The sequence below is a fragment of the Rubrivivax albus genome (genome assembly GCF_004016515.1).
Lineage (GTDB): Bacteria > Pseudomonadota > Gammaproteobacteria > Burkholderiales > Burkholderiaceae_C > Rubrivivax > Rubrivivax albus.
Genome location: NZ_SACT01000003.1, coordinates 112,269 through 221,012 on the forward strand (window position 1 = coordinate 112,269; position 108,744 = coordinate 221,012).

At 71.3% G+C, this 108,744-nt stretch carries 116 protein-coding genes and 1 pseudogene (2 of these 117 running past the window's edge); 63 read left to right on the plus strand and 54 right to left on the minus strand.

The annotated features are described in order from the left end of the window. The 4 genes in view from alr to ENE75_RS11125 are tightly spaced (at most 46 nt apart) and all read left to right on the plus strand, a layout consistent with a single transcriptional unit that may run on beyond the window. A protein-coding gene (gene alr, locus ENE75_RS11110) for an alanine racemase (protein ID WP_128198380.1) crosses the window boundary here: on the plus strand, positions 1–1,002 show its 3' portion. The gene continues 99 nt to the left of window position 1, outside the view; the window shows 1,002 of its 1,101 coding nt (coding positions 100–1,101); its start codon lies off the left edge, out of view; it ends in the stop codon at positions 1,000–1,002. Further along, complete coding sequence (arfB, locus tag ENE75_RS11115) at positions 1,002–1,409, plus strand: alternative ribosome rescue aminoacyl-tRNA hydrolase ArfB (RefSeq protein ID WP_128198381.1); 408 nt, start codon at positions 1,002–1,004, stop codon at positions 1,407–1,409. The genes alr and arfB overlap by 1 nt, the downstream gene beginning before the upstream one ends. 46 nt (positions 1,410–1,455) lie before the next feature. Next, positions 1,456–2,817 carry a DNA repair protein RadA gene (radA, locus tag ENE75_RS11120; protein ID WP_128198382.1) on the plus strand — a complete coding sequence of 454 codons (1,362 nt, stop codon included), beginning with the start codon at positions 1,456–1,458 and terminating at the stop codon, positions 2,815–2,817. A gap of 10 nt (positions 2,818–2,827) precedes the next feature. Then, a complete protein-coding gene (locus ENE75_RS11125) occupies positions 2,828–3,289 on the plus strand; it encodes a hypothetical protein (RefSeq protein ID WP_233259025.1) in 462 nt (153 codons plus the stop codon). Here ENE75_RS11125 and ENE75_RS11130 read toward each other — a convergent pair. Then, positions 3,232–4,548 carry a PilZ domain-containing protein gene (locus ENE75_RS11130; protein ID WP_128198383.1) on the minus strand — a complete coding sequence of 439 codons (1,317 nt, stop codon included), beginning with the start codon at positions 4,546–4,548 and terminating at the stop codon, positions 3,232–3,234. The two genes, ENE75_RS11125 and ENE75_RS11130, sit on opposite strands and share 58 nt — an antisense overlap. A 102-nt stretch (positions 4,549–4,650) precedes the next feature. On the opposite strand from ENE75_RS11130, the gene ENE75_RS11135 reads away from it, so the two are divergent. The 6 genes from ENE75_RS11135 to ENE75_RS11160 are packed head-to-tail and all read left to right on the plus strand — an operon-like array spanning position 4,651 to position 8,638. Then, positions 4,651–5,574 (plus strand): branched-chain amino acid transaminase, encoded by a 924-nt coding sequence (locus tag ENE75_RS11135; RefSeq protein WP_128198384.1) that lies wholly within the window; start codon positions 4,651–4,653, stop codon positions 5,572–5,574. Between the two features lie 8 nt (positions 5,575–5,582). After that, on the plus strand, positions 5,583–5,789 hold the full coding sequence (locus ENE75_RS11140; RefSeq protein ID WP_128198385.1) for a zinc-finger domain-containing protein: 207 nt from the start codon (positions 5,583–5,585) through the stop codon (positions 5,787–5,789). Then, on the plus strand, positions 5,779–6,687 hold the full coding sequence (gene purU, locus ENE75_RS11145) for a formyltetrahydrofolate deformylase (protein WP_233259026.1): 909 nt from the start codon (positions 5,779–5,781) through the stop codon (positions 6,685–6,687). Before ENE75_RS11140 ends, purU begins: the two co-directional genes overlap by 11 nt. A gap of 10 nt (positions 6,688–6,697) precedes the next feature. Next, positions 6,698–7,144, plus strand: a complete 447-nt coding sequence (locus tag ENE75_RS11150; protein ID WP_128198386.1) for a YybH family protein — start codon at positions 6,698–6,700, stop codon at positions 7,142–7,144. Next, positions 7,141–8,112, plus strand: coding sequence for a YheT family hydrolase (locus tag ENE75_RS11155; protein WP_128198387.1), 972 nt, complete (start codon positions 7,141–7,143; stop codon positions 8,110–8,112). The genes ENE75_RS11150 and ENE75_RS11155 overlap by 4 nt, the downstream gene beginning before the upstream one ends. Positions 8,113–8,122: 10 nt before the next feature. Further along, positions 8,123–8,638 (plus strand): DUF2946 family protein, encoded by a 516-nt coding sequence (locus tag ENE75_RS11160; protein WP_128198388.1) that lies wholly within the window; start codon positions 8,123–8,125, stop codon positions 8,636–8,638. Between the two features lie 72 nt (positions 8,639–8,710). Here ENE75_RS11160 and ENE75_RS11165 read toward each other — a convergent pair whose 3' ends face one another. The 5 genes from ENE75_RS11165 to ENE75_RS11185 form a co-directional block, all read right to left on the minus strand. Beyond that, positions 8,711–9,244 (minus strand): c-type cytochrome, encoded by a 534-nt coding sequence (locus tag ENE75_RS11165; protein ID WP_128198389.1) that lies wholly within the window; start codon positions 9,242–9,244, stop codon positions 8,711–8,713. A gap of 101 nt (positions 9,245–9,345) precedes the next feature. After that, positions 9,346–9,921 carry a YceI family protein gene (locus ENE75_RS11170; protein WP_128198390.1) on the minus strand — a complete coding sequence of 192 codons (576 nt, stop codon included), beginning with the start codon at positions 9,919–9,921 and terminating at the stop codon, positions 9,346–9,348. A gap of 49 nt (positions 9,922–9,970) precedes the next feature. Beyond that, the gene (locus ENE75_RS11175; protein ID WP_128198391.1) at positions 9,971–10,516 is read right to left on the minus strand and encodes a YceI family protein; all 546 of its coding nucleotides are present in this window, start codon (positions 10,514–10,516) and stop codon (positions 9,971–9,973) included. Further along, a complete protein-coding gene (locus ENE75_RS11180) occupies positions 10,513–11,037 on the minus strand; it encodes a cytochrome b (protein WP_128198392.1) in 525 nt (174 codons plus the stop codon). Before ENE75_RS11180 ends, ENE75_RS11175 begins: the two co-directional genes overlap by 4 nt. A 93-nt stretch (positions 11,038–11,130) precedes the next feature. Next, entirely contained in the window at positions 11,131–14,700 is a 3,570-nt protein-coding gene (locus ENE75_RS11185) for an indolepyruvate ferredoxin oxidoreductase family protein (RefSeq protein ID WP_128198393.1), read from the minus strand. Between the two features lie 165 nt (positions 14,701–14,865). Here ENE75_RS11185 and ENE75_RS11190 point away from each other — a divergent pair, with 165 nt between their 5' ends. After that, positions 14,866–15,375, plus strand: a complete 510-nt coding sequence (locus ENE75_RS11190; RefSeq protein WP_128198394.1) for an Lrp/AsnC family transcriptional regulator — start codon at positions 14,866–14,868, stop codon at positions 15,373–15,375. Between the two features lie 42 nt (positions 15,376–15,417). Continuing rightward, positions 15,418–16,524, plus strand: a complete 1,107-nt coding sequence (locus ENE75_RS11195) for a diguanylate cyclase (protein WP_128198395.1) — start codon at positions 15,418–15,420, stop codon at positions 16,522–16,524. Between the two features lie 25 nt (positions 16,525–16,549). Here the strand turns inward: ENE75_RS11195 and mltA are convergent, their stop codons facing one another. After that, positions 16,550–17,677 (minus strand): murein transglycosylase A, encoded by a 1,128-nt coding sequence (mltA, locus tag ENE75_RS11200; protein ID WP_199232281.1) that lies wholly within the window; start codon positions 17,675–17,677, stop codon positions 16,550–16,552. A gap of 120 nt (positions 17,678–17,797) precedes the next feature. Between mltA and ENE75_RS25095 the strand changes: the two genes are divergently transcribed. Then, entirely contained in the window at positions 17,798–17,983 is a 186-nt protein-coding gene (locus ENE75_RS25095) for a hypothetical protein (protein ID WP_199232282.1), read from the plus strand. On the opposite strand, the gene ENE75_RS11205 is transcribed toward ENE75_RS25095, so the two are convergent. From ENE75_RS11205 to apaG, 3 genes are read right to left on the minus strand one after another with little or no spacing between them, the layout of a single operon-like run. Beyond that, positions 17,984–18,562, minus strand: a complete 579-nt coding sequence (locus ENE75_RS11205) for a GNAT family N-acetyltransferase (RefSeq protein ID WP_128198396.1) — start codon at positions 18,560–18,562, stop codon at positions 17,984–17,986. Between the two features lie 6 nt (positions 18,563–18,568). After that, positions 18,569–19,807, minus strand: coding sequence for a cation:proton antiporter domain-containing protein (locus tag ENE75_RS11210; protein ID WP_128198397.1), 1,239 nt, complete (start codon positions 19,805–19,807; stop codon positions 18,569–18,571). A gap of 12 nt (positions 19,808–19,819) precedes the next feature. Beyond that, a complete protein-coding gene (apaG, locus tag ENE75_RS11215; RefSeq protein ID WP_128198398.1) occupies positions 19,820–20,194 on the minus strand; it encodes a Co2+/Mg2+ efflux facilitator ApaG/CorD in 375 nt (124 codons plus the stop codon). A 25-nt stretch (positions 20,195–20,219) separates the two neighbouring features. Here apaG and rpe point away from each other — a divergent pair, with 25 nt between their 5' ends. The 3 genes from rpe (at position 20,220) to ENE75_RS25100 (ending at position 22,383) form a co-directional block, all read left to right on the plus strand. Then, positions 20,220–20,882, plus strand: coding sequence for a ribulose-phosphate 3-epimerase (rpe, locus tag ENE75_RS11220; RefSeq protein WP_128198399.1), 663 nt, complete (start codon positions 20,220–20,222; stop codon positions 20,880–20,882). Positions 20,883–20,902: 20 nt separating this feature from the next. After that, the gene (locus ENE75_RS11225) at positions 20,903–21,484 is read left to right on the plus strand and encodes a restriction endonuclease (protein ID WP_128198400.1); all 582 of its coding nucleotides are present in this window, start codon (positions 20,903–20,905) and stop codon (positions 21,482–21,484) included. Positions 21,485–21,732: 248 nt separating this feature from the next. Further along, the gene (locus tag ENE75_RS25100) at positions 21,733–22,383 is read left to right on the plus strand and encodes a hypothetical protein (RefSeq protein WP_199232283.1); all 651 of its coding nucleotides are present in this window, start codon (positions 21,733–21,735) and stop codon (positions 22,381–22,383) included. A 130-nt stretch (positions 22,384–22,513) separates the two neighbouring features. Here ENE75_RS25100 and ENE75_RS11240 read toward each other — a convergent pair whose 3' ends face one another. Then, positions 22,514–22,951 carry an Lrp/AsnC family transcriptional regulator gene (locus ENE75_RS11240; RefSeq protein ID WP_128198402.1) on the minus strand — a complete coding sequence of 146 codons (438 nt, stop codon included), beginning with the start codon at positions 22,949–22,951 and terminating at the stop codon, positions 22,514–22,516. Positions 22,952–23,063: 112 nt separating this feature from the next. Between ENE75_RS11240 and ENE75_RS11245 the strand changes: the two genes are divergently transcribed. Beyond that, a complete protein-coding gene (locus ENE75_RS11245) occupies positions 23,064–24,158 on the plus strand; it encodes a saccharopine dehydrogenase family protein (protein ID WP_128198403.1) in 1,095 nt (364 codons plus the stop codon). A gap of 55 nt (positions 24,159–24,213) precedes the next feature. On the opposite strand, the gene ENE75_RS11250 is transcribed toward ENE75_RS11245, so the two are convergent. Then, complete coding sequence (locus ENE75_RS11250; RefSeq protein ID WP_158288919.1) at positions 24,214–26,214, minus strand: PAS domain-containing hybrid sensor histidine kinase/response regulator family protein; 2,001 nt, start codon at positions 26,212–26,214, stop codon at positions 24,214–24,216. Positions 26,215–26,322: 108 nt separating this feature from the next. Between ENE75_RS11250 and ENE75_RS11255 the strand changes: the two genes are divergently transcribed. Together ENE75_RS11255 and ENE75_RS11260 are read left to right on the plus strand one after the other, a co-directional pair. Beyond that, a complete protein-coding gene (locus tag ENE75_RS11255) occupies positions 26,323–26,814 on the plus strand; it encodes a glutathione peroxidase (RefSeq protein WP_128198405.1) in 492 nt (163 codons plus the stop codon). Beyond that, positions 26,814–28,007 carry an amino acid aminotransferase gene (locus tag ENE75_RS11260; RefSeq protein WP_128198748.1) on the plus strand — a complete coding sequence of 398 codons (1,194 nt, stop codon included), beginning with the start codon at positions 26,814–26,816 and terminating at the stop codon, positions 28,005–28,007. Before ENE75_RS11255 ends, ENE75_RS11260 begins: the two co-directional genes overlap by 1 nt. A gap of 30 nt (positions 28,008–28,037) precedes the next feature. Here the strand turns inward: ENE75_RS11260 and ENE75_RS11265 are convergent, their stop codons facing one another. Then, positions 28,038–28,967 carry a LysR family transcriptional regulator gene (locus ENE75_RS11265; protein ID WP_259371707.1) on the minus strand — a complete coding sequence of 310 codons (930 nt, stop codon included), beginning with the start codon at positions 28,965–28,967 and terminating at the stop codon, positions 28,038–28,040. Positions 28,968–29,094: 127 nt separating this feature from the next. On the opposite strand from ENE75_RS11265, the gene ENE75_RS11270 reads away from it, so the two are divergent. After that, positions 29,095–29,313: a hypothetical protein gene (locus ENE75_RS11270; RefSeq protein WP_128198406.1), complete on the plus strand. Its 219-nt coding sequence runs from the start codon at positions 29,095–29,097 to the stop codon at positions 29,311–29,313. Positions 29,314–29,357: 44 nt separating this feature from the next. Continuing rightward, positions 29,358–29,573, plus strand: coding sequence for a hypothetical protein (locus tag ENE75_RS11275; protein ID WP_233259027.1), 216 nt, complete (start codon positions 29,358–29,360; stop codon positions 29,571–29,573). 27 nt (positions 29,574–29,600) lie between these two features. Here the strand turns inward: ENE75_RS11275 and ENE75_RS11280 are convergent, their stop codons facing one another. Both ENE75_RS11280 and ENE75_RS11285 read right to left on the minus strand, forming a co-directional pair. After that, positions 29,601–30,365: a glucose 1-dehydrogenase gene (locus tag ENE75_RS11280; protein ID WP_128198407.1), complete on the minus strand. Its 765-nt coding sequence runs from the start codon at positions 30,363–30,365 to the stop codon at positions 29,601–29,603. A gap of 14 nt (positions 30,366–30,379) precedes the next feature. Further along, positions 30,380–31,828, minus strand: a complete 1,449-nt coding sequence (locus ENE75_RS11285; protein ID WP_128198408.1) for an aldehyde dehydrogenase family protein — start codon at positions 31,826–31,828, stop codon at positions 30,380–30,382. A gap of 19 nt (positions 31,829–31,847) precedes the next feature. On the opposite strand from ENE75_RS11285, the gene ENE75_RS11290 reads away from it, so the two are divergent. Further along, positions 31,848–32,810 carry an ABC transporter permease gene (locus ENE75_RS11290; protein ID WP_128198409.1) on the plus strand — a complete coding sequence of 321 codons (963 nt, stop codon included), beginning with the start codon at positions 31,848–31,850 and terminating at the stop codon, positions 32,808–32,810. Further along, a complete protein-coding gene (locus ENE75_RS11295) occupies positions 32,807–33,652 on the plus strand; it encodes an ABC transporter permease (RefSeq protein ID WP_128198410.1) in 846 nt (281 codons plus the stop codon). The genes ENE75_RS11290 and ENE75_RS11295 overlap by 4 nt, the downstream gene beginning before the upstream one ends. Before the next feature lie 37 nt (positions 33,653–33,689). On the opposite strand, the gene ENE75_RS11300 is transcribed toward ENE75_RS11295, so the two are convergent. Further along, a complete protein-coding gene (locus ENE75_RS11300; protein ID WP_158288920.1) occupies positions 33,690–33,848 on the minus strand; it encodes a hypothetical protein in 159 nt (52 codons plus the stop codon). Positions 33,849–34,041: 193 nt separating this feature from the next. Here ENE75_RS11300 and ENE75_RS11305 point away from each other — a divergent pair, with 193 nt between their 5' ends. After that, positions 34,042–35,190, plus strand: coding sequence for a mechanosensitive ion channel family protein (locus ENE75_RS11305; RefSeq protein WP_128198412.1), 1,149 nt, complete (start codon positions 34,042–34,044; stop codon positions 35,188–35,190). Here ENE75_RS11305 and ENE75_RS11310 read toward each other — a convergent pair. Then, positions 35,153–35,893 (minus strand): VC0807 family protein, encoded by a 741-nt coding sequence (locus ENE75_RS11310; protein ID WP_233259028.1) that lies wholly within the window; start codon positions 35,891–35,893, stop codon positions 35,153–35,155. The two genes, ENE75_RS11305 and ENE75_RS11310, sit on opposite strands and share 38 nt — an antisense overlap. A gap of 78 nt (positions 35,894–35,971) precedes the next feature. On the opposite strand from ENE75_RS11310, the gene ENE75_RS11315 reads away from it, so the two are divergent. From ENE75_RS11315 to ENE75_RS11335, 5 genes are all read left to right on the plus strand, one after another. Continuing rightward, positions 35,972–36,940, plus strand: a complete 969-nt coding sequence (locus ENE75_RS11315) for an ABC transporter ATP-binding protein (RefSeq protein WP_233259053.1) — start codon at positions 35,972–35,974, stop codon at positions 36,938–36,940. Continuing rightward, a complete protein-coding gene (locus ENE75_RS11320) occupies positions 36,937–37,755 on the plus strand; it encodes an ATP-binding cassette domain-containing protein (RefSeq protein ID WP_128198413.1) in 819 nt (272 codons plus the stop codon). Before ENE75_RS11315 ends, ENE75_RS11320 begins: the two co-directional genes overlap by 4 nt. A gap of 14 nt (positions 37,756–37,769) precedes the next feature. After that, a complete protein-coding gene (locus ENE75_RS11325; protein ID WP_128198414.1) occupies positions 37,770–39,266 on the plus strand; it encodes an ABC transporter substrate-binding protein in 1,497 nt (498 codons plus the stop codon). A 118-nt stretch (positions 39,267–39,384) separates the two neighbouring features. Then, the gene (malG, locus tag ENE75_RS11330) at positions 39,385–40,275 is read left to right on the plus strand and encodes a maltose ABC transporter permease MalG (RefSeq protein WP_128198415.1); all 891 of its coding nucleotides are present in this window, start codon (positions 39,385–39,387) and stop codon (positions 40,273–40,275) included. Between the two features lie 14 nt (positions 40,276–40,289). After that, the gene (locus tag ENE75_RS11335; RefSeq protein ID WP_128198416.1) at positions 40,290–41,825 is read left to right on the plus strand and encodes a glycoside hydrolase family 13 protein; all 1,536 of its coding nucleotides are present in this window, start codon (positions 40,290–40,292) and stop codon (positions 41,823–41,825) included. A 40-nt stretch (positions 41,826–41,865) separates the two neighbouring features. Here ENE75_RS11335 and ybeY read toward each other — a convergent pair whose 3' ends face one another. Continuing rightward, complete coding sequence (gene ybeY, locus ENE75_RS11340; RefSeq protein ID WP_128198417.1) at positions 41,866–42,306, minus strand: rRNA maturation RNase YbeY; 441 nt, start codon at positions 42,304–42,306, stop codon at positions 41,866–41,868. Beyond that, positions 42,293–43,345 carry a PhoH family protein gene (locus tag ENE75_RS11345; protein WP_128198418.1) on the minus strand — a complete coding sequence of 351 codons (1,053 nt, stop codon included), beginning with the start codon at positions 43,343–43,345 and terminating at the stop codon, positions 42,293–42,295. The genes ybeY and ENE75_RS11345 overlap by 14 nt, the downstream gene beginning before the upstream one ends. Positions 43,346–43,461: 116 nt before the next feature. On the opposite strand from ENE75_RS11345, the gene ENE75_RS11350 reads away from it, so the two are divergent. From ENE75_RS11350 to ruvA, 3 genes are all read left to right on the plus strand, one after another. After that, positions 43,462–45,309 carry a sensor histidine kinase gene (locus tag ENE75_RS11350; protein WP_233259029.1) on the plus strand — a complete coding sequence of 616 codons (1,848 nt, stop codon included), beginning with the start codon at positions 43,462–43,464 and terminating at the stop codon, positions 45,307–45,309. A gap of 62 nt (positions 45,310–45,371) precedes the next feature. Beyond that, the gene (gene embR / locus ENE75_RS11355) at positions 45,372–46,028 is read left to right on the plus strand and encodes a response regulator transcription factor EmbR (RefSeq protein ID WP_128198754.1); all 657 of its coding nucleotides are present in this window, start codon (positions 45,372–45,374) and stop codon (positions 46,026–46,028) included. 44 nt (positions 46,029–46,072) lie between these two features. Next, positions 46,073–46,648 carry a Holliday junction branch migration protein RuvA gene (gene ruvA / locus ENE75_RS11360; RefSeq protein ID WP_128198419.1) on the plus strand — a complete coding sequence of 192 codons (576 nt, stop codon included), beginning with the start codon at positions 46,073–46,075 and terminating at the stop codon, positions 46,646–46,648. A 57-nt stretch (positions 46,649–46,705) separates the two neighbouring features. Here the strand turns inward: ruvA and ENE75_RS11365 are convergent, their stop codons facing one another. From ENE75_RS11365 to ENE75_RS11405, 9 genes are all read right to left on the minus strand, one after another. Then, a complete protein-coding gene (locus ENE75_RS11365; protein WP_128198420.1) occupies positions 46,706–47,194 on the minus strand; it encodes a copper chaperone PCu(A)C in 489 nt (162 codons plus the stop codon). Between the two features lie 100 nt (positions 47,195–47,294). Further along, positions 47,295–47,741 (minus strand): copper chaperone PCu(A)C, encoded by a 447-nt coding sequence (locus ENE75_RS11370; protein ID WP_128198421.1) that lies wholly within the window; start codon positions 47,739–47,741, stop codon positions 47,295–47,297. Continuing rightward, a complete protein-coding gene (locus tag ENE75_RS11375; protein ID WP_128198422.1) occupies positions 47,738–49,009 on the minus strand; it encodes a hypothetical protein in 1,272 nt (423 codons plus the stop codon). The genes ENE75_RS11370 and ENE75_RS11375 overlap by 4 nt, the downstream gene beginning before the upstream one ends. Further along, positions 48,999–50,222, minus strand: coding sequence for a methanobactin export MATE transporter MbnM (locus tag ENE75_RS11380; RefSeq protein ID WP_128198423.1), 1,224 nt, complete (start codon positions 50,220–50,222; stop codon positions 48,999–49,001). The genes ENE75_RS11375 and ENE75_RS11380 overlap by 11 nt, the downstream gene beginning before the upstream one ends. Further along, on the minus strand, positions 50,222–51,142 hold the full coding sequence (locus tag ENE75_RS11385; protein ID WP_128198424.1) for an MbnP family copper-binding protein: 921 nt from the start codon (positions 51,140–51,142) through the stop codon (positions 50,222–50,224). The genes ENE75_RS11380 and ENE75_RS11385 overlap by 1 nt, the downstream gene beginning before the upstream one ends. 52 nt (positions 51,143–51,194) lie before the next feature. After that, positions 51,195–51,806, minus strand: a complete 612-nt coding sequence (locus ENE75_RS11390) for an SCO family protein (protein WP_128198425.1) — start codon at positions 51,804–51,806, stop codon at positions 51,195–51,197. Next, positions 51,803–52,078, minus strand: a complete 276-nt coding sequence (locus ENE75_RS11395; protein WP_128198426.1) for a hypothetical protein — start codon at positions 52,076–52,078, stop codon at positions 51,803–51,805. The genes ENE75_RS11390 and ENE75_RS11395 overlap by 4 nt, the downstream gene beginning before the upstream one ends. Positions 52,079–52,254: 176 nt before the next feature. Next, positions 52,255–52,467, minus strand: a complete 213-nt coding sequence (locus ENE75_RS11400; protein WP_128198427.1) for a hypothetical protein — start codon at positions 52,465–52,467, stop codon at positions 52,255–52,257. 97 nt (positions 52,468–52,564) lie between these two features. Beyond that, positions 52,565–52,936, minus strand: coding sequence for a DUF2946 domain-containing protein (locus tag ENE75_RS11405; RefSeq protein ID WP_158288921.1), 372 nt, complete (start codon positions 52,934–52,936; stop codon positions 52,565–52,567). A 97-nt stretch (positions 52,937–53,033) separates the two neighbouring features. Here ENE75_RS11405 and ruvB point away from each other — a divergent pair, with 97 nt between their 5' ends. Beyond that, on the plus strand, positions 53,034–54,098 hold the full coding sequence (ruvB, locus tag ENE75_RS11410; protein WP_128198429.1) for a Holliday junction branch migration DNA helicase RuvB: 1,065 nt from the start codon (positions 53,034–53,036) through the stop codon (positions 54,096–54,098). A 59-nt stretch (positions 54,099–54,157) separates the two neighbouring features. Here the strand turns inward: ruvB and ENE75_RS11415 are convergent. Beyond that, positions 54,158–55,204: pseudogene (locus tag ENE75_RS11415) on the minus strand (sterol desaturase family protein); the annotation flags it as partial. Between the two features lie 213 nt (positions 55,205–55,417). On the opposite strand from ENE75_RS11415, the gene ENE75_RS11420 reads away from it, so the two are divergent. Genes ENE75_RS11420 through ENE75_RS11445 form a run of 6 tightly spaced genes read left to right on the plus strand, consistent with a single transcriptional unit; the run spans position 55,418 to position 61,720 of the window. Then, entirely contained in the window at positions 55,418–55,834 is a 417-nt protein-coding gene (locus tag ENE75_RS11420) for a type IV pilin protein (protein WP_128198431.1), read from the plus strand. Continuing rightward, positions 55,822–56,322, plus strand: coding sequence for a GspH/FimT family pseudopilin (locus tag ENE75_RS11425; RefSeq protein WP_128198432.1), 501 nt, complete (start codon positions 55,822–55,824; stop codon positions 56,320–56,322). Before ENE75_RS11420 ends, ENE75_RS11425 begins: the two co-directional genes overlap by 13 nt. Beyond that, entirely contained in the window at positions 56,319–56,765 is a 447-nt protein-coding gene (locus ENE75_RS11430; RefSeq protein WP_128198433.1) for a pilus assembly protein PilV, read from the plus strand. Before ENE75_RS11425 ends, ENE75_RS11430 begins: the two co-directional genes overlap by 4 nt. Further along, the gene (locus ENE75_RS11435) at positions 56,752–57,816 is read left to right on the plus strand and encodes a PilW family protein (protein WP_128198434.1); all 1,065 of its coding nucleotides are present in this window, start codon (positions 56,752–56,754) and stop codon (positions 57,814–57,816) included. Before ENE75_RS11430 ends, ENE75_RS11435 begins: the two co-directional genes overlap by 14 nt. 56 nt (positions 57,817–57,872) lie before the next feature. Further along, positions 57,873–58,385 carry a hypothetical protein gene (locus tag ENE75_RS11440; protein ID WP_233259055.1) on the plus strand — a complete coding sequence of 171 codons (513 nt, stop codon included), beginning with the start codon at positions 57,873–57,875 and terminating at the stop codon, positions 58,383–58,385. Next, complete coding sequence (locus tag ENE75_RS11445; RefSeq protein WP_128198436.1) at positions 58,385–61,720, plus strand: pilus assembly protein; 3,336 nt, start codon at positions 58,385–58,387, stop codon at positions 61,718–61,720. Before ENE75_RS11440 ends, ENE75_RS11445 begins: the two co-directional genes overlap by 1 nt. A gap of 21 nt (positions 61,721–61,741) precedes the next feature. Here the strand turns inward: ENE75_RS11445 and ENE75_RS11450 are convergent, their stop codons facing one another. From ENE75_RS11450 to ENE75_RS11475, 6 genes are all read right to left on the minus strand, one after another. Further along, positions 61,742–62,374: a histidine phosphatase family protein gene (locus tag ENE75_RS11450; RefSeq protein WP_128198437.1), complete on the minus strand. Its 633-nt coding sequence runs from the start codon at positions 62,372–62,374 to the stop codon at positions 61,742–61,744. Beyond that, a complete protein-coding gene (locus ENE75_RS11455) occupies positions 62,371–63,006 on the minus strand; it encodes a YbhB/YbcL family Raf kinase inhibitor-like protein (RefSeq protein ID WP_128198438.1) in 636 nt (211 codons plus the stop codon). The genes ENE75_RS11450 and ENE75_RS11455 overlap by 4 nt, the downstream gene beginning before the upstream one ends. A gap of 37 nt (positions 63,007–63,043) precedes the next feature. Beyond that, positions 63,044–63,355: a DUF1840 family protein gene (locus tag ENE75_RS11460; RefSeq protein WP_128198439.1), complete on the minus strand. Its 312-nt coding sequence runs from the start codon at positions 63,353–63,355 to the stop codon at positions 63,044–63,046. Continuing rightward, positions 63,352–64,611, minus strand: a complete 1,260-nt coding sequence (locus ENE75_RS11465) for a class I SAM-dependent methyltransferase (protein WP_128198440.1) — start codon at positions 64,609–64,611, stop codon at positions 63,352–63,354. Before ENE75_RS11465 ends, ENE75_RS11460 begins: the two co-directional genes overlap by 4 nt. Before the next feature lie 64 nt (positions 64,612–64,675). Continuing rightward, positions 64,676–66,781, minus strand: a complete 2,106-nt coding sequence (locus ENE75_RS11470) for a putative bifunctional diguanylate cyclase/phosphodiesterase (protein ID WP_233259030.1) — start codon at positions 66,779–66,781, stop codon at positions 64,676–64,678. Next, positions 66,781–68,223 (minus strand): HD-GYP domain-containing protein, encoded by a 1,443-nt coding sequence (locus tag ENE75_RS11475; RefSeq protein ID WP_233259031.1) that lies wholly within the window; start codon positions 68,221–68,223, stop codon positions 66,781–66,783. Before ENE75_RS11475 ends, ENE75_RS11470 begins: the two co-directional genes overlap by 1 nt. A 4-nt stretch (positions 68,224–68,227) precedes the next feature. On the opposite strand from ENE75_RS11475, the gene ENE75_RS11480 reads away from it, so the two are divergent. Beyond that, the gene (locus ENE75_RS11480; protein ID WP_233259032.1) at positions 68,228–68,998 is read left to right on the plus strand and encodes an acyl-CoA thioesterase; all 771 of its coding nucleotides are present in this window, start codon (positions 68,228–68,230) and stop codon (positions 68,996–68,998) included. Between the two features lie 19 nt (positions 68,999–69,017). On the opposite strand, the gene ptsP is transcribed toward ENE75_RS11480, so the two are convergent. Continuing rightward, the gene (gene ptsP, locus ENE75_RS11485; RefSeq protein WP_128198442.1) at positions 69,018–70,790 is read right to left on the minus strand and encodes a phosphoenolpyruvate--protein phosphotransferase; all 1,773 of its coding nucleotides are present in this window, start codon (positions 70,788–70,790) and stop codon (positions 69,018–69,020) included. A gap of 100 nt (positions 70,791–70,890) precedes the next feature. On the opposite strand from ptsP, the gene ENE75_RS11490 reads away from it, so the two are divergent. Further along, positions 70,891–71,664, plus strand: a complete 774-nt coding sequence (locus ENE75_RS11490; protein ID WP_128198443.1) for a GNAT family N-acetyltransferase — start codon at positions 70,891–70,893, stop codon at positions 71,662–71,664. 23 nt (positions 71,665–71,687) lie between these two features. On the opposite strand, the gene ENE75_RS11495 is transcribed toward ENE75_RS11490, so the two are convergent. The 4 genes from ENE75_RS11495 to ENE75_RS11510 are packed head-to-tail and all read right to left on the minus strand — an operon-like array spanning position 71,688 to position 74,145. Next, positions 71,688–71,957 carry an HPr family phosphocarrier protein gene (locus tag ENE75_RS11495; protein WP_128198444.1) on the minus strand — a complete coding sequence of 90 codons (270 nt, stop codon included), beginning with the start codon at positions 71,955–71,957 and terminating at the stop codon, positions 71,688–71,690. Next, positions 71,926–72,381, minus strand: a complete 456-nt coding sequence (locus ENE75_RS11500; RefSeq protein ID WP_128198445.1) for a PTS sugar transporter subunit IIA — start codon at positions 72,379–72,381, stop codon at positions 71,926–71,928. Before ENE75_RS11500 ends, ENE75_RS11495 begins: the two co-directional genes overlap by 32 nt. Before the next feature lie 11 nt (positions 72,382–72,392). After that, entirely contained in the window at positions 72,393–73,601 is a 1,209-nt protein-coding gene (locus tag ENE75_RS11505; RefSeq protein WP_233259033.1) for an MFS transporter, read from the minus strand. A 7-nt stretch (positions 73,602–73,608) separates the two neighbouring features. After that, positions 73,609–74,145, minus strand: coding sequence for a hypothetical protein (locus ENE75_RS11510; protein ID WP_128198447.1), 537 nt, complete (start codon positions 74,143–74,145; stop codon positions 73,609–73,611). Positions 74,146–74,164: 19 nt separating this feature from the next. Between ENE75_RS11510 and ENE75_RS11515 the strand changes: the two genes are divergently transcribed. Beyond that, a complete protein-coding gene (locus ENE75_RS11515; protein WP_128198448.1) occupies positions 74,165–75,427 on the plus strand; it encodes a CaiB/BaiF CoA transferase family protein in 1,263 nt (420 codons plus the stop codon). 173 nt (positions 75,428–75,600) lie between these two features. Beyond that, positions 75,601–76,818 carry a hypothetical protein gene (locus tag ENE75_RS11520; protein ID WP_128198449.1) on the plus strand — a complete coding sequence of 406 codons (1,218 nt, stop codon included), beginning with the start codon at positions 75,601–75,603 and terminating at the stop codon, positions 76,816–76,818. A gap of 32 nt (positions 76,819–76,850) precedes the next feature. Here ENE75_RS11520 and ENE75_RS11525 read toward each other — a convergent pair whose 3' ends face one another. The 3 genes from ENE75_RS11525 to lipB all read right to left on the minus strand — a co-directional run bounded on the left by ENE75_RS11525 (position 76,851) and on the right by lipB (position 79,268). Further along, complete coding sequence (locus ENE75_RS11525; RefSeq protein ID WP_128198450.1) at positions 76,851–77,522, minus strand: DUF4197 domain-containing protein; 672 nt, start codon at positions 77,520–77,522, stop codon at positions 76,851–76,853. An 80-nt stretch (positions 77,523–77,602) separates the two neighbouring features. Continuing rightward, positions 77,603–78,583: a lipoyl synthase gene (lipA, locus tag ENE75_RS11530; RefSeq protein WP_128198451.1), complete on the minus strand. Its 981-nt coding sequence runs from the start codon at positions 78,581–78,583 to the stop codon at positions 77,603–77,605. A 10-nt stretch (positions 78,584–78,593) separates the two neighbouring features. Further along, positions 78,594–79,268 (minus strand): lipoyl(octanoyl) transferase LipB, encoded by a 675-nt coding sequence (gene lipB / locus ENE75_RS11535; RefSeq protein ID WP_128198452.1) that lies wholly within the window; start codon positions 79,266–79,268, stop codon positions 78,594–78,596. 81 nt (positions 79,269–79,349) lie between these two features. On the opposite strand from lipB, the gene ENE75_RS11540 reads away from it, so the two are divergent. Next, positions 79,350–80,000 (plus strand): tetratricopeptide repeat protein, encoded by a 651-nt coding sequence (locus ENE75_RS11540; RefSeq protein WP_128198453.1) that lies wholly within the window; start codon positions 79,350–79,352, stop codon positions 79,998–80,000. Here the strand turns inward: ENE75_RS11540 and ENE75_RS11545 are convergent. The 7 genes from ENE75_RS11545 to ENE75_RS11575 all read right to left on the minus strand — a co-directional run bounded on the left by ENE75_RS11545 (position 79,984) and on the right by ENE75_RS11575 (position 84,900). Next, complete coding sequence (locus tag ENE75_RS11545) at positions 79,984–80,259, minus strand: DUF493 family protein (protein ID WP_128198454.1); 276 nt, start codon at positions 80,257–80,259, stop codon at positions 79,984–79,986. The two genes, ENE75_RS11540 and ENE75_RS11545, sit on opposite strands and share 17 nt — an antisense overlap. A gap of 63 nt (positions 80,260–80,322) precedes the next feature. Continuing rightward, on the minus strand, positions 80,323–81,210 hold the full coding sequence (locus tag ENE75_RS11550; RefSeq protein WP_128198455.1) for a D-amino acid aminotransferase: 888 nt from the start codon (positions 81,208–81,210) through the stop codon (positions 80,323–80,325). Between the two features lie 25 nt (positions 81,211–81,235). Beyond that, a complete protein-coding gene (locus ENE75_RS11555) occupies positions 81,236–82,393 on the minus strand; it encodes a D-alanyl-D-alanine carboxypeptidase family protein (RefSeq protein ID WP_128198456.1) in 1,158 nt (385 codons plus the stop codon). Then, positions 82,393–83,028: an alpha/beta hydrolase gene (locus ENE75_RS11560; protein WP_128198457.1), complete on the minus strand. Its 636-nt coding sequence runs from the start codon at positions 83,026–83,028 to the stop codon at positions 82,393–82,395. Before ENE75_RS11560 ends, ENE75_RS11555 begins: the two co-directional genes overlap by 1 nt. Then, a complete protein-coding gene (locus tag ENE75_RS11565) occupies positions 83,025–83,351 on the minus strand; it encodes a (2Fe-2S) ferredoxin domain-containing protein (RefSeq protein WP_128198458.1) in 327 nt (108 codons plus the stop codon). The genes ENE75_RS11560 and ENE75_RS11565 overlap by 4 nt, the downstream gene beginning before the upstream one ends. Continuing rightward, entirely contained in the window at positions 83,348–84,478 is a 1,131-nt protein-coding gene (locus tag ENE75_RS11570; RefSeq protein WP_128198459.1) for a VanZ family protein, read from the minus strand. The genes ENE75_RS11565 and ENE75_RS11570 overlap by 4 nt, the downstream gene beginning before the upstream one ends. Then, complete coding sequence (locus ENE75_RS11575) at positions 84,478–84,900, minus strand: CopD family protein (protein ID WP_128198460.1); 423 nt, start codon at positions 84,898–84,900, stop codon at positions 84,478–84,480. The genes ENE75_RS11570 and ENE75_RS11575 overlap by 1 nt, the downstream gene beginning before the upstream one ends. A gap of 271 nt (positions 84,901–85,171) precedes the next feature. Between ENE75_RS11575 and hemB the strand changes: the two genes are divergently transcribed. After that, positions 85,172–86,179, plus strand: a complete 1,008-nt coding sequence (hemB, locus tag ENE75_RS11580; protein ID WP_128198461.1) for a porphobilinogen synthase — start codon at positions 85,172–85,174, stop codon at positions 86,177–86,179. Positions 86,180–86,195: 16 nt separating this feature from the next. After that, positions 86,196–87,281 (plus strand): magnesium transporter CorA family protein, encoded by a 1,086-nt coding sequence (locus ENE75_RS11585; RefSeq protein WP_128198462.1) that lies wholly within the window; start codon positions 86,196–86,198, stop codon positions 87,279–87,281. On the opposite strand, the gene kefC is transcribed toward ENE75_RS11585, so the two are convergent. Both kefC and kefF read right to left on the minus strand, forming a co-directional pair. Next, complete coding sequence (kefC, locus tag ENE75_RS11590; protein ID WP_375138489.1) at positions 87,195–89,111, minus strand: glutathione-regulated potassium-efflux system protein KefC; 1,917 nt, start codon at positions 89,109–89,111, stop codon at positions 87,195–87,197. The genes ENE75_RS11585 and kefC overlap by 87 nt on opposite strands. After that, on the minus strand, positions 89,108–89,680 hold the full coding sequence (gene kefF, locus ENE75_RS11595; protein WP_128198464.1) for a glutathione-regulated potassium-efflux system oxidoreductase KefF: 573 nt from the start codon (positions 89,678–89,680) through the stop codon (positions 89,108–89,110). Before kefF ends, kefC begins: the two co-directional genes overlap by 4 nt. Positions 89,681–89,763: 83 nt before the next feature. On the opposite strand from kefF, the gene ENE75_RS11600 reads away from it, so the two are divergent. From ENE75_RS11600 to ENE75_RS11620, 5 genes are read left to right on the plus strand one after another with little or no spacing between them, the layout of a single operon-like run. Continuing rightward, on the plus strand, positions 89,764–90,378 hold the full coding sequence (locus ENE75_RS11600; RefSeq protein ID WP_128198465.1) for a nucleotide-binding protein: 615 nt from the start codon (positions 89,764–89,766) through the stop codon (positions 90,376–90,378). A 26-nt stretch (positions 90,379–90,404) separates the two neighbouring features. Then, positions 90,405–90,878 (plus strand): MaoC family dehydratase, encoded by a 474-nt coding sequence (locus tag ENE75_RS11605; RefSeq protein ID WP_128198466.1) that lies wholly within the window; start codon positions 90,405–90,407, stop codon positions 90,876–90,878. A 57-nt stretch (positions 90,879–90,935) separates the two neighbouring features. Continuing rightward, the gene (locus tag ENE75_RS11610) at positions 90,936–91,676 is read left to right on the plus strand and encodes a response regulator (RefSeq protein ID WP_128198467.1); all 741 of its coding nucleotides are present in this window, start codon (positions 90,936–90,938) and stop codon (positions 91,674–91,676) included. Continuing rightward, positions 91,673–93,508 (plus strand): ATP-binding protein, encoded by a 1,836-nt coding sequence (locus ENE75_RS11615; protein ID WP_233259034.1) that lies wholly within the window; start codon positions 91,673–91,675, stop codon positions 93,506–93,508. Before ENE75_RS11610 ends, ENE75_RS11615 begins: the two co-directional genes overlap by 4 nt. 44 nt (positions 93,509–93,552) lie before the next feature. Further along, positions 93,553–95,418 (plus strand): GGDEF domain-containing protein, encoded by a 1,866-nt coding sequence (locus ENE75_RS11620; protein ID WP_128198468.1) that lies wholly within the window; start codon positions 93,553–93,555, stop codon positions 95,416–95,418. 13 nt (positions 95,419–95,431) lie between these two features. Here ENE75_RS11620 and ENE75_RS11625 read toward each other — a convergent pair whose 3' ends face one another. Then, positions 95,432–96,076 (minus strand): glutathione S-transferase family protein, encoded by a 645-nt coding sequence (locus ENE75_RS11625; RefSeq protein ID WP_375138484.1) that lies wholly within the window; start codon positions 96,074–96,076, stop codon positions 95,432–95,434. Positions 96,077–96,115: 39 nt separating this feature from the next. Between ENE75_RS11625 and ENE75_RS11630 the strand changes: the two genes are divergently transcribed. The 12 genes from ENE75_RS11630 to ENE75_RS11685 all read left to right on the plus strand — a co-directional run bounded on the left by ENE75_RS11630 (position 96,116) and on the right by ENE75_RS11685 (position 108,722). Further along, positions 96,116–96,580 (plus strand): OsmC family protein, encoded by a 465-nt coding sequence (locus ENE75_RS11630; RefSeq protein WP_128198470.1) that lies wholly within the window; start codon positions 96,116–96,118, stop codon positions 96,578–96,580. Then, on the plus strand, positions 96,577–97,077 hold the full coding sequence (locus ENE75_RS11635) for a GNAT family N-acetyltransferase (RefSeq protein ID WP_233259035.1): 501 nt from the start codon (positions 96,577–96,579) through the stop codon (positions 97,075–97,077). The genes ENE75_RS11630 and ENE75_RS11635 overlap by 4 nt, the downstream gene beginning before the upstream one ends. Before the next feature lie 56 nt (positions 97,078–97,133). Further along, on the plus strand, positions 97,134–98,315 hold the full coding sequence (locus tag ENE75_RS11640) for an FAD-binding domain-containing protein (protein WP_128198471.1): 1,182 nt from the start codon (positions 97,134–97,136) through the stop codon (positions 98,313–98,315). Continuing rightward, on the plus strand, positions 98,312–98,761 hold the full coding sequence (locus ENE75_RS11645; RefSeq protein WP_128198472.1) for a thiol-disulfide oxidoreductase DCC family protein: 450 nt from the start codon (positions 98,312–98,314) through the stop codon (positions 98,759–98,761). Before ENE75_RS11640 ends, ENE75_RS11645 begins: the two co-directional genes overlap by 4 nt. Further along, on the plus strand, positions 98,743–99,474 hold the full coding sequence (locus tag ENE75_RS11650; protein WP_128198473.1) for an SDR family NAD(P)-dependent oxidoreductase: 732 nt from the start codon (positions 98,743–98,745) through the stop codon (positions 99,472–99,474). The genes ENE75_RS11645 and ENE75_RS11650 overlap by 19 nt, the downstream gene beginning before the upstream one ends. Before the next feature lie 19 nt (positions 99,475–99,493). Beyond that, the gene (locus ENE75_RS11655) at positions 99,494–100,933 is read left to right on the plus strand and encodes a cryptochrome/deoxyribodipyrimidine photo-lyase family protein (RefSeq protein ID WP_128198474.1); all 1,440 of its coding nucleotides are present in this window, start codon (positions 99,494–99,496) and stop codon (positions 100,931–100,933) included. Continuing rightward, positions 100,933–101,100 (plus strand): DUF2256 domain-containing protein, encoded by a 168-nt coding sequence (locus ENE75_RS11660; RefSeq protein ID WP_128198475.1) that lies wholly within the window; start codon positions 100,933–100,935, stop codon positions 101,098–101,100. The genes ENE75_RS11655 and ENE75_RS11660 overlap by 1 nt, the downstream gene beginning before the upstream one ends. Continuing rightward, positions 101,097–102,653, plus strand: a complete 1,557-nt coding sequence (locus ENE75_RS11665) for a cryptochrome/photolyase family protein (protein ID WP_128198476.1) — start codon at positions 101,097–101,099, stop codon at positions 102,651–102,653. Before ENE75_RS11660 ends, ENE75_RS11665 begins: the two co-directional genes overlap by 4 nt. A gap of 109 nt (positions 102,654–102,762) precedes the next feature. Next, positions 102,763–104,724 (plus strand): S9 family peptidase, encoded by a 1,962-nt coding sequence (locus tag ENE75_RS11670; protein ID WP_375138485.1) that lies wholly within the window; start codon positions 102,763–102,765, stop codon positions 104,722–104,724. After that, positions 104,721–106,079: a M16 family metallopeptidase gene (locus tag ENE75_RS11675; protein ID WP_128198477.1), complete on the plus strand. Its 1,359-nt coding sequence runs from the start codon at positions 104,721–104,723 to the stop codon at positions 106,077–106,079. Before ENE75_RS11670 ends, ENE75_RS11675 begins: the two co-directional genes overlap by 4 nt. A gap of 8 nt (positions 106,080–106,087) precedes the next feature. After that, positions 106,088–107,548 carry a M16 family metallopeptidase gene (locus tag ENE75_RS11680; RefSeq protein WP_158288922.1) on the plus strand — a complete coding sequence of 487 codons (1,461 nt, stop codon included), beginning with the start codon at positions 106,088–106,090 and terminating at the stop codon, positions 107,546–107,548. A 241-nt stretch (positions 107,549–107,789) separates the two neighbouring features. Further along, positions 107,790–108,722 carry a PEP-CTERM sorting domain-containing protein gene (locus ENE75_RS11685; protein WP_128198479.1) on the plus strand — a complete coding sequence of 311 codons (933 nt, stop codon included), beginning with the start codon at positions 107,790–107,792 and terminating at the stop codon, positions 108,720–108,722. A 21-nt stretch (positions 108,723–108,743) separates the two neighbouring features. Here the strand turns inward: ENE75_RS11685 and ENE75_RS11690 are convergent, their stop codons facing one another. Beyond that, on the minus strand, position 108,744 holds a 1-nt sliver of the coding sequence (locus ENE75_RS11690) for an MFS transporter (RefSeq protein ID WP_128198480.1). It continues 1,235 nt past the right edge of the window; a 1-nt sliver of its 1,236-nt coding sequence is all that appears in the window; its start codon lies beyond the right edge, outside the window; the stop codon is cut by the window's right edge — 1 of its three bases falls inside, at position 108,744.

A 108,744-nucleotide genomic window follows, 5' to 3' on the forward strand; every position in this document is an offset into this window, starting at 1 on the left:
GTGAAGGCCAACGCCTACGGGCACGGCATCGAGCGCGCCTTCGGTGGCCTGCGCGGCGCCGACGGCTTCGCGCTGCTGGACCTGGCCGAGGCCGAGCGCCTGCGCGCGCTGGACTGGCGCGGCCCCATCCTGCTGCTCGAAGGCTGTTTCGAGCCGCGCGACCTGGAGCTGTGCTCGCGGCTGGACCTTTGGCACGTGGTGCACTGCCCCGAGCAGATCGACTGGCTGGCGGCGCACAAGACGCTCAGGCCGCACCGCGTGTTCCTGAAGATGAACAGCGGCATGAACCGGCTGGGCTTCCGGCCCGACGCCTTCCGCGGTGCCTGGGCGCGGCTGGACGCGCTGCCGCAGGTCGACGAGATCAGCCTGATGACGCATTTCTCCGACGCCGACGGCCCGCGTGGCATCGCGCACCAGGTGGCGGTGTTCGAGGCCGCCACGCGCGACCTGCCGGGCGAGCGCAGCCTGGCCAACAGCGCGGCCACGCTGCGCCACGCGGCCGAGGCCGGCGTGGCTGCCGACTGGGTGCGCGCCGGCATCATGAGCTACGGCAGCGCGCCGGACTTCCCGGCGCACGATGCCGGCCACTGGTGCCTGCAGCCTGCGATGTCGCTGCGCGCGCGCGTGCTGGCCACGCAGACGCTGGCGCCCGGCGACACGGTGGGCTACGGCAGCAGCTTCACCGCCGAGGCCACGATGCGCATCGGCATCGTGGCCTGCGGCTATGCCGACGGCTACCCGCGCCACTGCCCCACCGGCACGCCGGTGCTGGTGGACGGCATGCGCAGTGCCACCGTCGGCCGGGTGTCGATGGACATGCTGGCGGTGGACCTCACGGCACGGCCCGACGCCGGGCCGGGCAGCGAGGTCACGCTCTGGGGTCGCGCGTCGGCCGGGGCGGTGCTGCCCATCGACGAGGTGGCGCAGGCCGCCGGCACCATCGCCTACGAATTGATGTGCGCGCTGGCGCCGCGGGTGCCGGTGGCGCTGGCCGACGGCTGATGCGCCCACCGCGCGTCGACCCGACGGAGGTGGAATTCACCGCCATCCGCGCCCAGGGCGCCGGCGGACAAAACGTCAACAAGGTGTCCAGCGCGGTGCAGCTGCGCTTCGACGTCGCCGCATCCTCGCTGCCGGACGGTGTCAAGGCGCGGTTGCTGGCCCGGTCCGACCAGCGCCTGACGGCGGACGGGGTCATCGTCATCAAGGCGCAGGAGCACCGCAGCCAGCCGTTGAACCGTTCGGCCGCGCTGGCGCGCCTGCAGGCCATGGTAGACGCCGTGGGCGAGCCGCCGCGGCTGCGGCGCGCCACCAAGCCCACCTGGGGCTCGCAGCAGCGGCGCTTGCAGGGCAAGGCCGTGCGCAGCGCGGTGAAGGCCGGCCGCGGCAAGCTGCGCGGCGAACCGTAGCGGCCGCCGCCGCAGGTGCGGCGGTGGCACCGGCGACAATCCTCCGATGGCCAAGGAGAAGAACGTCTACCTCTGCAGCGAGTGCGGCGGCAGCGCCCCACGCTGGATGGGCCAGTGCCCGCAGTGCAAGGCCTGGAACACCCTGGAGGAGACCGTGGCCGAGCCCTCGGGCGGCGCACGCCACCGCTTCCAGGCGCTGGCGAAGACGCAGCCGGTGGCCACGCTGTCGGCCATCGAGGCCACCGAGGTCGAGCGCCTGCCCACCGGCGTGGACGAACTCGACCGCGTGCTGGGCGGCGGCCTGGTCGCCGGCGGCGTGGTGCTCATCGGCGGCGACCCCGGCATCGGCAAGAGCACGCTGTTGCTGCAGGCGCTGGACAGCCTGGCGCGGCAGGCGAAGGCGCTTTACGTCACCGGCGAGGAAAGCGGCGCGCAGGTGGCGTTGCGGGCCCGCCGCCTGGGGCTGGGCGCCTCGGCGGTGCGGGTGCTGGCGGAGATCCAGCTCGAGAAGATCCAGGCTGCCATCGAGGCCGAGCAGCCCACGGTGTGTGTGGTCGACTCGATCCAGACGCTGTACTCCGAGCAGCTCACGTCCGCCCCCGGCTCGGTGGCCCAGGTGCGCGAATGCGCGGCCCAGCTCACGCGGCTGGCCAAGGCCGGCGGCACCACCATCGTGCTGGTGGGCCACGTGACCAAGGAAGGTGCGATCGCCGGGCCGCGCGTGCTGGAGCACATCGTCGACACGGTGCTGTACTTCGAGGGCGACACGCACAGCAGCTTCCGCCTGGTGCGCGCGATCAAGAACCGCTTCGGCGCCGTCAACGAGATCGGCGTCTTCGCGATGACCGAACGCGGACTCAAGGGCGTGGCCAACCCGAGCGCGATCTTCCTGTCCACCCACGGCCAGCCGGTGCCCGGCAGCTGCGTGCTGGTGACGCTGGAAGGCACGCGCCCGCTGCTGGTGGAGGTGCAGGCGCTGGTGGACAGCGGCGGCCCCAGCCCCCGCCGGCTGTCGGTGGGCCTCGAGCGCGACCGGCTGGCCATGCTGCTGGCGGTGCTGCACCGGCATGCCGGCGTCAGCTGCATGGACCAGGACGTGTTCGTCAATGCGGTGGGCGGCGTGCGCATCACCGAGCCGGCGGCCGACCTGGCGGTGCTGCTGGCGATCCAGGGCAGCCTGCGCGGGCGGCCGTTGCCGCGCGGCTTCGTCGCCTTCGGCGAGGTGGGGCTGGCCGGCGAAATCCGGCCGGCACCGCGCGGCCAGGAACGGCTGAAGGAAGCCGCCAAGCTCGGCTTCAGCGTGGCCGTGGTGCCGGCGGCGAATGCCCCGAAGAAGCCCATCGAGGGCCTGACCATCCACGCCGTCGAACGGGTGGAGCAGGCCGTGGACCTGGTGCGCGACCTGTGAAGGCGGTGCGATGAGCGAGGTGATCGGTTGGGGCCTGGCGGTGTTGGCCGTCGCGGCCGGCTGGATGCTGTATGGCTGGCGTGGCGTGCTGCTGGCGGTCACGATCACCGTGTTCTGGCTGCTGCTGCAGTTCACGCGCGCGCTGCGGGCCATGCGCCAGGCCGGACAGTCGCCGGTGGGGCGGGTGGGCAGCGCGGTGATGTTCAACGCGAGGCTCAAGCCCGGCCTGAGCCTGCTGCAGGTGATCCAGATGACGCGCAGCCTGGGCGAGCGCGTGAGCCCCGAGGGTGCAGACCCGGAACAGTGGCGGTGGACCGACGACGGCGGCTCCACTGTGACGCTGGACCTGCAGCGCGGCAAGCTGGTGCAGTGGACGCTGGTGCGGCCCGAGCCCACCGGCGACGAAGGAAACGGTCAGACCGCCCGTGCGGCGCCGGACAGCGAGATCAGCGACCGGCTCACGTCGCGATAGGTCGCACCCGCCTCGAGCGCCTGCACGCAGCGCCGCCAGGCGTCGTCGGGGCGCTTGACCTGCATGCTCCAGACACCGTCGGTCACGGTCCGCAGGACGCGCGCCTGAACGACGCTGCTGTCACCGGCGCCGAGCTGCACCATCAGTTCGCCCTCGGTACCTGTCGGCAGGGCGGCCGACGCCAGCTCCACCTGACAGCCACCCAGCGAGATTTCGCGCATGACCAGCGCCCACCGCCCGCCGCCGCGAGCGGCGGTGAACACGGCGGGGAAGCGGATCGCGTGGCGCGGGTGGCGCCGCAGCGAGACGCCGGAGATCGTCACGTCCGGCATCGGTGGCAGCACGACGGCGTAGTCGGACCGGTCGTAGATGGCGTGCAGCATCCGCCACTGGCGCGGCGTCATGTCGGCAAAGCCCGATGTGCGCTGGCGGAAGAAGTGGTCCAGCAGCGCCGGCGTCATCACCGGGTCGTTGGTGGTGAAGTAGCGCCGCGGCGGCATGCGCAGGTTGGGCAGCGCCAGCTGGGTGAAATAGGCGTGCAGGTTGCGGCGCGCGGCCTTGCCGCCATACAGCCGCTCGAAGATGGCGGGCGCGGCATCGAGGTCCAGCGACGCGCCCACGGCCGGCGCCCCGTTGGCGAAGTCGTAGGACTCCACCACCTCGGCCGGCAGGCGCTCGAACTGCAGCAGCGCCTCGTAGAGCTCGATCCGGTTCGGGTTGACGGCGATCACGAGGTGCCGCGTCTCGAAGAAGCGTGTGCAGTACTCGTACATGAACTTCATCAGCGGAAACAGCACGGTGCCCCCGGTGCGCCGGTGGTCCGGGTGCACGGCCAGCGCCGAGATCTCGGCGATCTGCCCGCCGCGGGCGCGCACGGCGCCGAGGTCAAACGCGCTCTGCAGCGGCAGGCCGAAGACGCTCTCGCGCACCATCGACAGCGTGCCGACCACCCGAGAATCGACCAGCGCGCAGATGGTGGTGGTGGTGGGCAGCGCGTGGTAGGGCGTGACGCGCAGGCCGGACGGGTGCGGCTTCATGAAGCCACTGGCCACATAGGCATCGTGCAGCAGCGCGAAGCAGGCCTCGAGCTCCTCGCGGGTCTCGGCGATCTTGAGCACCAGCGAGGGCGGCGGTGCCGGGTCGCACTCGACCAGGCCACGAATGAGCGCGAAGCGCAGGCGGTGCGGCAGCCACGAGAACGCCACGCGCAGGCCGTGGTTCAGGGCTCGACGCAGGCGCCTGGGCGTCGGAAGCGGCATGTGGCGTGTTCTCCTCCCGGCGGCATCGGGCGCTGCACCGGCAGCCCGGCTTGGCCGAACGCCTAGAATTTACGCTCTTAACGATTCTCAGGAGTGCAGACCATGTCGATGGCCGACCGCGACGGCAAGATCTGGATGGACGGGACCATGGTGGATTGGCGCGACGCCAAGATCCACGTGCTGACCCATACGCTGCACTACGGCTGCGGCGCCTTCGAGGGCGTGCGCGCCTACGAGACTCCCGACGGCACGGCCATCTTCCGTCTGCGCGAGCACACCGAACGCCTGTTCAACAGCGCCAAGATCCTGCGCATGAAGATCCCGTTCACCGTCGAGCAGGTGATGGAAGCCCAACGCGACGTGGTGCGCGCCAACGCGCTGAAGAGCTGCTACCTGCGCCCGCTGACCTGGATCGGCTCGGGCAAGCTGGGCGTCAGCCCCAAGGGCAACCAGATCCACCTGATGGTCGCGGCCTGGCCCTGGGGCGCCTACCTGGGCGAGGAAGGGCTGGCCAAGGGCATCCGCGTCAAGACCAGCAGCTACACCCGCCACCACGTCAACATCACGATGACGCAGGCCAAGGCGGTGAGCAACTACACCAACTCCATCCTGGCCAACATGGAGGCCACGGAGGACGGCTACGACGAGGCGATGCTGCTCGACGCGTCGGGCTTCGTCAGCGAAGGCGCGGGCGAGAACCTGTTCATCATCAAGAAGGGCGTGGTCTACACGCCGGACCTGTCCGCCGGCGCGCTCAACGGCATCACGCGCGACACCATCTTCGCCATCTGCCAGGACCTGGGCCTGAAGCTGGTGGAGAAGCGCATCACGCGCGACGAGGTCTACATCTGCGACGAGGCCTTCTTCACCGGCACCGCGGCGGAAGTGACGCCGATCCGCGAACTCGACCGCGTGCAGATCGGCATCGGCGCCCGGGGCCCGATCACCACCAAGATCCAGGCCGCGTTCTTCGACATCGTCGGCGGCCGCAACCCGAAATACGCCGAGTGGCTGACCCGCGTCTGAGCACCGACATGAGCAGCGAACCCAAAGCCGTGGTCGAGCTGACCGCCAACGATCTGCAGGGGCATGGCAGCACCTACTGCCCGAACCCGAAGATGACGCTGTGGAACCAGCACCCGCGGGTCTTCATCGACGTGGCCACCACCGGTGAGGGGCGCTGCCCCTACTGCGGCACCGTCTACCGCCTGAAGGCCGGCGAACACTTGCATGGCCACTGACGCATCGCCCGCCGCCGCGATGCGTCCGTCGTACATCCTGACCCTGGCTGCCCGCGACCAGCCGGGCATCGTGCACGCCGTGGCCGGCCTGCTGTTCCAGGCCGGCTGCAACATCGTCGACTCGCAGCAGTTCGGCGACCTGGAAGGCGCCGACGCCACCGGCCTGTTCTTCATGCGCGTGCACTTCGAGGCGCCCGCGCACCTGGCCGACCCCACGCAGCTGCGCACGCTGTTCGAGCATGCCCGCCAGCAGTTCCAGATGGACCTGCACTTCCACGTGCAGGCCCGCAAGCCGCGCGTGATGCTGATGGTCAGCCAGCACGGGCATTGCCTGAACGACCTGCTGTTCCGCTGGCAGAGCAGGCAGCTGCCGGTCGAGATCCCTGCCGTGGTGTCCAACCACGAGACCTTCCGCGGTCTGGTGGAGGGCTACGGCATCCCCTTCCACCACCTGCCGCTGGCCGCCGGCGCCGACGCCGCCACCAAGGACACGCAGGAGGCCGCGGTGATGGCCATCGCTGACCGCGAGCGCGTGGACCTGGTGGTGCTGGCGCGCTACATGCAGATCCTCAGCCCCGGCCTGTGCGACGCCTGGCGCGGGCGGGCGATCAACATCCACCACAGCTTCCTGCCCAGCTTCAAGGGTGCGAAGCCCTACTTCCAGGCGCATGCGCGCGGCGTCAAGCTGATCGGCGCCACTGCGCACTACGTGACTGCGGATCTGGACGAAGGCCCCATCATCGAGCAGGACGTGGAACGCGTGGACCACACGCTCTCGGCCGAGGACTTCACCGCGGTGGGCCGCGACATCGAGTGCATGGTGCTGGCCCGCGCCGTGCGCTGGCACGTGGAACACCGCGTGCTGCTCAACGGCCACAAGACCGTGGTCTTCCGCTGAGACGCGAGCGATGGCCCGCCGCAAGCCGCCCGCCACCGCGATCGGGGCCACCCCCGACGAACTGGAGTCGCGCTTCTACGAAGCGCTGCAGCGCGGCGACATCGACGCACTGATGGCGGTCTGGGCCGATGACGACGAGGTCGTCTGCGTGCACCCGGGCGGGCCACGGGTGATCGGGCTGGCGGCCATCCGCGCCAGCTTCGAGGCCATCTTCGCCAATGGGCCCATCCCGGTGCAGCCGGAGCAGGTGCACCGGCTGGACGCCCTGTCTGGCGCCGTGCACCACCTGGTCGAACGCATCGACGTGCGCACCGACGAAGGCACGCGCACCGCCTACGTGATGGCGACCAACGTCTACCTGCAGACCGCCCGGGGCTGGCGGCTGGTGGCGCACCACGCCAGCCCCGGCAGCCTGCAGGCGCCGGACGACACGCCGGCTGGCGGTGTGCTGCATTGAGCCCTGAGTTCCGCGCACCGGCCTGGCTGCCGGGCGGGCACGCGCAGACGATCTGGCCCGCGCTGACGGGGCGCCGTCAGCTGGCCGGCCGGGTTCCGTTTCGTCGCGAGCGCTGGGACACGCCCGACGGCGACTTCGTCGACCTCGACTTCGCGCCAGCCGGTGCACCTGACGCACCGCTGCTGGTGCTGTTCCACGGCCTCGAGGGCTCCACCGCAAGCCACTATGCCCTGAGCTTCGCGCTCGAGGCCGAACAGCGCGGCTGGGGCTTCGTGATGCCGCATTTCCGCGGCTGCAGCGGCGAACTCAACCGCGCGCCGCGGGCCTACCACTCGGGTGACCATGCCGAGATCGACTGGTTCCTCGGCCGCCTGGCCGCGCGGCAGGGGGCACCGGTGCTGGCCGCCGGGGTGTCACTGGGTGGCAACGCGCTGATGCGCTGGGCCGGCGAGGTGGCCGAGGACGCGGCCCGCGTGACGCGCGCGGTGGTGTCGGTCTGCTCCCCGCTGGACCTCACGGCCAGCGGGCAGGCCATGGGCCGCGGCTTCAACCGCCACGTCTACACCCGCATGTTCCTGGCCACGATGAAGCCCAAGGCGCTGGCCAAGTGGCAGCAGCACCCGGGTCTGTTCGACCGCGACCGCCTGGCCGCCGCGCGCACGCTGTACGACTTCGACAACGTCTTCACCGCGCCGCTGCACGGTTTCCGGGACACCGACGACTACTGGGCCCGCGCGTCGGCCAGGCCCCATCTGCGCGCCGTGCGCATCCCGGCGCTGGCGCTGAACGCGCGCAACGATCCCTTCGTGCCAGCGGATTCACTGCCCGGGCGGGCGGACGTGTCGTCGACCGTCGAACTCTGGCAGCCGGCCCATGGCGGCCACGTGGGCTTCCCTCAGGGCCGGTTTCCGGGCCACGTGCAGGGCCTGCCTGCTGAGGTGTGCCACTGGCTGGCGCAGCACGCGTAAGCTCGGGCGCATGGACCCGATCGTCGAAGCCGCGCTGCGCAAGTGGCCCAACGTGCCGCATTGCCACGGCTGGCTGGCGCTGGATGCACGGGGCGACTGGTACATGCGCGACGACCGCGTGCGCGCCACCGGCCCGTTCCCGCAGGTCAAGGGCAGCCGCATCCAGCACGACAAGCTGCTGTCCTTCATCGGCCGCAACTACGCCTGCGACGCCAGCGGCGCCTGGTTCTTCCAGAATGGGCCACAGCGGGTCTACGTGGAACTGGAGGCCGCACCCTGGGTGTGGCGGCTGCACGGTGAGGCCGTGACTTCGCACACCGGCTTGCCTGCGGTGGTGCGCAGCGCCTGGCTGGACGAAGAGGGCCGGCTGTTCCTGGACACCGACCTCGGCCTGGGCATCGCGCACACCGCCGACATGCTGGTCGCGGCCGAGCGCATCGAGCGCGGGGACTGGCAAGCGCAGGACATCGCTTTCACCGAGATGCCGGCACGGTTCGGCTTCGTGCGCGTGCCGCAGCCCGCTTGATCACTGCCGAAGTCGTCCCCTGGAAACGGAACCGGGCGCCCTGGGCGCCCGGTTCATGCATGCGGTGAAGCCTCAGTTGGCCGCGCTGGCCGCCGGGGCGGGGGCCGCCGGCTCCTCGAACTTGCCGCCACCCTGGTTGGCCAGGTAGACCACGGCACGGCCGACCTCGTAGTCCGAATACTCACCGCCGCCCTGGGCCGCCATCGCACCCTTACCCTTGAGCGCCGAGTTCAGCAGCGTCTCGTAGCCCTGCGTCAGGCGCGGCGCCCAGGCGGCGGTGTCGCCGGTCTTGGGCGCGCCGGCGGCGCCGCTGCCGTGGCAGGCCGTGCAGGCCGCCTGGTAGACCTGTTCCCCGGTGCGCACCACGGCCGGCCCCGAGGCGTCGCGGATCTCGACATGACCGATGGGCGCCAGTCGCTGCGCGATCGCCTCGGCGCTCAGGCCTTCACTGCCGGCAGCCGGCTTGTCGCCGGAGGCCACGAAGTTCACCAGCAGGATGATGGTGACGATGGGCACCACGAACGACGCCACGACCGTCCAGATCAGTTGCCTGGGCGTCTTGATCGGGCCTTCGTGGGATTCGTGGGTGTCGTGTTCGGCGCTCATGATGGGTGTGCGGGCCAGCGGGAGAAAAACCTGTCAAGTATAGCGGGCGCGCCGGCATCGACGCGACCTGCTGCCCGACACCCGGGCTGGCCCGCCCGGCGTCACTGCTTGATCGCCTCGACCTGGATGATCAGCTTGGTGTCGTCGGCCACGCCCATCTGCAGGCCCCAGTTCACGCCCCACAGGCTGCGCTTGATGGTGGTCTCGAAGTCGCCGCCGCAGACTTCGCGCTTGAGCATGGGGTTGTCGTAGCAGCCGAAGCGCACCGCCTTGAGCGTGACCGGATGGGTCTTGCCGCGCAGCGTGAGCACGCCCTCCACCGCCGTGACCTTGTCGCCATCGAAGACGAACTTGTCACCACTGAAGCCGGCCGTGGGGTGATTGGCCACGTCGAAGAAGTCGGCGCTGGCCAGGTGGCCATCGAAACGGGCCACGCCGGTGCTGATGCCAGTCATGTCCAGCGTCAGGTCCACCTTGCCGGACTTGCCGGCGCGGTCGAAGACCACGGTGCCGCTGTTCTTGATGAAGCGCCCGCGGTTGGTGGAGGTGCCGAAGTGCAGGGCCTCGAAGAAGACCGAGGTGTGGGTCGGGTCGATGGCATAGGTGGCCGGGGCGGCGGCAGCCAGCAGCGGCGCGGCGGCCAGGGCCGCGACGAAGGTCTTGAGGGTGCGGGTCATGGGTTCTCCTTGAGCGTGGGATGGAGGGGGCGAACAGGGGAACGGGGGATCACTTCGGCAGGCCGGCGAGCTTGAGCTTGAAGCGCACCTGCACCTCGTCGGCCACCATCGAGGTGTCGGCCCAGTCGCCGCTGCCGATGTCGAAGGCCAGGCGCTTGATCGCGAAGCTGCCGCTGGCGGTGTCGCCCGCCAGCTGCACCGGCACCGTCAGCGGCTGCGCCTTGCCCTTGATCGTCAGCTGACCGGCCACGGCGTAGCGGCCCGGGCCGGTGGCCTGGATGCCGGTGGAGGTGAAGCTGGCGCGTGGGAACTTGACGACGTAGAACCATTCCGGCTTCTTCACCTCGGCGTCGGTCTCGCTGGCGCCGAAGCTGGCGCTGCCGGTGTCGATCGTGAAGCTCACGCTGCCGGTGGCCGGATTCTTGGGGTCGAAGCGCATCTGCGCCTGCCATTGCGTGAAGCGGCCGTCCACCGGCACACCCATCTGGCGCGTCGTGAAGGCGATCTCGCTGCCGTCGCGGACGACGGTCTGGGCATTGGCGGCGGTCGCGGCAACGGTGGCAGCCAGCGCGAGGGACAGGGCGGATCGGCTCATGGGCGCATGCGCGACAGCAGGCCGTCGCGGTCGATGAAGTGGTGCTTGAGGGCGGCGGCGACGTGCAGCGCCACCAGCAAGATCAGCGTCCAGGCCAGGCGCTCATGCCAGGGCTTGATGGCTTCGGCCAGCGCCTTGTCCACCGGCACGAAGTCGGGCAAGGGCAGCACGCCGAACCAGACGATCGGAAAGCCGGCCGCGGAGCTGTAGGCCCAGCCGACCAGCGGCACGGCGAAGAACAGCGCGTACATCAGGCCGTGGGTGGCCTTGTAGGCCTGCTGTTGCCAGGCCGGCATGGCCGGCGGCGGCGGCGGCCGGTGCGACAGGCGCCACAGCAGGCGCAGCACCGTCAGTGCCAGGATCGTCACGCCGGCCCACTTGTGCCAGTTGTAGAGCTTCAGCCGCGCCGGCGAGAACGGCAGCCCGGTCATGTACAGGCCGAAGCCGAACGCGCCCAGGATCATCAGCGCCAGCAGCCAGTGCAGCGCGATCGCGGGCAGGGTGTAGCGGGTGGCGGACATTGGCTCGCAGTGTCGCGAGCCACCCGCGGCCAGCGGTTGAAGGCCGCTGGCGCCTTGGTTCAGGGAATTTGAATGAGGCTGTGCCGGCAGCCGTCAAGCAGCCTTGGCCGGCGCCCCCGCATCGCCAGCGCGCCAGCGCTGCATCAGCGCCGCCCACTTCGGCCGCACCGCCGCCAGGTGGCGCGCCTTCACGTGGCCGAACCCGCGGATCTCCTCGGGCAGACGCGCGATCTCCGCCGCAAGCGCGTGGTTGGTGATGTTCAGGCCCTTGAGCAGCTCCTCGACGCAGGCACGGTACTCCTGGATCAGCGCCCGCTCGGTGCGCCGCTCCTCGCTGCGGCCGAAGACATCCAGCGCGCCGCCGCGCAAGCCCTTGAGCTTGGCCAGCCAGCCGAAGGCACTGCGCATCCACGGGCCGTAGGCCTGCTTGACCAGTTCGCCCTTGTGATTGGTCTTCGCCAGCATCGGCGGCGCCAGGTGGTGCACCAGCTTGTAGTCGCCCTCGAACATCTCGGCGATGCGCGCCGTGAAGGCCGGGTCGGTGTGCAGGCGGGCGACCTCGTACTCGTCCTTGTAGGCCATCAGCTTGAAGAGGTAGCGGGCCACGGCCTCGCTGAGACGGCGGTCCGGGCCGAGCCGGGCCTCGGCATCCTGCACCTTCTGCACGAAGGCCCGGTACTGCGACGCATAGGCGGCGTCCTGGTAGCCGGTGAGGAAGTCGACGCGGGTCTTGACCATGTCGTCCAGCGACGGCTTCTTCACGAACTGGATGACGTTCTTCGCCACGTACAGCGCCTGCACCGCGGCAAGGTCATGGGCACAGCGCCGGCCCCACTCGAAGGCGGCCTTGTTGTTGTCCACCTGCACGCCGTTGAGCTCGATGGCCCGCATCAGCGCCGCATGCGTCAGCGGCACCCGGCCCTGCTGCCAGGCGTAGCCCAGCATCAGCGGGTTGGTGTAGATGCTGTCGCCCAGCAGTTGCGTGGCCGCCTGCTCGGCGTCGAAGGCGCCCACCAGCGGCTCGCCGACGCTGCCCTTGACCGCCGCTTCGCAGGCCCCGCCCGGGAACTGCCACTCGGTGTTCTTCACGAATCCGGCGGTGGGCGTGCCATGCGTGTTCATCGCCACATAGGTGCGGCCTTGCTGCATCACCGCCAGCGTGGCCTTGGAGGCGGTGACGATGGCATCGCAGCCGATCACGAGGTCGGCCTTGGCCAGGTCCACCTTGGTGGTGTAGAGGGCGTCGGGGCGGTGCGCGATCTGCACGTGGCTCCAGGTGGCACCGCCCTTCTGCGCCAGGCCGGCGCTGTCCTGCGTGACCACGCCCTTGCCTTCCAGGTGGGCGGCCATGCCCAGCAGCTGGCCGATGGTGATGACGCCGGTGCCGCCGACACCGGCCACCACGATGCCCCAGGCCTGCTCGGCCAGCGGCAGCACGGGGTCGGGGATCGGGGGCAGGGCCGACAGGTCGCCCCGCTTCTCCTTCTTCGGCTTCTTCAGCTGCCCGCCCTCGACGGTGACGAAGCTGGGGCAGAAACCCTTGGTGCAGCTGTAGTCGAGGTTGCAGCTGTTCTGGTTGATGCGCCGCTTGCGGCCGAACTCGGTCTCGTAGGGCTCCACGCTCAGGCAGTTGCTCTGCACGCTGCAGTCGCCACAGCCCTCGCACACCGCCTCGTTGATGACCACGCGCTTGTCGGGCGTGGCCAGCTTGCCGCGCTTGCGGCGGCGGCGCTTCTCGGTCGCACAGGTCTGGTCGTACAGGATCACCGTGGTGCCGGGGATCTCGCGGAACTCGCGCTGGATGCGGTCGAGCTCGTCGCGGTGCTGCACCACCACGCCCGGCTCCAGCGCCACGCCGTTGTACTTCTCCGGCTGGTCGGTGACGATGGTCAGCTTGGCCACGCCCTCGCTGACCAGGCTCTTCATGATCTGCAGCACGCTGTGGCCCTCGGGCCGCTCACCCACCTGCTGGCCGCCGGTCATCGCCACGGCGTCGTTGTAGAGGACCTTGTAGGTGATGTTCACGCCGGCGGCGATGCTCTGGCGCACGGCCAGGATGCCGCTGTGGAAGTAGGTGCCGTCGCCCAGGTTGGCGAAGATGTGGTTTTCCTTCGTGAAATGCGCCTGGCCGACCCAGGGCACGCCTTCGCCGCCCATCTGCGTGAAGGTGCTGGTGCTGCGGTCCATCCACACCGCCATGTAGTGGCAGCCGATGCCGGCCACGGCGCGGCTGCCTTCGGGCACGCGGGTGCTGGTGTTGTGCGGGCAGCCGCTGCAGAACCAGGGTATGCGGTCGCCGGTGTCGCTCTTGAGCTCGAGCAGGCCGCGCTCTCGGGCCGCGATCTCGTCCAGGCGCTGCTGCATGCGCGCGGCAACGTCGGCCGGCACGCCCATCTTGTTCAGCCGCTTGGCGATGGCCTTGGCGATGATGGACGGCGTCAGGTCGGCCTTGGCGCGCAGCAGCCAGTTCTCGCTCGGGTTGGGCATCGCCCACTCGCCGCCGGAGAAGTCACCCTCGGGCTCGTCGAACTTGCCCAGCACGTTGGGGCGGACGTCGGCGCGCCAGTTGTAGAGCTCCTCCTTGAGCTGGTACTCGATGACCTGGCGCTTCTCCTCGACGACCAGGATCTCCTGGAGCCCCTGCGCGAACTCGCGCGTGATCGTCGCCTCCAGCGGCCACACCACGTTGACCTTGTGCACACGGATGCCCAGCTGCCGGCAGGTGGCGTCGTCCAGGCCCAGGTCGGTCAGGGCCTGGCGCATGTCGTTGTAGGCCTTGCCGCTGGCGATGAGGCCGAAACGGTCGTTCGGCGTCTCGACCACGTTGTGGTTCAGCTTGTTGGCCCGCACGTAGGCCAGCGCGGCGTACCACTTGTAGTCCATCAGCCGCGCTTCCTGTTCCAGCGGCGCGTCGGGCCAGCGGATGTGCAGGCCGCCGGGCGGCATCTGGAAGTCCTCGGGCAGCACGATCTTCACGCGCTCCGGGTCCACCACCACGGACGACCCCGACTCGACGACCTCCTGGATCGTCTTCATGCCGCTCCACAGGCCGCTGAAGCGGCTCATGCCGAAGGCGTGCAGGCCCATGTCCAGGATGCCCTGCACGTCGCTCGGGAAGAACACCGGCAGGCCGCAGGCCTTGAAGATGTGGTCGCTCTGGTGCGGGGCCGTGCTGCTCTTGGCCACGTGGTCGTCACCGGCGATCGCGATCACGCCGCCGTGCTTGCTGGTGCCGGCCATGTTCGCGTGCTTGAAGACGTCGGAGCAGCGGTCCACGCCGGGACCCTTGCCGTACCAGATGCCGAAGACGCCGTCGTACTTCTTCTGCTGCGGGTACAGGTCCAGCTGCTGCGTGCCCCACACCGCGGTGGCGCCCAGTTCCTCGTTGACGCCGGGCTGGAAGACGATGTGCTGTTCGGCCAGGTGCTTCTTGGCCGCCCACAGCGCCTGGTCGTAGCCGCCCAGCGGGCTGCCGCGGTAGCCGCTGACGAAGCCGCCGGTGTTCAGCCCGGCCAGCGCGTCGCGCTGGCGCTGCAGCATCGGCAGGCGCACCAGGGCCTGCACCCCGCTCATGAAGGCGCGGCCGGAGGCCAGCGTGTACTTGTCGTCGAGCGTGACGCTCTCCAGGGCCTTGCGGACGGCGTCCGGCAGGGGTGCATTCATGGCGACGGCTCCGGTGCGGGGAAACCGGAAGTGTAGGCATCAAGGCCCGGCATGTCTTTTCCTTTGATGCCCTGATGGGCATACTTGAAGAAACGATCTTTCTCTCAAAGACCCAGGAGAGGACATTTCATGCCCAAGACAACGTCATCAGGGAAAACCCAGGACATGGACGACGCGCCGGACCACCCCACCACGGGGCTCGACCGTTACGACATCGCCATCCTGCGCGAGCTCCAGCAGGATGCACGCCTGTCGAACACCGAGCTGGCGCAGCGCATCGGCCTGTCGGCTGCGCCCACCTGGCGCCGCGTGCGCTGGCTCGAAGCGCAGGGCGTGATCACCGGCTACCGGGCCGAGATCGACCGCCGGCGCATCGGCCTGGGCGTGCTGGCCTTCGTGCGCCTGGACGCCGAGCGCAGCGGCGGCGACGCGATGCGCGAGCTCGAGGGCAGCATCCGCGCCCTGCCCGAGGTCATCGCCTGCCACTACATCAGCGGCGCCGGCACCTTCGAACTGGAGGTGATGGCCACCGACCTGGACGCCTACTCCCGCTTTTCGGTGGACACGCTGCTGAACCTGCCCAACGTGAAGGACATCCACACCAGCTTCTCGCTGGGCGAGGTGAAGGCCGGCGGCGCACTGCCGCTGGGGCACCTGGTGCCGGCTTCGCGCTGACCGCGCGCACTGCAAGCTTCCCGGAGTACGCTCGCGCCCACGATGCCCCTGCACCGCCGGATCGCCGATGCCGTGCTGACCACCGACCCGGTGCAACGCATGCGCCTGTCGCAGGCCGGCCTGGCGATGCTGCTGATGGCCGCCGGCGTGGTGGCGATGCAGTACTTCGTGGCCGTGGGTGCGGCGCCGGCAGGGCCGGTGCACCTGTGGACCGCGGCCTCGCTGGGCGGCATGGTGGTGTTCTTCATCCTCATCCGCAGCGGCTGGTCGCGCCGGCTCGACGATCCGTCGCTGACGCTGGCGCAGATGATGTACGCCATCAGCAGCGGGGCCGCCGCCTATGCACTCGTTGGCGAAGGCCGCGGCGGCGTGTTCCCGATCGTGATGGTGGTCGTGGCCTTCGGCCTGTTCCAGCTGCGGCCGAGGGAGTTCAGCGCCGTGGGCCTGTTCGCCGTGGGCCTGTTCGGGGTGGTGATGGCCACCATGGCGCACCTGAAGCCGGCGGTGTACCCGCCCCGCGTCGAGCTGGGCCACTTCCTGATGATCGCCACCATGATGCCGGCGATGGCGCTGCTGGCGGCGCGCTTCAGCGCGCTTCGCCAGCGGCTGCGCCAGCAGAAGCACGACCTGTCGCACGCGCTGGCGCGTATCCAGGAACTGGCCACGCGCGACGAACTCACCGGCCTGGTCAACCGCCGGCACATGCAGACGCTGATCGAGCAGGCGCACCGGCGCTGCGCCCGCTCCGGCCAGAGCTTCTGCCTGGCGGTGCTGGACGTGGACCACTTCAAGGCCGTCAACGACAACCACGGCCATGCGACGGGCGACGAAGTGCTGCGTTCGGTGGCGCAGGAGATGCAGACCACGGTGCGCCTGTCGGACACCCTGGCGCGCTGGGGCGGCGAGGAGTTCGTGCTGATGATGTCCGACACGCACGCGCCGCTGGCGCGCGGCGGCCTGGAGCGCCTGCGCGAGCGCGTGGCCCAGCTGTGCGTGCTGGTGCCGGAAGGGGAACTGCGGATCAGCGTGTCGGCCGGGCTGGCCGAGCACCGCCCTGGCGAGTCGGTGGAGGACACGCTGGCCCGCGCCGATGCCGCGCTGCTGGAGGCCAAGCAGCAGGGGCGCAACCGGGTGGTGCTGGCGCCATGACCGGGTGGCACCCGCTGTCGGCCGATCAGGGCGGTGGCGTCACCCCACGCGGCCACAGCACCCACAGCCGCAACGGCTGCTTCATGCGGCCCGCCTGCTGCTCCGCCTCGTCGCCCCAGCCCCAGAAGTAGTCCGCACGCACGGCGCCGGTGATCGCGCTCCCGGTGTCCTGGGCCGTGACCAGCCGCCGCAGCGGCGTGGACGACAGCGGCTCGGTGGTGTCGATCCAGACCCAGCTGCCGTAGGGCACGCTGCGCGGGTCGACGGCGATCGAGCGGCCCGGGGTCAGCGGCACGCCCATCGCGCCGCGCGGGCCCACTGCGGGATCGGGCAGCGGCTCCTCGCGGAAGAAGACCATGCGCGGGTTGACCCACAGCATCTCGTCGATGCGCGACGGGTTGGCACGCGCCCAGGCCTTGATGGCCGGCCAGGAGACGCCGTCGGCAGGCAGTTCACCTTGCTCGATCAGCCACCGGCCCACCGAACGGTACGGGTGGCCGTTGTGGCCGGCATAGCCCAGCCGCACCATCGACACACGACCGTCGGCCTCGGTGATCTGCAGCCGCCCGGAGCCCTGGATCTGCAGCACCAGCGCGTCCAGCGGGTCGGCCAGCCATGCGATGGCGTGCTCGGCCAGCAGCCGCTGGGCGCCACGCTGCGTTTCCATCTCGCGCCGGGTGAGCCAGGGCTCGCGGCGGTCGCGCAGCACCTCGGGCAATGCGTACAGCGGCACGCGGTGGCGCGCGTCGCGCTGGCGGCGGGCGGTCAGCTGCGGTTCGTAGTAGCCGGTGATCAGGCCATCGGCCATGCCTTCGGCACTGGTGACGCGAAAGGGCTGCAGGTGCGCACGCAGGAAGTCGCGTGCGGCCAGGTCATCGGCCGGTGGCGTGGCCGCCAGCCGGGCGCAGACCTCGGCCCAGGCGCGCAACGGCCGCTGGCAGCCGGCGGCCAATGCCGGCGCCGCCTGCAGGAGGGCATCGGCCTCGAAACCCGGCAGCTCGGCCCAGTCGGCCGGCCACCAGCGGGCGATGCCGCGCTGAAGCGGGGCATCCAGCGGCGCCGCAGGTGGTGGCGGCACCGGCGCCGGAGCCGGAGCCGGCGGCGGCGCCGGAGCGGCGGCTGGCTCGGGCAGTGGCGCGACGGCACAGGACATGAGGCTGGCGGCCGCGACGAGCACGGCCCCTAGAATCGCGCCGCGTTTCAGCACGGCTGGCGGGCGCCGGAACGGCGATGGAGGCGGTGGTCGGGTGATGACACGAGTGGACGGAAACCCATGTGGCTGATTGTGCTGGAGGCGCTGGCGGCGCTGGCGATCCTGGTGCTGGCGGTGTGGTGGACCATGTTCTCCGGCCGCCGTCGCGGCGAGCGCGCGCCGGCCGATGAGCCCCCCCGCGACGACGCCCAGCCGAACGCCGACGGTGGCCAGGGCGACTCCGGCGCCAGCGACCGCAGGCGCTGATCAGTCCATCGGCGGCTGCGGGTTCAGCGCGGCCAGGATCACGATGTCGCACCAGCGGCCCTGCGGGTCGCGCTCATGCCGGCGCAACAGCCCTTCTCGCTGCAACCCCACCTGTTCGGCGAAGCGCAGCGCCCGCGTGTTGCGCGCGTCGCTCATGGCCTCGATGCGCTGGAAGCCCAGCGCCCAGCCCGCCTGCAGCACCGCCAGCACCGCCTCGCGCATCAGGCCCTGGCCGCTGCGCGCGGCATGGCCCACGTAGCCGATCTCGCCACGGCAGGCGTCTCGGTCGATGGTGTGCACGTCGATGCGGCCAACCCAGCCGCCGTCGTCGCGGGCGAACACATGCCAGGCGAGGTCGCTGCCCTCGTCGAAGCAGCGCGCATCGGCGGCGCAGAAGCGCGCGGCCCAGCCGTCGCGCTGGGGGTGCCAGTCCACGTACAGCAGCGCCGGCATCGACGCCAGGACCCCCGCCGCGAAGGCCTCCGCATGGGCGGCATGGGGCACCTCCAGCACGGCGCGCGCCGTCTCGATGCGGCGCGGGGCGGCGCTCAGGTCCAGCGGACCGGGTCGGGGCGGCACGGCCGGTCAGTGCGGCGGGGCCGCACGGGCGTCGACGCGGCGCACGATCTCGTCGTCCACGGGCGCCGTCTTGCGGCCGGCATCGGCGCGGAAGCCGAAGGCCATGATGACGCAGCTCAGCAGCACGACCAGGATCAGCGCGCCGGGCGGAAAGGCCTCCGGGACCATGCCGGCCGGCAGGCTGTAGAACAGCAGCACCGTGATCAGGCCCCGCGGCGCCGCCCACAGCAGCGGGCGCACGCCGCGGCCCAGGCTCAGCAGCTTCATCACCGGCCAGCGCAGCAGGAAGATCGCCGCGACGATGACGCTGGCCACCAGCCACGTGCGGCCGTCGGCCAGCGTGCTCATGTCGGTGCTGTAGCCCAGCAGCAGGAAGAAGAAGGTGCGCACGAAGAACGTGGCCTCGGCCGTCAGGTGCTTGAGCTTGTCGAGCTCCGACCGGTAGTCCGGGCTGTGCAGCCGCTCGAAGACCTTGAAGCGCAGGAACAGGTGCGGGTTGTTCAGCATCAGCCCCAGGATCAGCACGATCAGCAGCGGCGACAGGTGCAGCGCCTTGGCCCCCGCGTAGACGAGGATCAGCGCGAAGATCAGCGGCAGGAACTTGACGTGGCCCTCGAGATGGCCGACGAGCCAGAACACGGCCAGTCCGATCAGGGCGCCCATCACCAGCACGGTGAGACCGCCGGCGAAGAAGTTGATCGTCGCACCGCGGCCGCCGGTGGCCACCGCCAGCAGCACCGCGTTAAAGAGCATCACGCCGATGATGTCGGACCAGGAGCTTTCGTAGATGACGTACTCGCGGTCCTCGTCGACCAGCACCTCCGAACTCGGGATGGCCACCGCGCTGCTGATGACGCCGAAGGGCACGGCCATCAGCGTGGCCAGCGGCCAGTCGAGCTTCAGGCCATAGTGGAAGGCGGCGGCCAGCACGGCGGTGGTCAGCAGCACGCCCATGGTCGCCGCGCCGAAGGTGGCGAGCAGGAACTTGCGGCGACCGGGCTTGAGGTTCAGGTCCAGACCGCCCTCGAGCACGATCAGGATCAGGCCGATGGTGCCCAGCACCGGCAGCAGCCCTGGCGGCAGCAGCACGGTGGCGTCGCGCGCGTCGGACACCTCGCGCAGCACCAGGCCGGCGATCAGCAGGAACACCACCGACGGGAAGCGCAGCACGCGCCCGAGGTGGGAGAACCAGTACGAGACCAGCACGGCCACGCTCAGGCCGATCATCAGGGTTTCGGTGCCCATGGCGGCGCGGTCTCAGTGCAGCGCCTCGGCGCGCGAGAGAACGAACTCCGGCACAGGCGTCTCGAAGGCCTGCGCGTGCTCGGTCATGCAGAAGAAGGTGCCTCGCATCGTGCCGCGCGGCGTGGCGATGCGCGTCCAGCTGGTGTATTCGAAGTGCTCGCCCGGTGCCAGCACCGGCTGGTGGCCCACGACCGCCAGACCGCGCACGTCCTCACGATGGCCGGTGGCGTCGGTGACGATCCAGTGGCGCGCCACCAGCTGCGCCGTGACGTCACCGGTGTTGCGGATGGTGATCGTGTACGCGAAGGCGAAGGGGCCGTCCGGCAGGCTGCTCTGCTCGGGCAGGTACTGCACGCGGACGTCGCAGCTGAATTCAGGTCGGCTCATCGGCGCGGATTCTAGAATCCGGGCCATGACGACGTACCGGATCGCCCCTTCCCTCCTGTCGGCCGATTTCGCGCGCCTGGGTGAGGAGGTGCGTGACGTGGTGGAGGCCGGCGCCGACTGGATCCACTTCGACGTGATGGACAACCATTACGTGCCCAACCTGACCTTCGGGCCGATGGTCTGCCAGGCTCTGCGCCAGCACACCACGGCCCCGATCGACGTGCACCTGATGGTGCAGCCGGTGGACGCGCTGGCCCAGGCCTTCTGCAAGGCAGGCGCCGACATCGTCACCTTCCACCCCGAGGCCTCGGCGCACGTGGACCGCACGCTGCAGCTGATCAAGGCCGAGGGCAAGCAGTGCGGTCTGGTGTTCAACCCGGCCACGCCGCTGAGCGTGCTGGAGTGGACGCTCGACAAGATCGACGTCGTGCTGCTGATGAGCGTGAACCCGGGCTTCGGCGGCCAGAGCTTTATCGCGCACACGCTGCGCAAGTGCGAGCAGGCCCGCAGGCTGATCGAACAGAGCGGCCGCGATATCCGCCTGGAGGTGGACGGCGGCATCAAGGTGGACAACATCCGCCGCGTGGCCGACGCAGGGGCCGACACCTTCGTCGCCGGCAGCGCCATCTTCGGCCAGCCGAGCTACCGGGCCGTGATCGACGCGATGCGCGCGGAACTGGCGCGCTGAGCGGGTCGTAGGCCAGCGCGATGAACCTGCGGCCGGCGAAGAACTCGCTCTTCGCGATCCTGCTGCGCTCGCCGGCGTGGATCAGCTTTGCCATCGCCGTGGGCCTCGGCACCGCGGCCGCGGCACTGCTGCCGGACGGCTACCGCGCACTCGGCGCCAGTGCCGGGCTGCCGTTTGCCGTCATCGGTGCCATGGCCGCATGGCGCCAGCGGCAGTTGCCTGGTGCCGCGGAGATCGAGCGCATCCGCGAGACCGTGGCCCGCATGGCCTGGCCGGCGTTCGCCGACCTGCTGGAACAGGCCTTTCGCCGCGAAGGGCACACGGTGATCCGCGGCGACGGTCGGGCCTGGGACTTCGACATCGAGCTCGGCGGCCAGCGCACGCGCGTGGCGGCCCGGCGCTGGAAGTCGGCGCAGACCGGCCTGGACACGCTGCGTGCGCTGCAGGCCACCCGCGAGGCCGACGACGTGGCCCAGGCGCGCGTGATCGGCCTCGGCCCGCTGAGCGACGCGGCACGCGCCTTTGCCAGCGACAAGGGCATCGAGGTCTGGCAGGCGCCGGAGATCGCGCGCGCCTTGCACGGGCCGCTGCCCACGCGCTGAGCGACGCGCCACAGGCCGCGCAGCGTCGCGCCTGGCGCACACACAGGGGTCGAGATCCGTCACCGGAGAGTCCGGTGGCCCGCATTGGTTCCGTACCGCGTGTTGACGACCCTCAACGCTGCCTGCCGCCGCGATTGATCCGACGCATGGAACCGTCCGGACCGGGCTCCACACTTATACCCAAACAGGTATCAGACGCAGACCCGGCGGTGGGCCTGCCGGCCTGTCCCCGACATGAGGAGCATGCAATGAAACAACGACATGGGCGCCTGGCAGCGCTGTTCGTTCCACTCGCGATGGTGCTGGCCCTGGGCGGCAATGCGGCTGCCCAAGGCGGTGGCGGTGGCGGTGGCGGTGGCGGTGGCGGCGGTGGTGGCGGCGGCGGTGGTGGCGGAGCTGGCGGTGGTGGGTCTGGTAGCGGCAGTGGCGGCACCGGTGCCGGCGCGCCCGGCACGGCACAGGGCACAGCGGCGCAGCATGTCACGCAGCAACAGGTCCAGGCCCAGACTAAGGCCCAGGAACAGGCGATGGTGCAGACCACGGCGCAGATCAAGGCGCAGGATCAGGCACTGACACAGACGCGGACCCAGTTGCGCACCCAGGAGCAGGCGCTTGTGCAGACACGCACGCAACTGCAGACGCAGCAGCAGTTGCTCACCCAGACGCGCACCCAGCGGAAGACACTGGAGCGTGCACGGCAAACCCTGCGCGACCAGCTGCAGTTGCAGGAGCGCACGCAGACCCAGACCCTGCAGCAGCTGCAGGCACAGGAACGCGCCCAGCTGCAGGTCAACGAGCAGTTGCGCGCCCTCGAGCAGGAACAGCTGCGCACCCAGGAACAGCTGCGCACGCAGGATCAGGTTCAGCAGCAGACGCGCGAGCAGCTGCGCACGCCCTGACCCCCCAATGCTCGCTGGCGCCCCGGCGGGTGCCGCGGCGCCAGCGGCTGGCTCGCGATCAACGCGGGCATGCTGGGCGCGGTGACCGGCGACGCCTGGGCCGGGGTCTACGTGGCACGCACGCGCTGATTCAAGTGCGGTCGATCCGGCGGGCGAGCACGACCGAGGTCGTCGTGCGCGCCACGCCGGCGATCTCGCCGATGCGGTCCAGCAGGTCGTCCAGCCGCGCCGGCGTCTCGGCCCGCAGCAGCGCCACGTAGTCGAACTCCCCGCTGACGGAGCTGAGCTGGCGCAGTTCCGGCAGTGCGGCCAGTTCGCGCACCACGCTGCGCCCCTGCTTGGGGTCGGTGACGATGCCGACGACCGCCTCCACGGCCCGCGCGTCCACGTCCAGCGCCAGCCGCACCGTGTAGCCGGTGATCGTGCCCTGGCGCTCCAGGCGCGCCAGCCGGGCCAGCACGGTGGTGCGCGCCACGCCCAGCCGCCGCGACAGCTGCGCGGTGCTTTCGCGGGCATTGGCCTGCAGCAAGGCCAGCAGTCTCCGGTCGAGATCGTCGAGTTCGGACATTTAGACGGCAATGATCGTCGAAATGACCATAACACGCAGCACTTCGACGGTTTGATTGTTTCATTCGTCTGCACCTCTGCCTAGAGTGGCGGCTCCATCGAAGGAGAACCGCATGCGCATCACCCTGCTCGGCGCCGGCCACATCGGCCAGACCGTGGCCCGCTGGCTGGCCGCCACCGGCGACTACCGCGTCACCGTCGTCGACCGCGACCCGGCCGCGCTGGCCCGGCTGGGCGAGGACGGGATCGACACCCGCGTGGCCGACACCGGCGACGCGCGTGCGCTCGCGACGGTGCTGCGCGGCCAGGACGCCGTGCTCAACGCCCTGCCCTACCACCTGGCGGTGACCGTGGCCACGCAGGCGCGCGAGGCCGGTTGCCACTACTTCGACCTCACCGAGGACGTGGCCGCCACGCGCGCCATCCAGCAACTGGCCGAGGGCGCGCGCACCGCCTTCATGCCGCAGTGCGGCCTGGCGCCGGGTTTCATCGGCATCGTGGCGCACCACCTGGCGCAAGGTTTCGACGAACTCCACGACATCAAGATGCGCGTCGGCGCACTGCCGGCCTTCCCCACCAACGCGCTGAAGTACAACCTGACGTGGTCGGTGGACGGCCTGATCAACGAGTACTGCCACCCCTGCGAGGCCATCCGCGACGGCCAGCGCATCGAGGTGCTGCCGCTCGAGGGCCTGGAGCACTTCAGCCTCGACGGCACCGAGTACGAGGCCTTCAACACCAGCGGCGGCCTGGGCACGCTGTGCGAGACGCTGGCCGGCCGCGTACGCACGCTGGACTACAAGAGCGTGCGCTACCCCGGCCACCGCGAACTGATGCGCGTGCTGCTGGAGGAGCTGCAGCTCAAGCACGACGTGGAGAACCTCAAGACCATCCTGCGCCGCGCCGTGCCCAGCACGATGCAGGACGTGGTGCTGGTCTTCGTCACCGTCAGCGGCCTCAAGCGCGGCACGCTGGTGCAGGAGGTCTTCGCCCGCAAGATCTTCGCGGATCGCAGCGAGGCTGCGCCGCTGTCGGCGATACAGATCACCACTGCGGCGGGCCTATGCACGGCGCTGGACCTGTTCCGCGAGGGCCGGCTGCCGCAGCATGGCTTCGTGCGCCAGGAGCAGGTGGCCCTGCCCGATTTCCTGGCCAACCGCTTCGGCCGTGCCTACCAGCAGAGCCGGCAGGTGGAGAGCATTTCCTGACGGGGTCAGGCCTGGGCGGGGCCGGCTCGCGCCACTGTCGGCGTCCCCGGTCCGATCAGGACGACACCATGTCCGGCCACCAGCGCGCCAGTTCGGCACGCAAGGTGTCCAGCAGCAGCGGCTTGGTCAGGTAGCCCTGCATGCCGGCGTCGCGGCAGGCATCGGCATCGGCGGCGCGCGCGTGAGCGGTCAGCGCCACGATGGGGAACGCTGGCAGCGCACCATTGCGCTGCCGTTCGCACAGCGCGCGGGTCGCCGCCAACCCGTCCATCACCGGCATCTGCAGGTCCATCAGCACCAGGGCCGGCGGATCGTCGGCACAGGCCTGCAGGGCCTGTGCCCCATCCTCCACCGAGCGCACCGGCACACCCAGGGTGCGCAGGAACTCCTCGGCGATCAGGCGGTTGATGGCGTTGTCCTCGACCACCAGCACGTGGCGGTCGGCGATGGCCGGAGCCGTGGCGGCGACGGCCGCCGGCACGGCGGCCGTCGCAAGCGGCTGGGTCAGCAGCCGCAAGTCGCGCGGCGTCAGCGGCATGACGTCCAGGCGCATGCCCAGCGCCTGGGCCCGTGCCTCGAGCGCCGGCTGGTCCCAGTCGGGGCGGATCAGCAACGAGACACGAGCCTCCGGCAAGGCCTGGCGCAGGGCATCGAGTTCGGCCGCATCGCCAAGCACGTGTTCGGCCGCAACCACCAGCGCAGGCCGGCGGTCCGGGGGCAACTGCTGTGCCTGCGCCATGGCAGCCGGGATGCCGGCCAGGATGTCGCACCGCCAGCCCAGGCGCTCCAGCCGCCGCTGCAGCCATTCGCCGATGGCGGGCTGGCGGTACAGCAGCCAGGCGTAGCCCGGTGGCGGGTCGGGCAGTGGTTCGGGCTCCGGTGCGCCAGGCAGCGTGAGCGTCAGCGTGAAGACACTGCCCTCGCCCGCCACGGTGCGCACGGCGATGTCACCGCCGAGGCGGCGCGCCAGCATGCGCGCGATGGTCAGGCCCAGACCGGTGCCGCCATGGGCCCGTGACAGGCTGGCGTCGCCCTGCACGAAGTCGTCGAAGATGCTGGCCACGCGATCCGTGGCGATGCCGGGCCCGGTGTCCACGATGTCGATCTCGACGCGCAGCTGCGCCGGATCGGCGGGCACGGCCGACAGGCGACCGTTGAGGGCGATGAAACCCTGCGCGGTGAACTTGGCCGCGTTGCCCACGAGGTTGGCCACGATCTGGCGCAGCGACAGCACGTCACCCATCACCCAGGTCGGCTCGCCGACCCAGTCGAAGCGCACCGACAGGCCCTTGTCGCGCACCAGCGGCATCACGCCGCGCAGCGCCTCGGCGCACTGCTCGGCGATGTCGAAGGCTTCATCCTTCAGCGGCCAGTCGCCATCGTTCAGGCGCGTGAGGTCCAGGACCTGGTCGATGGTGCGCTGCAGGGCCTGCCCGGACTGCATGGCCACTTCCAGGTAGCGCTTCAGCGGCGCGTCCTGGGTGGTGCGCCGGGCCAGGTCCACCAGACCCAGCATCCCCGCCAGCGGCGTGCGCAGTTCGTGGCTCATGTGGGCCAGGAAGCGCGCCTGCGCCTGCTCGGCATGACGCGCCGCAGCCTGGCCCCGTTCGGCAGCGTCGAGCGCCTGGGCCAGCCCGGCCGTGCGTTCGGCCACCAGGCGCTCCATGGCCAGGCGCGAGAGCTTCTCGTCGTGCACGTCGCCCAGCGAGCCGGCGATCACCTCGGTGCGGCCGTCCGCGTCCAGCCAGCAGCGGCCACGCCAGAGCACCCAGCGCCAGCCGCCATCGGCGTCGCGCAGGCGCAGTTGCAGCAGCATGGGCGCGCCCATCGACACCGCCGCCTGCCAGGCGTGATCCCACAGCGGCAGGTCTTCCGGGTGGATGCGCTGCTTCAGCGCCGCAAAATCAGGCGGCCCTTCGCCGGGGCCGTGGCCCAGCAGCGTGCCGAACCGCTCGGAGAACCAGGCCTGCCCGTCGGCAGGCCAGATTTCCCACAGCCCATCGCGCGCGCTTTCCGCAGCGCGGCGCCAGCGCGCGAGCACCTCTCGGGAGGGCAACGGCGAGGAGGATGGCGGATCGGTCGATGGCATGCAGCGGCGTGTCTACTCATGTTACGCCGCTGTCGATGGCGGGGCTAACATCACCGGCTCGCCTCAGGAGCCGACGTGACCACCTCCAGCATCTACGACTTCGAAGCGCTGTCGATCGACGGCCAACCGGCGCACCTGTCCACCCAGCGGGGCAAGGTGCTGCTGATCGTCAACACCGCCAGCGCCTGCGGCTTCACACCGCAATTTGGCGGCCTGGAGGCCCTCTGGCGCAAGTACCGCGACCAGGGTTTGGTGGTGGTCGGCTTCCCGAGCAACGAATTCGGCGCGCAGGACCCGGGCTCGAACGATGAGATCTCATCGTTCTGCGAACTCAACTTCGGTGTGAGCTTCCCGATGATGGCCAAGGTTGAGGTCAACGGCGCCGAGGCCCACCCGCTGTGGCAGTGGCTCAAGGCGCAGGCGCCGGGGCTGCTGGGTTCGAAGGCGGTGAAGTGGAACTTCACCAAGTTCCTCGTCGGCCGCGACGGCCAGGTGCGCAAGCGGTACGCACCCACCGACACGCCGGAATCACTTGAAGCCGACATCGTGGAGGCCCTGAAGGCATGATGTTCTCGCACCTGGAGCCCTACGCGGGCGACCCCATCCTTAGCCTCAACGAGGCCTTCCAGGCCGACCCGCGGCCGCACAAGGTCAACCTGTCGATCGGCATCTACTTCGACGATGCCGGCCGCATCCCGGTGCTGGACTGCGTGCGTGACGCCGAGGCGCAGCTGCTGGTGGCCAATGCACCCAAGCCCTACCTGCCGATGGAGGGCTCGGCCGCGATGCGTGCCGAGGTGCAGAAGCTGCTGTTCGGTGCCGACAGCGCTGCGCTGCGCGAAGGCCGCATCGCCACACTGCAGACCGTGGGCTCCAGCGGCGGGCTGAAGGTCGGCGCGGATTTCCTCAAGCGCTGGCTGCCCGGCAGCGCCGTCTGGGTCAGCGACCCGAGCTGGGACAACCACCGCGCCATGTTCGAGGGCGCCGGCGTGGCGGTGCACAGCTACCCGTACTACGACCCGGCCACCGGCGGCCTGCGCTTCGACGCCATGTGCGACGCCTTGCGCGGCCTGCCTGCGAAGAGCGTGGTGCTGCTGCACGCCTGCTGCCACAACCCCACCGGCGTGGACCTCAGCCGCGACCAGTGGCAGGCCCTGGTGCCCATCCTGCGCGAGCGCGAACTGCTGCCCTACCTGGACATCGCCTACCAGGGTTACGGCGACGGCATCACCGAGGACGCCCATGCGATCCGCCTGTTCGCCGACGCCGGGATGAGCTTCTTCGTCGCCAACTCGTTCTCCAAGAGCATGAGCGTGTACGGCGAGCGCGCCGGGGCGCTGAGCGTGGTCTGCGCCAGCGCCGCCGAGGCCGACCTGGTGCTCGGCCAGATGAAGGCCACGGTGCGCCGAAACTACTCCAGCCCCGCCATCCATGCCGCCGGCATCGTCAGCCGCGTGCTGGGCGACCCGGCGCTGCGCCAGGCCTGGGAGGCGGACGTGGCGGCGATGCGCGAGCGCATCCTGGCCATGCGGCAGCGCCTGCACGCCGTGCTGGGGCAGCGCCTGCCCGGCCGCGACTTCGGCTACTTCCTGACCCAGCGCGGCATGTTCAGCTACACCGGCCTGTCGCCGGCGCAGGTGGACCGCCTGCGCGACGAGTTCGGCGTCTACCTCGTGCGCAGCGGCCGCATGTGCGTGGCGGGGCTGAACAGTGGCAACGTCGAGCGCACGGCCGAGGCCATGGCCGCGGTGCTGGCCTGACCCTGGATCCGGCCGGTCGCCCGGCGGCGGTCAGCTGAAGACGCCGGCGCCGAGCACCCGCTCGCGCAGCCAGCGGTGAGCCGGGTCGTTGTCGCGCCGGGCCAGCCACACCATGTCCACGGTCAGCGGGCCGATCTCCACCGGCAGCGGCCGCACCACCACCGGCCCGGGCACGGAACCGGTGACGTAGCTGTGCGGCAGCACCGTCAGCAGGTCGGACTGGGCCACCACCCGCCCGGCCAGGTGGTACTGGTTCACCGTCAGCACCACCCGGCGCCGGCGGCCCAGACGGGCCAGGGCCTCGTCCACCTCGGCATAGGCGCGGCCGGAGACGCTGACCAGCACGTGGTGCGCCTGCACGTACCGCTCCAGCGTCAGTTCCTGCTCCGCCAGTGGATGCTGCGGCCGCATCACGCAGACGTAGGGCGTCTGGTGCAGTCGAACGTGTCGCAGGAGTGACCGCTCACCTTCCGCCAGCATGGCACTGAACAGCGCCGGGAAGTAGCCGATCGCCAGGTCGGCCTCCTCGGCATGCAGCAGCGTTCGGGGATCGCGGGTGGTCAGCGGGGCCACGCGCAGGTCGGCGCGCGCGGCCTCGCGCTCCACCGCCGCCACCAGCGCCGGCACCAGCACGCCGGCGGAGGCGTCGGACATCGCCAGCCGGAACTCGGCCGCGTCGCGCCCGGGGTCGAAGTCCCCCGGCGCCAGCACGCGCTCCAGGTCCTGCAGCGCCGCGCGCACCTGGGGCCATAGCGCCGTGGCCCGCGCCCCGGGGGTCATGCCGACGGCGCTGCGCTGGAACAGTGGTTCGCCCAGCCAGGCGTTCAGGCGCTTGAGGGCGTGGCTGGCCGCCGGCTGCGTCATCGCCAGCACCTCGGCGGCGCGGGTCACGCTGCCTTCGGTCATCACGGCGTCGAACACGCGCAACAGGTTCAGGTCCAGGGTGCGGAAGTTCTTCACGGGTCGGCCAGGATTTCAGTTCTGTTTATACCTGACATGTCAAACATTCATTGGAACCAATGAGGGTTTGCACTACTCTGTCGGACATTGAGGGTTAACCCTAGGCCCTCTGGAACAAGGAACCGCCATGAGCACCACCCTTCAATACCAGGTTCGTTTCGGCACCATGGCCCCGACAGCGCCGGTGACGCCGACCGTCTGGCAGCGCCTGTGGGCCGCCATCGAGCGTCACGGCCAGCGCCGCGCCGCCGCCGAGTTGCGCCGCATCGCGGCCCACCACGTGTTCAGCGACCCCGAGATGACCCGCCACCTGCTGGCCGCGGCCGACCAGGCCGAGCGCGCCTGAATCCGGCCGCCAGCGGCAGAACCCCACGCCCGAGATCACGCACCATGACCACGACCACCTTCAACGCCCCCGCCGCCTCGCTGTTCGGCAGCCTGCGCCAGGCCTTCTCCGCCCTGCTCGGCGCCGCGCCCAAGGCGCTGTCGCGCGCCCAGGAAGCGGCCGAGGTCCGCGAGATGGCCCGCCGCCTGCAGGCCACCGACCCCGGCTTCGCCGCCGACCTGTACGCCGCCGCCGACCGCCACGAGGTCAGCGGCCGCTGAGCGCCGCCCGGCGGCGGCGCGCTGCGCTCAGATGCAGCGCCCGCCGTCGATCTCCATGCACACGCCGGTGACCATGCTGGCCTCGTCGCTGCACAGGTAAACGGCCGCATGGCCCAGGTCCTCGGGCTGCGAGAAGCGGCCGATGGGGATGGTGGACAGGAACTTCGCCCGCATCTCCGGCGTGTCCTCGCCCATGAAGGATTTCAGCAGCGGCGTCTCGCCAGCCACCGGATTCAGCGCGTTGACGCGGATACCGAAGGGCGCGAGTTCCACCGCATTGGCGCGCGTGGCCGTGATCACCCAGCCCTTGCTGGCGTTGTACCAGGACAGCCGCGGCCGCGGGCTGACGCCGGCGGTGCTGGCCACGTTGAGCACCACGCCGCGGATGCCGTGCGCGCCCGGCGCATTGGCCTTGAAGCGCGGCACCACCGCCACCATCGCGCGGTAGATGGCCTTCATGTTGACCGCACACACGCGGTCGAAGTCGGCTTCGCCCACGTCCTCCAGCGGCTGCGGCAGGTGCGTGACGCCGGCGTTGTTGACCAGGATGTCGAGCCGGCCGAACTGCTGCTCGGCGGCGTCCATCATCGCCCGCAGGTCGCCGGCGTCGGTGACGTCGACCTTCATCGCGTGAGTGCTGGCACCCAGTTCGGCCGCCAGATCCTGCGCGCCGGGCAGGTTCAGGTCGGCGATCACCACCCGCGCCCCTTCGGCCACGAAGCGCCGCACGATGCCGGCGCCGAAACCGCTGGCCCCGCCGGTCACGATGGCCACCTTGTCCTTCAGTCGCATGCCTGTCTCCTGCCTCAGTCGTGCTTGATGGCCACGGTCTTGAGCACCGAGAAGCCGTACAGCGCCTCGAAGCCCTTCTCGCGGCCGTGGCCGCTGCGCTTGACGCCACCGAAGGGCAGTTCGATGCCGCCACCGGCGCCGTAGTTGTTGACGAACACCTGGCCGCACTTCAGCCGCCGCGCGCAGCGCAGCGCGCGCGCGCCGTCACGCGTCCAGACCCCGGCCACCAGGCCGTAGTCGGTGCCGTTGGCAATGGCGATGGCCTCGGCCTCGTCGGCGAACGGGATCAGCACCTGCACCGGGCCGAAGATCTCCTCCTGGGCCAGGCGGTGCGCCCCGTCCACGCCGCCGATGAGCGTCGGCGCCACCCAGTACCCGGGACCGTCCGGCAGCACCGGCTGGGCGAGCACCTGCACGCCACGCTCCGCCGCCAGGGCCAGATAGCCGTTGACCATGTCGCGCTGGCGGGCGCTGATCACCGGGCCCACGTCCGGGTCGTCCAGCGCCGGGCCGACACGCAACGCGCGGTAGCGCTCGGCCATGCGCCGGGCCACCTCGTCGTAGACGCCGCGCTGCACCAGGATGCGGCTGGCCGCCGAGCAGGTCTGGCCGGCGTTCTGGATGCCGGCATTGACCAGGAAGGGCAGTGCGGCGTCGAGGTCCGCGTCGTCGAACACCAGTTGCGGGCTCTTGCCGCCCAGTTCCAGCGTCACCGGCACCGCGTTCTTCGCCGCGGCGGCCTGGATCAGTGAACCCACCGCCACCGAGCCGGTGAACGAGATGTGCTGCACGCCCCGGTGCGCCGCCAGCGCGGCGCCGGCCTCCTCACCCAGGCCCGGCACCAGGTTCAGTGCCCCGGGCGGCAGGCCGGCCTGCTCGGCGATGCGCGTGAACGCGATGGCCGTCAGGCAGGCCTCCTCGGCCGGCTTGAGCACACAGGCATTGCCCATGGCCAGCGCCGCACCCACGCTGCGGCCGATGATCTGCATCGGATAGTTCCAGGGCACGATGTGCGCGGTGACGCCGTGCGGCTCGCGCAGCGTCAGCGCGGTGTAGCCGTTCGCAAACGGAATCGTCTCGCCATGCACCTTGTCGGCCGCGCCACCGTAGAACTCCAGATAGCGCGCCAGGGCCACGGCATCGGCTCGGCCCTGTTTCAGCGGCTTGCCGACGTCGCGCGCCTCGAGCTCCGCCAGCATCTCCACCTGCGCGAGCACCAGCGCGCTCATCTTCATCAGCAGCCGCCCTCGCTCGGTGGCGGTCAGGCGGCCCCAGTCGCCGTCCATCGCGGCCTGCGCCGCCGCCACCGCGGCATCCACTTCCTGGACGCCCCCGCGCGCGATGTGCGCCAGCAACTCACCGGTGGACGGATTGCTCAGCGCCAGCGTGTCGCGGGCCGGCTGCCAGCGGCCGCCGATGAAGCACGAGGTGGGGTCGAAGGGCAGGTCGAGGCGGGAAGTCATCAGGCATCATAGGCCGCCGATGACCTGGTTCCTCCTGCGCCGCCTGCTCAGCTTTGGCCTCACGCTCGCGGTGGCCTCGGTGCTCGTCTTCGCGGTGCTGGAACTGCTGCCGGGCAACGCGGCGCAGGTGATCCTGGGCGAGAGCGCGACGCCGGAATCGCTGGCCGCGCTGGAGGCGCAGCTGGGCCTGGACCGCCCGCCGCTGACCCGTTATGCCGACTGGGTGGGCGGCCTGCTGCAGGGCCGAACGGCCGAGAGCCTGTCCTACGCCGAGCCCACCGCGGGGCTGATCGCCGAGCGGCTGCAGGTCTCGCTGCCGCTGGCGCTGATGGCGATGGCGCTGACGGTGGTCATCGCGCTGGCCGCCGGCGTCTATGCCGCGTCCCGCCACAACCGGGCCGGCGACGTGGGCGTGATGGCGGCCACGCAGCTGGGCATCGCGATCCCGAACTTCTGGTTCGCCATCCTGCTGATCCTGCTGTTCGCGGTGCAGCTGCAGTGGGTGGGCGCCGGCGGCTTCCCTGGCTGGACCGAGGACGACGGCGGCGGGTTGCTGGACGGCCTGCTGGCCCTGCTGCTGCCGGCGGTGGCCCTGGCCATGGTGCAGGCCGCGATCCTGGCCCGCGTGACGCGCTCGGCGGTGCTGGACACCATGCGCGAGGACTACGTGCGCACCGCGCGCGCCAAGGGCCTGAGCCGCGGCCAGGCGCTGCGCCGCCACGTGCTGCGCAACGCGATGATCCCGGTGCTCACGGTGGCCGGCCTGCAGTTCGGCAACCTGATCACCGGGGCCATCGTGGTAGAGAACGTGTTCGTGCTGCCGGGCCTGGGCCGGCTGGTGTTCCAGGCCATCGCTAACCGCGACCTCGTCGTCGTGCGTGACGTGGTCATGTTCCTGGCCGCCACCGTCATCGTCATCAACCTGCTGGTGGACCTGCTCTACGTGGTGGTGGACCCGCGGCTGCGGCGGGCCGCGGCATGACGGCCGTCGCGGACTTCCGGCGGCGCGCGCTGCGCCACCGCAGCTTTGCCATCGGTGCGTTGCTGACCGGGCTGCTGGTGGCCGCGGCGCTGCTGTCGCTGGTGTGGGCGCCGTACCCGCCGGCTGAGATCGACATCCCGAACAAGCTGGCGCCGCCGTCGGCCGCGCACTGGCTGGGCACCGACAGCCTGGGCCGCGACATCGCCTCTCAGATCCTGGTGGGCAGCCAGAACAGCATCGTCGTGGGGGTGGTGGCGGTGAGCATCGGCCTGGGCTTCGGCGTCGCGCTCGGGCTGTGGGCCAGTGCGCGCCGCGGCTGGGTCGAAGAGCTGGTGATGCGCTTTGCCGACTTCGCCTTCGCCTTCCCGGCACTGCTGACGGCCATCATGCTCACGGCCATCTACGGGCCCGGGCTGCTGATGAGCATCGTGGCCATCGGGCTGTTCAACGTGCCGGTGTTCGCGCGCCTGACGCGTGGTGCGGCCAATGCCGTGTGGACCCGCGAATACGTGCTGGCGTCGCGTGCGGCAGGCAAGGGCACGGCGCGCATCACCTTGGACCACGTGCTGCCCAACATCGCCAGCGTGCTGATCGTGCAGGCCACGATCTCGTTCGCCACCGCCATCCTGGCCGAGGCGGCGCTGAGCTACCTGGGCCTGGGCACGCAACCGCCGCAGCCCAGCTGGGGCCGCATGCTCAGCGAGGCGCAGACGCAGCTGTTCCAGGCGCCGATGCTGGCGGTGTGGCCCGGCTTGGCCATCGTGCTCAGCGTGCTGGGGCTGAACCTGCTGGGCGACGGGCTGCGCGACCTGCTGGACCCACGGCTGGCCAGGGCCCGCTGAACGCGCACCTGAGGCCACGCCGGCGGTGCCGCCCCGTCTAGGACAGCGGGGATACCAGGCCTTCACGGCGCAGCGCGTCCACCAGGTCGACCGCTGCATTCCACTGCTCGGGCGACCACGCCTCGCCCACGGCCAGCGCATGCGCCACGAGGCCACAGGGGTCGCCGTGGGCGAAATCGCGCAACGCACGCAGCAAGAGCCCTTCGGGCGCCGCCAAAGGCGGTGGCTGCAGGCGCCGCCGGGGGCGCCGGTGTCCAGACCTCGCCATGCATCTCTCCCTGCATGTCCACCGCTGCATTGGCGGCACTTGCACGCAGCATAGGTCAGAGCCCGGCTCGCATCAACGGTCGGTGCCGCCCCCCCCGACCCGGTTGCTACAGTCCCCGTCCATGAATCGACTAAGCGAACTCCTCAGCCAGCACATCGGCATCGAACTCTGGGTCGCCTCGCTGGTGGCCATCGCCCTGATCACCGTGGTGGCCAACCAGGTGGCCCAGGTGCTGCTGCGCCAGGCGGCCCGGGTCACGGAGAAGACCAGCACCGTGTGGGACGACGCGCTGGTGCAGTCGGCCAGCCGCCCGGTCCTGGCGGGGATGTGGATCATCGGCGCCGGCTTCATGGCCCGTGTGCTGCAGCGCCAGGTGGACGTGGCCTTCATCGAGGAGGTGCTGGCGCTGCGCGACGTGGGGCTGATCGCCTGCGTGGCGAGCTTCCTGGTGCGCTTTGCCGGCCGGGTGGGCGCCAACGTGGAGGCGCGGCGGCTGGCGCGTGGCGAGGAGGTGGACCACACCACGGTGGACGCGCTGGTCAAGCTCGCGCGCCTGGTGACCATCGTGGTGGCGCTGCTGGTGGCGGTGCAGACGCTGGGATTCCAGATCGGCGGCCTGCTGGCCCTGGGCGGCGTCGGCGGCCTGGCGGTGGGCCTGGCGGGCAAGGATCTGCTGGCCAACTTCTTCGGCGGCCTGACGATCTACCTGGACCGCCCGTTCAGCGTGGGCGACTGGATCCGCAGCCTCGACAAAAGCATCGAAGGCACGGTGGAGTACATCAGCTGGCGCCACACGCGCATCCGCGCCTTCAACAAGAACCCGATCTACGTGCCCAACGCGGTGTTCACCAGCATCGTGGTGGAGAACCCCTCGCGCATGAGCCACCGGCGCATCAAGGAGACCATCGGCGTGCGCTACGACGACTTCGCCGTGGTCAAGCCCATCGTCGACGACATCCGCACGATGCTGGAGACGCACGAGGGCATCGACACCACGCAGACGCTGATCGTCAACTTCAACCTGTTCGGCGCCTCGTCGCTGGACATCATGGTCTACACCTTCACGAAGACCATCGTCTGGGTGGAGTACCACCACGTGAAGCAGGACGTGCTGCTGAAGATCGGGGAGATCATCGAGCGCCACGGCGCCGAGATCGCCTTCCCGACGCAGACGCTGCACCTGCGCCAGGACGCGGCCGAGGCCACCGGCGATGGCGCTGCCGACGGCAGCGTCAGCCGTGCAGCATCTCCCCCAGGTCCAGCCCGGTGAGCTTCTTCGCGCCGGTGGCCAGCCACCACATCAGCCCCATCATCATCAGCATCGACGGCACGGCGATGGCCGGGTAGCTCACCAGCGTGAGCTTGCCCAGTTCCTCGTTGAAGGCCTCGCTGCCGGCGGGGCTGTTGACGATCCAGCGCGCCAGCACGTAATTCATCACCGCCGAGAAGAAGAACACGCTGGCCAGCAGCAGGGTGCCGGTGCGCAGCTTCAGCTCGAAGGGCACGGTGGTGCCGCGGGCCTTCAGCGCCGCCTCCACCTTATCGACGTCGAACAGCGTCGGGTTGAAGACCAGGATGCGGATCAGCGGCCAGCGCGTCCAGTTCGAGCCCAGCACGATCAGGCCGATCAGTGCCGGCACCGCGGCTTCCTTCACCGCCAGCCAGAACGGGTCGACCTTCAGCAGGCCGATGCCACCGGTGAGCAGGGTGCTGACGATGCCCAGCACGGCCATCCAGCTGGTCTTGCGCTTGGTCAGCGCCTCCTTGGCGCCCCAGAACACCGGGAAGGCCAGCGCCAGCACCAGCGCCCAGGTAGGCCCCAGGCGTTCGGGCTTGCTGAGCATCATCAGCACCAGCGCCGGGAGCAGCACGGTGATCAGGATCTCGAAAAGCGGGTTGCCGTTCGGCGGGCGCCGTGGTGCAGCCGTCGGGGGCTCGTCGGGCGATCGAGGGGTGGTGGGGCTCGGTTCCATCAGGGGCGCAAGCCTAGCGCGTCCGGCTGACGCGCTATCGTGCAGGGCCATGACAAGGTGGCCTCGACCGTGACCGAACTGCTGACCGTGCAGGATCTGCGCGTGTCGCTGCCGTCGCCCGGCGGGCCGGTGGAAGCGCTGCGCGGCGTGTCGTTCACGCTGGGCGCGGGTCAGACCCTGGGGCTGATCGGCGAGTCCGGTTGCGGCAAGTCGATGACGGCGCTGGCGCTGATGGGTCTGCAGCCGGAGTCGGCCACCGTCCAGGGCTCGATCCGCTCCGATGGCGAGGAACTCGCCGGCGCGCCGGAACGCCGCTGGTGCGCGCTGCGCGGTGCACGCATCGGCATGGTGTTCCAGGAGCCGATGACGGCGCTGAACCCGCTGCACACCGTGGGGCGGCAGATCGCCGAGCCGTTGCGTCTGCACCGCGGGCTCTCCACCGCTGCCGCGCGCGCCGAGGCCCTGCGCCTGCTCGAACGCGTGCAGCTCACGCAGGCCGCGCAGCGGCTGGACGCCTACCCGCACCAGCTCAGCGGTGGCCAGCGCCAGCGCGTGGTCATCGCCATCGCGCTGGCCTGCCGGCCGGCGCTGCTGATCGCCGACGAACCGACCACGGCGCTGGACGCCAGCGTGCAGCGCGAGGTGCTGGACCTGCTGGGCGAGCTGGTACGCGACGACGGCATGGCGCTGCTGCTGGTCAGCCACGATCTGGCCATGGTGGCCGAGCGCGTTCAGCGGCTGATGGTGATGTACGCCGGGCGCATCGTCGAAAACGGCCCGTCGGGCCAGGTCTTCCGCCACCCGGCCCACCCCTACACCCGCGGCCTGCTGGCCGCGCGGCCTCGGCTGGGCCTGGCGCGCGGCACGCGGCTGCCCACCATCCCCGGCCGGGTGCCGGAACTGCACGCGATGCCGCCAGGCTGCGCCTTTGCCGAACGCTGCGCGCAGGCGGGGGACGACTGCCGCGCTGACCTGCCGGCCGACGTGGCCGTCGGCGCGCAACATGGTGCCGCCTGCATCCGGCTGCCTGCCACAGAGCCCGCATGACGACACCGCTGCTCCAGGTCGAGCACCTCGGCCAGCGCTACCGCCTGCCGCGCCAGTCGCTGCTGGCGCCGGCACCCGAACTGGTCGCGCTGGAGGACGTGAGCTTCACGCTGCAGGCCGGTCGCAGCCTGGGCATCGTCGGCGAGTCCGGCTCCGGCAAGAGCACGCTGGCACGCCTGGTCATGGCGCTGGAACGCCCCAGCCACGGCCGGGTGCTGTTCGATGGCCAGGACCTGAACACCCTGGATGCATCTGCGCTGCGGGGCGCGCGCGCAGGGTTCCAGATGGTCTTCCAGGACCCCTTCGGCGCCCTGGACCCGCGCCGCACGGTGGGCCAGACCGTGGCCGAGCCGCTGGCGCTGGTGGGCGTGGCCGACGTCACCGAACGCAGCGCCCGCTGCGCCGAGGCCCTGGAAGCCGTGGGCCTGCGCGCCGGTGACGCGGCGAAGTACCCGCACGAGTTCAGCGGCGGCCAGCGCCAGCGCATCGCCATCGCGCGTGCGCTGATCACGCGGCCGCGGCTCATCGTGGCCGACGAGCCGGTGAGCGCGCTCGACGTCTCGGTGCAGGCCCAGGTGCTCAACCTGATGCAGGACCTGCAGGAGCACTACGGCCTGACCTACCTGTTCATCAGTCACGACCTGGCCGTGGTGGACCTGGTCTGCGACGACGTGCTGGTGCTGCAGCACGGCCGCTGCGTCGAGCAGGGCCCCGCCGACGCGCTGCTGCATGCACCGGGCCACCAGTACACCCGCAGGCTTCTCGCTGCGTTGTCGGGGCGTGCAGAATCGCACGCCGGTACCCCTGGACCTTGACGAGGAGCATCCCGATGCTGTTCCCCCGCCGCGCCACCCTGGCGCTGATCGCCGTCGCCGCTGCCGCCGCAGCCTTCACCGGCCCCGCCGCCGCCCAGTCCGGCAAGCGCAACCTGGTGCTGGGCATGGTGCTCGAGCCGCCGTCGCTGGACCCCACCAGCGCCGCCGCAGCCGCCATCGGCGAGGTGGTGCACTACAACATCCTCGAAGGCCTGACCAAGATCAACGTCGACGGCCGCGTCACGCCGCTGCTGGCCGAATCGTGGGAAGAGACGCCGGACGGCAAGACCTACACCTTCAGGCTGCGCAAGGGGGTGACCTTCTCCGACGGCAGCCCTTTCGACGCCGCCGCCGTGAAGTTCAGCTTCGAGCGCGCGCAGGCCCCGGACAGCAAGAACAAGGCGAAGAAGGGAGTGTTCTCCAACATCTCCACCATCGCCACGCCCGACGCGCACACGGTGATCCTGGTGCTCAACCAGGCCGACCCCTCGCTGCCGTTCCGCCTGGGCGAGAACACCGCCGTGATCCTGCACCCGAAGACCGCCGACCAGGCGGGCACGAAGCCCGTGGGCACCGGCCCCTACGTGCTGGCCGACTGGAAGAAGGGCTCGGCGATCACGCTGACGGCGCGCAGCGATGTGCGCACCAAGCCCGCCGTGCAGCGCGTGACCTTCCGCATCATCAACGACCCCGCCGCCCAGGTGGCGGCGCTGCTGGCCGGCGACATCGACGGCATGCCGCGTTTCGCCGCGCTGCAGAGCCTCAAGCAGTTCCAGCAGGACAAGCGCTTCACGGTCGAGACCGGCAGCACCGCGGGCAAGGGGCAGCTGACGATCAACAACAAGCGCAAGCCCTTCGACGACGTGCGCGTGCGCCGCGCCATCACCCACGCCATCGACCGCAAGGCCTTCGTCGATGGCGTGCTCGAAGGCCTGGGCCAGCCCATCGGCAGCCACTTCGCGCCCACCGACGCCGGCTACGTGGACCTGACCGGGCAGTACCCCTACGATCCCGAGAAGGCCAAGGCACTGCTGAAGGAAGCCGGCGTGACCATGCCGCTGAACGTGACGCTGACCCTGCCGCCGCCCCCCTACGCCCGCAAGGGCGGCGAGGTGGTGGCCGCGATGCTGGCCAAGGTGGGCATCAACGCGAAGATCGAGAACGTGGAGTGGGCGCAGTGGCTGTCGGGCCCGTTCAAGGGCAACTTCGACATGACCATCATCAACCACGTCGAGCCGCTGGACTACATGCAGTACACCAACAAGGCGTACTACTGGGGCTACGACAGCCCGGCCTTCGACAAGCTGGTGGCGCAGCACGCCGGCACCACCAACGCGGCCGAACGGCTGAAGATCTGGCAGCAGATGCAGCGCCAGCTGGCCACCGACGCCGTCAACGCCTGGCTGTTCAACCCGGCCCAGGTGGCGGTGGCGAAGAAGGGCCTGAAGGGCCTGTGGGCCAGCAGCCCGATCTTCGCCAACGACATCGCGGCCGTGCGCTGGGAGCGCTGAGGCTCGGCCTTATGCAGCGCCCGGCGGGGAACCAGGCCCCGTCGGGCCTCTGCCGGCTTTCGTCGCCATCCCAGACCGCCGGGTGAACCCGGCGCGAGACTGACACCGGCACACCACCATGCCCATGGTCCAGACCCGATCCCAGCGCTGGCGCCTGCTGGCCGCGCATGCCTTCCTGCTGCTGCTGTGCGCCGCGGTGGTCTTTCCGTTCCTGGTCGTGCTCTCGGTCTCGCTGCGCCCGGGCAACTTCGCCAGCGGCTCGCTGATCCCCGACAGCATCAGCCTGGAGCACTGGCGCTACGTGCTCGGCCTGCCGGTGCCGGGGCCGGACGGCGCCCTGATCGCGCCCGACCTGCCGGTGCTGCTATGGCTGTGGAACAGCGTGAAGGTGGCCTTCGGGTCGGCCATCGTGGCGCTGGCGCTGTCCACCACCGCGGCCTATGCGCTGGCACGCCTGCGATTCCGAGGGCGCAAGCAGCTGCTGCAGGGCCTGATGCTGATGCAGATGTTCCCGGCCGTGCTGGCGCTGGTGGCCATCTACGCCATCTTCGACCGCCTGGGCAGCGCCTTCCCGGCCATCGGCCTGAACACGCACGCGGCCCTGGTGCTGGCCTACAGCGGCGGCATCGCCATGCACGTGTGGACCATCAAGGGCTACTACGACACGCTGCCGGCCGAAATCGAGGAAGCGGCGCGCGTGGCCGGCGCTACGGCCTGGCAGGCCTTCTGGCGCGTGCTGCTGCCGATGGCGCTGCCCATCCTGATGGTGGTGTTCCTGCTCGCCTTCATCGGCGCCATCATCGAGTACCCGGTGGCCAGCGTGCTGCTCACGCAGCAGGACCAGCTCACGCTGGCGGTGGGCGCCAAGCTCTTCGTGCACGAACACAACTTCCGCTGGGGCGACTTCGCCGCCGCCGCGCTGCTGTCGGGCCTGCCGATCACCGTGGTCTTCCTGCTCGCGCAGCGCTGGATGATCGCGGGCCTGGCGGCCGGCGGCGTCAAGGGTTGACGCAGACCGACGCCATGACCACCGTGTATGCCAACGCCGCCGACCACGCCGTGGCCGGCACCTACGAGACCCGCGAAGCCGACTGGCGCATGGGCGCCGTCGTCTACCAGGTGCTGGTGGACCGCTTCGCACCACCGGCGGACCTGGCGGCCAAGCGCCACCTGTATCCCGCCCCCAAGCGCCTGCGCGGCTGGGACGAACTGCCACGCCAGGGCGAGTACCTGGCGGCACACAAGCTCTGGGGCCACGAGATCGACTTCTGGGGCGGCGACCTGCAGAGCCTGGCCACGCGGCTGGACCACGTGCGCTCGCTGCACGCCGACGTGCTCTACCTCAACCCCATTTGCGACGCCTACACCAACCACAAGTACGACGCGCTGGACTACCGCGGCGTCTCGCCGGAATACGGCACACGCGCCGACGTGATCGCGCTGGCCGACACGCTGCATGCGCAGGGCATGAAGCTGGTGCTCGACGGCGTGTTCAACCACATGGGCCGCAACAGCCCGGCGTTTCGCGCCGCCGAAGCCGACCCGGCCAGCCCATACCGTGACTGGTTCTGCTTCGACCCCGCGCTGCCCGGTGGCGCCCGCGCCTGGTGGCGGGCGGAGAACCTGCCCGAGCTGAACCTGGAGAACCCCGCGGTGCGCGCCGACCTCTGGGGCGACGCCGACTCCGTGGTGCGCGGCTGGCTGCGTGACGGCGCCGACGGCTGGCGGCTGGACGTGGCCTTCGACATCGGTTTTGTCTACCTCGACGAACTCACGCGCAGTGCGCATGCCCAGAAGCCGGGCTCGCTGGTGGTCGGCGAGATCCCCAACTGGCCGGCGCAGTGGTACCCATCGGTGGACGGCGTGATGCACTTCGGGCTGCGCCAGCTGCTAATCCGGCTGGCCGGCGGGCAGCTGGATGCCACGACCTTCGGATGCATCCTCGAGCGGATGCTGGCCGACTGCGGCATCGAGAACCTGCTGCGCAGCTGGATCTACCTGGACAACCACGACACCATCCGCCTGGCCACCGCGCTGCCCGACCCCGCTGCACGACGCCTGGCCACGGTGCTGCAGTTCACGCTGCCGGGCAGCCCGAACCTGTACTACGGCAGCGAGGTGGACCTCGAGGGGGGCGACGACCCCGAGATGCGCGCCCCGATGCCCTGGGACCGCGTGGCCGCCGGGCAACCGACGCTGGACCTGATCCGGCGCCTGGGCGCGCTGCGGCGTTCACACCGCGCGCTGCGCATCGGCGACTGGCGGCCGCTGATCGGCCAGCGGCTGTTCGCCTTCGAGCGCCACACCGACCGTGCCGGCGACAGCGTGCTGGTGGTGGTGAACCCCACCGGCGACGTGGTCGACGAGGCGCTGGTGGTCACGGATTCCAAGCTGATGGACGCTACGCCGCTGGTGGACCTGCTGGGCACGCTGGACGGCGCACCGCCGTCTTTGCGCGCGGCGCTGCTGCACCTGCGTCTGCCGCCCAAGGGCGTGGCCGTGCTCGGCGTGGACACGGCGCCGCAGGGCGGCTACACGAACTACAAGCGGGTGCAGTGAGGCCGGCCACGGCGCCGACAGCGCCGGCCCCGCCGGTACATCAGGCGTAAGGGTCGGGCACGCCCAGCGCGGCCAGCAGCGCGGTCTCCTGCGCTTCCATGCGGCGGGCTTCAGCGGCACGCTGGTGATCCCAGCCCTGGGCATGCAGGGCGCCGTGCACCAGCAGGTGGGCGTAGTGGTCCTTCAGCGGCCGGCCGGCCGCTTGGGCCTCGGCCTCCAGCACCGGGGCGCACAGCACCAGGTCGGCCACCACCACGGGCGCGTGCTCGTAGTCGAAGGTGAGCACGTTGGTAGCGTAGTCCTTGCCGCGGAAATCGCGGTTCAGCGCCCGGCCCTCGTCGGCGTCGACGATGCGCACCGACAGCTGCGCCGGTGCGGCCAGCGCCGCGCGCAGGCAGCGCGCCACGAAGTGCCGCGGCAGCAGCGCACGGTGGCGCTTGTCGGCGAACTGCAGCGACAGGGTCACCTCAGGCCTGGCCATCGTCGCCCCGGGCCGTGCTGCGCCGGCGCTCGCGTTCGGCCGCCTTGTCGTAGGCGCGCACGATGCGCGCCACCAGCGGGTGGCGCACCACGTCGTCAGCGCCGAAGCGCGTGAAGCCCACGCCCTCCACGTTCTGCAGCACCTGCTCGGCATCGACCAGGCCGCTGGACTGGCCCTTGGGCAGGTCGATCTGGCTCACGTCGCCGGTGATGACGCACTTGCTGCCGAAGCCGATGCGCGTGAGGAACATCTTCATCTGCTCGCGCGTGCTGTTCTGCGCCTCGTCCAGGATCACGAAGGCGTGGTTCAGCGTGCGCCCGCGCATGAAGGCCAGCGGCGCAATCTCGAGCTGGCCCTTCTCGAAGGCGCGGCCGACGCGCTCAAAGCCCATCAGGTCGTACAGCGCGTCGTACAGCGGGCGCAGGTAGGGGTCCACCTTCTGCGCCAGGTCGCCGGGCAGGAACCCCAGCTTCTCGCCGGCCTCCACCGCCGGGCGCGTGAGCACGATGCGCTGCACGGTGCCGCGCTCCAGCGCATCCACCGCGCAGGCCACGGCGAGGAAGGTCTTGCCGGTGCCGGCCGGGCCGATGCCGAAACAGATGTCGCGGGCCAGGATGTGCCGCAGGTAGGCCACCTGGTTGGGCGTACGGCCGGCCAGATCACTGTGGCGGGTGTGCAGGTGGATGGGCGTGTCGTCGGTGGCCGCCTCCACCTTGGCCTCCACCTTGGCTGCCGCCTTGGCCACGCCTCTGGCGCCGGGCTTGGGGGCCGTCGCCGCATCGGTGGCGCCCGCTTCCACCAGGGCCAGACGCACCGTGCGCTCGTCCAGCGTGCGCGCGGTGCTGTCGTGCAGCGTGATGAGCAGGTTGCGCGCCACGTGCACGGCCACGCGCGACCCGTGGATCGCGAAGGCAGCCTCGCGGCGTTCGATGCGCACGTCCAGGGCTTGCTCGATCTGGCGCAGGTGAGCGTCCAGCGGGCCGCACAGGCGGGCCAGACGGCGGTTGTCGGCGGGTTCGAAGCGGTGGCGCAGGATCAAGGCGGTGCTCGTGAAGGCCGGCGGTGCGGAACGGGCGGCCTGGGTGTGTCAGGCTGCGCATTGTCCACCCGCATCGCTCAGCCGGCGGCAGACATCGCGTTTACGATGCCCGCGCGATGATGCTGCCGACGCGCCCGTCCCGCTGGTTTCTGCCGCTGCTTCAGCTGGGCCTGGCGGTGCTCGTCGCGTGGCTGGCCTGCGCCGGGCCGGCCGCGGCGGCGGTGCAGGTGCTGGACGAGGCGGCCATCACCGTCTCGCCGGCCACGTCGCCGCCCGCCGTGCCCGGGCCGGTGCAGCAACTGCCCGACCTCTGGCAGCAAGGGCCCGACATGCAGGTGCGCTGGTATCGCCTGACGCTGCCGCCCGCGGACGGCGACCAGCCGCTGGCGCTGTATGTGGAGCGGGCCTGCACGCGGCTGCAGGTCTTCGTCGACGGCCGCCAGTTCTGGCGCACCGGCACCGCCAGCGCCTGCCCGGGCCCGCTGCTGCTGCCCCTGCCGCTGGCCGGGCAGACCGAGCCGCTGGTGCTGGACCTGCGTGTCGAAGGCTCGCCTCTGCCACACGTGGCGTCCCGCGCCCAGGCCGGCGGTCTGTCGGCACTGCGCGTGGGGCCGCAGGCCGAACTGGCGCCACTGGCCGCGCGCGCCACCGCGCTGCAGGTGCAGTTGCCGCATGCCTTCGCGGTGTCGCTGCTGCTCACCGGCGGCTTCGTCTTCCTGCTCGGCTGGCGGCACCGCGAGCAGAGCCACCTGGCCTACTTCGGCGCGCTGTGCGTCGGCTGGGCGCTGGTGGAGGTGCCACGCTGGTGGCAGGCGCTGGGGGCGGGCGTGGCCGTGCTGGAGTTCCTGCACGGCGTGATGTTGGCCCTGGTGACGCTGGCGGCGGTGCAGTTCCTGCTGCGCGAGGCGCGCTGGCGCAGCCGCAGCGTCAGCCGGGCACTGGCCCTGCAGAGCGTGCTGATGCCGGTGACGCTGGTGGCCGCCGGTCCGGCGCGCCTGCACATGCTGTCGGCGCTGTGGCTGACGCTGTTCGCGCTGGAGATCGCCGCCGCAGCGGCCTTCCACCTGCACCTGCGCCGGCGCATGCAGGGCCGCTGGCCGGGCCTCGCGGCCTTCGCGCTGGCCAGCGTCGGCGCAGCGCTGGTGGTGCAACTGGCAGGCCGCTATGCGCCGCTGCCGCCGGCGTGGCTGCATGTCACGGCCCTGGTCGCGCCGCTGGCGCTGCTGCTGGTGGCATTGCGCCTGGTGCGCCAGCACGGGCGCGCGCTGCAGGCGTCGGAGGCTACGCGCGTGAACCTCGAGGCACGCATCCGCGACGCCACGGCCGAGATCGAGCGCAACTTCCGCCAGCTCACCGAACTGCGCGTGGAGCAGGTCACCGAGAAGGAGCGCAAGCGCATCGCCGCCGACCTGCACGACGACCTGGGCGCCAAGCTCCTGACCATCGTGCACACCAGCGAGGACCCGCGCATCTCCACGCTGGCGCGCGAGGCGCTGGAGGAGATGCGGCTGTCGGTGCGTGGCCTCACCGGCAAGCCGGTGCCGCTGGCCAACGCGCTGGGCGACTGGCGCGCCGAGCTGATGTCGCGCCTGTCGCAGTCGGGCATCGAGGCGGAGTGGGAGTCGCCCGACGACCTGCCGCAGACGCTGTCGGCACGCGCCTACGTGCAGACCACGCGCATCCTGCGCGAATCCACCAGCAACATCATCAAGCACAGCGGTGCCACGCGCTGCAGCTTCACCTGCGGCATCGCTGACGGCGACCTGCAGCTGGTGATCCAGGACAACGGCGACGGCATCCCGATGGAACTGGACGGCCGCCTGGACCGCGGCCACGGCATGACGAGCATGAAGCAGCGGGCCAAGCAGATGCAGGGCCAGTGCCTGGTGGAGTCGGGCCCCGGCTATGGAACCGTGATACGCCTCACGCTGCCGCTGGATCGCGCCACGCAGACCACCCCCTGAGGTGGGCACGCACTGCTAGCATGACTTTCCGCGCTGAAATCGCGCGATTCGCCGTCGGCGCCATGACCAACATCCTGCTGCTCGAAGACCTGCCCGAGATCCGCACCTGGATGCGCAGTCTCGTGCAGCAGGTGTTTCCCGGTGCGCAGGTGTCCGAAGCCGCACGCGTGCACGACGCCATCGAGCTCGTCTCGGCCGTGAAGTTCGACCTCGCGCTGGTGGACCTGGGCCTGCCCGACGGCTCCGGCGTGGACGTGGTCACCAAGCTGCGCGACCTGCAGCCCGAGGCACAGTCGGTGGTGGTCACAATCCACGACGACGACGAACACCTCTTTCCCGCGCTGCAGGCCGGCGCCTTCGGCTACATCCTCAAGGAACAAGCGCGCGAGCTGATCACCGAGCAGCTGCAGCGCATCAGCCAGGGCGAACCGCCGCTGAGCCCGAGCATCGCGCGCCGCGTGATGGCCTACTTCACCGAGAAGGCCAAGCCGTCGCAGCCGCGGAACAACCTGCTGCCCAACGTGTCGCTCACGGAACGCGAGAGCGAGGTGCTGCTGCGCGTGGCCAAGGGCTACACGCTGCCGGAGATCGGCGTGCAGCTGGGGCTGAGCCGGCACACGATTGCCGACTATGTGAAGCAGATCTACCGCAAGCTCAACGTGAGTTCGCGCGCCGAGGCGGCGCTGGAAGCGCAGCGGCTGGGGCTGTTCGGTCGCTGATCACCGCGCGCGCCAGGTCGGCCGCGACAACATAATCCGCGTCCATGATCGGACGCCTCGTCGGAACCCTCGCGGCCAAGTCGCCGCCGCAGATCCTCGTCGACGTGCACGGCGTGGGCTACGAGCTCGACGTGCCGATGAGCAGCTTCTACCACCTGCCTGCGCTGGGCGCGCCGGTGACGCTGCTGACGCACTTCGTGGTGCGCGAGGACGCGCAGTTGCTCTACGGCTTCCTCACCGAAGGCGAGCGCGCCAGCTTCCGCGAACTGGTCAAGGTCAGCGGCGTGGGGCCGCGCACGGCGCTCGCCGTGCTCTCCGGGCTGTCGACGGTGGAGCTGGCACAGGCGGTCACGGCGCAGGACGTCGGCCGCCTGGTCAAGGTGCCGGGCATCGGCAAGAAGACTGCCGAGCGGCTGCTGCTGGAGCTCAAGGGCAAGCTGGGGCCAGACCTGGGCATCGCTTCGGCCGAAGCCGTCAGCGACAGCCAGGCCGACATCGTGCAGGCGCTGCTGGCGCTGGGCTACAACGAACGGGACGCCAAGGCCGCGCTGAAGGCGCTGCCGGCCGACGTGGGCGTGGCCGAGGGCATCAAGCTGGCGCTGAAGGCGCTGAGCCGCTGAACAACGCGGCCCGCGCGCCTGACTCGGCCAAAAGCCGCGGGCGGCTCGCGCCCGTGCTCAATGCTTGTGCCCCCCCATGTGACCGCCCTGCATGCCGCCGGCCGCGCCCAGGGGGCGCACCGGCGCCTGCACCTCGACGGTCTGCCGCTTGCCGTCGGCCCCTTCGACCACCAGCGTCACCGGCACCGTCTCGCCGGCCTTGAGCTGCTGCTTCAGGTCCATCAGCATCACGTGGTAGCCGCCGGGCTTGAGTTCCACGGCCTGGCCTGCGGGCAACGGCAGGCCGCCGGCGAGCTCACGCATGCGCATGACCGTGCCTTCCATGGCCATCTCGTGGATCTCCACGACGCCGGCCACCGGCGAGGACGCAGCAACCAGCTTGCCGCCGGCGGTCGAGGTGATCTTCGCAAACATGCCGCTGGCCTTCTGCTGGGCAACGGTGCCACGCACCCAGGGGTCGGAGACGGTGACCTGGGCGTGGGCCGAACCCACGAAGATCAGCGCGGCCGAGACAGCGGCGAACAGGGTGGTCGAACGGGTCTTCATCGTGAATGCTCCTGTGAGGATCGGGGGACAGTGGACGGGCCGCGTGTGCGGATTGTCGGCGGCTGCGGCCACGGTGGCCGCCGTGCGGTCTTGCGCTGGCTCATGGTTCGCGGACCCGGGGCGACTGGACCCAGACGTCGACATCGACGGCGCCCGCGCGCTCGAAGCGCAGCGTCAGCGTGAACCGGTCGCCGTCGCGCAACGGCGGCGTGGGATCCAGAAGTTCGAGCGGCGCAGGGCCGTCGTGGCGCATGCGCAGTGCAGCGCCAGGCGGCATCACGATCGGCCCCTGCGGCAACTGCACCTGCGCGGCGCGGTCGGTGTGGGCCCCCACGAGGCGTTCGGTCACGCGGCCGCCGTTCCGGATGGCGCGCAGGTACACGGGGCTGCGCAGCGGGCCCGCGGGTGATGCCGACGCCGACGGTGGCGCATAGGGATGGTCGATCACCACGTCGCCGGCGTGCACACCATGGGCCGTGCAGACGCCAGGCACCAGGACCATCCCGGCCAGCGCGCCGGCGGCGAGCAGGACAGGGCGTCGCGTCATGGCCTGTCGCCTTCCCACGCCATGCCGTCGACCACCAGCCGCAGCGCGACGTGGTCCGTGGTCATCGCAGCGCTAGCGCCCGCTGCGGCGGTGCGCTGGCGTCCGGTTTCCAGCGTCAGCTGCCAGCCCGGCCGCAGCGTCCAGCCAAGCGCCAGTGTGTGACGGGTGGTGGGTGCGGCATCGGCCAGGCCAGCGTCGTCGGCGATCGTCGCGACGCCGGCACCGGTGAGCGTGTGGCGCGGCACCAGGCGCTCGCCTCGCCATCCGAGCGTCCAGCCGGGGCGGGGCGTCCAGCGCAGGTCCAGCCAGCCGCCCTGGGTTCGGCCGTCCCAGGCCACCTCGGCCTCACGGCTGTAGAGCGCGCCCGCTTCGCGCCGCCACATCCAAGCCGCAGCAGCCTGCCAGGGCCGGCCTGCGGGCTGCCAGGCCAGGCTGGCGGCGGCCAGGCTGCTGCGGCCGTCGAAGCACACCCGCTGTTGCAGGCTGCGGCGGCAGTCCAGGCTGCCGTGCACATGGCCGGTGGCGCCCAGGCTGCGCGCCGCTGCGCCGCGCGCCTCGGGTTCAAGGCGGGCGGCAAACAGGTCCAGCGCCCAATCGTCCCAGCCGGCCTGGGCCTGCACGCTGGGTGCCGCCGGGCCGGCCGGCCCACCGGGGAAGGCGCGCGCGCGCCAGAAGCCGAACTGCAACGTGCGCAGACCGCGCCGCGCGTCGCTGTCCCAGCGCAGACGCAGGCCGTCGTCGATCCAGGCGTCGTCCACGGTGGCGTGCTGGGCGAGCGTGGGCTGGCCGTAGAGGTCCAGGTGGCCGGCGCGGTCGATCACCGCGCCCATGGGCACGGCCTCACGGCCCAGCACCAGTGTCAGGTGGCTGTCGTCCAGGGCCAGTGGCAGCACCAGGCCGGCGGCTTCGACGTGCGCATCGTCGCGGTCGTGCCAGCCGGCCACCAGGCGCAGTGACAGGCCGTCGTTGTCGACGCCGGCCGGCAGCAGGCCCTCCAGCAGGGCGGGCCCGAAGCGCCAGCCCAGCGCGAGCAGGCCGTGTTCCAGGCGCAGGTCGCCCTCGCGGTCGGGCACGCGGGTGCCGGTGACGAACACGCCGCGCGGGTCGTCGGCCGGCCAGCGGCCGTCGGCGTCGCTGGCCACCAGCGCGGCCGCGGCCTCCACACGCCACCCGGGGCCACCGGGCAGGCGGTCCTCGCCGTGGGCTCTGGCGGCCGTGCCCGCCATGCACAGCGCCAGCACGACCAGCAGACGGTGGTCAACGCGCATGGCCGTCTCCCTTGGCGGTGGCGGTGGTGCGGGTGGCGAAGGGATCGGAGAAGCGTGCATCGCTCAGGAAGCCGCTGTCCGTGAGCGTCTTCAGGAAGGCCACGATGTCGGCCTGTTCCTGGTCGTCGAGGTCGATGCGAGTCACCAGGTCACTCTTGTACGGGTTGGCGCGGCCATCGCCGGCGTACGGCCCGCTGGCGATCACCCGCCCGCCTGCGGCGTAGTGGCGCAGCACGTCCTCCAGCGTGGCCACGCTGCCGTCGTGCATGTAGGGCGCCGTGACCTCCACGTTGCGCAGGCTCGGTGCGCGGAAGGCGCCCATGTCCGCGGCCTTGGCGCTGAGTTCGAACACGCCGCGGTTGGGCTCCGGGAAGGCGCCGCTGCCGCCCAGGTTGTAGAGCCCGGTGTTGTGGAACGGTGTCTCCACGATGCGGCTGCTCGCGTGCACGATCTGGTCGTTGAAGTTGAAGCTGCCGTGGCAGTGGAAGCACTCGGCCTTCTCGCCGAAGAAGAGGTTCATGCCACGGGTCTCGCTGGTGCTGAGCGTGCCGCGGCCCTGCAGCCAGCGGTCATAGCGGCTGTCGGCGGAGACCAGGGCGCGCTGGAAGCTGGCGATGGCCTGGATGACCTGGGGCCAGCCGATGGGCTCGGCCACGCCCGGGAAGGCGGCGGCAAAACGCGCCGGGTAGTCGGCGTCGTCGCGCAGGCGCTGCAGCACGGCGTCGCGGTTGGCGTCGTTGACGCCCATCTCCACCGGGTCGTCGCCGAACAGCGGTGTGAGCATCTGCTGCTCCAGCGTCACCAGCGAGGGGTTGGCCCAGGTCAGCGTCGCGTTGAACACCACGTTCGACAGGTGCTGCGCGCTGCGCGGGTGCACGGCGCCGGTGCTGCCGCGCGCCTGCGCACGCCCGTCGGAGAAGGCCAGGGCCTGCAGGTGGCAGCCGGCGCAAGCCTGGCTGCCGTTGCCCGACAGGCGCTTGTCGTGGAACAGGAACCGGCCGAGCTCGACCTTGGCCGTCGTCATCGGGTTGTCGGCCGGCACCTTGGGTGCCGGGTAGTACGCGGGCAGCGACCACCGCCAGTCGCCCTCGGTGCCGCCGGCTGCCGGGGTCGGCTCGACCAGCGTCGTGCCGCCCCCGCCGCAACCGGTGGCCAGCAGCGCCGTGCCGGCGAACACGCCGGTGGCCAGCACCAGACAGGCCACCATGCGCATCACTTGGCCACCAGCTTCAGCAGCGTCTGCGCGGTGCTCGAGACCGGCTCGCCACTGCCGGTGCCGTCGGCGGCCCAGTCGATGCCGATGGTCTGGAACACGGCCGCGCACTCCGGATCGGTGCCACCGGACATGCAGCCCGGCGCGCCGGCCTGGTTGACGGTGATGTCGTTGCCCGCCGTCAGGGCCTGGATGTCGAGCACGATCTTCTGCGTGGCCGGGTCGAAGCTCGGGAAGCTCACGGCCATGCGGTTGGCCGCCGTGCAGGTCACGATCTCGCCGGTGGCCGGGTTGCCGGTGCAGCCCGTGGAGCCGAGGTGGAAGTTGAAGGTCTTGGCCGTCCAGCTGCCGGTGGCGCCGTCGGGGTCGGTGACCTCCACCTTGGCGAACTTGCGGCCCGACTGCCAGCTCCAGGCCATGGCCTGGATGTCCAGCGGCTTGATCGCAGTGGCGTAGTCGCTGTGGTTCAGCGCGCTGGGCACGCCGACGCTGAACTCGACGCCCACGTAGCGGCCGGCCGGCACGCTGCCGCGCACGAAGGCATTGGTGGCAGCCGTGCCGGCGGCGCAGCTGCCGGTGGCGTCCTCGAGGTCGACCAGCGTCAGCCGGTTGCCGTCGGTGGCGGTGTGGTTCCAGTCGTCGTTGGCGCCGAGTTCGAGTGCCACGCGCGCGCCGTCGCTGCGGATCATGGCCACGTTGGACACGTAGAAGCGCAGGTCCTTGACCTGGGCGTCGACGCTGGTCGTGCCCAGTGCGGTGAGCCGCTGGTTGCAGGTGACCGGCGTGGTGCCGGACACCGCGCCGAACTCGAGTGCGACGGCCACCGGGCCGTCGTCACCGCCACCGCCACAGGCGGCGAGCAGGGCGGCGGCGGCCAGGGTGGTCAGTGCCGCGATGGGCAGGGATCGGGTGCGGGTCATCGAACATCTCCTCGGGTGGGTTGGTCGTGGTGCGGAAAGGGGATTTCGGGGCTCAGGCCCCTTGCAGCAGCCGCCGCAGGTCGGCGGCCACGTCGGCGGCGGCCGCCTCGTGGCGGATGGCCAGCCGCAGGCGGCCGGTGGGGTCGTAGGCGTAGCTCAGCGCCGTGTGGTCCAGCGTGTAGCTGCTGCCGGTGGGCACCTGGCGGTAGAAGACCTTGAAGTCACGCGCCGTGGCGGCGGTGGCCTCCAGGCTGCCTCTCAAGCCCAGGAAGCTCGGGTGGAAGGCCGCCGTGTAGTCGCGCAGCAGCGCGGGCGTGTCGCGTTCCGGGTCCACGCTGACGAAGATCACCTGCAGCCGTGCGGCGTCGTCGCCGAGCAGGTGCATCACCTCGGCGGCGCGGGCGAGTGCGGTGGGGCAGACATCGGGGCACTGCGTGAAGCCGAAGAACAGCAGCACGACGCGCCCCTTGAACTCCGACAGCGTGCGCCACTGCCCCTGCGGGTCCTGCAGGCGCAGGTCACGGGCGTATTCGGCACCGGTGAGGTCGGTGGCCAGGAAGCCGCCGGCTGCGGGGCTGCAGCCCGCGGCCAGCCCGGCGGGCAGCACGGGCAGGACCACCAGGCGCTGCAGCCAGGCACGGCGGGTCGGCAGGCGTGCGCTCATTCGCTGCGCCAGTGCACGCGGCCGTCCGCGTCCACCTGCCAGGGCGGCAGGAGGTCGGGGCTGGACGGCGCCTCGGTGCGTCGGTCGACGGCAGCTGACGGCGCCGTGGTGCGGCCCACGGCCGGCATGGCCTGCGGCAGGACCGACGCCACCTGCACCGGCGGCATCACCGGGCCCGCCCAGCCGCCCCCCACGGAGGCGGCAATGCCCAGCAACGCGCTGGCCGCGCCGACATGCGCGGCCAGGAACCAGGCGACGGTGCGGCGGTTCACCGGGTCACCGTTGGGCTGCGCCCTCCGGTATTCGCCCTTGGAGCGGCCCGGCGGGCTCACTGGGGCGCCTTCGGGCTGCGCCCTCCGGCATTCGCCCTTGGGGCGGCCCGGCGGGCTCACTGGGGCGCCTTCGGGCTGCGCCCTCCGGCATTCGCCCTTGGGGCGGCCCGGCGGGCTCATGCCTGCCACCGGCGTTCGCAGCGGCAGACCGGTGCGACGACCGGCGCCATGTCGACCGGCGAGACCGAAGCCGGTGGCGCCAGCCGCGCCGGCGCGATCTGGCCGGTCACGACCTGCGCGCCGGACCAGGCCAGCCACACCACCAAGCCGAGCGCGGCGCCGATGTTGACGTGCGTCATGACCCGCATGACGCGTTCGAGGGGATCCATGGGAAGGCTCCTGACGAGCCGGGCGCGTACGGCCCGGCGATGACACAGGGGTGCTCACGGCTGCACGCGGCAGCCGGGACTCACCCGCGGCGCGGGGTCAGGAGACGGTGGGCGGGGCGCGCGGCTGTGCGGCGGCCCACGCGTGCAGCGTGCGCGGCGCCTGCAGGAACAGCGGCGGCAGGAAGGGGCCGGGCGGCAGCGGATCGGCCATCGCCGGCAGGGCCGGCGGCAGAGGCAGCGCGTCGTCGCTGCCGAGCTTGCAGAAGGGGCAGTGTTCCAGGTGCTGGCCGGTGGACACCGGGGTCGCCGGCGCATCGGTGTCGGCGCTGTCCAGCGCCACCACCTTGATGCCTTGCGGCGTGCAGACCTCTGTCCAGGCCACCGCGTCGCCCCGCGCGAACGCCAGCGCATGCGACAGCGTGGGCATCAACGCCAATGCCAGCACCGCGACCAGGGCGAGCCAGGTCACGGGGCGCAGATGCGGGCGCAGGACGTTCACGGGGCGCGAGTGTAGCGGCATCGCCCGAAGCGGGGCTGACGCAGCACATGGCGGCGATAATGCCTGTATGGCCGTACAGACCGACGATCTCCAGGGCGACGACTTCCGGCGTCCGCGCGTGGTCAGCGCCGCGCCGGCGTCGCCCAACGAGGAGGCCCTGGAGCGAGCGCTGCGGCCCAAGCGGCTGCAGGAATACGTGGGCCAGGCCAAGGCGCGCGAACAGCTGGAGATCTTCGTCGGCGCCGCGCGCCACCGCGCCGAAGCGCTGGACCACGTGCTGCTGTTCGGCCCGCCGGGCCTGGGCAAGACCACGCTGAGCCACATCATCGCCGCCGAACTGGGCGTGAACCTGCGCCAGACCTCGGGCCCGGTGCTGGAGAAGCCCAAGGACCTGGCCGCCATCCTCACCAGCCTGGAAAAGCACGACGTGCTCTTCATCGACGAGATCCACCGCCTGAGCCCGGTGGTCGAGGAGATCCTGTACCCGGCGCTGGAGGATTACCAGATCGACATCATGATCGGCGACGGGCCGGCCGCACGCTCGATCAAGCTCGACCTGCAGCCGTTCACGCTGGTCGGCGCCACTACCCGCGCCGGAATGCTGACCAATCCGCTGCGCGACCGCTTCGGCATCGTCGCGCGGCTGGAGTTCTACACCGCTGAAGAACTGGCACGCATCGTCGGCCGGAGCGCCGCGCTGCTCGACGTGCCCATCGACGACGGCGGCGCAGCCGAGATCGCCCGCCGCAGCCGCGGCACGCCGCGCATCGCCAACCGGCTGCTGCGCCGCGTGCGCGACTACGCGCAGGTCAAGGGCACCGGCCACATCGACGCGCCCATCGCCGACAAGGCGCTGGCGCTGCTCGACGTGGATCCGCTGGGCTTCGACGTGATGGACCGCAAGCTGCTCGAAGCCGTGGTGCACCGCTTCGACGGCGGCCCGGTGGGGCTGGAGAACCTGGCCGCGGCCATCGGCGAGGAGTCGGGCACGATCGAGGACGTGATCGAACCCTACCTGATCCAGCAGGGCTTCCTGCAGCGCACGCCGCGCGGCCGCACGGCGACGCTGGCGGCCTTCCGCCATCTGGGCGTGGCGCCACCCCAGGCCGCCGCCGGCGGCGGCCTGTTCTAGGGCTCGGTTCAGGCAAGTTGTTCTGATCCGGCCGAGGCAGTCTGCCGCGGCGTGCAGATCGCGCCCACCGCCCACAGCCCGGCCAGGATGCCCGCCATCGACGCCAGCTTCTGCGGCCAGCTCAGCAGGTGCGCGTGCCACAGGAAAACCGCGGTGGCGCCCAGCAGGGCCGCGAACAGCAGGGTGGCCCCCCACGCCGCCGCGGGCGACAGCGCCGGCTCCCAGCGCCGCACGGCCGCCAGGTCGAAGGCCGGCTTCGGGAAACGCGCCGCCACATCGGCCGGCCGCCAGCCGGGAGGCTTGAACCACACGCGCAGCTTGTCGGCCCAGGAGCGGGCGTGCCAGCTGTCGTGCACCAGGTCGGCATAGACCTGCAGGTTGGCCCACAGCGGGTTCCAGCTGCGCAGCGGGCTGCGCGTGCCGTAGACGCAGGGCTCGTCGGCGCGCTCCTCCTCGAAGCTGCCGAACAGGCGGTCCCAGAGGATCAGGATGCCGCCGTAGTTGCGGTCCACGTAGCGGTCGTTCACGGCGTGGTGCACGCGGTGGTTGCTCGGACTGCAGAACCAGCGGTCGAACCAGCCCAGGCGGCCGATCTGCTGCGTGTGCACCCAGTACTGGTAGAGCAGGTCGATCAGCGCGACCACGCCGAAGACCAGCGGCGGGAAGCCCAGCAGCGCCATCGGCAGGTAGAACAGCCAGCCGAAGAGGAAGCCGCTGCTGGTCTGGCGCAGCGCGGTGCTGAGGTTGTAGTCCTCGCTCTGGTGGTGCACCGCATGGGCCGCCCACAGCACGGCCACGCGGTGGCCGCCGCGGTGCAGCCAGTAGTAGCAGAGGTCGTACAGCAGCAGGCCGGCCACCCAAACCCAGGGCTCGCTGGCCGGCAACTGCCACGGTGCCAGCGCCTCGTAGGCCAGCACGTACACGGCACCGGCCACCAGCTTGCCGAACACGTTGGTGAGCTGGCTCATGATGCCCAAGCCGATGCTGGACAGCGCATCGGCGAGCCGGTAGGTGTCGCGCCCGCGCAGGCGGCCGACCGTGAATTCCAGCGCAATCAGCGCCAGAAAGACGGGAGTCGCGAGAACGATGATCTGCGCGTCGGTCATACGCTCATCGTGCCGCGCCGGTGCTGCGCCGCCAAGCCGGGCCTTCCCGGGCAGGCCAGGTTGCCGACCGTTACGTTTGCGCGGGAATCTGCCGCACTTTCTGCCTCAAGACCCAGTTCAAGCCGTCGATAAACACGGCCATGAGCCGGCAAAGGCTGCCCCCCGGGAGCAGCCCGCTGCCGCGTTGCCCGAAGACCGACCGGAACCGATGCCATGACCACGCCCCGCCACACCCGCGGCTTCACGTTGATCGAAGTGATGATCACGGTGGCCATTGTCGCCATCCTGTCGGCGATCGCGCTGCCGGCCTACACCGCGTACATCCAGCGCTCGCGCGTCCCCCCCGCACTGGATGCGCTCAGCGCCCTGGCCACGCGCATGGAGCAGCGCTTCCAGGACACAGGCACCTATACCTGCCCCGACACGCTGGGCGACGCCGGCGACTTCGGCATCGCCTGCGAGGCGGACGCCGACGGCCAGAGCTACACCGCCACTGCCACCGGCAGCGGGCCCGTCAGCGGCTACACCTACACCATCAACCACCTCGGCGTGCGTGCCACGACGGCGCATCCCAAGGGCGTGCCAGCCACGAGTTGCTGGAGCATGAAGGGCAGCACATGCGACACCTGAGGCCCCTGCTCCCGACGTCCCGCACCGCGCGCGGCCTGACCCTGGTGGAGCTGATGGTGGCGCTGGGCATTGCCGCGATGCTGGCGGTGGCCGCGGCACCGTCGTTCACCGAGTACCTGGCCAACTCGCGCCTGCGTGAGAACGGCAACAACCTGTACGCGCAGACGCTGTACGCGCAGAGCGAGGCGATCAAGCGCAACACCGTGGTGCGGGTGGCGGTGGCCGACAGCACCATCACCGTCAGCGACCGCACGGACCCCGACGATCCGCAGACGCTGAAGACCACGCCATTGACCCACGGCATCACCGCCGAGGCCTTCACGCTGGACTTTGGCGGCGAAGGCCGTCCGGTGGGCTTTGCCACCGCCGACGTGGACTTTGCCCACCCGAGCCTGAGCTGCTCGTCGGACATCCGCTGCCCAGGGCTGCGCGTGGACGGCGGCGGCAGCGTGCGGCTGTGCGCCGACCACACCGGGAGTTGCGAATGACCTGGCATCCCCCCACGCCAACACGGGCGCCGCGACGTCGCCATGCGCGCGGCATGGGCCTGATCGACGCCCTGATCGCACTGGCCCTGCTGGCCTTTGGCCTGCTGGGCATGACGCGTATGCAGACCAGCCTGGTGCGGCAGACCACCGAAAGCCAGACCCGGCTCACCGCGGCCCAACTCGGCGACGAACTGCTGAGCACCGTGCTCGTGGACGTGGGCAATGCCGGCTGCTACACGCTGCCCGATGCCGGCGACTGCGCCAGCGTGGCAGCCCGCGAACGCGCCGAAGACTGGGAGACCCGCGTGGCCGGCGCCCTGCCGGGTGACGTCGAAGCCACCTCGGCACTGGCCGACGGTCAGTTCACCGTGACCATCACCTGGACCGGCAAGGACTCGGGCGACACCCGCACGCTGGAGGCGACCACCGATGTCCGCGAATAGCCCCCGCCATCCGACGTTGCACCGCCGCCAGCGGGGCCTGTCCGTTGTCGAGCTGATGGTGGGCCTGGTGGTGGGGATGCTCGTCAGCATCGCCGCGGCCGGGAGCGCCATGATGTTCACGGCATCGCAGCGCCAGGGCATTGGTGTCGGCGGCAGCGGCATCGGCGCAGCCACCGCGCTGGCCGCGCTGAAGAACGATGCCGCACTCGCCGGTCTGGGTTTCTTCGGTGACGCACGCTACCTGTGCAACCGGCTGGCGCTGAGCCTGGGCCCCACGCTGCACAGCGACAGCGCCGTGTTCACGCCGGTGCGCATCACCGCCGACGATGACGGCGACACCATCGACATCCTGTACGGCAACCGCATCGAATCAGGCGCCAACGTGCTGCTGGCCTCGGCCTCGGACGGCACGTCGGCCGAGGTGCTGTCGTTGCTGCCGGCCGGCGTCGGCCAGGCTGTGCTGCTGGCACCAGCCACCCCGGGCAACCCCTGCCTGGTTCGCAGCATCACAGGCATCACCGCCAGCACCGACACCACGCCTCAGGTCCTGACATTCGCCGCGGACGGCGTCCACAACCAGGGCGCGTTCACCGCGGCGCCGACTTTCGCCGAGCGCGACCGTGCCACGCTGATCGGTGCGCTCAGCTGGAACCGCTACCGCCGTGAAGGCAACACGCTGGTGCTGGATCGGCCGCTGACCGGCGACAGCGTGGTGCTCACCCGCAACGTGATCGCGTTGCGTGCGCAGTACGGCGTCGCCGCCGCAGCTGCCGGCAGCACCACGCTGGAGCAGTGGGTCGATGCCGATGACGACTTCGCGGCACTCGACGCCACCACCCTGCCCCGGGTGCGCGCCATCCGCATGGGTGTGGTCACCCGCAGCCCGCAGCGCGAGCGGCCCAACGCCGACGGCGACTGCGAGGCCAGCCTCGACAAGCCACAGTTGTTCGGCGTCGAGGTCGAACCCGATGTCGACGACTGGCAGTGCTGGCGCTACCGCGTCTCCACCGTCGTCGTGCCGCTGCGCAACCTGGTCCTGGGGCTGAGGTGATGAACGTGTGCAACAGGCTTTCACGGCGCCCGCGCGGTCAGCAGCGCGGCGTGACCATGCTGGTGGTGCTAGTGCTGCTGTCGGTCATGCTGCTCGGCGGCATGGCGCTGGCGCGGCTGACCGAGGTCGGCACATTGGCCAGCGGCAACACCGCCTTCCGCGAGGCGGCTGTTCAGGCGTCGGAGGTCGGCCTGAACACCGTGTTCGAGCGCATCCGCGAGGACATCGGCAACGAGGAGGCGGCACAAGCCGGCTGGTACTGGCCCACGATCCAGGACGCCGACGCCAACGGGATCCCGCAGCTCAACTTCGACGCCGCGCCCACGATCGCCGTAGGCCCGTACACGGTCGCCTACGTGGCCGAGCGCATGTGCGAAGGCGCGATGCCGGTGACGCAACCGCTGCGCCAGTGCCTGGTCAAGCAGGAGCCGCAGGACGTGGAGAGCCAGATCTTCGACAAGGAGGCGCTGGATCCACCCAACTCCCGCCAGTTCCGTGTGACGGTCCGCGTCACCGGGCCCAAGGACACCCAGACCTGGGTTCAGTCCCTGATCACGAGAGGTCAATGATGAAGACCACCCACCAGGCTGCCGCCTGCCTGCTGGCGCTCGGCGCCCTGCTCAGCGGCCCGGCGGCCCAGGCCACCGACGTCGCCGAGCTGCCGTTGAAGTCGTCCGTGCTCGCCCGCCCGAACGTGATCTTCGGCATGGACGACTCCGGCTCCATGGACTGGGAGTTCCTGCTCGACACCAGTTCCGGCCTGTTCTGGTGGGATGGCGACGACGGCTGGGACTCTGGCACCGGCAAGCCCCGGCGCACCAAGCACCCCAGCTACTGGGGCTATGCCTACCTGATGCCGGTGGGCACGGACACCGGCGGCCAGATCTACGCCCACAACAGCCCCAACGGTCTTGCGCTGCCACCGACCAACCAGTTCGCCTGGCTGCGGTCGACCACCTTCAACCCGCTGTACTACGACACCAGCGTCACCTACGACCCCTGGGCGCCGGCCTACCATGATGGCGCGGTGCGCAACTACGGCAACGCCTCCACGTCCGCGACCCTTTCGCACCCGGCCTACAGCACCGGTCCGACACTGAACGTCGGTGACGACTGGAACTCGTCGGACGGCAACTGGACGAGCAACGGCTACCGCTACTACGTGCAGGCCGGCATGGTGCTGCCTTCGGGAACGCGGGTTCGCGCGAGTTCAACCTCCAGCGGCATCTGCTCAGGTGGCACTGAGCGAACGCTCACCACCAGCGTGACGGTGCAACCCGGCTTTGCGTGCTGGGCATCCGTGCCCCATTACCCCGCCACGTTCTGGCATGCCGAGGACTGCACGATCGGCGCCGACTGCGTGCTCGGCCCCGACGGCGCAACCAAGCTCCGGCGCTACGAGATCAGGAACGGGAACAGCTTCCCGTCCGGGCGCAGCCATGCGGCGGAACTGCAGAACTTTGCCAACTGGTTCAGCTACTACCGCAAGCGCAAGCTGATGCTTGCAGGCTCGATGGGCGCGGTGCTGGAGGACCTGACCGGCCTGCGCGTGGGCCTGATGAAGTTCACCGACGAGGGTGCGGCGACGCCGACGGTGACGATGTACGACAGCGACAACCCGAACGCGAACCTCAATGGTCGCCGCGTGGCCGGCGACTTCTACAAGAACGCCTTGTTCGCCGAGGGCACGCCGACGCACGCCACCGTCAATCACATCGCTAAGCAGTTCAACGAGAACACGTCCATCGTGCAGTACGCCTGCCAGCGCAACAGCATGTTCATCGTGACCGACGGCTTCTCCAACACCACGTCGATCACGCCGCCGAGTTGGGACGCCGGCAAGTCTGCCGCCACCTGGGGTGACGGCGCGCCGTACCAGACGACGGCCAACGGCACGCTGGCCGATCTTGCGCTGCGCTACTACACCAACCGCCTGCGCACCGACCTCGCCGCCGGCAAGGTGCCTCCGAGTTCATCGACCGAACCCAACGCCGACCGGAACACCGACCTGCACATCAACACCTACGCGATCTCGCTAGGTGTGCGTGGTTCGCTCTGGCCTACCGATGTCGATCCCTTCGAGACCGCGCCGACGTGGACCACCCCGGTGGCCGACGACCCGTCGCTGATCGACGATCAATGGCATGCCACGATCAATGGCCGTGGCCTGATGTTCCTGGCCACCAACCCGGCCGAGACGACCGCCGGCATCCGCGCCGTGCTCAATGACATCGTCAGCCAGCGCGGGGCGCAGGGCGGCGTCGCGGTGAGCACCGTGAACCTGTCACGTGGCGACAACCGCGCCTACTTCGGCACCTACAACCCCTCGGGTTGGCAGGGCGACATCACCGCCCACCCGATCGACGCGGCCACCGGCGAGGTCGACCCCGACACCACCCTCTGGTCCGCCGGTGCCACGCTCTTGGCAAGGGACTGGACCACACGCGTGATCGCCAGCGGCAGCAGCGCCTTCACGGCTGCTGGTGTCGGCGCCACGGTCAATCCCGGCGGCGTCCATGGCGACAGCGGCCAGGTGATCGAGTACCTGCGTGGTGATCGCACGCACGAGGGCACGCTGTTCCGCAACCGTCAGTCGCTGATCGGCGCGGTGATCAACTCCGAACCTGCCGTGCAGCGCACCGCCAACGTGATCTACGTGCAGTCCGGCGAAGGCATGCTGCACGCGATCGACACCGCCGTCGGCACTGCGGGCAGCGAGCTCTGGGCTTTCGTGCCCCCGGCCGTGCTGCCCAACATTGGCGAGACCGTGCAGCGCAGCTACGTCTTCCGCACGCAGCTCGACGGCTCGCCGACGCTCGGCACCTACGCCGGCGGCACGCTGCTGGTGGCCGGCATGGGCGCCGCCGGGCGCGGCTTCTACGCGCTGGACGTGACCAGCCCGCGCGGCCTGACCGAATCAGACCTGGCCGCCAACTACAAGTGGCAGTTCCCGGCCGCCGGCGACGCGGCCACCGCGGCCAAGGTCGGGCAGTCGCTGGGCCGCCCGCGCATCGTCAAGACCTCGGGCGACGGCTACGTGGTGCTGGTGACCTCCGGCTACAACAACACGGCCGACGGCCATGGGCGCCTGTGGATGCTCAATGCCAGCACCGGCGCCGTGATCCACGAGTTCGACACCGGGGTGGGTACGCTCGGGGCCGAGTCCGGGCTGGCCCAGGTGTCCGCCTTTGCCGAGTCCGACGGCACGGCGCGCTATGTCTTTGGCGGCGACCTGCTGGGCAACGTCTGGCGTTTCGACCTCAAGGACAAGGGCGCCCCGCACAAACTGGCCACGCTCAAGGACAGCAGCAACGTGGCGCAGCCCGTGACGGCTGCGCCGGAGCTGACCAAGATCGACGGCAAGCGGGTCGTCATCGTCGGCACAGGGCGCATCCTCGACATCGGCGACTTCGGCAGCACGCGCACGCAGAGCCTGTATGTGATCACCGACGGCACGACGATCGCCAACGTGCGCAGCAGCCTCGTGCCCCAGACCTACAACCCCGCCACGGACACGATGTCCGGCGACGAGGTGGACTGGAGCAGCGACCGCGGCTGGTTTGTGGACCTGCCCGCCGGGGAACAGGCGAACACCGCGCCGACCATCGCCTACGGTGCCGTAGCCTTCGTCACCAACAAGAACGGCGGCACCGACTGCTCTGCAAGCTCGCGCCTCTATGTGCTGGATGTGAAGACCGGCGGTGCTTTCGAAGGCACGGACTTCGTCTCGTCGGAGATCTCGTCGGTGGCCAACTCGTCGGGCGTCACGGCGCTGGCCACGAACAACGGCAAGATCATCGGTTCCGGTCAGGACGCCGACGGCAAGCCCTGGGAACGCGAGATCGTCAAGAACGGGTCTATCGCACCGGCCAAGAACGCCTGGCGGGAAATCCGCCGGCAGTGACGCCTGCGGCCCCCTGCAGGGTCACAGGCCCTGCAGGTGGGCGTGATCGTCCCAGCCCACGAGCATGAAGCCGCTGCTGCCATGCAGCAGCCGGTTGAGGCTGGCGTTGGCCATGCGCCAGCTGCGCGGCGCGTCCAGCGGGATGCGGGTGGCGGCGCGGTACAGGCTGTCGAGCACGCCGCCGTGCGCCACCAGGGCGATGTGGCCGCCGGCATGGCGCGCCACCAGCGCCTCGGCCACGGCCAGGCAGCGGGCATGGAAGTCCAGCAGCGTCTCGCCACCCGTGGGACCGAAGCCGGGCTCGCGCAGCCGCCAGCGGCGGGCATCGTCGGGCCAGCGCGCCTCGACCTCGGCGTAGGTCAGGCCCTCGAAGCAGCCGAATCGGCGTTCGCGCAGTGCGGGCTCCGCCACCAGTGGCGCACCAGTGGCCTCGGCGATAGCGCGGGCCGTGTTCAGCGCACGCTGCAGGTCGCTGCTGTAGACGGCGTCCAGCTGCTGGCCTTGCATCGCCTCGCCGAGCCGCTGCACCTGTGCGCGGCCGCGGGCATTGAGCGGGATGTCGGTGTGGCCCTGCAGCCGGGTCTGGGTGTTCCAGTCGGTCTCGCCGTGGCGGACCAGCAGCACCTGGGTGGCCTGGGGCGCGTCGGCGCTCACGGCGCCGACACGAGCCGGCGGTTGAGCGTGTAGGTGCCGGAGAACGTGGCCGCACCGAGCACGCGCCCGGCCAGCGCGGCGCGCACGTCGTGCCCGGTGAACACGCCCTCTACCGGCAGCCGGGCATCGGCCACCGCGTACAGCGTGAACACGTAGTGGTGCACCAGCGAGTCGTTGAAGGGCGGGAAGGGGCCGTCGTAGCCGAAGTACTGCCCGGCCCGCTCGGGGTCGCTCGCGAACCAGCCGGTGTAATCGTTGAGGCCCTGGCGCGCGCCGTTGATGGCCCCCGGCCCCGGCTTGCCACGTGGCGTGAAGCCGCGGCTGAACTCGCCCTCGGCGATGACCGTCGGCCGCGGCGGCAGATCGATCAGCACCCAGTGGAAGAAGTCCACGCGCGGCAGGTCCACCGGCACCTCACGGTCGGGCTGGTTGACGTCGTCGGCGCGGCTGGGCACGTCGAAGTCATGGCAGATCAGCACCATGGACTGAGCGCCCTCGGGGAGGTCGCGCCAGGCCAGGTGCGGGTTCAGGTTGTCGGAGAACCCCACGCCGCCGTCGGGCAGCAGGCGCCCGGCCGCGAACCGCTCGGGGATGCGGTCCCCGTTGGTCCAGCTCTCGCTCCACAGTTCCATCGCTCCTCCTCGGGTGATCGGCACCGCCGCTGGTTTCTCAGACGCCCCAGACCACGGGGGCGTCCTCGGCGTGTGCACGCTTGAGCATTTCCATCATCGGCCAGACGCGCTGGCGCAGGCTGACGCCACGTTGGCGTTCACTGCCGTCGGCTTCGTGGTCCTCGGTGTCGGCCGGCGCCTCGGCGGCGGCAACCGCCGCCTGCAAGGCGGCGATCGCCGCGGGCATCGCGGGCGGCTCGATGATGCCCTGCGCCGCCGGCTCGCGGCCCAGGATGCGCAGCAGTTCGTCTCCGCTGGCGCCCAGCATCACCACGTCGCCAGCCGCCGGACTGCGGAAGCGGTAGATCATCGGCTCATGTAGTCGCGGTTGAAAGGATAGGCCGATTGTGCGCCACGCATCGGCCCGTCGGCCGGATCGCCGGTCGGGTGAGCGGCCAGGGTCTGGTGCAGCGCCATCCAGCCGCGCTCGAAGGCCGCGGCGCTGCCCGCCAGGTACAGCCGGTAGGCACGCACGGTGGCCTCGCCGCTGACGCGGGCGGCCTCGTCCAGCCGGGCTTCCAGCGCATCGGACCAGGCCCACAAGGTGCGCGCGTAGTGCGGCCGCAGGTTCTCGGTGTCCAGGCCTTCGAGCCCGGCTTCGGCCATCACCCGCAGCACGTGCGAGACATGCAGCAGTTCGCCGCCGGGGAAGATGTAGCGCTCGATGAAGTCGCCGATGCCGGCGCCGAGCTGGGCATTGCGCGTGCCGCCGGCGGTGATGCCATGGTTCAGCAGAAGGCCGCCGGGCTTGAGCAGGCGGCGGATCTTGGCGAAGTAGCGCGGCAGGTTGGCGCGCCCGACATGTTCGAACATGCCCACCGAGGCAATCTTGTCGAAAGGTTCGTCCTCCGGCAGCTGCCGGTAGTCCAGCAACCGCATCTGCACGCGCCCGCCCAGGCCCCGGGCCTCGATCAGGCGGTTCACGTGGGCATGCTGGTGGCGCGACAGCGTGATGCCGCTGCCGTGCACGCCGTGGTGTTCGGCCGCCCACAACAACAACCCGCCCCAGCCGGCGCCGATGTCGAGGAAGCGTTCGCCGGGGGTCAGCCGCAGCTTGCGGCAGATGTGCTCGAGCTTGGCCTCCTGCGCCTGCGCCAGCGACATCGCGGGGTCGCGCCAGTAGGCGCAGGAGTAGATCCGCCGCGGGTCCAGCCACAGCGCATAGAACGCGTCGGACACGTCGTAGTGCTGCTGCACCTGCCGTGCGTCGGCAGGCACCCGGTGGCGGACGAGCGAGCGACCGTGGCGCAGCATCTCCGCCCAACGTGCCAGCGGCGCAGCCGCGGTGGGGTCCTCGCGCACGAGGGCAAACGCCACCTCGACCACGTCCCGCATGCGGCCTGCGATGTCCAGCCGGCCACGCACATGCGCCTCGGCCACGCGCCCCACCTGCCCGGCGGCCAGCCAGGCCAGCGGCGTCAGCGAGCGCAGCGTCAGGCACACCGGTGCATCGGCAGGCCCGATCCGCCGACCGCCCGGCAGCACGACGGCCAGCGCCGGCACCCGCTGCGCGGCCAGGCCGTCGAGCCGGGTCTGCACGCGGTCGAGCACGAGCGATTCCAGCATGGCGCGCCCACTGTACGGAGCGTCGCGGCGCAGGGTCAAGCCGTGGCGCCGTGGCAGCGCCGGATCAGGGCACGGTGGGCGCGTCGGCCTTGGCGGCAGGAAACCGGCGGCTGAAGCTCACGGCGTCCATGCCCGGCGCGAAGAGGAAGCCCTGGAAGTCGTGGCAGCCGGCCTCGTGCAGGAAGCGGCGCTGCGGCTCGGTCTCCACGCCTTCGGCGACCACGTTGAGGCCCAGCGCCTGCCCCATCTGCACGATGGCCCGCACCAGGGCGGCGTCGCGCGCATCGTCGGGCAGCCCGCGGATGAAGCTGCGGTCGATCTTGAGCCGGTGGATCGGGCAGGTCTTGAGCCGGCCGAGACTGGAGTAACCGGTGCCGAAATCGTCGATCGAGAGCCGGACGCCCAGGTTGGCCAACGCGCGCAGGCGCTCCAGCGCCTCGTCGGCATCGCGCACCAGGATGGACTCGGTGAGTTCGAGTTCCAGCAGCTGGGGCGGCAGGGCGTGCTGGTCCAGCACACTGGCCACACGCTCGACGAAGTCCGCCTGGTGGAACTGCAGCGCCGACACGTTGACAGCCACCGTCAGCGCGCGCCCCTCGGCCACCCACGCAGCAGTCTGGCGCGCGGCCTGCTCGAGCACCCAGTCGCCGATCGCGATGATGAAACCCGTGTCCTCGGCCACCGGGATGAAGCGACCGGGCGGCACCTCGCCGAGCGCCGGGTCGCGCCAACGGATCAGCGCCTCGGCGCCCACCACCTCGCCGGTGGCCAGGTCGACCTGCGGCTGGTAGTGGAGACGGAAGCGCTGGCTCGCCAGCGCCTGGCGCATGGCATGGTCCAGCCGCATGTGGCTGCGCAGGTCGCCTTCGGCATGCTGCTGGTGGAAGCGCAGGCCGTTGCTGCCGCTGGCCTTGGCACCGCGCATCGCGCTCTCGGCGTGGCGCAGCAGTTCGTCGGCGTTGCGGCCGTGGCCCGGCGCCAGCGCGATGCCCACGCTGCAGGTCAGCGTGAAGGCCATGCCTTCGAATTGCCAGGGCTCGGCCATCGCGGCCAGCACGCGGTTCGCTGCGGCTTCGGCCGCCGGCGCGTCGGCGTGGCGCAGCAGCGTCGCGAACTGGTCGCCGCCGATGCGCGCGACGACATCGCCCGCGCGCATCACGCGTTGCAGTCGCACGGCCACCTCGCACAGTGCGCGGTCACCGATCTCGTGTCCCAGGCTGTCGTTGACATGGCGGAAACGATCGAGGTCGAACACCAGCAGCGCAAAGGCGTCGCCGTCGTGGCGCATCGCCAGCGCGGTGGCCGCCACCTGCTCGGCCAGCTGGCGACGATTGGCCAGGCCAGTGAGGGCGTCGGTGCGCGCGAGCACGTCCAACCGCTCGTCGGCAGCCACACGCTCGCTCAAGTCCCGAAACGACCATACGCGCCCGAGCGGTCTGCCACGGCTCCACAACGGGCGCACCACGCGTTCGAGCACCTGACCCGAAAGCAACGTCAGACGGTCGGTGCAGGCCAGCAGCGTGGAGTCCTGCAGAGCCTGCAAGCGGCGCTCGTAGGCCTCGGGGCCCTCCACCACACGACGCATCCATGCCTGCACGGCCTCGTCTCGCCGGGCCTCGAGCAATGCCTCGGGCATGCCCCAGATCTGCGCGAAGCGGCGGTTGAAGGTGCGGATGCCGCCGCTCAGGTCGGTGACCAGGATGCCGTCGGCCGTGGCCTCCAGCGTGGCCTGCAGTTCCGCGGCCAGGTCCTCCTGTGCCGCCAGGGCTTCGCGCTCGCCGGTCAGGTCGCGGGCGATGACGATGCATGGGCCGGTGGCCTCCCTCGACAGCGGATGCACGGTGCGGTGCAGCACCAAGCTCCGGCCGTCGGCAGCCTGCAGCAGCGCTTCGGAATCGAGCGGCCCGGCAGCGGCCAGATCGGTCCGCGCCAGATCCCACCAGACCATGTCCTCGGGCGTGGCCAGCAGGTGGTCGGCCCGGATGCCAAGCAGCTGTGACTGATCCAGGCCGAACAGGCGTCCCGCCGCCGCATTGGCGCCGAGCAGCCGCAGCGACGGCAGGGCCACCACCCAGGCAGCATCCGGCAGCGCCTGAAGCAGTTGCTGCCACGTCGACGCGTCGGAGGGCATCGCCCCGGCCTGCAATGGGAGGTTCTGCACCTGACCCATCAGCAGACCTCCGCTTCTTGAGGTGCCGGTTCGAAGAAATAGTGCAGTTGGGCCGGCGGTGCAAGGTAGGCACGTGCAGCGTCCGGCAGCCGCGCCACGGAAAGGCTGCGACGGATGCCCAGGCCGTCTTCGCGCTCGAGGTCGAGCAGCAGGGCTTCGTCACGCGGCACGCCGGTATCGTGCACCAGCACCCTGGGCTTGAGCGGCCGCGACGAGTTCACGGCAACGACCATGGCGTAGCGGTCGTCGGTCAGCTGCACCACGGAGCCTGCTGGGTAGACGCCCATCATGCGGATGAAGCTGCCCAGCAAGGCCGCATCGAGCCGCTGACGGTGTTGGGTGAACAGCATGGACACCGCCTCGTGCGGTGTCAGCGCGCGCGTCAGCACGGCCGGGTTGCAGAGCTTGTCGTACTGATCGGCGATGGCGACGATCCGTGCCGCCTGCGTGGTGGGCTCGGCCTGCAGACGCAGTGGGAAACCGCTGCCGTCGGCCAGTTCATGGTGCTGACCGATGACGGCCAGCACTGCCGTGGACAAGCCCATGCGGCGCCCGATGGTCACGCCATGGGCCACATGCTCGCGGTAGGCGTTGACCTGCGCGGTGTTGAACCCCTCGTCGAGATGACGAAGGCGGTCGGGCAGTTCCAGCTTGCCGATGTCGTGCAGCATCGCACCCAGTCCCAGGGTCGACATCGCGTCGTCATCCAGGCCCAGGCTGCGCCCCAGCAGCAGCGACACGACTGCCACGTTGAGCCCGTGCGCCGACGCGCGGTCGCCCGCCTGGCTGTTGACCAGCCGGATGCAGACCTCGCCCTGCACCGCCAAGCGGTCGAGCAGCTTGCGTGAGAGGGCCTGAGCATCTTCACGGGCCGCCTCGGGGTCCTGAAGGGCGCGACGGCTGGCCTCGCGCAGCGCCCGGCCGGCTTCGCTGCATTCGCGGTCCAGCTGTGCAGTCTGCTGACGGTGTGCGGCAAGTCGTGCGCGACGCGCCTCGGCCTGAACAGCGGCGGGATCCAGGCTCGCCTGCGCGGCGGTGACGACGGCATCGTCGTCGACCTCGGCGTCCTTGACCGAGTCCGGCGGCAGGCTGGCCTCGGGGTCCCAGCGCAGGCGGCTGAGACCGAGGCCGCGGACGATGGCGATCTGCTCCTCCGACTGGATCCGGAACGACGACATCGCGAACGGATGCTGCATCCACCCCAGATCAAGGTGGATGTACATGCCGACGCGGAGGTCTTCGACAGGAACAGTGGACGTCATGGATCGAACGGGAGCGGCGGTCTTGTCACCGCCTGACGTCTCCTCTTCGGCACGACCGGCCCTGCACTTAAACCTGGCGCCCGTTGAACGTGCATTCCGCACAGTACAGTGGTGCACGCCGACTTCACCGGACAGCCCGCAGCACATGGACCACCCCCTCGACCAGGCCACCAGGATCACTCCGATGGCTGATCACCGCTGGCAGGGGACGACCCAAGCCGCCTACGCCAACATGGTGGGGCCCTTCGGCGGCATCACCTGTGCCGTGCTGCTCCACGCGGCCCTGCAGCATCCGCAGCGCGCCGGCGACCCGATCGCACTGACCGTGAACTTTGCCGGGCCGGTGGCCGACGGCGCCTTCGAGGTCGAGGCTCGGCCGCTGCGCACCAACCGGTCCACACAACACTGGTCACTGATGCTGACGCAGGACGGCGTGCCTTGCGCCAGTGCATCGGCCGTGTTCGCTCAGCGTCGGCCGACCTGGGGCGCCCCCGAGTCACGGCCACCCGCCGGCATGCCGGCCCCGGACGCGCTGCCGATGGCGCCAAGCGAAGGCCGGCCCGCCTGGGTGCGTTGCTATGACATGCGCTTTGCGCCGGGCGAGGAGGCCTTCGGCCTCGACGGCCACGAGCAGGCGCATTCGGAAAGCCGCCTGTGGGTGCGCGACGCACCTCCCCGCCCGCTGGACTTCGTGGCGCTGGCCGCGTTGGCCGACAGCTTCTTCCCTCGCGTGTTCGTGCGCCGCCGGCGTGTTGCGCCCATCGGCACCATCACGCTGAGCACGTACTTCCATGCCGACGCGGCGATGCTGGCGGCGCAGGGCGACCGCCATCTGCTCGGCACCGCACGCGCCCAGGTGTTCCGCGACGGCTACCACGACCAGAGCGCCACCCTGTGGTCGCACGACGGCCACCTGCTGGCCAGCGCGCACCAGATGGTCTACTACCGCGACTGAAAGGCTGCGACAGACCGCGTCAGTGCGCCGGTGAGCCACCGAAGGCCGCCGCCGCGGCCACGGCCGGCTGCTCGGCGTGCAGCACGCGCGAGAGTTGCGCGGCCAGCCGGCGCGTGTCGGCGCGCAGCACGCGCTGCTTGATCGCCGCCACGCGCGACGGGTGCATCGAGAAGCTGCGCAGGCCCATGGCCAGCAGCAGGTCGGTGAAGGCCGGGTCACCGGCCATCTCGCCGCACACGGCCACGTGCTTGCCGATGGCATGGGCGCGCTCGATGGTGCGGTGAATCAACTGCAAAACCGCCGGGTGCCAGGGGTCGTAGAGGTGGGCGACGGCTTCGTCGGCGCGGTCGATGGCCAGCGTGTACTGGATCAGGTCGTTGGTGCCGATGGAGACGAAGTCCAGGTGCGGCAGCAGCGCGTCGATGGCCAGGGCGGCGGCCGGCACCTCGATCATGGCGCCGATCTCTACCGGGCCGTAGGCGCGGCCCGATTCGTCGAGCTGCGCGCGGGCGCGTGCCAGCGCGTCGACCGTGGCACGCACCTCGGACAGGCTGGCGATCATCGGGAACAGGATGCGCAGCTTGCCGTGCACCGCCGCGCGCAGCAGGGCGCGCAGCTGCTGGCGGAACATGCTGGGCTCGGCCAGGCTCCAGCGGATGGCGCGCAGGCCCATCGCCGGGTTCAGCTGGTGCTCATGCCGCAGTTCGCTGACGCTCATGCGGTCCAGCGGCTTGTCGGCGCCGATGTCGATGGTGCGGATGGTCACCGGCAGCCCGTTCATGGCCTCGATGGCGGCGCGGTAGGCCTCGTACTGCTCGTCTTCGCCGGGCAGGCTGCCTTCGCGGTTCATGAACAGGAACTCGCTGCGGAACAGGCCCACGCCCACCGCGCCGGCGGCCACCGCGGCGGCGCTGTCGTCGGGCAGCTCGATGTTGGCCAGCAGATCCACGCGCTCGCCGTCCAGCGTGACCGCCGGCGTGTGGCGCAGGCGGTCCAGCCGCGCACGCTCCAGCTCGCTCTGGCGCTGGCGGAAGCGGTACTCCTCGAGCACGATGGGCGAAGGGTTGACGATGACGACGCCGGCGTCGCCGTCGATCACGACCCAGTCGTCCTGGCGGATCAGCCGGCTGGCCTCGCGGGCGCCGACCACCGCCGGGATGTCCAGGCTGCGCGCGACGATGGCCGTGTGCGAGGTGCGCCCGCCGACGTCGGTGACGAAGCCGGTGAACACGCTCTTCTTGAAGTGCAGCATGTCGGCCGGCGCCACGTCGTTGGCCACCAGCACCAGCGGGTCCTCGCCGGCGAAGTCGCGCGATCCCTGCGCCACGATGGGCGGCGGTGCGCCGGCGCCGTCGTGCGCCAGGTGGCGCAGCAGGCGCTCGACCACCTGCTCCAGGTCGGCCTTGCGCTCGCGCAGGTAGTCGTCCTCCATCTCGTCGAACTGGCGCGCCAGCACCTCCAGCTGCGCCGACAGCGCCCATTCGGCGTTGTAGTGGCGCTCGACGATCCAGTGCTTGGTGGCGCCGGTGAGCGCCTCGTCGTGCAGCAGCATCTGGTGCACGTCCAGCAACGCCGAGATCTCGCCCGGCGCTTCGGCCGGCAGTTCGCGCTGCAGCGTCTCGATCTCGGCCGAGACGGCGTCGCGCGCCGCGCGCAGGCGCTGGATCTCGCCCTCGATGCCGTCGGCGGCGACGTAGTAGTGCGCCACGTCGACCCGGCTGGAGGCGACGAGCACCGCGCGGCCGATGGCCACGCCCCGCGAGACCGGCATGCCGAAGACCTGGAGGCTCATGGCGCGAATGTAGCGCGCACCGCCAGGCGTGGCACGCCTTCACGCGGCTGTCACCAGTGCTTCACCGACTGGTCACGACCGATGGCCAGCATCGCGGCCCATGCTCGAACACCATGCCTTGATCGCGCCCGGGCGGGCGCTGCCCGCAGCCGGCGACGCCGACGTCCATGTGCGCTGGGCGCGCGACGATGCCGACGTGCGTGCGGCGCAGCGCCTGCGCCACCTCGTCTTCGTGCAGGAGATGGGCGCCCGCATCGCACCGCCACGCCACACGCCTGCCGGCCACGACGCCGACGTCTTCGACCCTTTCTGCGAACACCTGCTGGTCTGCGCCGGCGAGGCCGTGGTGGGCACCTACCGTGTGCTCACGCCGGATGCCGCGCGGCGCGCGGGCGGGTACTACGCCGAGACCGAATTCGACCTCACGCGGCTGCGTGGCGAGCGCGCCGGCCTGGTGGAGGTGGGCCGCGCCTGCGTGCACCCGGACTGGCGCCAGGGCGGCACCATCCTCGCGCTGTGGGGTGCGCTGGCCGCCTTCATGCAGCGCAACGGGCTGCACACGATGATCGGCTGCGCCAGTGTCGGCATGCGCGACGGCGGCCACCTGGCGGCCGACCTGTGGGCGCAGCTGGCGGCCACCCACATGGCCCCCATCGAACGCCAGGTGCGGCCGCGGGTGCCGCTGCCGGTGGACGCGCTGCGCACCGGCCGCCCGGTGGAGGCGCCGGCGCTGCTGAAGGGCTACCTGCGCTGCGGCGCGCAGCTGCTGGGCGCGCCGGCCTGGGACCCGGACTTCGGCACCGCCGACCTGCCGCTGATGCTGCGCCTGGCGGACCTGCCGGCGCGCTACCGGCGGCACTTCCTGGGCCGCTGAACCGGCGAGCCGCTGAGGGCGCGCTACTCGCCCTCGCCGAACTTGTCGTCGATGAGCGCGCGCAGCGCGTCCATTGCGGCCTGTTCGTCCTCGCCGTCGGTCTCGATCTCGACCTCGGTGCCCAGGCCGGCGGCCAGCATCATCACGCCCATGATGCTCTTGGCGTTCACGCGGCGGCCGTTGCGCGTCATGTGCACGTCGCAACGGAAGCCGCCGGCCAGCTTGGTGAGCTTGGCCGACGCGCGGGCGTGCAGGCCCAGCCTATTGCTGATGGTGATGGTGGAGCGGATCACGGGCGAAGGTGGTGGCCTGGTTCTGCGGGCGCGCCGGCGCCAGCTGCATCACGCCCTGGGTGGCGCCGCCGACGGCGCGCGTGACCAGCGCCTCCAGCGTCTCGTCGGCGTAGCACAGCGTGCGCCAGAGCATGGGCACGTTGACGCCGCTGACCACGCGCACGTGCAGCGGGTCGGACAGCATCAGCGCGGCATTGCAGGGCGTGGCGCCGAATACGTCGGTGAGCACCAGCCAGTCGGCCTCGCGCCCGGGCTCGCCGCGGCGCATCAGCGCGCGGGCCTCGTCGCGCACGGTCTCGGGGCTCGCGCCGGGCTGCACGTCCAGCGCCTCCACGGCGTGGCCGCAGTCGGCGTAGACATGCGCCGCCACCGCCTTCAGCGCGCTGGCCAGCGGGGCATGGGCGACGATGAGCACGGCTGCCATGTTGCACTGCATTATGCGCGGCGCCACAGGAACCAGGCATAGGCCAGCGCACAACCGAGGCCGAAGCCGCCGAAGGCGGCACGGAAGGCCGCCGGTTCGGCCCAGCCCGCGGCCTGCAGGGCGTCGACGGCCAGGCCGATGCCCCACTGCACGGCGAACACGCCGCCGAAGATGACGAGGTTGTAGGCCGACAGCGCGCGCCCGGCCTGTGCCGTCGGGAAGACCTGGGCCAGCGCCGGCTGGCTGATGGACATGCAGGTGCAGCTGACGCACCACGCGGCCCAGGCCCAGGGCCCGGCGTCGGCGCCGGCCCAGACGTTGTGGGCCAGCAGCAGCAGCGGCAGCGGCATGCCCCAGCGCAGCACCTGCAAAGCGTTGACGCCGCGCGCCACCAGTCGCGGCATCACCGCACCCCAGGCCAGGAAGGTCAGCAGCATGGCGGCGTTGATGGCAAACAGGCCCGCCGCGGCCTCGGCGGGCGTGCGGCCGCCCACCTGGGTCAGCCAGGGCCCGGCCCACAGCGCCTGCACCGCGATCAGGCCGCCGTACTGGAAGAGCGCCAGCGGCGCCAGGCGCAGGAACAGCGGGTGGCGCAGGATCTCGCGGTAGCCGGCAGGCGCTGCAGTGGACGCGGCCGAAGGCACGGGCGCGGCATCCTGCGGGACCAGCCGCATCATCACCGCCATCGACACCGCCAGCGCCACCGCCACCGCCCAGAACAGCCCGCGCCAGCCCAGCAGCGGCAGCAGCCACTGCACGGGCAAGGTCGAGGCCAGCATGCCCAGCGAGCCGGTCATCAACATCCAGGAATTGGCGCGCAGCTGCGCGGCCGGGCTGTAGCGGTGGCGGAAGGCCGTCAGCGGCGCCATCAGGCAGGCCGCGACGCCGGCGCCGATCAGCACGCGCGCGGCCAGCAGCGCCGGCAGGCCGCGCGCCACCGCGAACAGCACGCAACCCGCCACGGCCAGCAGCATCAGCGTGAACTGCACGCGGCGCGGGCCGAAGCGGTCGATCGCGCTGCCCAGCGGCAGTTGCATGGCGGCGAAGCCGAAGAAGTAGGCGCCGGCCAGCAGGCCCAGTTCGCCGGCGGCCAGGCCGAGGTCGGCGCTGAAGGCCGGTGCCAGCGTGGCGGTCACCGCGCGCAGCAGCGCCGACAGGAAGTAGGCCACGGCGAAGCCGAGGAACAGCGTCGCCGCGGCGCGGCCCTGCAGCGGGCTCACGGAAGACTCACGGCGTGGCCAGGGCGCCGAAGAAGGTGTCGGCGGCGTCGGCATCGATCCGCCGGCCCAGCACCGTGGCCTGCATCACCCTAGTGCCCTTGGTGAACACCGCCACCTGCATCTGCACCGGCGCGCCGTCGCTGCGCATGCCGTCCAGGGCCACCCGCTGCGTGGCCGGGTTTGGCGTGGCGCCACGCACCGCCAGCGGCAGGACACGGGGCGTGCCGGCACCGACATTGCCGGCGGCACCGTCGAGCAGGGCCTGCAAGGCCGCGCCGACCTTGGCCGGGTCGCCGACGTCGGCCACCGCCAGCGCGTAGGTCGCGTCGTCGCCGGCCGTGCAGGCGTGCAGCGTCAGGCGCAGCGGCATGCCGGCCAGCGTCACCTCCCGCGCATGCGACACCGGCTTGCACGGGAACTGCAGCGCCACGCCGCTGTCCTCGGGCTGCAGCTGCCGCCAGTCCTGGGCCGGGCTGCAGGCGGCCACCACCAGCGGCAGAAGCCAGAGGAGTCGGCGGCCGGAACGGCGGGAAGGTGCACGCATCCGGTGCATTATCCGGGGCATGACGGAACCCACTTCCCCCGCCGGCATGCCGGGCGCTGCGCCGGCCATGGCCCTGGCCGGCGTGCGCGTGCTGGACCTCTCACGCGTGCTCGCCGGCCCCTGGTGCACGCAGACCCTGGCCGACCTGGGCGCCGACGTGATCAAGGTCGAACGCCCGGGCACAGGTGACGACACCCGCGGCTGGGGTCCGCCGTTCCTGAAGGACGAAGCCGGCCAGGACACGGCCGAGGCCGCCTACTACCTGGGCGCCAACCGCAACAAGCGCTCGATCACCATCGACCTGGCCCGCCCCGAGGGCCAGGACCTGGTGCGGCGCCTGGCGCTCCAGGCCGACGTGCTGGTGGAGAACTTCAAGGTCGGCGACATGGCGCGCTACGGCCTGGACTCGGCCACCATGCTGGCGCTCAACCCGCGGCTGGTGTACTGCTCGATCACCGGCTTCGGGCAGACCGGCCCCTACCGTGATCGCGCCGGCTACGACTACGCCATCCAGGGCATCGGTGGCCTGATGAGCATCACCGGCGAACGCGACGACCTGCCCGGCGGCGGCCCACAGAAGGTGGGCGTGGCGGTCGCCGACCTGTTCACCGGCATGTACGCCACCGTGGCCATCCTGGCCGCGCTGCGCCACCGGGACGTGACCGGTCAGGGCCAGGCCATCGACATGGCCCTGCTCGACACCCAGGTGGCGATGCTGGCCAACCTGGGCGCCAACTACCTCGTCACCGGGCAGCCGCCGAAGCGGGCCGGCAACGCCCACCAGAACATCGTGCCCTACCAGGTCTTCGAGGTGGCCGACGGCCACATGATCCTGGCGGTGGGCAACGATGGCCAGTTCGCCAAGTACTGTGCCGTCGCCGGTCATCCCGAATGGGCCACCGACCCGCGTTTCGCGAAGAACGCCGACCGCGTGCGCCACCGGGCGGTGCTGGTGCCGATGCTGGCCGAGGTGATGCGCACCCGGCCTAAGGCCGAGTGGCTGGCGGCGCTGGAGGCGGCCAAGGTGCCCTGCGGGCCCATCAACCACCTCGGCGAGGTCTTCGCCGACCCGCAGGTGGGCGAGCGGGCCATGGTCACCACATTGCCGCACCCGTTGGCCGGCGCGGTGAACCTGGTGTCCAGCCCGATCAAGCTGTCGGCCACGCCGGTGCAGCCGCGCCATGCACCGCCGCTGCTGGGCCAGCACACGGCAGAGGTGCTGGGCGAACTGGGGCTGGACGCTGCCGCGCAGGCAGCCTTGCGCGCCGCCGGTGTGGTTTGAAGCCCTGGAGCCCGAGCGAGCACTCCCTCACCTGCATCTATCTGTGACAATCGTGAGCAATTGACCCCGCGTCCCAGGGGGCCCCAGTCCGCGGCGACCGCGCCACACTCGGGACCACGGGCCCGCCGCCGGCAGTGCACTGGCAGGGACGGGCGCCAAGGAGCGAAATCGAGATGAAGTCCCCGAACGGCGGTGCTGCACGACGCGCCGCCGTCCCCCCACGTGCCGAGATCGCCGCGATGACCGGCGAGGCGGGGCCGACTTCGGCCGGAACCGGCACGTCGGTCACGGTGCCGGCCGCCGAACCTCGCTTGCTGGCCGGCCAGGTGGGCGCCGAGGTGGCGGCGGCGCTGTCGTCGGCCTTGGAGCGCGTGGAGCAGCTGGCGCGCACCGGGCGCATCGGCCGCCACAGCCTGGAGGCACTGCAGGACGAGATCCACCGCGCGCGCGACGTGGCCATGCTCGGCCAACAGGTCAGCCGCCTGGCCGCGGGCCACGTGCGCCAGGCCCCGGAGACGCTGGAGCTGCCACAGCTGCTGCGCGAGGCGCTCAGCCAACGCCTGGACGCGGTGGCCGCGCGCGGGATCGAGCTGCGCCAGGTGCTGCAGCCGGCCACGGTGTCGGCCGACCCGTCGCTGCTCTTCGCGCTGCTGCTCAGCCTGCTGGACTGGGCCATCGAGCACTGCCGCTCACAGACCGTGAGCCTGCACACCGGCCTGAACCCCTGGCCGGTGCATGCGGTGCTGGAATGCCGCTTCACCTGGTGCCCGCCCGACCGCCTGGCGCTCGAGGCCGAACTGGCCTACGAGGTGGAGCGGCTGGAGCGGGGCGACGACCCGTCGCACCTGGACACGGTGGCCTGGCGCCTGGTGGAGCAGGCCGCCCGTGCCATGGGAGTGGCGCTGACGCGCGAGGACACCGCATCCCAGGTGCGGCTGCGGCTGGCCTTCCCGGAAGCGCCGCGGCGCTGGCCGCGCCTGGTGGAGGCGCTGGCGGACGTGGACAACGGCGCCGCGCGCCTGCACGCGCAGCCGCTGGCAGGCCTGCGGCTGCTGGTGTATGCGCAGCGCCCGGACGTTCGGCACGTGGTTCACGAGGCCACGGTGCCGACCGGGTTGATGGTGGACTTCGTGGCCACCCTGGCCGACCTGCGCGAATGCGCGCTGCAGGCGCCGCCGGACCTGCTGCTGGTGGACGAGCGCGGCAGCGAGGTTGACCGGGTGCTGGCCGAGGTGCACGCCGGTGGCCGCGGGCCGGTGCTGGTGCACGTGGCAGAGGCCTTCCGCGGCGTGGAACTGAGCAGCAGCGGCCGCTTCGAGATCGTGCGCGTCTCGCGTGACACCGCCGTGCGCGACCTGGCGGCGGCGCTGGGCTATGCGCTGAACCGCTGACGGCCGCAGGTCAACAGCGGCCCGCGGGCGGGCTACAGCCCGAACACCTTCTTCAGCAGCGCGCTGCCGGTGCCCACCGGGTCGCGGCGGATCTTCTTCTCCTCCTCGCCGATCATCCAGTACAGGCCGTCCAGCGCCTTGCGGGTCACGTACTGCTGGATGTTGGCGTCCTCGTCCTTGACCAGGCCGATGCCCTGGGCCTTGGCCGCCACGCGGTTGTACTTGTCGGCCAGCGACACCTTCTCGGTCGCCTCGGTGACGATGGGAAGGAACTGCGCGTTCAGCGGCGTGCGCGTCTTGCGCTGGAAGAAGTCGGTGACCGACGTATCGCCACCCTTGACGATCTTCAGCGCGTCCTCGACCGAGATCGACTTCACCGTGTCCACCAGCAGCGTGCGCGCCTGGGGCACGGCGGCCTCGGCGGCACGGTTCATCGCGGTGACCAGTTCGTCCACGCGTTTGCCCTGGCCGAAGGTGCGCATCAGCTTGGCCGCGTCGTTCAGCGCCCCGGGCAGCGGGATGCGCACGGCCTTGTTGCCCAGGAAGCCGTCGGTGCGGCCCAGGTTGGCCACCGCCGCCTCGGCCCCGCGGCGCAGCGCCTCGCGCACGCCACCGGCAGCGTCGGTCTCGGTCAGCGACAGGGCCCAGGCCGGGCTGGTCAGCAGGGCGAGCGACGGCAGGGCGATCAGGGTTCGACGGTGCATGGCGGCCTCCGGACAGCAGGTGGGGCCCGATGATGCCCCATCGTCCAGGCTCAACGCCGGCGCACCTGCCGCGGTGGACCTCAGGCCGTCGCAGCCGGCACCACGCCGGCGGCGTGGGCCTGCTGGTCGGCGTGGTAGCTGCTGCGCACCAGGGCGCCCACGGCGGCGTGCGTGAAGCCCATCGCGTAGGCCTCGCGCTCGAACATCGCGAAGGTGTCCGGGTGCACGTAGCGCCGCACCGGCAGGTGGTGGCCGCTCGGCGCCAGGTACTGGCCCAGCGTGAGCATGTCGATGTCGTGCGCGCGCATGTCGCGCATGGTCTGCAGGATCTCGTCGTCGGTCTCGCCCAGGCCCACCATCAGCCCGCTCTTGGTGGGCACGCCCGGCACCTCGGCCTTGAACTTCTTCAGCAGGTTCAGGCTGAAGGCGTAGTCCGAGCCCGGGCGCGCCTCCTTGTACAGGCGCGGCACGGTCTCCAGGTTGTGGTTCATCACGTCCGGCGGCGCGGCCTTCAGGATGCCCAGCGCGCGGTCGTCGCGGCCCCGGAAGTCGGGCACCAGGATCTCGATCTGCGTCTTCGGGCTCAGTGCGCGCGTGCGTTCGATGCAGGCGACGAAGTGCGCCGCACCGCCGTCGCGCAGATCATCGCGGTCGACGCTGGTGATGACCACGTAGGCCAGCTTCAGCGCGGCGATGGTCTTGGCCAGGTTCTCCGGCTCGTTCACGTCCAGCGGGTCGGGCCGGCCGTGGCCGACGTCGCAGAACGGGCAGCGCCGGGTGCACTTGTCACCCATGATCATGAACGTGGCCGTGCCCTTGCCGAAGCACTCGCCGATGTTGGGGCAGGAGGCTTCCTCGCACACGGTGTGCAGCTTGTGCTCGCGCAGGATCTGCTTGATCTCGGTGAACCGCGAGCCGGGCACGCCGGCCTTCACGCGGATCCACTCGGGCTTCTTCAGCACCTCCGCCGGCACCACCTTGATCGGGATGCGCGCGGTCTTGGCCTGCGCCTTCTGCTTCGCGGTGGGGTCGTAGGCGGGCGGCGGCACAGGGTTTTCCATGGGCTGGATTCTAAGGACGGGGCTGAAGCAGGGCTTGCAGGCGGGCCGACAACCGTGTGGCCACCTCGTCCCAACTCACGTCGACGCCGCAGTGGCGCAGGTCCACGGTGGCCAGGCCGGCGTAGCCACAGGGGTCGATGCGGCGGAAGGGTTCCAGGTCCATGGCCACGTTCAGGGCCAGCCCGTGGTAGGCGCAGTGGCGGCTGACCTTGATGCCCAGCGCGGCGATCTTGCCCAGGCCGGCGAAGGGGTTGCCGCCCGGGCCGGGCGGGGCGAGCGGGGCATGCGAGGCCGGATCGTCCAGCCGCACGTAGATGCCCGGCGCCCCCACCACGCGGTGGCCGGTGACGCCCAGACCATCGAGCACCTGGATCACCGCCTGTTCCAGCCGGTAGACGTATTCCTTGACGTAGATGCCCAGGCGCTGCAGGTCCACCAGCGGGTAGGCCACCACCTGCCCGGGGCCATGGTAGGTGACCTGGCCGCCCCGATTCGTGGCCACCACCGGGATGCCGGCGGCGCCGAGGACGTGTTCCGGCCGGCCGGCCAGGCCCTGGGTGAAGACCGGGTCGTGCTCGACGAGCCAGAGCACGTCCTCGGTGTCCGGGCCGCGGGTGGCCGTGAAGTCGCGCATGGCCGCCTCGATGCCGTCGTAGGGGCGGCGGCCCAGGGTCTGCACCTTCATCGGGGCAGTGTAGGGCTTCGTCAGAAGGCCGTGCATGGCGCGACCCAGCCGGCGTATCGTCAACTCCTGACGCCGTCCCCGATGCCCCTGCGCCAACTCCTTCTGTCCCTGTTCGCCGTGGCGTCTCTGGCCACGGCGGCGCCGCGCCCGCCGCTGTCGCCCATCGAACTGGCCATCGGTGCCTACGAGCGCGGCGACGTCGAATCGGCACGCCGGCAACTGGAGGCACTGGCCCGCCGTGGTCTCCCGGCCGCCGAGCACAACCTGGGTGTGATGGCGCTCGACCAGGGGCGCCCGGAAGACGCCGAGGCGCACTTCCGCCGTGCCGCCGCCGGTGGCTTCGTCACCGCCATGCTGGCCCTGGGCCAGCTGCACGAGCAAGGCCGGCTGGGCCGCCGTGACCTGCCCACCGCGATGCACTGGTACCGCCTGGCGGCAGAAGGCGGCAGCGTGGACGCCATGGTGGAGACCGGCACGGCTTTCTACCTGGGCCGAGGTGCCCCGCTGGACAAGGCGCAGGCGGCGCACTGGTACCGCGAGGCGGCCAAGGGCGGCGACGTGGGCGCGCAGTACCTGATCGCGTCCATGTACGAAACCGGCGACGGCGTGCCGCAGGACCTGCGGCTGGCGCGCTACTGGTACGGTGTGGCCGCCGACAACGGCGACGAAGCGGCGCCGGGCAAGCTGAAGGAACTGGAACGCCGCGAATACGGGGCTACAGCACCACCTTGACCATCGGGTGCGTGCTCAGCGTGCGATAGAGCTCGTCGAGCTGCTCGCGGCTGGTGGCGGTGACGGTGATCGTCAGCCCCAGATAGTTGCCGGCCTTGCTGGGGCGGCGTTCCACCGTGGCGGCATCGAAACCGGGGTCGAAGCGCACCGCCACGTCGACGATCGCCTCGACGAAACCCTCGACATGCGCGCCCATCACCTTGATGGGGAAGGCGCAGGGGTACGCGATCAGGCTTTCTTCGGGCGGGATGGGCTTCATGGTGCTCTTGGACGCTGCAGCAGCTTCAGATGGGCATGCCGCCGGATTTCGCAAGCCCCGGGGTCAGATGCTCTGGTCGACCTTCGCCCGCTGGTAGGCCTCGTGCAGCCGCGCATACACCGGCCCGGGCTTGCCACGCAGCGCGCCATGCCCCACCGGCTCGCCGTCGATCTCGGTCACCGGCAGGATCTCCTTGGTGGCCGAGCTCAGCAGCACCTCGTCGGCGGCGCGCACGTCGGCTTCCGAGATGGGGCGCAGGTTGTAGGCGATGCCCACGTCCTCGCACAGCTCGCGCAGCAGCTCGACGCGGATGCCCTCGAGCACGTGCTCGCTCTTCGGCGGGCCGAGCAGCGCCCCTTCGTGCACGATCCACACGTTGCTGGACGCGGCCTCGGTGAGCCAGCCGTCGCGGAACATGATGGTCTCCATCACGCCCTGGTCGGCCGAGATCTGCCGCGCCAGCACGTTGCCCAGCAGCGAGGTGCTCTTGATGTCGCCGCGCTCCCAGCGGAAGTCGCGTGCCGTGACGCAGGCCACGCCGTGGTGGCGCATCTCGGCGGTGGGCGGCTTCATCGGGCTGGCCATCATGAAGACCGTCGGCGCGATGCCCTGCGGCATGACGTGGTCGCGCAGCGCCACGCCGCGCGTGACCTGCACGTAGACCAGCTGGTCCTCGGCCCCGGTCTTCTCGTGCAGGGCCGCCACCAGGCGGCGGCACAGCGCCAGCCAGTCCTCGCGCCCGTGCGGGTTGGCGATGCGGATCTTCTGCAGCCCGCGCTCCAGGCGCGCCATGTGCTCGTCGAAGCGGAACAGGCGCCGGCCGTAGACCGGTGCCACGTCGTAGACGCCGTCGCCGAAGATGAAGCCGCGGTCGAGCACGCTGATCTTCGCTTCGTTCAGCGGCAGGAACTCGCCGTTCAGGTGGCAGAGCGTGTCGGGCAGGGCATGCATGGCGGCGTCCTTTGCGGGCAGCTTACTACTGGATCCACAGCCGCAGGGCATCCCAGGCGCGGCCCAGCAGACCGGCCAGCGGCACCGGCATCATCACCTGCAGCGGCACGCGCCGGATCTCGTCGCCAGCGGCGGTGACGATGCGGATCTGGCCCACCTCCTGGCCCTGGGTCAGCGGCGCCACCAGCGGGTCGGTGCGGTCGATCATCGTCTTCAGGCCGGCACCTTCGCCGCGCGGCACCGTCACCACCAGCGGCCCGGGCGCGCCCAGGCCCACGGTGTCGGCACTGCCCTTCCACACCGGCACCGTGGCCAGGGGCTGGCCAGCCGGGAACAGGCGCACGGAGTCCCAGGCCGCCCAACCCCAGTTCAGCAGCTTCTGGCTCTCGTTGGCGCGCGCCTCGCGAGACGCCGTGCCCAGCACTACCGACAGCAGGCGCCGCTCGCCACCGGGCAACTCGCGCCGCGCACTGGCCACCAGGCAGTAGCCGGCGGCCTCGGTGTAGCCGGTCTTCATGCCGTCCACCGCCGGGTCGCGGCCGAGCAGCATGTTGCGGTTGTCCTGGCGGATCTTGTTGAAGGTGTACTCGCGGATCGCGTAGTAGCGGTAGAAGTCCGGGTGGTCGGTGACGATGCGGCTGGCGATCACGGCCATGTCGCGGGCGCTGCTGTAGTGCCCGGGCTCGGTCAGGCCGGTGGGGTTCTTGAACTGGGTGTTCTTCAGCCCCCAGGCCTGGGCCTGACGGTTCATCATCTGCGCGAAGCCTTCGACGCTGCCGCCCACGGCCTCGGCCAGCACCACCGAGGCGTCGTTGCCGCTCTGCACGATCATGCCGCGCAGCAGCTCGTCCACCTTGGGTGTCATGCGCGGGTCGACGAACATCATCGAGCCGCCGTTCTTGCGCTCGCTCCAGGCGCGCTCGGACACCGGCAGTTCCTGCTCCAGCGTCAGCCGCTTGTCCTTGATGGCCTGGAACACCAGGTAGGCGGTCATCAGCTTGGTCAGCGACGCCGGCTCGGCCTGCGCGTCGGCGTCGCGCTCGGCCAGGGTCTGGCCGCTGGTCACGTCGACCAGGATGTACTGCCGGGCCGCGACCTCGGGCGGTTGCGGCAGTTCGGCGGCCGCGCGCAGCGGCAGGGCAAGGCTGGCGACGGCCAGCACGGCGGACAGGAACAGTTTCATCAGGATCCGGAAGAAGGGGGAAGCCGGTGCCAGGCACCGGTGATCAGTTGCTTGAGCAGGCCGAGCTGGCCATGGAAGAAGTGCCCGACACCCGGCACGACGGTCACTGGCAGCACCTGCGGCCGCGCCCAGTCGAGCACGGCGGCCAGCGGCACCACGTCGTCGGCCTCGCCGTGGATGACGAGCGTGTCCTGCGACACCGGCGGCGGGGCAAAGTTCACCACCGCCGGGCCGATGAGTGCCAGGCGTTCCGGCGTCATGTCGCCGGTCAGCCGGGCGGCGGCGTGCGCGGCCATCGCGGCGCCGAACGAAAAGCCACCGAGGGCCAAGGGCAGTGCAGGGTCGCGCTTCGCGGCCACCACGGCCAGCACGTCGTCGACCTCGCCGCGGCCCTCGTCCCAGGCCCCTTCGGACCCGGCCGTGCCGCGGAAGTTGAAGCGAACCGTGCGGTAGCCCAGCGCCAGAAAGGCGCGCGCCAGCGTCTGCACCACCTTGTTGTCCATGGTGCCGCCGTGCAGCGGGTGCGGGTGGCACAGCACGGCCACGCCCACCGGCGCGTTGGCCGGGCTGTCGATGGCCGCCTGCAGCAGGCCGGCCGGACCGGGGATCTGCAGACGTTCGGTCTGGGCGTTCACCGGCCCACGTCCGGCGGCAGCACCAGCCGCTCGACGACCTGGCCGTCCTTCAGGTGCGAGTCGATGATCTCGTCGAGGTCGCTGTTGTCCACGTAGGTGTACCAGGTGCCCTCGGGGTAGACCACCGCCACCGGCCCGCCGGCACAGCGGTCAAGGCAGCCGGCCTTGTTCACCCGCACCTGACCCGGACCCGCCAGGCCCAGCGCCTTCACCCGCCGCTTGCAGTGGTCGAAGGCTGCCGTCGCCCCATGCTGCTCGCAGGCGGCCTCACCGCCGTCGCGCTGGTTCAGGCAGAAGAAGATGTGGCGCTGGTAGTAGCTCATCGGCGAATTGTAGGAGCCGCCCCCAGCCGCGCCAGCAGCCAAAGACCGGCAGCGAACGGCCAGCCCCAGCCGATCCACTGCGACAGGCCATGGAAGCGGATGAAACGCCCCTGCTCCCAGCGCTGCAGGTTCTGCGCGAAATACGGGTCGGCCGGCAGCTGCGCCACCAGCAGCACGCCGGCGGTCACCGCCACCAGGCCCAGCCCCGCGACCAGCCGCCGCGGCACCGGCGCCAGCAGCAGGGCCAGCAGCAGGCCGGCGAGGCCGCCCGGCAGCGCGGCCGGCGTCACCCAGGCCAACCCGTGCTGCGGCCCGAAGTTCAGCGCCGTGGACAAGGCGAGCACGGCCACCGCCATCGCGCTGGCGCCGAGCGCGAGGCCGACGCGGCGCCAGCCGGGCGGTACCACGGCATAGGCCAGCAGGCATGGCGCCAGCAGGCCCAGGGCCGTGATCGTGGCCTGCATCGGCAGCGTGGGCGCCACGGCCGGCGTGGCCGCGGCGAGCAGCGCGGCATGCCAGTCGACGGCCCAGGGCACGCCGGCGAGCGCATCGGCCAGCAGCGGCAGCAGGCGCGGCCCGACCTGGCCCAGCCCCAACGGAACCGCGGACGGGAACAGCAGCGCCAGCGGCCACAGCAGCAGCAGCAACAGGGCGCCGGCCGACCCGGCATCGAACCACTGCGCCATGCTGCCCACGCCGCGCGCTGCCCAGCGGCTGCGCGCCAGCGGCACCGCCAGCAGCGCACCGGTGGCGGCGCCCCCGCTGTTGAGCACCCAGTCCAGCAGCGACGGATGGCGCGACGGCAGGAACTGCTGCGCCAGTTCGAGCGCGAACGAGAGCCCAGCGCCCAACGCCGTCGACGCCAGCACCGCCGCCACCAGGCTGCGACCTGGTCGCCAGAGTGCCAGCACGACCAGCAGCCCCAGCGGCAGGTAGCCGAGGTAGTTGGACCAGAGGTCGAACGAGATGCGCGCGCGCGGCCACGGCAGCGCCAGCAGGTCCGCCAGGCTGCGGCCGGCCGGCCAGGCCCACCCGTCGAACGGGAACAGGCTGGCGTAGGCGATCAGCGCCGTCAGCACCGCGGCGGCCAGGGCGGCGGGCAGGCGCAGCGTGGCGCCCGCGGCCATCAGAAGGGCTTGACCACGACGAGCACCACTATGGCGATGAACAGCAGCACCGAGACCTCGTTGAACACGCGGTACCAGCGGTGGCTGCGCCGGTTCTCCAGGTGCTCGAACTGACGCAGCAGGCGGCGGCACATGTGGTGGTAGCCGAGCACGCCCACCACCCCCAGCAGCTTGGCGTGCATCCAGCCGCCGCCGATGCCGAAGCCCAGCCACAGCCACAGGCCCAGCGCCACCGCCGGCACCATCAGCAGGCTGGCGAATCGGTAGAGCTTGCGCCCCATCAGCAGCAGCCGTTCGCGCTCGGCGTGGCTGTCCGGAGGCACCATGGCCAGGTTGACGAAGATCCGCGGCAGGTAGAACAGGCCGGCGAACCAACTGGCGACGAAGACGATGTGAAAGGCCTTGACCCAGAGGTAGAGCATGGGCTCATTATGGGTCGCGCCTGCCGGGCGCCCTGGCCCCCGACAACGCCGGAGCACGCATCGCCGGAACGAAAAAAAGCCCCGGCTGAAAGCCGGGGCCCGCAAGCCTTATCGCTGTCATACGGTAAGGCACCTGCTCAGGGAGGAAAAGCAGGGGACGACAGCCTTGCGGCTATCATCCACCGAGCACTTTACCAGAGCGCGTCCGGGGCCCGCCAGCGGATTTGCATGCCCGCCGCGCCACCGTTGCACCCCGCTGCAGGAGCGCGCCGTGAGCCTCACCCCCCCGCCCTTCCCCGCCGCGCGCCCGCGCCGGCTGCGCCGCGATGCGTTCACGCGCGCCCTGGTGCGTGAGCACCGCCTGGCGCCCGAGGACCTGATCCTGCCGGTGTTCCTGCTCGATGGCGAAGGCCGGGAGCAGGACGTGGCCAGCATGCCCGGCGTGAAGCGGCGCAGCGTGGACGGTCTGTTCGGCGTGGCCGAGCGCTGCTGCGAACTCGGCGTGCCGGTGATGGCACTGTTCCCGGTCATCGACCCGGCACTGAAGACGCCCGACGGCCGCGAGGCCACCAACCCCGAGGGCCTGGTGCCCACGGCCGTGCGGGCGCTGAAGGCGCGCTTCCCGCAGCTGGGCCTGCTGACCGACGTGGCGCTGGATCCGTTCACCAGCCACGGTCAGGACGGCCTGCTGGACGACACCGGCTACATCCTCAACGACGAGACGGTGGAAGTGCTGACCCAGCAGGCGCTGGTGCAGGCCGAGGCCGGGGTGGACATCGTCGCGCCCAGCGACATGATGGACGGCCGCATCGGCGCCATCCGTGACGCGCTGGAAGGCGCCGGCCGCATCCACACCCGCATCATGGCCTACAGCGCCAAGTACGCCAGCGCCTTCTACGGCCCCTTCCGCGACGCGGTGGGCAGCGCCGGCAACCTGGGCAAGGCCGACAAGAAGGTCTACCAGATGGACCCCGGCAACAGCGACGAGGCGCTGCGCGAGGTGGCGCTGGACATCGCCGAAGGTGCCGACATGGTGATGGTCAAGCCCGGCATGCCGTACCTGGACATCGTGCGTCGCGTGAAGGACGAGTTCCGCGTGCCGACCTTCGCCTACCAGGTCAGCGGCGAGTACGCGATGCTCAAGGCTGCCGCCGCCAACGGCTGGCTGGACCACGACGCGGTGATGATGGAGTCGCTGCTGGCCTTCCGCCGGGCGGGCGCCGACGGCGTGCTGACCTACTTCGCGCTCGACGCGGCCGAGCAGCTGCGCCGGCGTTGACGCGCACCCGGGGCCGATGCGCATCTTCCACGTCGCTGCCGACCGCTTCGTCGAGCTGCCGGCGATGCCGGAGGCGCTGCCTGCCCATGGCTTCGTCTGGATCGGCAGCGCCCGCCGCGAGTTCGAGGTCGGCCTCGGCGACGTGCAGGCGGCACTGCAGCGCTGGACCGGTGGCCAGCTGCTGGACCTGCATGCATCGGACCTGCTGAACACGCAGTTGCCCAGCCACTTCGACTACACCAGCTGGTACGACCTGCTGGTGTTCCGCCGCCTGGCCGCCGGTGCCGGCCAGCGGGCCTTCGATGTCGAACGCGGCACGCTGGCCGCCGCACGCCAGGCGCTTGCGGCCGTGGACACCAGCCCGGTGGGTTTTGCCGTCTTCGACCGCGTGCTCGTCACCGTGCACCCCACCGACTGTGCCGTGCGCGACCATTTCGCGCAGCGGCTGGTGGCCATGGCGGGCAGCGAAGGCCGCGCCGGTACACGGCTGCCAGCCAGCCCGCCGGACCTGATGCTGCGCATGGTCAACCACATGGTCGACAGCTACCTCGACCTGCGGCGCCTGCTCACGCGCGCGCTGGGCACGCTGCAGCAGGAGCTGCTGGACCCCAAGAGCCGCTTCCGCGACTGGAACGTGCTGCTGGAGTCGCGCAACGCGCTGGCGCTGCTGGAGGACACCTGCGAGGACCAGCGCAGCGCGATGCAGGAGTGGATCGACGCGCTGGACGAATGGCCCGACGAGGCCGACCCGCAGCTGCAGCGCGAGCGCGAGATCCTGCGCGTGCGCTCGCGCGACGTGCTCGAGCACGTGGCCCGCGTGCTGTCGCACGTGCGCCGGCTGGGTGAATCGGCCGAGACGGCGGTGCAGATGCACTTCTCGGCGCTCGGCCACCGCACCAACGACATCATGCGCACGCTGACCGTGCTCACCGCCATCTTCCTGCCGCTGAACCTGATCACCGGCTTCTTCGGCATGAACTTCGACGACCTGCCGCTGATCCACTCGGCCGACGGTCTATGGTTCGCGCTGGTCGTGATGATCGCGGTCGGGGTCGGGCTGGTTGCGCTGTTCTGGCGCAAGCGCTATCTCGGGTCGGACTGACCAGGCCGCCCGCGCGTCTCGAACGCGGCCCGCGTCATCCACACGTTCCTGCGCCCACATGTCCTCCAGCTGACGCCGGCCCTCCTTGGCGATGGCGATCAGCCGCGCCTCGTCGCCGAAGTGCGGCGCCATGCGGCGCATCAGTTCGACGTTGTGGTCGCGGAAGCGCATCGCCGACTGGCGTGCCGCGTGGCGCTCCCAGCCCATCAACTCGAGCACGCTGCGCGCGCTGGCCAGCGCCGACTCGAAGGTCTCGCGCTCCACCAGCGTCACGCCCAGCGCGTCCAGCCGTCGCCAGTGCGCCACGTTGCGCGCGCGGGCCACCACCTGCAGCTGCGGGAAGTGCTCGCGCACCAGGGTGGCCACGGCCACGCTCTGCTCGACATCGTCGATCGCGAGCACGAACACCCGCGCCTCGGCGGCGCCGGCCATGCGCAGCAGGTCCAGCCGCGCGGCGTCGCCATAGAACGCCAGCCAGCCGAAGCGGCGCACCGTCTCCACCTGCTCCGGGTCGTGGTCCAGCACGGTGGCCGCCAGCCCGTTGGCCGCCAGCAGCCGGCCGACGATCTGCCCGTAGCGGCCGAAACCGGCGATGATCACCGGCGCCTGCTGCGGCGTCTCCACGGTGGGCGGCAGGTCGGTACGGCGCGTGGCCACGCGAGGCGCCCACCAGCGGTCGGCGGCGGCCAGCAGCAGCGGCGTGGCCAGCATCGACAGCGCGATCGCCGCCACCACCAGCGCCGCCGGCGTGGCGCCGATCACGCCACCCTGCGTCGCCGCCTGCAGCACCACGAAGCCGAACTCGCCGCCCTGGGCCAGCAACAGCGTGAACACCGGGCGCTCGCCCGGCGGCACCGGCATCCAGCGCGCCATCGCCAGCACCACCACCGCCTTCAACGCCACGAAGCCGGCCACCAGCGCGGCCACCAGGCCCGGCCGGTCGAGCACCACGCCGAAGTCGATGCCCATGCCCACGGCGATGAAGAACAGGCCCAGCAGCAGGCCCTTGAAGGGTTCGAGGTCGGTCTCCAGCGCACGCCGGTACTCGCTTTCGGCCAGCAGCACGCCGGCCAGGAAGGCTCCCAGCGCCATCGACAGCCCGGCCGCCTGCATGCCCCAGGCGGTGCCCACCACCAGCAGCAGCGACGCCGCGGTGAAGATCTCCGGCGTGCGGCTGCGCGCGATCCAGCGCAGCGCCGGGCGCAGCAGCAGACGGCCGCCGAGCACGATGGCCAGCACCACCGCCAGCGCGCGCACGCCGTCGCCCCAGCCGGCACCGCCGTCTGCCGATGTGCCGGCCGCTGCACCCACGGCCAGCAGCGGCAGCAGGGCCAGCACCGGGATCGACGCCACGTCCTGGAACAGCGACACCGACAGCACGCTGCGCCCGGCCATCGACCCCGCCAGGTTGCGTTCGGCCAGCACGCCCAGGCCGATGGCGGTGGAGCTCATCGCCAGCGCGAAGGCGCCCACCGCCGCCAGCCGCCAGTCCAGCCCGAACGCCAGGCCCACGGCAGCCATCACGGCGGTCGAGCCGATCAGCTGCACGCTGCCCCAGCCGAAGATCGGCCCGCGCAGCGCCCACAGCCGTTTCGGCTCCAGCTCCAGCCCGACCAGGAACAGCATCAGCACGACGCCGAACTCGGCGAACTGAAGGATGGCCTGCGGGTCGGTCACCAGGCCCAGGCCCCAGGGCCCGATGGCGATGCCGGCGGCCAGGTAGCCGATGATGGACCCCAGCCCCAGCGCCTTGGCCAGCGGCACCGCCAGCACCGCGGCGCCCAGGTAGATCAGGCTGGTCTGCAGCCAGGTGCTGGTGTCCACGGTCAGTCGCCCCGCGGGTCGCCGGACAGACGGTCCAGCCCGACAGCAAACCGGTCCTCGAAGGCCTGCAGCGCCGCCTCGTCGGCCCGGTGCGCGCCGTGCAGCACCAGCGGGTCGCACCAACGCAGGCCGGTCAGGGCGGCGGAGCGCTCGTACGGCGGCAGGAAGTCGGCAAACGGCCGGCCATGGATGCCGGTGGCGCCGTAGTTGTCGGCCGTGCCGCCGGTGGACACCACCAGCCACAGGGCCTTGCCGCGGAGTGCTTCGCCGCCCGGGCCGTAGGCCCAGCCGTAGGCAAACACCTCGTCCAGCCACAGCTTGAGCAGCGGCGGCATCCCGTACCACTGCACCGGGTGCAGCCAGACGATCAGCTCGGCATCGGCCAGCGCAGCCTGTTCGGCCGCACGGTCGATCCAGTAGTCGGGGTAGAGCGCGTACAGGTCGCGCACGTCGACGTGCGCACCGGCCCGCGCCGCCCGCCGCATCAGGCGGGCGGTGACGCGCGACTGCGCCATCTGCGGGTGGGCGGCAATGACGACGGTGCTTGCGACGGTGCGCGCGGCGGTGCGGGCCATGGTGGTGCCGCTACCATAACCGCAGCGCCGTCGGCCTGTACGGGTCGTACGGGCCGTCCCCGAGATCCCACACCGGAGGAGCCATGCCCGTCATCGTGATCGCCAACCCCAAGGGCGGCGTCGGCAAGAGCACACTGGCCACCAACGTCGCCGGCAGCCTGGCCCACCGGGGCCACGCGGTGATGCTCGGCGACGTCGACCGCCAGCAGTCGGCGCGCCAGTGGCTGGCGCTGCGCCCGGCCACGCTGCCGGCCATCCAGGGCTGGGACGTGGCCCACGACGCGGTCGTGCGCCCGCCCAAGGGCACGACCCACGTGGTGCTGGACACCCCCGCCGGCCTGCACGGCAAGCGGCTGGAGGCGGTGCTGAAGATCGCCGACCGTGTGCTGATCCCGCTGCAGCCCAGCCTGTTCGACATCCAGGCCACGCATGCCTTCGTGCAGCAGCTGCAGACGCATCGGCGCGCCCCGGAGATCACGATGGGCCTGGTAGCCATGCGCGTGCGCGACCACACGCGCGCCTTCGAGCAGCTGCAGCACTACCTGACCACGGTGCCGCTGCCGGTGGTGGCGGCGCTGCGCGACACGCAGAACTACGTGCAGCTGGCCGCCCGCGGCCTGACGCTGTGGGACGTGGCCCCCAGCCGCGTCGAGCGCGACCTGACCCAGTGGCAGCCGCTGCAGGCCTGGCTGAACTGAACCCGCCCCCGGAGAACCCCGATCCCATGACCCGTTACCCGCACCTGAGCGACCTGCAGGCCCTGGTCGGCCAGCCCATCGGCACCAGCGACTGGCTCACCGTCGACCAGGCGCGCATCGACGCGTTCGCCGACGCCACCGGCGACCACCAGTTCATCCACGTCGACCCGGTGGCCGCCGCCGCCAGCCCCTTCGGCGGCACCGTGGCGCACGGCTTCCTGACACTGTCGCTGCTACCCTGGTTCGGCGAGCATGCCTTCGCTTTCGACGACGTGGTCATGGGCGTCAACTACGGACTGGACCGCGTGCGCTTCCCGTCCCCGGTGCGTGCCGGCAGCCGGCTGCGCGGCCACTTCGTGCTCCAGGCCTACCAGCCGCTTGAGGGCGGCGCGCAGCTGACGGTGGAGGTCACCATCGAGATCGAAGGCCAGGCCAAGCCGGCCTGCGTGGCCATATCGGTGACGCGGCGCTTCACGGCACCTGCCCCCCAAAAGGGGTAGCCGGGCCGCCGCGAGCCCGGTCTAGCATCGGCGGTTCACCACCGGGGGAGGCTGCGCATGAAGGTACTGCTCGTCGACGACCACCCGCTGATCCTGGCGGCGCTGCAGCAGGTCATCCAGGGGTTCGGTGACGACGTCACCGTCATCGGCGTCGAGACGGCCGAGGCCGCCCGCCAGACGCTGCGCGACGACGACGGCGTGGACCTGGTGCTGCTGGACCTGGCCCTGGGCGAGGTCGACGGTTTCGAGGTGCTGGCCGAACTGCGCGCCACCTGGCCGGCGGTGCCGGTGGTCGTGGTCTCGGCCTCGGAGCGCGCCAGCGACGTGATCCGCGCACTGGACCTCGGCGCCATGGGCTTCGTACCGAAGACGAGCTCCAACGACAACCTCATCAAGGCGCTGCACGCGGTGATGAACGGCGGCCTGTTCGTGCCGCCGCACATGCTGGGCCTGACCACGGCACAAGCACAGGCCCAGCCGCACGAGCCAGACACCGTGCCGCAGGTCATGCGCATGCTGGCCGAGCATGCCAAGCCCGAGCCGCACCAGGCGAAGTCGGTCTCACTGGACTCCATCGGCCTCACGCCGCGCCAGACCGAGGTGCTGGCGCTGCTGCTGCAGGGCCTGCCGAACAAGCTCATCGCCCGCCAGCTCAACGTCTCGGTGGAGACCGTCAAGGACCACGTGGCCGCTGTGCTGCGCGCGCTGAACGTGAGCACGCGCACGCAGGCGGTGTTGGCCGTCAGCCAGATGACGCAGGGCGCGGGCATTCCCGGCGTGCGCCCCGGCGGCCGGTGAGCGCGCCCGACGGTGCCGCCACGGCCGCCGGCGGGCCGGCCGACGCGGTGGACGGCGAGGAGCACCACCAGCTCGACCACGTCCGCGCGCTGTTCACGCAGACACCGGCCACACTGACCGGCAACGCCGTCGGTCTGGGTCTGGTTCTGCTGCTGTTCGCCGGCAGTGCCGACCCGGTGCGGCTGGCGGTCTGGGCCACGCTGGTGGGCGTGCTGCTGGTGCTGCGCCTGCTGCACTACATCCGCTACCGCCGCAACCCGCGCGCCGACGACACCACGATGCGCCGCTGGCGCGTGAGCTGGAAGGCCCTGGTGCTGCTGCAGGGCGCGATGTGGGGCGTGGCCGCCTGGCTCTTCTGGGGCCTGGGCACCCCCTACGACCGGCTGGCGCTGCTGCTCATCGTCTACAGCTACTGCCTGGGTTCGGTGCAGCTGCTGTCCACGCAGTGGCGCGTGTTCCTGGCCTTCATCTCGCTGGTGCTGGTGCCCACCATCCTGCGCGTGGCCACCGACACCAGCCAGCCCGGGCACTGGCAGCTGGCGGGCATCCTGACGTTGCTGTTCGGCATCACGGTGCTGATGGCGCGCACCGCGGGCAGCGCCCTGGGCCAGGCCATCCGGCTGAAGTCGCGCACCGACGCGCTGGCGCTGCAGCTGCGCATCGAGAAGGCCGAAGCCGACGCCGCGCGCCGTGCCGCCGAGGCCGCCAGCCGGGCCAAGACCCAGTTCTTCGCCGCCGCCAGCCACGACCTGCGGCAGCCGCTGCACGCCATGGGCCTGTTCGCCGAGGCGCTGCGCCAGCGCATCCGCGATCCCGAGGTGGCCTCGCTGGTCAACAGCATCAACGAGAGCGTGGACGCGCTGGAGGGGCTGTTCGGCGAGTTGCTGGACATCACGCGCATCGACACCGGCGGCGTCGAGGTCAACCCGGCCCCGGTGCGCCTGAAGGAGCTGTTCGCGCGCCTGCGCCTGCACTTCGAGCCGGTGGCTTTCGAGAAGGGTCTGGCGCTGAGCTTCCGCGGCGAGCAGCACGTGGTGCAGGCCGATCCGGTGCTGCTCGAGCGCATCCTGCGCAACCTGGTCAGCAATGCCATCCGCTACACCGACGACGGCGGCGTGCTGGTCAGCTGCCGCAGCGTGCAGGGCCGACTGCGCGTGCAGGTCTGGGACAGCGGCATCGGCATCCCCGAGGCCCACCTCTCGCGTGTGTTCGAGGAATTCTTCCAGGTCCAGGGCAACCGCCCGCTGCAGGCGCACCAGCGCAAGGGGCTGGGCCTGGGCCTGGCCATCGTCAAGCGCCTGGCCGACCTGATGGGCACGGCCATCGGCGTTCGCTCGCGCATGGGCCATGGCACGGTGTTCACGCTCGACCTGCCACCGGGCAAGGCCCCGCGCCCGCTGGAGGCGGCCGCCGGCGGTGCCCGGACGCCCATCGGGCTCACGCTGGAAGGGCGGCACCTGGTGGTCGTCGAAGACGAGGCCACGGTGCGCGAAGGCCTGGTGGTGCTGCTGCAGGCCTGGGGAGCCACCGTCTCGGCCTTCGAGACAGTCGAGGCCGTGCAAGACTGGCTGGGCGCGCCCGACGGCGCCGGCGCGCCACCGGACCTGCTGCTGGTGGATTACCGTCTGCCTCACGGCGCCACCGGCCTGGACGCCCTGGCCGCCGTGCGTGCACACTGGCCACAGCGGCGGCTGCCGGCGATCGTGATCACCGGCAGCAGTCTGGGCGGGCACGAGGACGAGGCGGTGACGCACGACTTCCACCTGCTGATCAAGCCTGTGCTGCCGAACAAACTTCGCGCCATGATCGCCTTCAAGCTCGGCGTGCGCTAGGTGCCCCTTCAGTGTCGCCCGCAGCGGCCGATACGTCGCTCACGATGAACACTGTCCTGCGCGGATGCCTGGGGTTGCTGCTCGCAGGCATGCTGGCCGCGACCGCAACCGCTGCGCCCGATCGCGCACCTTGGCCTGCCGTGCTGGCCGAAACGCTGGAGGCGTCGATCGACGACCCGATGGCCGCGCTCGAGCCCGAGCGCCGCCGCGCCGTGCTCGCCCAGGGTGAAGAGCGCTTCTGGCGCTGGCTGGCCGTGGCACGGCTGGAATCCGCGCTGGAGATGGACGAGGCCACGGCGCACAGCCTGCAGCGCGCTGCCGACGCCCTGGCAGCCGCGCCGGGGGCCCCGCCGGAGGCCGCTGCCTGGCTGAAGGCCGCCCAGCTGCGCCTGGCCGGTCTCGGTGCCGACGGGCCGGCACAGATCAAGCCGCTGACGGCGCTGCGGGAAAGCCTTCCGGCCGGCCCATCCGTGCTGCGCTGCGAACTGCTCGACATCGAAACCTGGACCCTCCATGCCATCGACAGCCTCGACGAGGCCTGGCGGGCGGCCGAAGCGCTGGCCGACTGCAGCGAGCGCACCGGCTGGGCCTTCTTCGGCGCCCAGGCAGCGCTGACCCAGGGCCAGATCGTGGCGGTGGACCGCGGTCGGCCAGACGCACGCGACCGGGCGCTGGCGCACTTCGCGCGCGCGGACGCGGCGGTGGCCCCTGGTCGGGGTCGCTACCTGCGCAGTCTCGTGACCTATGCCGCCGGCATCGCGCTGGCGGACCTGCGCCTGCCGGCCGACGCCCTGCCCTTCCTGCAGCAGGCGCTGGCCATCAGCCGCGACCTCGGCGACCGTGCCGGCATCGCGGCAGCCCTGATCCAGATGGCGGCCCTCGACGTCGAGGGCCAGGCGCCCGCGGACGCCCTGAGACCCTTGGCCGAGGCCGAGGCCCTGCTGTCGGATCTGGGCGACGGCACACGCATCGTCAACGTCCACGCGCTGCGGCTGCGCGCCATGGCGGCGCTGCGGCACGCCGACCTGCCGCGTGCCCTCTCCCGTGCCGTGGCCCTGGACCTCGGGGGCGAGTTGCCACAGTCACGGCGGAACATGGCGCTGGCCCTCGCCGAGGCCTACGCCAGCCTGGGCCAGCACGCCCAGGCCTACGCGCAGATGCAGCGGGCACGCGCACTGGACGAGGAGGCCCGGCAACTGGGCCGCGACACCCAGGTCCTGCTTCTGCAGGCGCGCTACGACACGGCGCGACGCGACGCGGAGATCGCGTCGCTCAAGCACCGGGAAGAAGCGGCACAGCTCACCGTGCAGGCGCAGTCCGCCACACAGCGCGCGCTGTGGGGTGGCCTTTCGGTGCTGAGCCTGGTGCTGGTCGGCGTCGCCATGCTCGGCTGGCGCGCCTGGCGGAGCCGGCGCGAACTGACGGACCTTGCACTGCGGGATGAACTCACCAGCCTGCCCAACCGGCGCGCCATCGAGGCCTATGCGCGGGCCCAGCTGTCGCAGTCGCAACGGCTCGGGCTGCCCTTCACGATCGCGCTGCTGGACCTGGACCACTTCAAGCAGGTCAACGACCGCTTCGGCCACCCGGCCGGAGACGCGCTGCTGCAGGCCCTGGCGAGGGTGGTGCCGCAGGTGTTGCGCGCGCCCGACCGTCTGGGCCGCTGGGGCGGCGAGGAGTTCATGCTGGTACTGCCGGGCACCCGCGCCGACGAACTGGGCGGTGTGTTCGCGCGCCTGCTCGCGGCATTTGCGGTGGTCGATACACCCGGCCTGTCGTCGCCGCACGGCGTGACCTTCTCGATGGGCGGAGTCGAGGCCGGGCCGCATGATGGCTTCGACGCGCTGCTGTCGCTGGCTGACGAGCGCCTCTACGCGGCCAAGGACGCTGGCCGCGCCACCTGGCGCTGAGGCGCTGCCCCGCTCAGACGAATGGCGGCTGCAGCCCTTCGGCCGCCAGTGTGGCCCGCACCGCTGGCCGCTCCAGCATGCGCGCCAGCCACGGGCCCACGTGCGGCAGCGTGCGCGCCGGGCGCTGCATGCCGCGCGTCCAGCGGCAAAGCATGAAGGCATACGGGTCCAGCGCGCCGAACTGCGCGCCGCTCATCCAGGGCTGCACGGCCAAGCGCTGGTCGATCTGGTCCACCATCGCCGCGATGCGGGCCTCGGCCTGCGCCTTGACCTCGGCCGCGCCGGCCGCGTTGCCAGGTGCCACCATCCGTTCGCTGTAGAAGTAGTGCGGCATCATGGCCTGCAGGCTGCCGGACAGCCACACCAGCCATTTGTAGAACTCGGCCCGCTCGGGCGTGCGGACCGGTGGGGCCAGACCGGCCTCGGGGTGCGTGTCCACCAGATGCAGCACGATGGCCGCCGTCTCGTACAGCACCAGTTCGCCGTCCTGCAGCACCGGGATCAGGCCGTTGGGGTTGAGCTTCAGGTACGCCGGCGACTTGTGCGCGTTCTGCGCGCGATCGACCAGTTGCAGGGTGAACGGCACGCCCAGCTCGCGCAGCAGCAGGTGCGGCGTCATGCTGGCGTTGCTGGGGTAGTAGTGCAGGGTCAGGGCCACGGTCACAATCTCCGCTGTCGAAGCGAGGCACGATACGCGATGAGCCGATATGCCGCCCAGGTCCGCTGGTCGCGCGGCGACCAGCCCTTCACCGACCGCCGCTGCAGCCGCGTGCACCGGCTGTGTTTCGATGGCGGCGTGGAACTGCCGGGCTCGGCCTCGCCCTCGGTGGTGCCGGTACCCTATGCCGACCCGGCCGCGGTCGACCCCGAGGAGCTGTTCGTCGCGTCTCTGTCGAGCTGCCACATGCTGTGGTTCCTGGACCTGGCCTGCCGCGCCGGCTGGTGCGTGGACGACTACGCCGACGACGCGGAAGGCACGCTGGCGGCCGACACCGACGGCCGTCTGGCGATGACCACCGTCGTGCTGCGCCCGGCCGTGCGCTTCGTGGGCGACCGCCAGCCCGACCCGGCCGAGGTCGAGCGCCTGCACCACGCGGCACACGCCGCCTGCTTCATCGCCAACTCGGTGCGCACCGACGTGCAAGTGGCGCCGCGCCCATGATCCCGGAACTGTTCACGCCCCGCCTGCGCCTGCGCGCATTCAGTCCGGGGGACCTGGACAGCTGGGCTGCCATCGTCGGCGACCCCGAGGTCATGCGCTTCATCGGCAGTGGCGGCCCGGTGGACCGGGACGTGGCCTGGCGGCAGATGGCCTTCCACCTTGGCGAATGGGCGCTGCGCGGGCGCGGCTGCTGGGCCGTCGAGCGCCGGGCCGACGGCGCGCTCATCGGCCGGGCCGGCTTCCTGCAGCCCGAGGGCTGGCCGGGCGAGGAAGTGGCGTGGCTGTTCGCCCGCCCGGCCTGGGGCCAGGGCTACGCGACCGAGGCCGTGCGCGCCGCCATCGCCCACGGGCGGCGCTGGCTGGGGGCCGGGTCGCTGATCAGCCTGATCCGGCCGGACAACGCACCGTCGATCCGGCTGGCCGAACGTGTGGGCGCCCACTTCGAACGGGAAATCGACTTTCTGGGGTCAGCTGCGCGACAGTACCGGCATCCCTGAGCCCACAAGTCCAAGCGACGGCAAAAGATTGAACGACATGGTTCAATACGTGAACCATGCAGTATGGCTTTGCACACGAGCCGACCCTGGCCGCCGCCCACCAACGCCTGGCCAGGGTGCAGCCGGCGGCCTACGCCCGCACGCGCAACCACCTGGGCGGCGCCGTCACGGGCCTGTCACCCTACATCACCCATGGCCTGCTGAGCCTGCGTGACGTCCTGCAGGCCGTGTTGACCCGCGGGCCGCTGCCGGTGCAGCATCGGCTGGTGGCCGAGCTGGGGTGGCGCGAGTGGTTCCAACACGCCTGGGCCCACCACGGTGACGGCATCCTCGAGGCGTGGCACCCCGGTCCGCTGCCCGAAGCGGCCTATGCCCGCGAGATGCCGCCCGACATCGCCGCCGGCCAAACCGGCGTGCCGGTGATCGACCGGGCCGTGGCCAACCTCCGTGCCACGGGCCACCTGCACAACCACGCGCGGCTGTGGCTGGCCAGCTACCTGGTGCACGGCCGCAAGGTCCACTGGTGCACCGGGGCCGACTGGCTGCTGGGCCGCCTGCTCGACGGCGACCTGGCCAGCAACCACCTGAGCTGGCAGTGGGTGGCCGGCACCGCCGGCGCCAAGCCCTACCTGTTCAACGCCGAGAACGTGGCCCGCTTCGCGCCAGCGGACTGGCACAGCCAGGGCACGCCGCTGGACACCTCGTACGCGGCGCTGGATGCCCATGCACGCACACCGCAGGCCTGGCCGGCCGGCGTCGGCGAGGCTGCCGACACCATGCCGCCCGTGCAGGCCGATCCGCCGGCGTGGCTGGGTGCCACCACCCCCGACCCGGCCGTGGTGGCGGACCGGGAGGTCTGGCTGGTGCACCCCTTCCACCTCGCAGACCTGCCGCCCGAATTGCCGACGGACGTGGTCGTGCTGGGCGTGCTGATCGCCGACTGGCACCGCCGCTGGCCCTGGGTGCCGGCGCGCTGGCACTTCGTCGGCCAGCGCCTGCAGGCGCTGGCGTCGCGCAGCTGGCACGGTGATGCCGACACCATCGGCCGCGCGCTCCGTGCCGCCAGCCGCGTGCGCACCATCGGCAATCCGCACCTCGACCCGTGGCTGAACCGCTGGGCCGAGGTGGCGCCGCCGCCAATGCTGTTCCCGCCGGTGGTGCGCCCCTGCAGTTCCTTCTCGCAGTGGTGGACACGCGCCACCCGTGGCCTGAAGCAGGCCGAGGCCCTCCTGGCATGACCGACCGCTGCCCGCCCACCGCCGCCAACGCCGACACGCTGACCGTGCTCTACGACGGCGCCTGCCCGCTGTGCAGCCGTGAGATTGCGCACTACCGCGCCCTGGCATCGCAGTCCGACACACCCGAAGCGCTGGCGTTCACCGACGTCAGCGCGCCCGCAGCGCCCTTGCCCCCAGGTCAGCGCCGTGACGACCTGCTGCGCCGCTTCCATGTCCAGCACGCCGACGGCCGCCTGCTCAGCGGCGCGGCTGCCTTCGTCGCGCTTTGGGCCCGCCTGCCGGGCTGGCGTTGGTTGGCCGCCGTCGCCCGCGTGCCCGGGGTCACGGCGCTGATGGAGCTCGCCTACCGCGCCTTCCTGCCGCTGCGGCCCACGCTGCAGCGATGGGCCCGGCGCGCCGCCAACGAATCCGCTTCCGGAGACCAACCATGTCCTCCTCCGTCCTGATCACCGGCGCCAGCGGCGGCATCGGCCGCGCGCTGGCCGCCCGCCTGCACGAACGCGGCTGGCGCATCGCTGCCGTCGGCCGCGATGCCGACCGCCTGGCCGCCGTGCCGGCGACCCTGCGCATCGTGGCCGACGTCACAACGCCCGACGGCGCGGCGCTGGCGCTGTCGGCCACCCGCGAGGGCCTGGGCGAGACGCCCGCGGCCCTCGCCCACTGCGTGGGCAGCACGCTGATCGCGCCGCTGGCACGCACCCGCGCCGAGGCCTGGCGCGAGCTGATGCGCGTGAATCTGGACAGCGCCTTCTTCACGCTGCAGGCCTGGGTGACGGCCCTGGGGGGCGGACCCGGTGCAGCGGTGTTCGCCAGTTCCGTCGTCGCCCGCATCGGCGTGGCCAACCACGAGGCCATCGCCGCGGCCAAGGGGGGTGTGGAGGCCCTGGTCCGCGCGGCGGCGGCCACCCATGCGGCGCAGGGCATGCGCATCAACGCCGTCGCCCCCGGCATGACGGAGACGCCGATGACCGCCGGCATGCTCAAGCTGCCGGCCATGCGCGAGGCGGCAGCGCGACAGTACCCGCTGGGCGGCGTGCAGGCGGCGTCGGACGTGGCCGACGTGATGGCCTGGCTGCTCGGCCCCGAGGCGGCACGCCTGACCGGCCAGGTGATCGCCGTCGACGGCGGCTTCACCACCATCCGGCCGCTGGTGAAGTGAGGCCGTTCTCGACGCAGCGATGAAGGCCCTGGTCTGGCTCAAGCGCGACCTGCGCCTGCACGACCACGCGCCGCTGGCGGAAGCCGCGCTGGCCGAGGGCGCGGCGGCGCTGTGGCTGCTGGAGCCGGCGTGGCGGCGCAGCCCGGAGTGCGACCCGCAGCACCTGGCCTTTGCGCTGGCCTGCGTGGCGCCGCTGCGCGATGCCCTGGCCGCGCGCGGCCTCCCGCTGTGGGTCGAAGAAGGCGACGCCGTGCCGGTGCTGCAGGCGCTGCACGCCCGGCATGGCTTCACCCACCTGTTCAGCCACGAGGAGACCGGCCCCGGCTGGAGCTACGACCGTGACCGTGCCGTGGCCGCGTGGTGCCGTGCCACGGGTGTGGCCTGGCACCAGTGGCCGCAGACCGGCGTCGTGCGGCCCCTGAAGAACCGCCGGGGCTGGGCCGGCCGCTGGCAGGCGCGCATGGAGGCGCCGCAGGTGGCGGTGCCGGCCGGCTGGCGTGGACTGGAACCGCCGCGGGCCACGCCGCTGCCGCTGGCACCCGCCAGCCGGCCGCTGCCGGCCGCCGGCGAGGCTGCGGCACGGGCGCTGCTGGACGACTTCGTTGCCGGCCGCGCGCGCGGCTACCGGCGTGCACTGTCCAGCCCGCTCACCGCGGCCGACGGCTGCAGCCGCCTGAGCCCGCACCTGGCCTTCGGCACGCTGTCGATGCGCCAGGTCCACCAGGCCACCGAGGCCGCCATCCGCAGCACGCCCGACCGCGCGCTGGCCCACGGCCTGCGCGGCTTCGCCGGCCGGCTGCGCTGGCACTGCCACTTCATGCAGAAGCTCGAGGACGAGCCGGCGGTGGAGTTCCGCAACTTCGCGCGCGCCTGCGACGGGCTGCGGGAGGACCACTTCGACCGTGAACGCTTCGAGACCTGGTGCGAGGGCCGCACCGGCTTCCCGATGGTGGACGCCTGCATGCGACAGCTGCGCGCCACCGGCTGGCTGAACTTCCGCATGCGCGCCATGCTGGTCAGCTTCGCCGCCTACCACCTGTGGCTGCACTGGCGCGAACCCGGGCTGTTCCTGGCCCGGCAGTTCCTCGACTTCGAACCCGGCATCCACTGGTCGCAGATGCAGATGCAGAGCGGTACCACCGGCATCAACACGCTGCGCATCTACTCGCCGGCCAAGCAGGCCCGGGACCACGACCCTGACGGCACCTACGTGCGCCGCTGGGTGCCGGAGCTCGGCACGCCCGCCTACCCGAAGCCCATCGTCGACGAGCGCACCGCCCTCGCTGCGGCCAGGGAACGGCTCTACGGCCTGCGCCGCACCGCCGAAGCGCGGCAGGAGGCCGACGCCATCCAGCAGCGCCACGGCTCGCGCAAGAGCGGCCTGCCGCGCGCGGGCCTGCAGCGCCGCGGAACGTCCGTGAAGGCCGGCAAGGACACTCGTCAGCAGGAGCTGTTCTGATGGCGGCGTCTCGCGAAGCCGGCTGGAAGGGCAACAAGGCCACCCTGCCCAGCAAGCCCTGCGTGGCCTGCGGCCGACCGATGAGCTGGCGCCGCGCCTGGGCGAAGAACTGGGCCGACGTGAAGTACTGTTCCGACGCCTGCCGGCGCCGCAAGGCCGCGCCATGAGACACCTGGTGATCGTGCTCGGCGACCAGCTCGACGCCGCGTCCAGCGCCTTCGACGGCTTCGACCCGGCGCGGGACGCGCTGTGGATGGCCGAGGTGGCCGAGGAGTCCACCCACGTGCGCTCCAGCCGGGTGCGCTCCGCGCTGTTCCTGGCCGCGATGCGCCACTTCGCGGCGGAGCGCCGCGCCGACGGCTGGACGGTGCATTACACGTCGCTGGACGCGGGCGTGACCACACTGTCCGATGCGCTGGCGGCCGACATCACCCGCCTGCGCCCGGCCGGCCTGGTGCTCAGCGCGCCCGGCGACTGGCGGGTGCTGCAGGCGCTGCGCGGCGCGGGGAAAGCGCACGGCCTGCCGCTGGACCTGCGCGACGACCGCCACTTCTACGCCACCGTGCGCGACTTCGCCGCCCATGCCAAGGGCCGCAAGCAGCTCCGCATGGAGTACTTCTACCGCGAGATGCGGCAGCGCCATCGCGTGCTCATGGACGGCGACCAGCCCTGCGGCGGCCAGTGGAACTTCGACGCCGACAACCGCGGCAGCTTCGGCGCCGACGGCCCACCGCCGGTGCCGCCGCGCGCGGGCTTTGCGCCCGATGCGCTCACGCGCGAGGTGCTGGTCACCGTGGCGCAGCGCTTCCCAGATCACCCGGGCGACCTGTCGGCCTTCGACTGGCCCGTCACCCGCGACCAGGCCCTGCAGGCCTTGCGGCTCTTCGTCGACGAACGGCTGCCGGACTTCGGCCGCTGGCAGGACGCCATGTGGGCCGGCGAACCCTGGCTGTGGCATGCCCACCTGTCGGCGGCGCTGAACCTGAAGCTGCTGAACCCGCGCGAGGTGGTGACCGCGGCCGAGGCCGCCTACCGCGCCGGCCGCGTGCCGCTGGCGTCGGCCGAAGGCTTCATCCGCCAGGTGCTGGGCTGGCGCGAGTACGTGCGCGGCATCTACTGGACGCAGATGCCGGGTTACCTGGACCGCAACGCGCTGGACGCCCACGCCCCGTTGCCTGCCTTCTACTGGACCGGCGACACCGACATGGCCTGCCTGCGTGACGCCATCGGCCAGACGCTGCGCCTGGGCTACGCCCACCACATCCAGCGGCTGATGGTCACGGGGCTGTATGCGCTGCTGCTCGGCGTGGACCCGAATCAGGTGCACGCCTGGTACCTGGCCGTCTACGTGGACGCGGTGGAGTGGGTGGAACTGCCCAACACGCTGGGCATGAGCCAGTACGCCGACGGCGTGAAGGCCGACGGACGGCCCGCCGGTGCCGGGCCGATGGCCAGCAAGCCCTACATCGCCACCGGCCAGTACATCGCCCGCATGTCCAACCACTGCGCCGGCTGCCGCTACCGGCCCGACCGGCGCACGGGCGACGACGCTTGCCCCTTCACCACGCTGTACTGGGACTTCCTGGCCCGCCACGAGGCCCGCTTCGCGCGCCACCCGCGCATGGCGCTGCAGGTGAAGAACCTGGCGCGGGTGCCGGCGCCAGAGCGGGCCGCCATCGCCGCCCGGGCCGACGCGCTGCGCCGCGGCTCGGGCGCCTGATCCGGCGCTTCGTCCCGTCCACCGGACCGGCTGTCGCATCGTTACAAGGGCCTGGCGCGAGACCGCCACAATCCGCGCACCTGAAACCACCCCACCAGGAACCGACCCGATGAGCCTGCGATCCGGACTCACCCTGACTGCCCTGACCATGGCCGCGCTGATCGCCGGCTGCGCCGCACCCGGCACCACGCCGATGGCCGCCAACACCGCTGCCGCCCCCGTGCCGCCGCAGATCCCGCTGCGCGACTTCTTCCGCAACATCGACCGCGGCTACTACCGTGTCAGCGGCGATGGCCGCACCCTGGGCTTCATGCAGCCGGCCCTGGGCGACGACGGAAAGACCAAGCGGCTGAACATCTTCGTGCAGCCGCTGGACGGCAGCCGGCCGGTGGGCGAGCCGCGCCAGCTCACCCGCGAGTCGGCGCGCGACATCAGCAACTACTTCTGGAAGGGCGGCGACACGCTGCTCTACACCAAGGACTTCGGCGGCGACGAGAACTTCCACGTGGTGGCGGTGGACGCCGCCAGCGGCAAGATCACCGACCTGACCCCGTTCGAGAACGTGCGCGCCGCCGTGCTCGACGACCTGCCGCAGGATCCGCAGCACGTCCTGGTGCAGCACAACCAGCGTGACAAACGCGCCTTCGACGTCTACCGGGTGAACGTCAAGACCGGAGCCCAGACCCTGGTGGCGCAGAACCCCGGCAACATCATCGGCTGGCAGACCGACCACACCGGCGCCGTGCGCATGGGCGTGGCCAGCGATGGCGTCAACAACACGCTGCTGTACCGCGCCACCGAAGCCGAGCCCTTCAAGCCGCTGCTGACCACCGACTTCCGTACCCAGGTCAACCCGCAGTTCTTCGACGCGGCCAACGCAAAGTTCTACGCCATCAGCAACCGCGGGCGCGACAAGGCGGCCCTGGTGCTGATCGACCCCGCGAAGCCAGATGCCGAGGAACTGATCTACGCGCATCCGAAGGTGGACCTGGACGGCGCCGCCTGGTCGCGCGTGCGCCAGACGCTGGCGCTGGCCGCCTACAACGTCGACAAGCCGGGCCGCCACTACTTCGACGCCGAGACGCGGCGCATGTTCGAGCGCCTGGAGAAGCAGTTGCCCGGCAACAGCCTGATCCTGCAGAGCGCCACGCTGGCCGAGGACAAGTACGTCGTCGCCGCCTTCAACGACCGCACGCAGGGTGCCCGCTACCTGTACGACGCCAAGGCCGACACGCTGGCGCTGCTGGGCGAGATCTCGCCCTGGCTGAAGACCGAGCAGATGGCCGCGATGCAGCCCATCCGCTACACCGCGCGCGACGGGCTGGAGATCCCCGGCTACCTCACGCTGCCGTTGGGCCGCCCGGCGAAGAACCTGCCCTGTGTGGTCAACCCGCACGGCGGCCCGTGGGCACGCGACGGCTGGGGCTTCAACCCCGAGGTGCAGTTCCTGGCCAACCGCGGCTACTGCGTGCTGCAGATGAACTTCCGCGGCTCCACCGGCTTCGGCCGCGCCTTCTGGGAGGCCAGCTTCAAGCAGTGGGGCCTGGCCATGCAGGACGACATCACCGACGGCGTGCAGTGGCTCATCCAGCAGGGCATCGCCGACCCGAAGCGCATCGCCATCTACGGCGCCAGCTACGGCGGCTACGCCACGCTGTCGGGCGTGACCAAGACGCCGGACCTCTACGCCGCGGCGGTGAACTACGTGGGCGTGAGCAACCTGTTCACCTTCATGAACACCATCCCGCCGTACTGGGAGCCGTTCCGCCAGCAGATGTACCAGATGGTCGGCAACCCCGAGGATGCGGCCGACAAGGCGCGCATGACGGCCACCTCGCCGGCGCTCAACGCCGACAAGATCAAGACGCCGCTGCTGGTGGCCCAGGGCGCCCGCGACCCGCGCGTCAACAAGGCCGAGAGCGACCAGATCGTGGCCGCGTTGCGCGCCCGCGGCGTGGACGTCGAGTACATCGTCAAGGACAACGAAGGCCACGGCTTCGCCAACGAGGAAAACCGCTTCGAGTTCTACGGTGCGATGGAACGCTTCCTGGCGAAGCACCTGAAACCGTGATCGCGCGCCGCGGGTGGCTGCAGGCCGCGGCCGCGCTGTCGGCCCTGCCGGCGGCGGTGCGGGCCGCCGACGGCGTGGCCCTGCCGCCGCCGCCGCTGTCCGACCAGCGCCTGGCCAACGGCCTGCGCGTCGTCGGCCTGCCCATGCCCGGTGCGGGCACGGTGGCGGTACAGGTCTGGTACCGCGTGGGCGGCAAGGACGACCCGCCGGGCCGCAGCGGCTTCGCCCACCTGTTCGAGCACCTGATGTTCAAGCGCACGGCCAGGCTGCCCGACGAGGCCTTCGACCGCCTGACCGAAGACGTGGGCGGCAGCAACAACGCCTTCACCGCCGCCGACGTCACCGTCTACACCAACGACGTGCCCGCCAACCACCTGGAGCGCCTGCTCTGGGCCGAGGCCGAGCGCATGCAGAACCTGCGCGTGGACGCGGCCAACCTCGCCAGCGAGCGCGACGTGGTCAAGGAGGAACTGCGCGAGCACGTGGAGGCCGACCCGTATGGCCGCCTGTTCGAGGCCCTGCCCGGTCTGGCCTACCAGCGCCACCCCTACCGGCGGCCGGTGATCGGCCGCATCGAAGACCTCGACGCCGCCACGCTGGCCGACGTGCAGCGCTTCCACGCCACCTTCTACCGGCCCGACAACGCGGTGTTGATCGTCGCCGGCGGTTTCGACCCGGCGGACCTGGACCGCCTCGTCGACCGTCACTTCGGCCCGCTGACCGCGCCGAAGACACCGATCCCGCGCGTGACCGTGACCGAGCCGCGCCGCACCGAGGGCCGGCGCGTGAACCTGCGAGCGCCCATCGTGCCGCTGCCGGCAGTGGCCCTGCTGTGGCAGGGTCCGCAGGCCGGTGCGGCCGACGCGCCGGCGCTGCAGGTGGCCTCGGCGCTGCTGTCGCAGGGCGACTCGGCGCGCCTGGCCGAGACCCTGGTGTTCCGTGATCAGCTGGCGCAAAGCGCCGGCTTCTGGGCCGACCTGAACGCCGACGCCGGCATGCTGGCCGCCTACGCCGTGGCCGCCGGCGGCCGCACGCCCGCCGTGGTGGAGAAGGCGCTGCACGCCGAGCTGAAGCGCCTGGCCACCCAGCCCATCGCCGAGGCCGAGCTCGACAAGGTGCGCACGCAGTTGCTGACGGCCGTGGTGGCCGGCCGGCAGTCGCCCACTGGCGTGGCCGAGGCGGCCGGCTGGGCTATCGTGAACCACGGTGATCCGCGCGAGGCCGAGGCCGAGGTCGCCCGCCTGCAGGCCGTCACCGCGGCCGACGTGCAGCGTGTGATGCGCCGCCACGTTCTGGAGCGGCCGGTGGTGGCCGTGCACTACAGCGCGGCAGCCGCAAAGGCGGGTGCCCGATGAATCGCGTCATGCCCCTGAATCTCCTGGCCGCGGCGCTGATCGTGGCCGCTATCCCAACCCTGGCCGCCCCGGTGGCCATCCCCGATGCGCCGCCACCCGGCCCGGCCCAGCCCATCGGCGTGCCGACCCTCACCACGCAGACGCTGGGCAACGGCCTGCGGATCGTCGTCGCGCCCCGGCCGGGGCTGCCGCTGGTCACGGCGCAGGTGCTGCTGCTGGCAGGCCGCGAGGCCGATCCGGCCGACAAGACCGGCCTTGCAGCCATGACCACGACGCTGCTGACGCGTGGTGCGCGCCGTGGCGATCAGCCCGTCGACGCCGCCACGCTGGCACGGCAGGCCGAGGCCCTGGGCGGCACGCTGGACACCGCCACCGGCTGGCGCAGCAGTCTGGTGGGCATGACGGTCACCACGCCCCGACTGCCGGCCGCACTGGCGCTGATGGCCGACGTGGTGCGGCAGCCGCTGCTGGCCGCCGACGAACTCGACCGCGAACGCGCCCGTGCCCTCGACGGCCTGCGCGTGGCGCTGGACAGCCCCGGCAGCGTGGCCGGCCTGGCGGCGGGCCGCGCCTGGTGGGGCGACAGCGCCTACGGCCGCACGGCCACGCCGGCCAGCCTGGGCCGGCTGACGGCCGACGATCTGCGTGCCTTCCACGCCGCCCAGTGGCGGCCCGACCGCGTGGTGCTGGTGCTCGCCGGTGACGTCGATCCCGCCGGTGCCCGCGCGCTGGCGCAGCAGGCCTTCGGCGACTGGGCGCGCCCTGCCTCGCCGCCGCCGGTGTCGCAGGGCAGCGCCGCCGCGCCAACGTTGCCCCCGGTACTGTGGGTGGACATGCCCGGCAGCGGCCAGAGCGCGGTGGTCGTCAGCGCGCCGGCGGAGCCGCAGGGCCATGCCGACGAGGTGGTGGGCGACGTGGCGCAGACCCTGCTGGGCGGTGGCTACTCCGCGCGCCTGAACCAGGTGATCCGCATCGAGCGCGGCCTGAGCTACGGCGCCTTCGGTGGCAGCGAGGCGCACCCGGCCGGCGGCCGCTGGAACGGCCAGGCCCAGACCAAGCACGCGAGTGCCGCCGAGGTGGCGCAGCTGATGCGCGACGCGGTGGCGCGGCTGACGCGCGAGCCGGCGCCCGCCGCGGAACTGGCGGCACGCCAGGCCAGCCTGGTGGGCAGCTTCGCGCGCCGGCTGGAGACGACCGCCGGCCTGGCCGGCCTGGTGACCGGCGAAGTGGCCGCCGGCCGCGACCCGGCGGCATTGAAAGGGCGCGTGGACGCGGTGCGTGCCGTCACGCCCGAGCAGGTGCGCGACTACGCCGCGCGCTGGTGGACGCCGGCGTCGCTGCGGGTCGTCGTCGCCGGCGACTGGGCGGCCGCGGGCGACGGCGTCAAGGCGCTGGGGAGCGCCGGCGAGGTGCGCCGGCTGCCGAAGTCGGCGCTCGACCTGGATCGGCCCGACCTGGGCGTGCGCTGAGGCGGACCGGGCGCCAACCGGCGCGCAGTCGTGCCGCCGCAACGGCGAACCCGCGAAGGCGGCTTACGCAGGATCCCCGCCGGCAACGGCTCAGCCAGCTTCGGTGCCGTGGGCGATCGTGTGGACTCCCCGGCACAGATCGAACCCGCAAACCACCGACCCCGTGCTGCGGGGGCTCCGGCGAGCCTTTGCGCCGGGAACACTGGCGTTACCGAATACCCGGTCCAACACTTTCGACGCCATGAACCACCGACTCAAGCCGCTCCTGCTGGCCACCTGCGTGTCCGCACTGTTCGCCCCCGCCAGCGCCTGGGCCAGCTATGTCTGCATCACCGCCCCGTATGTCCAGGGTGGCGTGCAGACACAGGGCTGCGTCGACAGCGACCAGGGCTACAGCGGCTATGGCAATGCGCAGCAGACCAGCGCATGGGGCGTCAGCGGCGACGCGAGCGGCGAGTACCGCGGCGGCGCCTGGAGCACCAGCCAGTCGGTCGACCTGGCCACAGGCGTGATGCGCTCCAAGCTGCTCTACGCCAGCGGCCCGGACGACCTCGGCGAGTACCAGTTGGGCACCTACCTCGACGCGTCCGACCGCATCGTGTTCGCCGGTAGTGGTCAGGCTGTCTTCAGCATGCACCTCACCGGCGCGTTCACGGGGCAGGCGCACCGGAATTACGGCAACACCATGGACACTTCGCTGGACCTGTACAGCGAGCGGCGCGGTGACGACGTCCTGGGGCGCATCCACCTGGACCACAACGGCGCCAACCCGGGGCAAGCTTCGTTCGACCCGGGCACCACCTGCGGCTGGAACTATGGGCTGGGCCCGGTGCGCTGCACCGTCAACAGCCTGGCTGCCGACCTCATCGACATCGTGCTCAGCGTCACGGTCGACGACATCACCGATGGCGAAGCCTTCCAGTTCTTCTCCAGCCTGAACGTCCAGGCCTATGGTCCACGCATGGGCGGTTCGGACTTCGGCAACACGGCGCGACTGAGCGTGCAGCTGTCCGACGGCCTGAGCTTCACGTCCGACAGCGGGGCACTGCTGACCCAGGTGGATGACACCACGCCACCGGACAGCAACGACGTGCCCGAACCGGCCAGCGGGGCCCTGGCAGCGATCGGTCTCGCGCTGGCAGGCGCCTTGCGTCGGCGGGTGCGCAGCGCCTGAGGCACGGAACGCGTCGGCCGAT

Bases quoted from the DNA above. Each gene is read 5' to 3' on its own strand.
- arfB (WP_128198381.1), top strand. From the start codon at position 1,002: ATGCGCCCACCGCGCGTCGACCCGACGGAGGTGGAATTCACCGCCATC.
- radA (WP_128198382.1), top strand. From the start codon at position 1,456: ATGGCCAAGGAGAAGAACGTCTACCTCTGCAGCGAGTGCGGCGGCAGC.
- ENE75_RS11125 (WP_233259025.1), top strand. From the start codon at position 2,828: ATGAGCGAGGTGATCGGTTGGGGCCTGGCGGTGTTGGCCGTCGCGGCC.
- ENE75_RS11130 (WP_128198383.1), bottom strand. From the start codon at position 4,548: ATGCCGCTTCCGACGCCCAGGCGCCTGCGTCGAGCCCTGAACCACGGC.
- ENE75_RS11135 (WP_128198384.1), top strand. From the start codon at position 4,651: ATGTCGATGGCCGACCGCGACGGCAAGATCTGGATGGACGGGACCATG.
- ENE75_RS11140 (WP_128198385.1), top strand. From the start codon at position 5,583: ATGAGCAGCGAACCCAAAGCCGTGGTCGAGCTGACCGCCAACGATCTG.
- purU (WP_233259026.1), top strand. From the start codon at position 5,779: ATGGCCACTGACGCATCGCCCGCCGCCGCGATGCGTCCGTCGTACATC.
- ENE75_RS11150 (WP_128198386.1), top strand. From the start codon at position 6,698: ATGGCCCGCCGCAAGCCGCCCGCCACCGCGATCGGGGCCACCCCCGAC.
- ENE75_RS11160 (WP_128198388.1), top strand. From the start codon at position 8,123: ATGGACCCGATCGTCGAAGCCGCGCTGCGCAAGTGGCCCAACGTGCCG.
- ENE75_RS11165 (WP_128198389.1), bottom strand. From the start codon at position 9,244: ATGAGCGCCGAACACGACACCCACGAATCCCACGAAGGCCCGATCAAG.
- ENE75_RS11170 (WP_128198390.1), bottom strand. From the start codon at position 9,921: ATGACCCGCACCCTCAAGACCTTCGTCGCGGCCCTGGCCGCCGCGCCG.
- ENE75_RS11175 (WP_128198391.1), bottom strand. From the start codon at position 10,516: ATGAGCCGATCCGCCCTGTCCCTCGCGCTGGCTGCCACCGTTGCCGCG.
- ENE75_RS11180 (WP_128198392.1), bottom strand. From the start codon at position 11,037: ATGTCCGCCACCCGCTACACCCTGCCCGCGATCGCGCTGCACTGGCTG.
- ENE75_RS11185 (WP_128198393.1), bottom strand. From the start codon at position 14,700: ATGAATGCACCCCTGCCGGACGCCGTCCGCAAGGCCCTGGAGAGCGTC.
- ENE75_RS11190 (WP_128198394.1), top strand. From the start codon at position 14,866: ATGGACGACGCGCCGGACCACCCCACCACGGGGCTCGACCGTTACGAC.
- ENE75_RS11195 (WP_128198395.1), top strand. From the start codon at position 15,418: ATGCCCCTGCACCGCCGGATCGCCGATGCCGTGCTGACCACCGACCCG.
- mltA (WP_199232281.1), bottom strand. From the start codon at position 17,677: ATGTCCTGTGCCGTCGCGCCACTGCCCGAGCCAGCCGCCGCTCCGGCG.
- ENE75_RS25095 (WP_199232282.1), top strand. From the start codon at position 17,798: ATGTGGCTGATTGTGCTGGAGGCGCTGGCGGCGCTGGCGATCCTGGTG.
- ENE75_RS11210 (WP_128198397.1), bottom strand. From the start codon at position 19,807: ATGGGCACCGAAACCCTGATGATCGGCCTGAGCGTGGCCGTGCTGGTC.
- apaG (WP_128198398.1), bottom strand. From the start codon at position 20,194: ATGAGCCGACCTGAATTCAGCTGCGACGTCCGCGTGCAGTACCTGCCC.
- rpe (WP_128198399.1), top strand. From the start codon at position 20,220: ATGACGACGTACCGGATCGCCCCTTCCCTCCTGTCGGCCGATTTCGCG.
- ENE75_RS11225 (WP_128198400.1), top strand. From the start codon at position 20,903: ATGAACCTGCGGCCGGCGAAGAACTCGCTCTTCGCGATCCTGCTGCGC.
- ENE75_RS25100 (WP_199232283.1), top strand. From the start codon at position 21,733: ATGAAACAACGACATGGGCGCCTGGCAGCGCTGTTCGTTCCACTCGCG.
- ENE75_RS11240 (WP_128198402.1), bottom strand. From the start codon at position 22,951: ATGTCCGAACTCGACGATCTCGACCGGAGACTGCTGGCCTTGCTGCAG.
- ENE75_RS11245 (WP_128198403.1), top strand. From the start codon at position 23,064: ATGCGCATCACCCTGCTCGGCGCCGGCCACATCGGCCAGACCGTGGCC.
- ENE75_RS11260 (WP_128198748.1), top strand. From the start codon at position 26,814: ATGTTCTCGCACCTGGAGCCCTACGCGGGCGACCCCATCCTTAGCCTC.
- ENE75_RS11270 (WP_128198406.1), top strand. From the start codon at position 29,095: ATGAGCACCACCCTTCAATACCAGGTTCGTTTCGGCACCATGGCCCCG.
- ENE75_RS11275 (WP_233259027.1), top strand. From the start codon at position 29,358: ATGACCACGACCACCTTCAACGCCCCCGCCGCCTCGCTGTTCGGCAGC.
- ENE75_RS11280 (WP_128198407.1), bottom strand. From the start codon at position 30,365: ATGCGACTGAAGGACAAGGTGGCCATCGTGACCGGCGGGGCCAGCGGT.
- ENE75_RS11285 (WP_128198408.1), bottom strand. From the start codon at position 31,828: ATGACTTCCCGCCTCGACCTGCCCTTCGACCCCACCTCGTGCTTCATC.
- ENE75_RS11290 (WP_128198409.1), top strand. From the start codon at position 31,848: ATGACCTGGTTCCTCCTGCGCCGCCTGCTCAGCTTTGGCCTCACGCTC.
- ENE75_RS11295 (WP_128198410.1), top strand. From the start codon at position 32,807: ATGACGGCCGTCGCGGACTTCCGGCGGCGCGCGCTGCGCCACCGCAGC.
- ENE75_RS11305 (WP_128198412.1), top strand. From the start codon at position 34,042: ATGAATCGACTAAGCGAACTCCTCAGCCAGCACATCGGCATCGAACTC.
- ENE75_RS11310 (WP_233259028.1), bottom strand. From the start codon at position 35,893: ATGGAACCGAGCCCCACCACCCCTCGATCGCCCGACGAGCCCCCGACG.
- ENE75_RS11320 (WP_128198413.1), top strand. From the start codon at position 36,937: ATGACGACACCGCTGCTCCAGGTCGAGCACCTCGGCCAGCGCTACCGC.
- ENE75_RS11325 (WP_128198414.1), top strand. From the start codon at position 37,770: ATGCTGTTCCCCCGCCGCGCCACCCTGGCGCTGATCGCCGTCGCCGCT.
- malG (WP_128198415.1), top strand. From the start codon at position 39,385: ATGCCCATGGTCCAGACCCGATCCCAGCGCTGGCGCCTGCTGGCCGCG.
- ENE75_RS11335 (WP_128198416.1), top strand. From the start codon at position 40,290: ATGACCACCGTGTATGCCAACGCCGCCGACCACGCCGTGGCCGGCACC.
- ybeY (WP_128198417.1), bottom strand. From the start codon at position 42,306: ATGGCCAGGCCTGAGGTGACCCTGTCGCTGCAGTTCGCCGACAAGCGC.
- ENE75_RS11350 (WP_233259029.1), top strand. From the start codon at position 43,462: ATGATGCTGCCGACGCGCCCGTCCCGCTGGTTTCTGCCGCTGCTTCAG.
- embR (WP_128198754.1), top strand. From the start codon at position 45,372: ATGACCAACATCCTGCTGCTCGAAGACCTGCCCGAGATCCGCACCTGG.
- ruvA (WP_128198419.1), top strand. From the start codon at position 46,073: ATGATCGGACGCCTCGTCGGAACCCTCGCGGCCAAGTCGCCGCCGCAG.
- ENE75_RS11365 (WP_128198420.1), bottom strand. From the start codon at position 47,194: ATGAAGACCCGTTCGACCACCCTGTTCGCCGCTGTCTCGGCCGCGCTG.
- ENE75_RS11370 (WP_128198421.1), bottom strand. From the start codon at position 47,741: ATGACGCGACGCCCTGTCCTGCTCGCCGCCGGCGCGCTGGCCGGGATG.
- ENE75_RS11375 (WP_128198422.1), bottom strand. From the start codon at position 49,009: ATGCGCGTTGACCACCGTCTGCTGGTCGTGCTGGCGCTGTGCATGGCG.
- ENE75_RS11380 (WP_128198423.1), bottom strand. From the start codon at position 50,222: ATGCGCATGGTGGCCTGTCTGGTGCTGGCCACCGGCGTGTTCGCCGGC.
- ENE75_RS11385 (WP_128198424.1), bottom strand. From the start codon at position 51,142: ATGACCCGCACCCGATCCCTGCCCATCGCGGCACTGACCACCCTGGCC.
- ENE75_RS11390 (WP_128198425.1), bottom strand. From the start codon at position 51,806: ATGAGCGCACGCCTGCCGACCCGCCGTGCCTGGCTGCAGCGCCTGGTG.
- ENE75_RS11400 (WP_128198427.1), bottom strand. From the start codon at position 52,467: ATGGATCCCCTCGAACGCGTCATGCGGGTCATGACGCACGTCAACATC.
- ruvB (WP_128198429.1), top strand. From the start codon at position 53,034: ATGGCCGTACAGACCGACGATCTCCAGGGCGACGACTTCCGGCGTCCG.
- ENE75_RS11420 (WP_128198431.1), top strand. From the start codon at position 55,418: ATGACCACGCCCCGCCACACCCGCGGCTTCACGTTGATCGAAGTGATG.
- ENE75_RS11425 (WP_128198432.1), top strand. From the start codon at position 55,822: ATGCGACACCTGAGGCCCCTGCTCCCGACGTCCCGCACCGCGCGCGGC.
- ENE75_RS11430 (WP_128198433.1), top strand. From the start codon at position 56,319: ATGACCTGGCATCCCCCCACGCCAACACGGGCGCCGCGACGTCGCCAT.
- ENE75_RS11435 (WP_128198434.1), top strand. From the start codon at position 56,752: ATGTCCGCGAATAGCCCCCGCCATCCGACGTTGCACCGCCGCCAGCGG.
- ENE75_RS11440 (WP_233259055.1), top strand. From the start codon at position 57,873: ATGCTGGTGGTGCTAGTGCTGCTGTCGGTCATGCTGCTCGGCGGCATG.
- ENE75_RS11445 (WP_128198436.1), top strand. From the start codon at position 58,385: ATGAAGACCACCCACCAGGCTGCCGCCTGCCTGCTGGCGCTCGGCGCC.
- ENE75_RS11455 (WP_128198438.1), bottom strand. From the start codon at position 63,006: ATGGAACTGTGGAGCGAGAGCTGGACCAACGGGGACCGCATCCCCGAG.
- ENE75_RS11460 (WP_128198439.1), bottom strand. From the start codon at position 63,355: ATGATCTACCGCTTCCGCAGTCCGGCGGCTGGCGACGTGGTGATGCTG.
- ENE75_RS11465 (WP_128198440.1), bottom strand. From the start codon at position 64,611: ATGCTGGAATCGCTCGTGCTCGACCGCGTGCAGACCCGGCTCGACGGC.
- ENE75_RS11470 (WP_233259030.1), bottom strand. From the start codon at position 66,781: ATGGGTCAGGTGCAGAACCTCCCATTGCAGGCCGGGGCGATGCCCTCC.
- ENE75_RS11480 (WP_233259032.1), top strand. From the start codon at position 68,228: ATGGCTGATCACCGCTGGCAGGGGACGACCCAAGCCGCCTACGCCAAC.
- ptsP (WP_128198442.1), bottom strand. From the start codon at position 70,790: ATGAGCCTCCAGGTCTTCGGCATGCCGGTCTCGCGGGGCGTGGCCATC.
- ENE75_RS11490 (WP_128198443.1), top strand. From the start codon at position 70,891: ATGCTCGAACACCATGCCTTGATCGCGCCCGGGCGGGCGCTGCCCGCA.
- ENE75_RS11500 (WP_128198445.1), bottom strand. From the start codon at position 72,381: ATGGCAGCCGTGCTCATCGTCGCCCATGCCCCGCTGGCCAGCGCGCTG.
- ENE75_RS11510 (WP_128198447.1), bottom strand. From the start codon at position 74,145: ATGCGTGCACCTTCCCGCCGTTCCGGCCGCCGACTCCTCTGGCTTCTG.
- ENE75_RS11515 (WP_128198448.1), top strand. From the start codon at position 74,165: ATGACGGAACCCACTTCCCCCGCCGGCATGCCGGGCGCTGCGCCGGCC.
- ENE75_RS11520 (WP_128198449.1), top strand. From the start codon at position 75,601: ATGAAGTCCCCGAACGGCGGTGCTGCACGACGCGCCGCCGTCCCCCCA.
- ENE75_RS11525 (WP_128198450.1), bottom strand. From the start codon at position 77,522: ATGCACCGTCGAACCCTGATCGCCCTGCCGTCGCTCGCCCTGCTGACC.
- lipA (WP_128198451.1), bottom strand. From the start codon at position 78,583: ATGGAAAACCCTGTGCCGCCGCCCGCCTACGACCCCACCGCGAAGCAG.
- lipB (WP_128198452.1), bottom strand. From the start codon at position 79,268: ATGAAGGTGCAGACCCTGGGCCGCCGCCCCTACGACGGCATCGAGGCG.
- ENE75_RS11540 (WP_128198453.1), top strand. From the start codon at position 79,350: ATGCCCCTGCGCCAACTCCTTCTGTCCCTGTTCGCCGTGGCGTCTCTG.
- ENE75_RS11545 (WP_128198454.1), bottom strand. From the start codon at position 80,259: ATGAAGCCCATCCCGCCCGAAGAAAGCCTGATCGCGTACCCCTGCGCC.
- ENE75_RS11550 (WP_128198455.1), bottom strand. From the start codon at position 81,210: ATGCATGCCCTGCCCGACACGCTCTGCCACCTGAACGGCGAGTTCCTG.
- ENE75_RS11555 (WP_128198456.1), bottom strand. From the start codon at position 82,393: ATGAAACTGTTCCTGTCCGCCGTGCTGGCCGTCGCCAGCCTTGCCCTG.
- ENE75_RS11565 (WP_128198458.1), bottom strand. From the start codon at position 83,351: ATGAGCTACTACCAGCGCCACATCTTCTTCTGCCTGAACCAGCGCGAC.
- ENE75_RS11570 (WP_128198459.1), bottom strand. From the start codon at position 84,478: ATGGCCGCGGGCGCCACGCTGCGCCTGCCCGCCGCCCTGGCCGCCGCG.
- ENE75_RS11575 (WP_128198460.1), bottom strand. From the start codon at position 84,900: ATGCTCTACCTCTGGGTCAAGGCCTTTCACATCGTCTTCGTCGCCAGT.
- ENE75_RS11585 (WP_128198462.1), top strand. From the start codon at position 86,196: ATGCGCATCTTCCACGTCGCTGCCGACCGCTTCGTCGAGCTGCCGGCG.
- kefF (WP_128198464.1), bottom strand. From the start codon at position 89,680: ATGGCCCGCACCGCCGCGCGCACCGTCGCAAGCACCGTCGTCATTGCC.
- ENE75_RS11600 (WP_128198465.1), top strand. From the start codon at position 89,764: ATGCCCGTCATCGTGATCGCCAACCCCAAGGGCGGCGTCGGCAAGAGC.
- ENE75_RS11605 (WP_128198466.1), top strand. From the start codon at position 90,405: ATGACCCGTTACCCGCACCTGAGCGACCTGCAGGCCCTGGTCGGCCAG.
- ENE75_RS11610 (WP_128198467.1), top strand. From the start codon at position 90,936: ATGAAGGTACTGCTCGTCGACGACCACCCGCTGATCCTGGCGGCGCTG.
- ENE75_RS11620 (WP_128198468.1), top strand. From the start codon at position 93,553: ATGAACACTGTCCTGCGCGGATGCCTGGGGTTGCTGCTCGCAGGCATG.
- ENE75_RS11630 (WP_128198470.1), top strand. From the start codon at position 96,116: ATGAGCCGATATGCCGCCCAGGTCCGCTGGTCGCGCGGCGACCAGCCC.
- ENE75_RS11635 (WP_233259035.1), top strand. From the start codon at position 96,577: ATGATCCCGGAACTGTTCACGCCCCGCCTGCGCCTGCGCGCATTCAGT.
- ENE75_RS11640 (WP_128198471.1), top strand. From the start codon at position 97,134: ATGCAGTATGGCTTTGCACACGAGCCGACCCTGGCCGCCGCCCACCAA.
- ENE75_RS11645 (WP_128198472.1), top strand. From the start codon at position 98,312: ATGACCGACCGCTGCCCGCCCACCGCCGCCAACGCCGACACGCTGACC.
- ENE75_RS11650 (WP_128198473.1), top strand. From the start codon at position 98,743: ATGTCCTCCTCCGTCCTGATCACCGGCGCCAGCGGCGGCATCGGCCGC.
- ENE75_RS11655 (WP_128198474.1), top strand. From the start codon at position 99,494: ATGAAGGCCCTGGTCTGGCTCAAGCGCGACCTGCGCCTGCACGACCAC.
- ENE75_RS11660 (WP_128198475.1), top strand. From the start codon at position 100,933: ATGGCGGCGTCTCGCGAAGCCGGCTGGAAGGGCAACAAGGCCACCCTG.
- ENE75_RS11665 (WP_128198476.1), top strand. From the start codon at position 101,097: ATGAGACACCTGGTGATCGTGCTCGGCGACCAGCTCGACGCCGCGTCC.
- ENE75_RS11670 (WP_375138485.1), top strand. From the start codon at position 102,763: ATGAGCCTGCGATCCGGACTCACCCTGACTGCCCTGACCATGGCCGCG.
- ENE75_RS11680 (WP_158288922.1), top strand. From the start codon at position 106,088: ATGCCCCTGAATCTCCTGGCCGCGGCGCTGATCGTGGCCGCTATCCCA.
- ENE75_RS11685 (WP_128198479.1), top strand. From the start codon at position 107,790: ATGAACCACCGACTCAAGCCGCTCCTGCTGGCCACCTGCGTGTCCGCA.